This is a genomic window from Methylobacterium guangdongense (genome assembly GCF_038442355.1).
Classification (GTDB): Bacteria; Pseudomonadota; Alphaproteobacteria; order Rhizobiales; family Beijerinckiaceae; genus Methylobacterium; species Methylobacterium guangdongense.
Genome location: NZ_JBBXMX010000009.1, coordinates 1 through 108,265 on the forward strand (window position 1 = coordinate 1; position 108,265 = coordinate 108,265).

The 108,265-nt window shown below is 70.7% G+C and carries 115 protein-coding genes, 1 tRNA gene and 1 pseudogene; 46 read left to right on the top strand and 71 right to left on the bottom strand.

Features of this window, described 5'->3' with window-relative positions:
• From AAHG09_RS17560 to AAHG09_RS17590, 7 genes are all read right to left on the bottom strand, one after another.
• Positions 1–263, bottom strand: a 263-nt coding sequence (locus AAHG09_RS17560) for a hypothetical protein (RefSeq protein WP_342108747.1), incomplete at its 3' end; no start/stop codon positions are given.
• Positions 264–616: 353 nt separating this feature from the next.
• Entirely contained in the window at positions 617–1,567 is a 951-nt protein-coding gene (gene argC / locus AAHG09_RS17565; protein WP_342108748.1) for an N-acetyl-gamma-glutamyl-phosphate reductase, read from the bottom strand.
• 170 nt (positions 1,568–1,737) lie between these two features.
• On the bottom strand, positions 1,738–2,223 hold the full coding sequence (rpsI, locus tag AAHG09_RS17570) for a 30S ribosomal protein S9 (protein WP_091715164.1): 486 nt from the start codon (positions 2,221–2,223) through the stop codon (positions 1,738–1,740).
• 2 nt (positions 2,224–2,225) lie between these two features.
• Positions 2,226–2,687 carry a 50S ribosomal protein L13 gene (rplM, locus tag AAHG09_RS17575; protein ID WP_244002506.1) on the bottom strand — a complete coding sequence of 154 codons (462 nt, stop codon included), beginning with the start codon at positions 2,685–2,687 and terminating at the stop codon, positions 2,226–2,228.
• A 212-nt stretch (positions 2,688–2,899) separates the two neighbouring features.
• Positions 2,900–3,490: a CoA-binding protein gene (locus tag AAHG09_RS17580; RefSeq protein ID WP_342108749.1), complete on the bottom strand. Its 591-nt coding sequence runs from the start codon at positions 3,488–3,490 to the stop codon at positions 2,900–2,902.
• 29 nt (positions 3,491–3,519) lie between these two features.
• The gene (locus AAHG09_RS17585; protein ID WP_342108750.1) at positions 3,520–4,794 is read right to left on the bottom strand and encodes a nucleotide sugar dehydrogenase; all 1,275 of its coding nucleotides are present in this window, start codon (positions 4,792–4,794) and stop codon (positions 3,520–3,522) included.
• A gap of 155 nt (positions 4,795–4,949) precedes the next feature.
• Positions 4,950–5,087, bottom strand: a complete 138-nt coding sequence (locus AAHG09_RS17590) for a hypothetical protein (protein ID WP_342108751.1) — start codon at positions 5,085–5,087, stop codon at positions 4,950–4,952.
• A 620-nt stretch (positions 5,088–5,707) separates the two neighbouring features.
• On the opposite strand from AAHG09_RS17590, the gene AAHG09_RS17595 reads away from it, so the two are divergent.
• Positions 5,708–6,007, top strand: coding sequence for a hypothetical protein (locus AAHG09_RS17595; protein ID WP_342108752.1), 300 nt, complete (start codon positions 5,708–5,710; stop codon positions 6,005–6,007).
• Positions 6,008–6,118: 111 nt separating this feature from the next.
• On the opposite strand, the gene AAHG09_RS17600 is transcribed toward AAHG09_RS17595, so the two are convergent.
• A complete protein-coding gene (locus tag AAHG09_RS17600) occupies positions 6,119–6,346 on the bottom strand; it encodes a hypothetical protein (RefSeq protein WP_342108753.1) in 228 nt (75 codons plus the stop codon).
• A 149-nt stretch (positions 6,347–6,495) separates the two neighbouring features.
• Positions 6,496–6,654: a hypothetical protein gene (locus AAHG09_RS17605; RefSeq protein WP_244002491.1), complete on the bottom strand. Its 159-nt coding sequence runs from the start codon at positions 6,652–6,654 to the stop codon at positions 6,496–6,498.
• Positions 6,655–6,863: 209 nt separating this feature from the next.
• Here AAHG09_RS17605 and AAHG09_RS17610 point away from each other — a divergent pair, with 209 nt between their 5' ends.
• Complete coding sequence (locus AAHG09_RS17610) at positions 6,864–7,223, top strand: class II aldolase/adducin family protein (protein ID WP_342108754.1); 360 nt, start codon at positions 6,864–6,866, stop codon at positions 7,221–7,223.
• 5 nt (positions 7,224–7,228) lie between these two features.
• Here AAHG09_RS17610 and AAHG09_RS17615 read toward each other — a convergent pair whose 3' ends face one another.
• Positions 7,229–7,417, bottom strand: a complete 189-nt coding sequence (locus AAHG09_RS17615) for a hypothetical protein (RefSeq protein WP_342108755.1) — start codon at positions 7,415–7,417, stop codon at positions 7,229–7,231.
• Between the two features lie 137 nt (positions 7,418–7,554).
• Here AAHG09_RS17615 and AAHG09_RS17620 point away from each other — a divergent pair, with 137 nt between their 5' ends.
• Positions 7,555–7,806 carry a hypothetical protein gene (locus tag AAHG09_RS17620; RefSeq protein WP_342108756.1) on the top strand — a complete coding sequence of 84 codons (252 nt, stop codon included), beginning with the start codon at positions 7,555–7,557 and terminating at the stop codon, positions 7,804–7,806.
• 152 nt (positions 7,807–7,958) lie between these two features.
• Here the strand turns inward: AAHG09_RS17620 and AAHG09_RS17625 are convergent, their stop codons facing one another.
• A complete protein-coding gene (locus AAHG09_RS17625) occupies positions 7,959–8,240 on the bottom strand; it encodes a hypothetical protein (protein WP_342108757.1) in 282 nt (93 codons plus the stop codon).
• A 264-nt stretch (positions 8,241–8,504) separates the two neighbouring features.
• Between AAHG09_RS17625 and AAHG09_RS17630 the strand changes: the two genes are divergently transcribed.
• The 4 genes from AAHG09_RS17630 to AAHG09_RS17645 all read left to right on the top strand — a co-directional run bounded on the left by AAHG09_RS17630 (position 8,505) and on the right by AAHG09_RS17645 (position 9,520).
• Positions 8,505–8,777 (top strand): hypothetical protein, encoded by a 273-nt coding sequence (locus AAHG09_RS17630; RefSeq protein ID WP_342108758.1) that lies wholly within the window; start codon positions 8,505–8,507, stop codon positions 8,775–8,777.
• 48 nt (positions 8,778–8,825) lie between these two features.
• The gene (locus AAHG09_RS17635; protein WP_342108759.1) at positions 8,826–8,957 is read left to right on the top strand and encodes a hypothetical protein; all 132 of its coding nucleotides are present in this window, start codon (positions 8,826–8,828) and stop codon (positions 8,955–8,957) included.
• Positions 8,958–9,023: 66 nt separating this feature from the next.
• On the top strand, positions 9,024–9,233 hold the full coding sequence (locus AAHG09_RS17640; RefSeq protein WP_342108760.1) for a hypothetical protein: 210 nt from the start codon (positions 9,024–9,026) through the stop codon (positions 9,231–9,233).
• A gap of 14 nt (positions 9,234–9,247) precedes the next feature.
• Positions 9,248–9,520 (top strand): hypothetical protein, encoded by a 273-nt coding sequence (locus AAHG09_RS17645; RefSeq protein ID WP_342108761.1) that lies wholly within the window; start codon positions 9,248–9,250, stop codon positions 9,518–9,520.
• Between the two features lie 141 nt (positions 9,521–9,661).
• Here the strand turns inward: AAHG09_RS17645 and AAHG09_RS17650 are convergent, their stop codons facing one another.
• The 14 genes from AAHG09_RS17650 to AAHG09_RS17715 form a co-directional block, all read right to left on the bottom strand.
• A complete protein-coding gene (locus AAHG09_RS17650) occupies positions 9,662–10,030 on the bottom strand; it encodes a hypothetical protein (RefSeq protein WP_342108762.1) in 369 nt (122 codons plus the stop codon).
• Positions 10,031–10,168: 138 nt separating this feature from the next.
• Positions 10,169–10,663, bottom strand: a complete 495-nt coding sequence (locus tag AAHG09_RS17655) for a hypothetical protein (protein ID WP_342108763.1) — start codon at positions 10,661–10,663, stop codon at positions 10,169–10,171.
• A 169-nt stretch (positions 10,664–10,832) separates the two neighbouring features.
• On the bottom strand, positions 10,833–10,988 hold the full coding sequence (locus tag AAHG09_RS17660; protein ID WP_167627681.1) for a hypothetical protein: 156 nt from the start codon (positions 10,986–10,988) through the stop codon (positions 10,833–10,835).
• A 173-nt stretch (positions 10,989–11,161) separates the two neighbouring features.
• Positions 11,162–11,344, bottom strand: coding sequence for a hypothetical protein (locus AAHG09_RS17665; RefSeq protein WP_342108764.1), 183 nt, complete (start codon positions 11,342–11,344; stop codon positions 11,162–11,164).
• Positions 11,345–11,511: 167 nt separating this feature from the next.
• Positions 11,512–11,784: a hypothetical protein gene (locus AAHG09_RS17670; protein WP_342108765.1), complete on the bottom strand. Its 273-nt coding sequence runs from the start codon at positions 11,782–11,784 to the stop codon at positions 11,512–11,514.
• 122 nt (positions 11,785–11,906) lie between these two features.
• Entirely contained in the window at positions 11,907–12,104 is a 198-nt protein-coding gene (locus AAHG09_RS17675) for a hypothetical protein (protein ID WP_342108766.1), read from the bottom strand.
• A 40-nt stretch (positions 12,105–12,144) separates the two neighbouring features.
• Complete coding sequence (locus AAHG09_RS17680; RefSeq protein WP_342108767.1) at positions 12,145–12,507, bottom strand: DUF6481 family protein; 363 nt, start codon at positions 12,505–12,507, stop codon at positions 12,145–12,147.
• Positions 12,508–12,613: 106 nt separating this feature from the next.
• Positions 12,614–12,823 carry a cold-shock protein gene (locus AAHG09_RS17685; protein ID WP_342108768.1) on the bottom strand — a complete coding sequence of 70 codons (210 nt, stop codon included), beginning with the start codon at positions 12,821–12,823 and terminating at the stop codon, positions 12,614–12,616.
• Positions 12,824–13,788: 965 nt separating this feature from the next.
• A tRNA-Ser gene (locus AAHG09_RS17690) sits at positions 13,789–13,878 on the bottom strand.
• 141 nt (positions 13,879–14,019) lie between these two features.
• Positions 14,020–16,278 carry a glycogen debranching protein GlgX gene (gene glgX, locus AAHG09_RS17695; RefSeq protein WP_342108769.1) on the bottom strand — a complete coding sequence of 753 codons (2,259 nt, stop codon included), beginning with the start codon at positions 16,276–16,278 and terminating at the stop codon, positions 14,020–14,022.
• A gap of 132 nt (positions 16,279–16,410) precedes the next feature.
• A complete protein-coding gene (locus tag AAHG09_RS17700) occupies positions 16,411–17,145 on the bottom strand; it encodes a substrate-binding domain-containing protein (protein ID WP_342108770.1) in 735 nt (244 codons plus the stop codon).
• Between the two features lie 29 nt (positions 17,146–17,174).
• Entirely contained in the window at positions 17,175–17,414 is a 240-nt protein-coding gene (locus AAHG09_RS17705; RefSeq protein WP_342108771.1) for a DUF4926 domain-containing protein, read from the bottom strand.
• A gap of 115 nt (positions 17,415–17,529) precedes the next feature.
• Positions 17,530–18,240 (bottom strand): NUDIX hydrolase, encoded by a 711-nt coding sequence (locus AAHG09_RS17710; RefSeq protein ID WP_342108772.1) that lies wholly within the window; start codon positions 18,238–18,240, stop codon positions 17,530–17,532.
• Complete coding sequence (locus AAHG09_RS17715) at positions 18,233–19,117, bottom strand: PhzF family phenazine biosynthesis protein (RefSeq protein WP_342108773.1); 885 nt, start codon at positions 19,115–19,117, stop codon at positions 18,233–18,235. The genes AAHG09_RS17710 and AAHG09_RS17715 overlap by 8 nt, the downstream gene beginning before the upstream one ends.
• A gap of 142 nt (positions 19,118–19,259) precedes the next feature.
• On the opposite strand from AAHG09_RS17715, the gene AAHG09_RS17720 reads away from it, so the two are divergent.
• Positions 19,260–19,748 carry an OsmC family protein gene (locus AAHG09_RS17720; RefSeq protein WP_342108774.1) on the top strand — a complete coding sequence of 163 codons (489 nt, stop codon included), beginning with the start codon at positions 19,260–19,262 and terminating at the stop codon, positions 19,746–19,748.
• Positions 19,749–19,752: 4 nt separating this feature from the next.
• On the opposite strand, the gene pdxY is transcribed toward AAHG09_RS17720, so the two are convergent.
• Both pdxY and AAHG09_RS17730 read right to left on the bottom strand, forming a co-directional pair.
• The gene (gene pdxY / locus AAHG09_RS17725; RefSeq protein WP_342108775.1) at positions 19,753–20,601 is read right to left on the bottom strand and encodes a pyridoxal kinase PdxY; all 849 of its coding nucleotides are present in this window, start codon (positions 20,599–20,601) and stop codon (positions 19,753–19,755) included.
• A gap of 89 nt (positions 20,602–20,690) precedes the next feature.
• On the bottom strand, positions 20,691–21,116 hold the full coding sequence (locus tag AAHG09_RS17730; RefSeq protein ID WP_342108776.1) for a hypothetical protein: 426 nt from the start codon (positions 21,114–21,116) through the stop codon (positions 20,691–20,693).
• A gap of 319 nt (positions 21,117–21,435) precedes the next feature.
• On the opposite strand from AAHG09_RS17730, the gene AAHG09_RS17735 reads away from it, so the two are divergent.
• The 6 genes from AAHG09_RS17735 to AAHG09_RS17760 all read left to right on the top strand — a co-directional run bounded on the left by AAHG09_RS17735 (position 21,436) and on the right by AAHG09_RS17760 (position 25,841).
• Positions 21,436–21,957 carry a DedA family protein gene (locus AAHG09_RS17735; protein ID WP_342108777.1) on the top strand — a complete coding sequence of 174 codons (522 nt, stop codon included), beginning with the start codon at positions 21,436–21,438 and terminating at the stop codon, positions 21,955–21,957.
• Positions 21,957–22,733, top strand: coding sequence for a cobalamin-binding protein (locus AAHG09_RS17740; RefSeq protein ID WP_342108778.1), 777 nt, complete (start codon positions 21,957–21,959; stop codon positions 22,731–22,733). The genes AAHG09_RS17735 and AAHG09_RS17740 overlap by 1 nt, the downstream gene beginning before the upstream one ends.
• A 91-nt stretch (positions 22,734–22,824) precedes the next feature.
• Positions 22,825–23,337: an MmcB family DNA repair protein gene (locus AAHG09_RS17745; protein ID WP_342108779.1), complete on the top strand. Its 513-nt coding sequence runs from the start codon at positions 22,825–22,827 to the stop codon at positions 23,335–23,337.
• A gap of 42 nt (positions 23,338–23,379) precedes the next feature.
• Entirely contained in the window at positions 23,380–23,796 is a 417-nt protein-coding gene (locus tag AAHG09_RS17750; RefSeq protein ID WP_342108780.1) for a putative toxin-antitoxin system toxin component, PIN family, read from the top strand.
• 6 nt (positions 23,797–23,802) lie between these two features.
• Entirely contained in the window at positions 23,803–24,048 is a 246-nt protein-coding gene (locus tag AAHG09_RS17755) for a toxin-antitoxin system HicB family antitoxin (RefSeq protein WP_342108781.1), read from the top strand.
• Positions 24,049–24,236: 188 nt separating this feature from the next.
• Complete coding sequence (locus AAHG09_RS17760) at positions 24,237–25,841, top strand: Na+/H+ antiporter (RefSeq protein ID WP_342108782.1); 1,605 nt, start codon at positions 24,237–24,239, stop codon at positions 25,839–25,841.
• Positions 25,842–25,857: 16 nt separating this feature from the next.
• On the opposite strand, the gene AAHG09_RS17765 is transcribed toward AAHG09_RS17760, so the two are convergent.
• A complete protein-coding gene (locus AAHG09_RS17765) occupies positions 25,858–26,136 on the bottom strand; it encodes a hypothetical protein (RefSeq protein WP_342108783.1) in 279 nt (92 codons plus the stop codon).
• A gap of 146 nt (positions 26,137–26,282) precedes the next feature.
• Complete coding sequence (locus tag AAHG09_RS17770; RefSeq protein WP_342108784.1) at positions 26,283–26,741, bottom strand: GNAT family N-acetyltransferase; 459 nt, start codon at positions 26,739–26,741, stop codon at positions 26,283–26,285.
• 159 nt (positions 26,742–26,900) lie between these two features.
• Here AAHG09_RS17770 and AAHG09_RS17775 point away from each other — a divergent pair, with 159 nt between their 5' ends.
• Positions 26,901–27,809: a glycine--tRNA ligase subunit alpha gene (locus AAHG09_RS17775; RefSeq protein ID WP_342108785.1), complete on the top strand. Its 909-nt coding sequence runs from the start codon at positions 26,901–26,903 to the stop codon at positions 27,807–27,809.
• 12 nt (positions 27,810–27,821) lie between these two features.
• Here the strand turns inward: AAHG09_RS17775 and AAHG09_RS17780 are convergent, their stop codons facing one another.
• Both AAHG09_RS17780 and AAHG09_RS17785 read right to left on the bottom strand, forming a co-directional pair.
• Entirely contained in the window at positions 27,822–28,163 is a 342-nt protein-coding gene (locus tag AAHG09_RS17780; protein WP_342108786.1) for a DUF6883 domain-containing protein, read from the bottom strand.
• Positions 28,164–28,168: 5 nt separating this feature from the next.
• Positions 28,169–28,408 carry a DUF4926 domain-containing protein gene (locus AAHG09_RS17785; protein WP_342108787.1) on the bottom strand — a complete coding sequence of 80 codons (240 nt, stop codon included), beginning with the start codon at positions 28,406–28,408 and terminating at the stop codon, positions 28,169–28,171.
• A gap of 128 nt (positions 28,409–28,536) precedes the next feature.
• Between AAHG09_RS17785 and AAHG09_RS17790 the strand changes: the two genes are divergently transcribed.
• On the top strand, positions 28,537–28,980 hold the full coding sequence (locus tag AAHG09_RS17790; RefSeq protein WP_342108788.1) for a DUF3828 domain-containing protein: 444 nt from the start codon (positions 28,537–28,539) through the stop codon (positions 28,978–28,980).
• A 51-nt stretch (positions 28,981–29,031) separates the two neighbouring features.
• On the top strand, positions 29,032–31,131 hold the full coding sequence (glyS, locus tag AAHG09_RS17795) for a glycine--tRNA ligase subunit beta (protein WP_342108789.1): 2,100 nt from the start codon (positions 29,032–29,034) through the stop codon (positions 31,129–31,131).
• Between the two features lie 301 nt (positions 31,132–31,432).
• On the opposite strand, the gene otnC is transcribed toward glyS, so the two are convergent.
• Both otnC and AAHG09_RS17805 read right to left on the bottom strand, forming a co-directional pair.
• Positions 31,433–32,113 (bottom strand): 3-oxo-tetronate 4-phosphate decarboxylase, encoded by a 681-nt coding sequence (gene otnC / locus AAHG09_RS17800; protein ID WP_342108790.1) that lies wholly within the window; start codon positions 32,111–32,113, stop codon positions 31,433–31,435.
• Entirely contained in the window at positions 32,110–33,117 is a 1,008-nt protein-coding gene (locus AAHG09_RS17805; protein WP_342108791.1) for a LacI family DNA-binding transcriptional regulator, read from the bottom strand. The genes otnC and AAHG09_RS17805 overlap by 4 nt, the downstream gene beginning before the upstream one ends.
• 327 nt (positions 33,118–33,444) lie before the next feature.
• Between AAHG09_RS17805 and AAHG09_RS17810 the strand changes: the two genes are divergently transcribed.
• The 5 genes from AAHG09_RS17810 to denD all read left to right on the top strand — a co-directional run bounded on the left by AAHG09_RS17810 (position 33,445) and on the right by denD (position 39,263).
• Entirely contained in the window at positions 33,445–34,767 is a 1,323-nt protein-coding gene (locus AAHG09_RS17810) for an MFS transporter (RefSeq protein WP_342108792.1), read from the top strand.
• 178 nt (positions 34,768–34,945) lie between these two features.
• Entirely contained in the window at positions 34,946–35,854 is a 909-nt protein-coding gene (ltnD, locus tag AAHG09_RS17815; RefSeq protein WP_342108793.1) for an L-threonate dehydrogenase, read from the top strand.
• A 207-nt stretch (positions 35,855–36,061) separates the two neighbouring features.
• Entirely contained in the window at positions 36,062–36,844 is a 783-nt protein-coding gene (gene otnI, locus AAHG09_RS17820; protein WP_342108794.1) for a 2-oxo-tetronate isomerase, read from the top strand.
• Positions 36,841–38,115, top strand: coding sequence for a 3-oxo-tetronate kinase (gene otnK, locus AAHG09_RS17825; RefSeq protein ID WP_342108795.1), 1,275 nt, complete (start codon positions 36,841–36,843; stop codon positions 38,113–38,115). The genes otnI and otnK overlap by 4 nt, the downstream gene beginning before the upstream one ends.
• Positions 38,116–38,285: 170 nt before the next feature.
• A complete protein-coding gene (gene denD, locus AAHG09_RS17830; RefSeq protein ID WP_342108796.1) occupies positions 38,286–39,263 on the top strand; it encodes a D-erythronate dehydrogenase in 978 nt (325 codons plus the stop codon).
• A 14-nt stretch (positions 39,264–39,277) separates the two neighbouring features.
• Here denD and rlmN read toward each other — a convergent pair whose 3' ends face one another.
• Complete coding sequence (rlmN, locus tag AAHG09_RS17835) at positions 39,278–40,552, bottom strand: dual-specificity RNA methyltransferase RlmN (RefSeq protein ID WP_342108797.1); 1,275 nt, start codon at positions 40,550–40,552, stop codon at positions 39,278–39,280.
• A 99-nt stretch (positions 40,553–40,651) separates the two neighbouring features.
• Here rlmN and AAHG09_RS17840 point away from each other — a divergent pair, with 99 nt between their 5' ends.
• Positions 40,652–41,308: a class I SAM-dependent methyltransferase gene (locus AAHG09_RS17840; protein WP_342108798.1), complete on the top strand. Its 657-nt coding sequence runs from the start codon at positions 40,652–40,654 to the stop codon at positions 41,306–41,308.
• A gap of 70 nt (positions 41,309–41,378) precedes the next feature.
• On the opposite strand, the gene grxD is transcribed toward AAHG09_RS17840, so the two are convergent.
• The 6 genes from grxD to recQ form a co-directional block, all read right to left on the bottom strand.
• A complete protein-coding gene (grxD, locus tag AAHG09_RS17845) occupies positions 41,379–41,717 on the bottom strand; it encodes a Grx4 family monothiol glutaredoxin (protein WP_243996921.1) in 339 nt (112 codons plus the stop codon).
• 30 nt (positions 41,718–41,747) lie between these two features.
• Positions 41,748–42,254 (bottom strand): DUF29 family protein, encoded by a 507-nt coding sequence (locus AAHG09_RS17850; RefSeq protein ID WP_342108799.1) that lies wholly within the window; start codon positions 42,252–42,254, stop codon positions 41,748–41,750.
• A 23-nt stretch (positions 42,255–42,277) separates the two neighbouring features.
• Positions 42,278–42,514 carry a BolA family protein gene (locus AAHG09_RS17855; RefSeq protein WP_007568343.1) on the bottom strand — a complete coding sequence of 79 codons (237 nt, stop codon included), beginning with the start codon at positions 42,512–42,514 and terminating at the stop codon, positions 42,278–42,280.
• A gap of 118 nt (positions 42,515–42,632) precedes the next feature.
• The gene (gene purL, locus AAHG09_RS17860) at positions 42,633–44,858 is read right to left on the bottom strand and encodes a phosphoribosylformylglycinamidine synthase subunit PurL (protein WP_342108800.1); all 2,226 of its coding nucleotides are present in this window, start codon (positions 44,856–44,858) and stop codon (positions 42,633–42,635) included.
• 203 nt (positions 44,859–45,061) lie between these two features.
• A complete protein-coding gene (locus AAHG09_RS17865; protein ID WP_342108801.1) occupies positions 45,062–46,225 on the bottom strand; it encodes a hydrolase in 1,164 nt (387 codons plus the stop codon).
• Positions 46,226–46,387: 162 nt separating this feature from the next.
• Positions 46,388–48,226, bottom strand: a complete 1,839-nt coding sequence (gene recQ, locus AAHG09_RS17870; RefSeq protein ID WP_342108802.1) for a DNA helicase RecQ — start codon at positions 48,224–48,226, stop codon at positions 46,388–46,390.
• 81 nt (positions 48,227–48,307) lie between these two features.
• On the opposite strand from recQ, the gene AAHG09_RS17875 reads away from it, so the two are divergent.
• Positions 48,308–48,547: a type II toxin-antitoxin system VapB family antitoxin gene (locus AAHG09_RS17875; protein ID WP_342108803.1), complete on the top strand. Its 240-nt coding sequence runs from the start codon at positions 48,308–48,310 to the stop codon at positions 48,545–48,547.
• Positions 48,547–48,948 carry a type II toxin-antitoxin system VapC family toxin gene (locus tag AAHG09_RS17880; RefSeq protein WP_342108804.1) on the top strand — a complete coding sequence of 134 codons (402 nt, stop codon included), beginning with the start codon at positions 48,547–48,549 and terminating at the stop codon, positions 48,946–48,948. Before AAHG09_RS17875 ends, AAHG09_RS17880 begins: the two co-directional genes overlap by 1 nt.
• A gap of 21 nt (positions 48,949–48,969) precedes the next feature.
• On the opposite strand, the pseudogene AAHG09_RS17885 reads toward AAHG09_RS17880, so the two are convergent.
• The 4 genes and pseudogenes from AAHG09_RS17885 to AAHG09_RS17900 all read right to left on the bottom strand — a co-directional run.
• A pseudogene (locus AAHG09_RS17885) lies at positions 48,970–49,175 on the bottom strand (mechanosensitive ion channel family protein); the annotation flags it as partial.
• Positions 49,176–49,197: 22 nt separating this feature from the next.
• Positions 49,198–54,483, bottom strand: coding sequence for an alpha-2-macroglobulin family protein (locus AAHG09_RS17890; protein WP_342108805.1), 5,286 nt, complete (start codon positions 54,481–54,483; stop codon positions 49,198–49,200).
• A 427-nt stretch (positions 54,484–54,910) separates the two neighbouring features.
• Complete coding sequence (locus AAHG09_RS17895; protein ID WP_342108806.1) at positions 54,911–55,210, bottom strand: antibiotic biosynthesis monooxygenase family protein; 300 nt, start codon at positions 55,208–55,210, stop codon at positions 54,911–54,913.
• Between the two features lie 15 nt (positions 55,211–55,225).
• On the bottom strand, positions 55,226–56,086 hold the full coding sequence (locus AAHG09_RS17900) for a Kdo hydroxylase family protein (RefSeq protein WP_342108807.1): 861 nt from the start codon (positions 56,084–56,086) through the stop codon (positions 55,226–55,228).
• Positions 56,087–56,281: 195 nt separating this feature from the next.
• On the opposite strand from AAHG09_RS17900, the gene AAHG09_RS17905 reads away from it, so the two are divergent.
• A complete protein-coding gene (locus AAHG09_RS17905; RefSeq protein ID WP_342108808.1) occupies positions 56,282–56,731 on the top strand; it encodes an RNA polymerase subunit sigma-70 in 450 nt (149 codons plus the stop codon).
• Between the two features lie 185 nt (positions 56,732–56,916).
• On the opposite strand, the gene olsB is transcribed toward AAHG09_RS17905, so the two are convergent.
• Together olsB and AAHG09_RS17915 are read right to left on the bottom strand one after the other, a co-directional pair.
• Entirely contained in the window at positions 56,917–57,918 is a 1,002-nt protein-coding gene (gene olsB, locus AAHG09_RS17910; RefSeq protein ID WP_342108809.1) for a l-ornithine N(alpha)-acyltransferase, read from the bottom strand.
• A 146-nt stretch (positions 57,919–58,064) separates the two neighbouring features.
• Positions 58,065–58,547 carry an Hsp20 family protein gene (locus AAHG09_RS17915; RefSeq protein WP_342108810.1) on the bottom strand — a complete coding sequence of 161 codons (483 nt, stop codon included), beginning with the start codon at positions 58,545–58,547 and terminating at the stop codon, positions 58,065–58,067.
• Between the two features lie 194 nt (positions 58,548–58,741).
• Here AAHG09_RS17915 and AAHG09_RS17920 point away from each other — a divergent pair, with 194 nt between their 5' ends.
• Positions 58,742–59,770: an alpha/beta hydrolase gene (locus AAHG09_RS17920; protein WP_342108811.1), complete on the top strand. Its 1,029-nt coding sequence runs from the start codon at positions 58,742–58,744 to the stop codon at positions 59,768–59,770.
• 129 nt (positions 59,771–59,899) lie between these two features.
• On the opposite strand, the gene AAHG09_RS17925 is transcribed toward AAHG09_RS17920, so the two are convergent.
• The 4 genes from AAHG09_RS17925 to AAHG09_RS17940 all read right to left on the bottom strand — a co-directional run bounded on the left by AAHG09_RS17925 (position 59,900) and on the right by AAHG09_RS17940 (position 63,504).
• The gene (locus tag AAHG09_RS17925) at positions 59,900–60,424 is read right to left on the bottom strand and encodes a SixA phosphatase family protein (RefSeq protein WP_342108812.1); all 525 of its coding nucleotides are present in this window, start codon (positions 60,422–60,424) and stop codon (positions 59,900–59,902) included.
• Between the two features lie 76 nt (positions 60,425–60,500).
• Positions 60,501–61,352 (bottom strand): AAA family ATPase, encoded by an 852-nt coding sequence (locus AAHG09_RS17930; RefSeq protein ID WP_342108813.1) that lies wholly within the window; start codon positions 61,350–61,352, stop codon positions 60,501–60,503.
• A gap of 242 nt (positions 61,353–61,594) precedes the next feature.
• Positions 61,595–62,239 carry a hypothetical protein gene (locus AAHG09_RS17935; RefSeq protein WP_342108814.1) on the bottom strand — a complete coding sequence of 215 codons (645 nt, stop codon included), beginning with the start codon at positions 62,237–62,239 and terminating at the stop codon, positions 61,595–61,597.
• A complete protein-coding gene (locus AAHG09_RS17940; protein ID WP_342108815.1) occupies positions 62,236–63,504 on the bottom strand; it encodes an ATPase in 1,269 nt (422 codons plus the stop codon). Before AAHG09_RS17940 ends, AAHG09_RS17935 begins: the two co-directional genes overlap by 4 nt.
• Before the next feature lie 298 nt (positions 63,505–63,802).
• Between AAHG09_RS17940 and AAHG09_RS17945 the strand changes: the two genes are divergently transcribed.
• Positions 63,803–65,653: a cation:proton antiporter domain-containing protein gene (locus AAHG09_RS17945; protein ID WP_342108816.1), complete on the top strand. Its 1,851-nt coding sequence runs from the start codon at positions 63,803–63,805 to the stop codon at positions 65,651–65,653.
• A gap of 825 nt (positions 65,654–66,478) precedes the next feature.
• Positions 66,479–67,459 (top strand): helix-turn-helix domain-containing protein, encoded by a 981-nt coding sequence (locus AAHG09_RS17950; protein WP_342108817.1) that lies wholly within the window; start codon positions 66,479–66,481, stop codon positions 67,457–67,459.
• 30 nt (positions 67,460–67,489) lie between these two features.
• Here AAHG09_RS17950 and AAHG09_RS17955 read toward each other — a convergent pair whose 3' ends face one another.
• Positions 67,490–67,897 (bottom strand): hypothetical protein, encoded by a 408-nt coding sequence (locus AAHG09_RS17955; RefSeq protein ID WP_342108818.1) that lies wholly within the window; start codon positions 67,895–67,897, stop codon positions 67,490–67,492.
• A gap of 335 nt (positions 67,898–68,232) precedes the next feature.
• On the opposite strand from AAHG09_RS17955, the gene AAHG09_RS17960 reads away from it, so the two are divergent.
• Entirely contained in the window at positions 68,233–69,405 is a 1,173-nt protein-coding gene (locus tag AAHG09_RS17960) for a vWA domain-containing protein (protein WP_342108819.1), read from the top strand.
• A gap of 100 nt (positions 69,406–69,505) precedes the next feature.
• On the opposite strand, the gene AAHG09_RS17965 is transcribed toward AAHG09_RS17960, so the two are convergent.
• Complete coding sequence (locus AAHG09_RS17965) at positions 69,506–69,826, bottom strand: 2Fe-2S iron-sulfur cluster-binding protein (RefSeq protein WP_342108820.1); 321 nt, start codon at positions 69,824–69,826, stop codon at positions 69,506–69,508.
• Between the two features lie 175 nt (positions 69,827–70,001).
• Positions 70,002–70,322 carry an Hpt domain-containing protein gene (locus AAHG09_RS17970; RefSeq protein WP_342108954.1) on the bottom strand — a complete coding sequence of 107 codons (321 nt, stop codon included), beginning with the start codon at positions 70,320–70,322 and terminating at the stop codon, positions 70,002–70,004.
• 310 nt (positions 70,323–70,632) lie between these two features.
• Between AAHG09_RS17970 and AAHG09_RS17975 the strand changes: the two genes are divergently transcribed.
• Positions 70,633–78,000 (top strand): apolipoprotein A-IV repeat region-like domain-containing protein, encoded by a 7,368-nt coding sequence (locus AAHG09_RS17975; RefSeq protein ID WP_342108821.1) that lies wholly within the window; start codon positions 70,633–70,635, stop codon positions 77,998–78,000.
• Between the two features lie 157 nt (positions 78,001–78,157).
• Here AAHG09_RS17975 and AAHG09_RS17980 read toward each other — a convergent pair whose 3' ends face one another.
• Together AAHG09_RS17980 and AAHG09_RS17985 are read right to left on the bottom strand one after the other, a co-directional pair.
• Positions 78,158–78,598, bottom strand: coding sequence for a DUF1489 family protein (locus tag AAHG09_RS17980; RefSeq protein ID WP_342108822.1), 441 nt, complete (start codon positions 78,596–78,598; stop codon positions 78,158–78,160).
• Between the two features lie 82 nt (positions 78,599–78,680).
• Entirely contained in the window at positions 78,681–79,706 is a 1,026-nt protein-coding gene (locus AAHG09_RS17985) for a hypothetical protein (protein WP_342108823.1), read from the bottom strand.
• 171 nt (positions 79,707–79,877) lie between these two features.
• Between AAHG09_RS17985 and AAHG09_RS17990 the strand changes: the two genes are divergently transcribed.
• From AAHG09_RS17990 to AAHG09_RS18010, 5 genes are all read left to right on the top strand, one after another.
• Positions 79,878–81,044, top strand: coding sequence for an MFS transporter (locus tag AAHG09_RS17990; RefSeq protein WP_342108824.1), 1,167 nt, complete (start codon positions 79,878–79,880; stop codon positions 81,042–81,044).
• A gap of 51 nt (positions 81,045–81,095) precedes the next feature.
• On the top strand, positions 81,096–82,238 hold the full coding sequence (locus tag AAHG09_RS17995; protein ID WP_342108825.1) for an ABC transporter permease: 1,143 nt from the start codon (positions 81,096–81,098) through the stop codon (positions 82,236–82,238).
• Between the two features lie 35 nt (positions 82,239–82,273).
• Positions 82,274–83,059: an ABC transporter ATP-binding protein gene (locus AAHG09_RS18000; RefSeq protein ID WP_342108826.1), complete on the top strand. Its 786-nt coding sequence runs from the start codon at positions 82,274–82,276 to the stop codon at positions 83,057–83,059.
• 95 nt (positions 83,060–83,154) lie between these two features.
• Positions 83,155–84,237, top strand: a complete 1,083-nt coding sequence (locus AAHG09_RS18005; RefSeq protein ID WP_342108827.1) for an MlaD family protein — start codon at positions 83,155–83,157, stop codon at positions 84,235–84,237.
• Positions 84,238–84,358: 121 nt separating this feature from the next.
• Positions 84,359–84,940, top strand: a complete 582-nt coding sequence (locus AAHG09_RS18010; protein ID WP_412760052.1) for an ABC-type transport auxiliary lipoprotein family protein — start codon at positions 84,359–84,361, stop codon at positions 84,938–84,940.
• Positions 84,941–84,946: 6 nt separating this feature from the next.
• Here the strand turns inward: AAHG09_RS18010 and AAHG09_RS18015 are convergent, their stop codons facing one another.
• The 3 genes from AAHG09_RS18015 to thiE form a co-directional block, all read right to left on the bottom strand.
• Positions 84,947–85,573, bottom strand: a complete 627-nt coding sequence (locus AAHG09_RS18015) for a helix-turn-helix domain-containing protein (protein WP_342108955.1) — start codon at positions 85,571–85,573, stop codon at positions 84,947–84,949.
• 107 nt (positions 85,574–85,680) lie between these two features.
• Positions 85,681–86,493: a bifunctional hydroxymethylpyrimidine kinase/phosphomethylpyrimidine kinase gene (thiD, locus tag AAHG09_RS18020; protein WP_342108828.1), complete on the bottom strand. Its 813-nt coding sequence runs from the start codon at positions 86,491–86,493 to the stop codon at positions 85,681–85,683.
• Positions 86,490–87,194, bottom strand: coding sequence for a thiamine phosphate synthase (gene thiE / locus AAHG09_RS18025; protein ID WP_342108829.1), 705 nt, complete (start codon positions 87,192–87,194; stop codon positions 86,490–86,492). Before thiE ends, thiD begins: the two co-directional genes overlap by 4 nt.
• 239 nt (positions 87,195–87,433) lie before the next feature.
• On the opposite strand from thiE, the gene AAHG09_RS18030 reads away from it, so the two are divergent.
• Complete coding sequence (locus tag AAHG09_RS18030; RefSeq protein WP_342108830.1) at positions 87,434–88,429, top strand: NUDIX hydrolase; 996 nt, start codon at positions 87,434–87,436, stop codon at positions 88,427–88,429.
• 68 nt (positions 88,430–88,497) lie between these two features.
• Here AAHG09_RS18030 and AAHG09_RS18035 read toward each other — a convergent pair whose 3' ends face one another.
• Entirely contained in the window at positions 88,498–88,734 is a 237-nt protein-coding gene (locus AAHG09_RS18035) for a helix-turn-helix domain-containing protein (RefSeq protein WP_342108831.1), read from the bottom strand.
• A 178-nt stretch (positions 88,735–88,912) separates the two neighbouring features.
• On the opposite strand from AAHG09_RS18035, the gene AAHG09_RS18040 reads away from it, so the two are divergent.
• Positions 88,913–89,473, top strand: a complete 561-nt coding sequence (locus AAHG09_RS18040) for a sugar O-acetyltransferase (RefSeq protein ID WP_342108832.1) — start codon at positions 88,913–88,915, stop codon at positions 89,471–89,473.
• A gap of 8 nt (positions 89,474–89,481) precedes the next feature.
• On the opposite strand, the gene panB is transcribed toward AAHG09_RS18040, so the two are convergent.
• The 4 genes from panB to AAHG09_RS18060 all read right to left on the bottom strand — a co-directional run bounded on the left by panB (position 89,482) and on the right by AAHG09_RS18060 (position 92,993).
• Entirely contained in the window at positions 89,482–90,300 is an 819-nt protein-coding gene (gene panB, locus AAHG09_RS18045; protein ID WP_342108833.1) for a 3-methyl-2-oxobutanoate hydroxymethyltransferase, read from the bottom strand.
• A 254-nt stretch (positions 90,301–90,554) separates the two neighbouring features.
• Complete coding sequence (locus AAHG09_RS18050) at positions 90,555–91,151, bottom strand: rhodanese-like domain-containing protein (protein ID WP_342108834.1); 597 nt, start codon at positions 91,149–91,151, stop codon at positions 90,555–90,557.
• A 3-nt stretch (positions 91,152–91,154) separates the two neighbouring features.
• Positions 91,155–91,982, bottom strand: coding sequence for a quinoprotein dehydrogenase-associated SoxYZ-like carrier (locus tag AAHG09_RS18055; protein WP_342108835.1), 828 nt, complete (start codon positions 91,980–91,982; stop codon positions 91,155–91,157).
• A gap of 42 nt (positions 91,983–92,024) precedes the next feature.
• A complete protein-coding gene (locus AAHG09_RS18060; protein WP_342108836.1) occupies positions 92,025–92,993 on the bottom strand; it encodes a quinoprotein relay system zinc metallohydrolase 2 in 969 nt (322 codons plus the stop codon).
• Between the two features lie 127 nt (positions 92,994–93,120).
• Between AAHG09_RS18060 and AAHG09_RS18065 the strand changes: the two genes are divergently transcribed.
• Positions 93,121–93,687: a TetR/AcrR family transcriptional regulator gene (locus AAHG09_RS18065; protein WP_342108837.1), complete on the top strand. Its 567-nt coding sequence runs from the start codon at positions 93,121–93,123 to the stop codon at positions 93,685–93,687.
• Here the strand turns inward: AAHG09_RS18065 and queC are convergent.
• The 4 genes from queC to AAHG09_RS18085 all read right to left on the bottom strand — a co-directional run bounded on the left by queC (position 93,674) and on the right by AAHG09_RS18085 (position 96,624).
• Complete coding sequence (gene queC / locus AAHG09_RS18070) at positions 93,674–94,387, bottom strand: 7-cyano-7-deazaguanine synthase QueC (protein WP_342108838.1); 714 nt, start codon at positions 94,385–94,387, stop codon at positions 93,674–93,676. The two genes, AAHG09_RS18065 and queC, sit on opposite strands and share 14 nt — an antisense overlap.
• The gene (queD, locus tag AAHG09_RS18075; RefSeq protein ID WP_342108839.1) at positions 94,377–94,733 is read right to left on the bottom strand and encodes a 6-carboxytetrahydropterin synthase QueD; all 357 of its coding nucleotides are present in this window, start codon (positions 94,731–94,733) and stop codon (positions 94,377–94,379) included. Before queD ends, queC begins: the two co-directional genes overlap by 11 nt.
• A gap of 136 nt (positions 94,734–94,869) precedes the next feature.
• Positions 94,870–95,835 carry a dihydrodipicolinate synthase family protein gene (locus tag AAHG09_RS18080; RefSeq protein WP_342108840.1) on the bottom strand — a complete coding sequence of 322 codons (966 nt, stop codon included), beginning with the start codon at positions 95,833–95,835 and terminating at the stop codon, positions 94,870–94,872.
• Positions 95,836–95,934: 99 nt separating this feature from the next.
• Complete coding sequence (locus AAHG09_RS18085; RefSeq protein WP_342108841.1) at positions 95,935–96,624, bottom strand: GntR family transcriptional regulator; 690 nt, start codon at positions 96,622–96,624, stop codon at positions 95,935–95,937.
• 116 nt (positions 96,625–96,740) lie between these two features.
• Here AAHG09_RS18085 and AAHG09_RS18090 point away from each other — a divergent pair, with 116 nt between their 5' ends.
• Positions 96,741–98,333, top strand: a complete 1,593-nt coding sequence (locus tag AAHG09_RS18090; RefSeq protein ID WP_342108842.1) for an ABC transporter substrate-binding protein — start codon at positions 96,741–96,743, stop codon at positions 98,331–98,333.
• Positions 98,334–98,511: 178 nt separating this feature from the next.
• Here AAHG09_RS18090 and cobT read toward each other — a convergent pair whose 3' ends face one another.
• A complete protein-coding gene (gene cobT, locus AAHG09_RS18095; RefSeq protein WP_342108843.1) occupies positions 98,512–99,543 on the bottom strand; it encodes a nicotinate-nucleotide--dimethylbenzimidazole phosphoribosyltransferase in 1,032 nt (343 codons plus the stop codon).
• A gap of 117 nt (positions 99,544–99,660) precedes the next feature.
• Between cobT and cobS the strand changes: the two genes are divergently transcribed.
• The 3 genes from cobS to AAHG09_RS18110 are packed head-to-tail and all read left to right on the top strand — an operon-like array spanning position 99,661 to position 101,441.
• Entirely contained in the window at positions 99,661–100,485 is an 825-nt protein-coding gene (cobS, locus tag AAHG09_RS18100) for an adenosylcobinamide-GDP ribazoletransferase (protein WP_342108844.1), read from the top strand.
• Positions 100,486–100,539: 54 nt separating this feature from the next.
• Positions 100,540–100,752 (top strand): DUF1289 domain-containing protein, encoded by a 213-nt coding sequence (locus tag AAHG09_RS18105; RefSeq protein ID WP_342108845.1) that lies wholly within the window; start codon positions 100,540–100,542, stop codon positions 100,750–100,752.
• Positions 100,749–101,441, top strand: a complete 693-nt coding sequence (locus tag AAHG09_RS18110; RefSeq protein WP_342108846.1) for a retropepsin-like aspartic protease family protein — start codon at positions 100,749–100,751, stop codon at positions 101,439–101,441. The genes AAHG09_RS18105 and AAHG09_RS18110 overlap by 4 nt, the downstream gene beginning before the upstream one ends.
• Before the next feature lie 10 nt (positions 101,442–101,451).
• Here the strand turns inward: AAHG09_RS18110 and dusA are convergent, their stop codons facing one another.
• Positions 101,452–102,471 carry a tRNA dihydrouridine(20/20a) synthase DusA gene (gene dusA / locus AAHG09_RS18115; protein WP_342108847.1) on the bottom strand — a complete coding sequence of 340 codons (1,020 nt, stop codon included), beginning with the start codon at positions 102,469–102,471 and terminating at the stop codon, positions 101,452–101,454.
• Between the two features lie 345 nt (positions 102,472–102,816).
• Here dusA and AAHG09_RS18120 point away from each other — a divergent pair, with 345 nt between their 5' ends.
• A complete protein-coding gene (locus AAHG09_RS18120) occupies positions 102,817–103,470 on the top strand; it encodes a BA14K family protein (RefSeq protein WP_342108848.1) in 654 nt (217 codons plus the stop codon).
• A gap of 242 nt (positions 103,471–103,712) precedes the next feature.
• On the opposite strand, the gene AAHG09_RS18125 is transcribed toward AAHG09_RS18120, so the two are convergent.
• The gene (locus AAHG09_RS18125) at positions 103,713–104,078 is read right to left on the bottom strand and encodes a c-type cytochrome (RefSeq protein WP_342108849.1); all 366 of its coding nucleotides are present in this window, start codon (positions 104,076–104,078) and stop codon (positions 103,713–103,715) included.
• Between the two features lie 654 nt (positions 104,079–104,732).
• Here AAHG09_RS18125 and AAHG09_RS18130 point away from each other — a divergent pair.
• On the top strand, positions 104,733–106,364 hold the full coding sequence (locus tag AAHG09_RS18130) for a methyl-accepting chemotaxis protein (protein WP_342108850.1): 1,632 nt from the start codon (positions 104,733–104,735) through the stop codon (positions 106,362–106,364).
• 187 nt (positions 106,365–106,551) lie between these two features.
• Here the strand turns inward: AAHG09_RS18130 and AAHG09_RS18135 are convergent, their stop codons facing one another.
• Positions 106,552–107,427: an SDR family oxidoreductase gene (locus AAHG09_RS18135; RefSeq protein WP_342108851.1), complete on the bottom strand. Its 876-nt coding sequence runs from the start codon at positions 107,425–107,427 to the stop codon at positions 106,552–106,554.
• Between the two features lie 498 nt (positions 107,428–107,925).
• Between AAHG09_RS18135 and AAHG09_RS18140 the strand changes: the two genes are divergently transcribed.
• Positions 107,926–108,138 carry a hypothetical protein gene (locus AAHG09_RS18140; RefSeq protein ID WP_342108852.1) on the top strand — a complete coding sequence of 71 codons (213 nt, stop codon included), beginning with the start codon at positions 107,926–107,928 and terminating at the stop codon, positions 108,136–108,138.
• The last annotated feature ends 127 nt before the right edge of the window (positions 108,139–108,265 follow it).

The window sequence follows — 108,265 nt, forward strand, 5'->3', positions numbered from 1 at the left end:
GAGAAGTCGGGGCGGGGGTCGCGGCCCGCGCGCCATCCGTGGACGAGGAAGTCGCGGACGGGATCGGCGGTGATGCCGTACCACGTGGCGTAGAAGGCGGTGTCGAGGTGGGGGCCGAGGGCGGCGAGTTGCGCCTCGGCGCTGGCGAGGTCGTGGGCCGGCGGCAGGGCGGGGCCGGTCAGGCGGGCCAGCAGCGGCGCGCCGCGCGCCCGCACCCAGCGGGACACCGGAATGCGGGGGGACAGAGCCTTCAGCCGCGTCACGCGATCAATCTCACCAAGCCGCTCCCTCGGCCTTCCCGACCCCCTGCGTGGATCCCGACCGACCGACGCGGCGTGCTTGTCTCAGGGCGGGTCAGGCGCAGGCGCGTGCGGGCACATTGACCGCGCGCCGTCGTCGAGCACCCGCCCTATCGGATCACCGGGACGCGGTAAACACGCCCGTGGCCTTCCGAAGGTCACGGGCGCGGCAGGGGTTCTAAAGGTCGAGACCGATCGCGGGTCCAGGGCAGAGCCCTGGTGAACATCTCGGAGCCCAGTATCCCGGGGCACCGCCTTGAGCACCGGCCAAAGGGCGAAGCCCTTTGGAAGCCCGGTATCGCGGGTCGAACAGACTCTCAGCCGTCGAGGCCGAGCATCAGGCCGATGTTCTGCACCGCCGCCCCGGAGGCGCCCTTGCCGAGATTGTCGAGGCGCGCCACCAGCGCCGCCTGCCCGTGCTCGGACGAGCCGAACACCCGCAGCTCCAGCCGGTCGGTGTCGTTGAGATCCTCCGGCTCGATCTTCTCGAGATGCGCACCCGTGGCGGCGCCCGGCACGACCTGCACCAGCGGCCGGTCGGCGTACCAGTCGCGCAGCGCCGCCTCCAGATCGGCGGCCGTCGGCTTGCCCGGCAGCGCGTCGAGGTGGAGCGGCACGCTCACCAGCATGCCCTGCCGGAAATTGCCCACGGAGGGCAGGAAGATCGGCCGCCGGGCAAGCGCGCTGTACAGCTGCAGCTCCGGCACGTGCTTGTGGGCGAAGCCCAGGCCATAGAGCAGGAACGGCGGCGCCGTGCCCTGCTCGTAGGCCTCGATCATGCTCTTGCCGCCGCCGCTGTAGCCGCTGACCGCGTTGACGCTGATCGGGTGATCGGCCGGGATCAGGCCTCCCTCCACCAGGGGGCGCAGGAGCGCGATGCCGCCGGTCGGGTAGCAGCCGGGATTGGCCACCCGCCGGGCACGGGCGATCGCGGCGCCCTGCGCCCGGGTCATCTCCGGGAAGCCGTAGGTCCAGCCCTCGGCGACCCGATGGGCCGTGCTGGCGTCGAGGATGCGGGGGCCGCCGCCCGGCAGGCTGTCGGCCAGCGCCACCGTCTCCTTGGCGGCCGCGTCGGGCAGGCAGAGCACGACGAGATCGACCTCGGCGAGCAGCGCCCGCTTGGCCTCCGGATCCTTGCGGTGCTCGGGCGCGATGCTGCGCAGGGCGACCCGCCCGTCGCGCTCCAGGCGCTCGCGGATGCCGAGACCGGTCGTGCCGGCCTCGCCGTCGATGAACACGGTGGGCTTCCCTGCGCCGTCGCCAGCCATCGTCCGTCTCGCTTCTTGAAAGAGTCCCATACGCCGCCCGAGTCGGGCACGGCTGTTCAGGTGATCGCACTGCACCATCGTGTCAACGGCCGTCCCAGGCCGTCGGAAACGCAAAAAGGGCGGCCCCCGCAGGAGCCGCCCTCTCCGTGACACCGGTGTGACCGGGTGTCTTAACGCTTGGAGAACTGGAAGCTGCGGCGGGCCTTCTTGCGGCCGTACTTCTTACGCTCGACCACGCGGGCGTCGCGGGTGAGGAAGCCCTCACGCTTCAGCGGGGCGCGCAGCTCCGGCTCGTAGTAGGTCAGGGCCTTGGACAGGCCGTGGCGCACCGCGCCGGCTTGACCCGACAGGCCGCCGCCCGCCACCGTGACGGTGATGTCGTACTGATCGACGCGGCCGGCGATCTCCAGCGGCTGGCGCAGGATCATGCGCAGCACCGGACGGGCGAAGTAGGTCTCCACCGGGCGCTTGTTGATCGTGACCGTGCCCTTGCCGGGTTTGATCCAGACGCGGGCGACCGCGTCCTTGCGCTTGCCGGTGGCGTAGGCACGGCCTTGCGCGTCCAGCTTCTGGACGTGGACGGGGGCCTCGTTGGCGGGGTCGACCGCGCCGGTATTCGCCCGGTTGAGGTCGGCGAGGGACTGCAGGGTCGCCATGATCAAGCGCTCACGTTCTTGCGGTTGAGGGCGCCGACGTCGAGCGCCTGCGGCTGCTGGGCTTCATGCGGGTGCGCGGCGCCCTTGTAGACGCGCAGGTTCCCGAGGATCTGACGGAAGAGCGGGCCGCGGGGCAGCATGCGCTCGACGGCCTTCTCGACCACGCGCTCGGGGAACCGGCCCTCGAGGATGAACTTGGCCGTGCGCTCCTTGATGCCGCCCGGATAGCCCGTGTGGTAGAAGTAGCTCTTCTGCGTGTACTTGCGGCCGGTGAACTTCACCTTGTCCGCATTGATGACGATGACGTTGTCGCCGCAATCGACGTGGGGCGTGTAGGCGGCCTTGTGCTTGCCGCGCAGGCGCATCGCCACGATCGACGCGAGGCGGCCGACGACGAGGCCCTCCGCGTCGATCACGATCCACTTCTTGTCGACCTCGGCGGGCTTCAGCGAGGTGGTCTTCATAGCCAAATCCCAGGGTTCCGACGGATCCGGCCCCGACTGGCGGGGCCGTCAGGCATCGGGGTGCCGAAAAAGGAGCCGCCGCGTGGGGGACACGCGGCGGCGGTGGCGGGTGCATAGCCGGACCCGGATGCCGGGTCAATAGTGGCAGCCGTATTTTTTGAAAAACACAATCCGCAGAGTAGTTTAACGCTTACGGTATCAGAATACCGCACTCACTCGCTGCGCCGGCCGCGCTCGGCGATGGTCAGCTTCTGGACGCCCTTGGCGGCGAGCACGGGCTTCCTTGCGCTGAGGATGCGGGAATTCACGCCCGTCCAGCCGATCTCGCCCGACAGCCGCCCGTACTCGATCTTGGGGCAGCGGTTCATGATCACCGTGAGACCCCGCGCCTCGGCCCGAGCGGCGGCCGCGTCGTCGCGCACGCCGAGCTGCATCCAGATGACCTTCGGCAGGGGCGAGAGGCCCAGCGCTTCGTCGACCAGCGGGCCGGCGGCGGCCGAGTTGCGGAAGATCTCGACCATGTCGATCGGCTGGTCGCTTAAGGTAGCCTGCGCCTCGGCGAGGGTCGCCGCGACCGGGCGCCCGAGCAGGTCCTGGCCGGCGAGGCCGGGATTGACCGGGATCACCGCGTAGCCCCGGGCGAGCAGGTATTTGAGCACGATCCAGCTCGGGCGGGCCGGATTCGCGGAGGCGCCCACGAGCGCGATCGTGCGCGTGTCGTTCAGGATCGCGCGGATCCGCGCGTCGGGGTAGCGCGCGTGCCGGTCTGCACCCGGGCCGGGTTCGTCGCCTGTCGGCTGCATGGCGTGCCTCCTCCGCTGTCCGACCCGTGCTACAGCCGCCAGACCGCGAAGCCCAGCCGCGCGAAAGCCGCCCGCGCGTGCTGCGCCTTCACGTCCACCACCAGCCCTCCGGGCCGCAGCCGCGCGGTGATCGCCTCCGGGCCGAGGCGGGCGTAGTCCTGATGCGGGACGGCGATCACGACCGCATCCGCCTCACCGGGCAGGTCGTCCCACGCGACCAGCGCGATCCCGTATTCGGCCCGGGCCTCCGCGGCGCTGGCGCGGGGATCGTGGACCGCGACGGTGCAGCCGAACGCCTCCAGCTCCCGGACGAGGTCGGCGACCTTGGAGTTGCGCAGATCCGAGCAATTCTCCTTGAAGGTCAGGCCGAGCACGATGACGGTCCCGCCCCCCGGCCCCCCTCCCCCGCGGACGATCCGCTTGACCGTCCCGCGGGCGACGTGCGCGGCCATGCTGTCGTTGATGCGCCGCCCGGCCAGGATCACCTGCGGGTGGTGGCCGATCATCGCGGCCTTGTGGGTGAGATAGTAGGGATCGACCCCGATGCAGTGGCCCCCGACGAGGCCGGGGCGGAACGGCAGAAAGTTCCACTTGGTCCCGGCCGCTTCGAGCACCTCCAGCGTGTCGAGGCCGAGCGTGTCGAAGATCAGCGATAGCTCGTTCATCAGGGCGATGTTCAGGTCGCGCTGGGTGTTCTCGATGACCTTGGCGGCCTCCGCGACCCGGATCGACGCGGCGGCGTGGATCCCGGCCTCGATGATCGAGCCGTAGAGATCCTTCAGCCGCTCCAGGGTCTCGGGGGTATCGCCCGAGACGATCTTCACCACCCGGGCGAGGCTGTGCTCCCGGTCGCCCGGGTTGATCCGCTCCGGGGAGTAGCCGACGAAGAAATCCACCTTCCAGCGCAGGCCCGAGGACCGCTCCAGCACGGGGATGCAGATCTCCTCGGTGGCGCCGGGATAGACGGTCGATTCGAACACCACGATCGCCCCGGGGCGCATGTGCTGCCCGACCCGGGTGGCGGCCCGGATCAACAGGTCGAAATCCGGCCGCTGGGCCGCGTCGACGGGGGTCGGGACCGTGATGATGACGATGTCGGCCGCCGACAGCGCGGCGGGATCGTCGGTGATCGTGAGGTGGCGGGCGGCGGCGAAGGTGGCCGCGTCGATCTCGCCCGCGGGATCATGCCCGGCGCGGTAGGCCGCGACCTTGTCGGCGGCGTGCTCGTAGCCGATCGTGGCCCGCGTCCGGCCGAAGGCCAGGGCGAGGGGGAGCCCGACATAGCCCAGGCCGACGACTGCCACGCTCTCCGCCACGCCGAATCCCTCAGCGGACGCCAGTGGCTCCGGTCACGCGCCGATCACCGCGCCGCCCGCCGGGCGCGTATAGGGGCGCCGCAGCCCGGCGTCGATCCGAATCACCGACGGGGCGGTGGCTGGTCTCTCCGACGCCGAACGCCTCAGCCCTCCGTCTCGACGGGCTCATCCCATTCGATGCGGCGGGGCTTGATCGCCGGCATCGATGCGGCGATGCCGATCCGAACCGCGGTTCCGATGATGGCGATCGCGGCGCAGACGAGGAGGAGGGTGTCGAGCACGGGGTTCAGATCAGCGATCGGCCGGCACGGTGATGCCGGGCGGCGCGCTGGCGGGCGCGCGTGTTGTTAAGGCGCCGCATCTGTTCCTGATGGTGCAGATCCTCGTGCAGCGGAGGCGTGGCCGTCGCGGGTGGGAGCGGGGCTTCCGAGCGGTCATCGCCCAAAGGATAGACTGGTTTCAAGGCCGCCCTCCTCAGTAGTCTCTACGGATGAGCTTAGCTATTTGGAGACCAATTGCAACCCTGCGGGTCCAATCGGGCAGTCGTATCGCCGGGCGGGCTCGGTTCAGCGCAGCGTGACGGGTCTGGATCTGTGCGTGCCGCACCGGGATATTCGCGCCCGCCCGTCGGATGCCGGGACGGTGCCGGCGGACCGTTCCACATCGTCGGGCTCCGGGGGCGAATCTGACGTTTCAGCGCCCGGGCACGCTTGCCCGGTCCGGAATCTTCCGAAAGCGGTGCAGCTTCTGGAACTTCGGGTAGAAGCTCGGCAATCATCCGAATTGCTAAGTTTTATGTTAGGAGGAAACCTTTCCGTTAACCAATCCTTAACGCTTCGATCCTACGTCCTGGGCGAGGGCCGACCGCGGGGGTCTGCTCCCTCTATCGGGCGAGATTCCGATGCTCTTCGTCGTCGCGGCAGCGCTCGGTGGTGGTGTGGCGACGGCCGCCCTCCTGGGTCCGGTCAGTCCGCTCGCCGCGCTGATCACCGCACCGTTCATCGCCAGCGCGACGGCTCTCCTGGCCAGTTTCCTGGTCGCCTGGCGCAGAAGCCGCGACGGGTGGGAGACGTCGGTCCCCGACCGGATCCCCGACGCGCAGACCGACGCGATGGTGGCGGCGCTGCGGACCTTGGCCGAGCAGGCTAAGCCGGCCGCCGCGGCTCCGCGGGCCTCCGCCGAGCGTCACCGGGTCGCCTGACGGTCGAGGTTCTCTCCGTCCGGCCGGGGCACCGGTTCGGCGCCGGAGCGCATCAGACCAAAACCGGAGAGCCCGTCCCGATCCGTGAGCGCCCGGCGGCCGCGCCTCCGGTCACGCGGCGGGTGCGGAAGCCGTCCGCGCGCCGTGGCTCGGCATGCGCGCGCCCATCGCGCGGACATAGGCGGCGCGCGCCATCAGGCGGTCGGCGAGAGCGCTGCCAGGATGCCGGCCGGCGAGCGCGCGGGCCGTGTCCTCCATCGTTTCGGGCTCGATGCCCCATTGAAGCTGCTCCTCCGCCGAGACGAGCAATCTCCAGAACGGGATGAATTCGTCCGACATTGGCACAGGTTTCCGGGCAGCGGTTGGGCTGCCGGATTCATTGCAAGTATCGGGGCATGGGTCGGGGACCGTATCGGGGCCCTGGCCGGTGTCCGGCCGCAAAAACAGCCCCCGCGGCGTGGCGACCGAGACGCGGGCGCCGGCGTGGGTCAGGAGGCCAGGGCGAAGGTCGCGCCCGCGAAGCCGAGGCCGGCCAGGAACAGGCTCCCGCCCATGACCTCGAGGATGGCCCGGTAGCGCGGCGACCACAGGGACCCGGCCGCCATGCCGGTCCCGGCGACGACACAGAATACGCCCAGCGACATCATGGCGGCCTCCGCAGTTTTCCGCATCCTGACGATTACGGTTGCGGACAGGCCCGGTTCCAGCCCGCGCACACTGTCGACAGGTTAAACTGTCGGGTCCTGTCGGCGCCGCCCGCCCGGGCGCGTGGTCCGGGCGGGGCGATCCCGATCAGCCGACGCGCAGCAGGCCGGCCACGGCGCGCACGGTCCCGTCGATCAAAGTGATCTCCGCCATGACGTGCGGCCTGCTGCCGATGATCCAGACCGCGATGCGCTTCTCGACCGTCGCCGACCATGATTACGCGGGCGTGGCGGTCGATCTCGACGCGCAGAAGCGCATCGTGGACGATCTCGGCGACGCCGACCTGATGATCCTGCGCAACCACGGCCTGCTGGTGGTCGGGCCGACCGTGCCGCAGGCCTTCAGCTTCGGGCGCATCCTCGGTGCGCTGGGGCCGACGATCGTGGGCGGCTTCGTGGTGATGACGGGATCGTATCCGGAGGCCCTGGCGATCATCTCGCTGATCTTCCTCCTCGGCCTGCCGACGACCTGGCTCGCCCCCGAGACGGCCGGGCGAGCCTTGCCGGCCTGAACGGTTCAGGATCCGAACAGGGCGACGACGACACCGACGAGCGTCCCGCCCGCGATGGGCGCGAACAGGGCCAGGATCGAGATCAGGAGGATGAGCGTGATGGCGGCGTTCCCCTGCCGCCTGGCTCCCGGATCCGGGCGCCGCGGCGGTTCCCAGGGCGGGGGGATCGATCTGTCCTCGGGCGGGACGAACATCGGCGCCCTTTCGAAGCCTCAGCCGCGCTGAGACGCCAACGCCCCAGGCGCGCGGTTGTGTCGTCGCCGCGGCGATCGCCCGCTGCCCCAAACGCATCCTGCCGCGTTGTCCCCCCCGAAACGGCAGGAGACGGCGCATGGCCTACGTGACGATTGAGAAGGACGGCGAGCCCTGGATGCTCTGCCATTCGACCCATCCGGGCGAGATCGAGCGGCGGATCGCGGCCGCCCAGGCGGAGGCGCCGACGGCGACCATCACGCAGCGCCCCTCGACCCCGATCGAGAGCCAGCACTGCGCGGACGCCATGGATGCGCAGGACGGGGTGGTGGAGGACCCGTTCAAGTTCTTCGCCTACCGGGTCGTCGACGATTCGATGCCTGAGCGCTGAGTGCGTCTCGGCCCGATGCTCCGGCCGTATGGGCGGGGCTGCCGTCGCGGCGACGGGGATCGAGGCTTCCACGCCCACCCGTGTTGAGCGGAGGATCGTGTGGGCGTGGAAGGTCAGCGCTCGGCTGGTGAGTCCCGAATGCGCGCGTATGGTTAACAGTTCGTTGCCGCGACGCCCGCTTCCGGGCTGACGGCGCGGGCCGACCCGTTGGTCCGCACAGGTTCGACCAGCGTCGCGATCATCGTGAGCAACGCGCGGTGTTCCGGTGGGCGCGATCCCGATTCGAGGAAGGCTGACAGATCGATACGGGATGCCGCCCCGCCCGAGGGCTCGTTGGGTTCGTGAACGACGAACACGACCGTCTCGTCGTCCTGGCAAAGGTACCAACGATCGCCGTTCGAACTGGCGTAGATCAATGTGCGGTTGATCGACATGCGACGCCCGTCCTGCTCGGTCCCGCGGGTCGGTGCGGCGCGGACCAGTATGGCGGCTGCGGCGGCGGGTGCACAGGCCACCATTGAGGGGGTCGGACCGCTTTCCGAAGCCGACAGGATCCCGGGGCCGTTATCGGAGCGCGCCGAATCGCGCGGGCTATCTTTGTCGGCACGAAAGGCGCAGTGTGTCGGCACCACCGGATCGGTTGATCCAGGCTCCGGTGGCTGAGGGTTCGTGCCCCCGCCTGCAACGGACAGGCGCGGATGGCAGACCTCCTCAAGTTCCCCACCAACCCCCGCTCACGCCACGCGCGCCGCGCCTATCAGGTGCATCGGTTCGACCGGAGCGGCGGCGCGAGCGCGTCCCGTATCATCACGGCCCGCGATGACACGGACGCCCAGCGGCAGGCGGCGGGTCTGGCCGCGGGGGATCGCGTCGAACTCTGGGCGGGCAAGCGCCTCGTGGCCGTGTTCGGCGCGTTTGGAGGCCCGGTCGCGACCTCAATCAGGCTTCTCGCGGACCAGCCGACGACGTGACGGCGAGACCACCCCGTCCGGCTACACTGCGAAACCAGGAGCGAGATCATGGCCACGGAAAAGAAGCGCGGGAATCGCGAGACCAAGAAGCCGAAAAAGCCCGTGCCCAAGGCCAACGCGGCGGCGCCCTCGACCAAGGGCACGGTCGCGGCGGCCATGAAGACCAGCGGGCGAAGCTGACGCGATGCGTGAGCGCCACGATCGGCCGCGATGGTAGAGCCCGGCCGCCCGCGGATGTGCCCGGTGATGCGCAAGCTGATCGCCGTGGTTCTCCGCATGTCGCAGCATCCCGGCCTTCAGGAGCGGGGGCTGCTGATCGATCGCCTTACGGATCTTGAAGCGGAAGGCATCGCCCGGGATGTTCCGCGGCGGACCGTGGAGGCGATCCGGGCGACCCGGTTGAAGCTGCGCGTCGAGGGCCTGATGCCCAAGGCGCCACTGCCGCGCGGCCATTGATGGACCTGAGCATAATGACGAACGGTCAGGACTACCTGGACGATCTTCGGGCGCTCGTCAGCCGGGCGGACCGGGACGATCTCGGCACAGCGCAGGACATCCTGCTTCAATGCATCTTGCACGAGGACGGTGCAGACCGACGTCTGGCGGCCCTCGACACGCTGCGCGCCGCGCTCACGCGCGACGATCCGGTGGGCATCGGCTCGCCGGAGCAGCACGCCTTCCACGCTGCGCTCCTTGCGATGATCGAGCGGACACGCACGATGGCGGGATCGACGGCGCACTAACGTTCCGCCACGGCAGGGGCATGTTCGGAGTCTGGCGGGTCCCGGGCGAACGCTGTTCGGCGCGCGCACCGAATGTCTGCGCCGTTGTACGCTGTCCTCATCGAGGATGCTGCGCCGCCCCCTGCTGCGGGCGACGTCTCATCAGATCCCGATGCTGGCCGCGCCGGCGTTCGCGGCCTGTTGAACGGTGGCGCCGTTTCTCAAGGCCATGGCAATGGCGATCGACATGGTATCGACGGCAAGCGCCCGGTCCTGTCCGTAATCGTAGGAGCTGTTTCGTCCCGAGCTCAACCGCGCATAGTAGGCATCGGGAAACTCCTGATCGATCCGTGTTCGGAGGAGCCGCACTGCGGCGGCATAGCGATCTTCGAAATTCCGGGCCTGGGTGGCCGATGCGCCCTCGAACGTGCCGTCCTCCCGCTCCTTGGCGACCGCACGAGACCTGCGCTCGTATGCGCTTCCGAGAAACGTTTGGATGGTCTTGGAGATCAGCCACCGGATGAAGGACATCGGTATCTCCTGACTGGGTGGCATCGAACGGCACCGGACGGGCTCGAGAGCATGCCCGATGATCGTCGCGCGGCCGTCGGCGTTCAGCGCCGCGTATCTGCGCGGATCAACGCGAAACAAATCCCGGCCGGGCGTCCGTCACGACTGCGCGATCTGCGGGCCCGGATACACCAGGAGGGCCCCGCGCTCGGAGACCTTCCAAACCGGGAACGATCCCTCGTGAACCAGCATGGCGAACGCTTCGATCGTTTCGGGTCGCTCGAAGTCCCGGTCGTCGCGCACGGCGCGACCGACGAAACAGGCCGCATCCGGCCCATCGGCCGCAGGGGAACGGCTGTCCAAGGAGAACATCACGCCGGATCGATCGGGCCTGAGCGCGTCCGGCAGCGCGTCGATCCTGCGCCACAGGCAATGCCATCGGGCGCAGGCCTCCGGGCGCTCAGGGTAGATGCCGCATCCCGTTCCGGTGTTGTGGCGGCACAGGATACCGGCGGGCTTGTCGAGGGCCCGGATCTCCAGCACGCGGCAGCACAGCGTGCAGGTGCCGCAGGATCGATCCGGGGCGGGGGCATCGGCGGATCCTGGGTCCGCCGCTTCCCGTGCCCCGCCGTGGACGCCTGAGTCGCTCGTCATCGGCCTGCTTTCGCGAAACGGCGATGCACGGTGCATCGCGCCGACGACCCGCCCGGAGTGAGGCTGATGACGTGCTGACAGGGCGCATCGCCGGGTGTTCGCGCCGCACGTGTGGGTGCCCAGGATCGGTCGACGCCCGCGGAGCCGCGGGCGCCCCTGGCATGGGACCTCAGGCCTTCTGCGGTGGCCTGCTGGTCTTGAAGTTTCTGGTCTTCGGCTCGGGGGGGAGCGGCTCAGGTTTGCTGGCCAGGAGGCGCTTCACCCGCTCGTTGAAGTCCTCGGGCGTGACCGCCTGTGCTTTGCCGGTCGTGAATTCACGCGCCATGTCGGCTGCTCTCCGCTTCGTCGCCCAGGGCACGGGATTGCGCGGAGGGATTACAAGGCTATGCGCCTTTCGGGGTCAAAGAACCACCGCTAATTCTTTTTCTTCTTCGATCGGACGGCGGGACGCGGGAAGAATGGCCGGATGGCGGGGCGAGGCCTGTCCGTACGCCCGGCTCAAGCGGCCGGTCGTCTCACATGCCGCCACGCCACGATCGCGTTCCGTCTCGCCTCGAAAGTCGTGCGCAGCCGCGTGCCGGGCTCACCCTGACGCTCGGCGCCGAAGCCATGGAGCAGGACCGCGTCCGGCCCGAACACGCGTCGCATCTCGGCGCGCCAGAGGCGGTCCGTGACGGTCAAGGCACTCTCGGTCTCTGCAAGGCAATCCATGTTCAACACCGACCTCCGCCGTTCGCCGTCCCCTCTCACAACGCGATGCTCTGTCCGGAGGTCCAGCTCGGCCGTGGGAACATGTGCGCCCCGACGCGCCTCGGCGCTTCGCTGCGTTGCCCGACATCGCGGTTGGCTCAGAGGGCTCGGGCGAGACCGGCCTCCAGATCGAGGGCGCTGGCCGTCTGCTGAGAGAGGCGGACGCCCGTCGGCTCGACGGTCGCGTCCTCCTTCACCGCGCGGCGCACGATGGCCAGCGCTTCGGTCTCGGACGTGGTGATCGCGACGTAGAACATCACCAATTGCCCGGACAGCTCCGCCTCATCAGGCCGCGTCACCTTGAGGATGTAGGCGGTCTGATTGGGCTCGATTATCGCCGCCGTGGCCGCATGGGAGGGCGTGTTCGTCATCGCGAGCTTCACCAGCCTCGATCGCATGCCGCCTGCCGCAGTTCCGCGCGGCCGGCAAACCGTCGCGGAGGCACCCTACGGGGCGTCGGCGCCCCGTCAGAAGGCCGATCCGCCAGGATCGGTCACGATGCGGGCGTGAGCTCGCCTTCCCGAACGGCGCGCTCGCCGCCGGCGGACCGGATCCGATACGTCGGCTCGCCGGAGCGGTCGTCCGGCGTCAGGCGGATCACCTCGAACAGGCCGTCGACGATGCTCTTTCCCCCGGCATAGCTGACGCCCAGCTGCCGAACCTGCTCGCCGATCTTGAACTTGTGGGACATGGGTTTCCTCCGGTTGATGGCGCTGGTGGACGGGGCCGTGTTACCGGCGGGCCCGCGCCTTGCGAGCCGCAAAACGCGCGTCGCGCGCGGCCTTCTGCTCGGCGACGAGGGCAGCCTGTCGCTCCGCCTTTTCCGCGGCCTGACGGACGCGCTCGGCGGCGGCATCGGCCTCCGCAGCCAGGACCTCGGCCGCGTGCTGGGCCTGTGCCGCCAGACGGACCGCTTCCCGCTCGGTCGACCGCACCTCCCGTGCCTGGATGACGGCGAGTCGCGACGCCTTGCGGGCGAGGACGGCCGGATCATCGGCTGCGGGGCGCGCCCGGAAGCGCGCCAGCGTGGCCTGCCGTGCTTTGGCCGTCGCTTCGAGACGATCGACGAGTTGGTCGCTTTTGGACGGGTTCACGGACTCTCCTGAGTCGCACCAGAGATCGGCTCCGGGGCGTAAAATCAAAAAAGCCGCTCCGCGAAGGGAACGGCTTCGAAGCGCGTCACGGGTGGATGCGCGAGGCTCAGGCGGACTGAAGGCTGCCGGCCGACTGTTTCCCGCTGCGGCGGTCGGTCTCCATTTCGTAGGAAACCTTCTGGCCCTCGCTCAGGCCCTGCATGCCAGCGCGCTCCACGGCGGAGATGTGAACGAACACATCCTTGCCGCCGTCATCCGGCTGAATGAAGCCGAAGCCCTTGGTGTCGTTGAACCATTTCACAGTGCCGATGGCCATAAGTAATCCATATCCGGTTAGGCAAACAATTTGGCCGGGCGCACAGAACGTACGCGCCCGGTCGCTATTCGTCGAGAATGGGAGAAATGCAGAGCGCTCGCCCTGTTGAGGCGATACGGCCGAATGTCTGGCCAAAAGTCGATGGATCATCTGTACCCCATCGGCGCGGCAATGACAACCGCGAAAGAAGATCATGAAATTCTTGTCCATGAATACGAAAAATATTTGTTTCCTACGATCGCCACGGGTGCGCGCTTAACCGGCTGTGACGACACGCTGAACCGGCCTCGGCGCATCCGATCCTGTCGACGTCGCGATGGCGAGCGTTATCGCGAGCCAAGCGCGCGGGTGGCGTGGCACACGCAGCCGCCGGGCCAGACGCCGATCGTCGCGCGGGTGGTTCGATCGACGAACGCGCACCGGGCGGCGTCAGGTGATTCGAGCCCAACGAGAAGAACCGAAACGGGGCCGCTGCAAACACGGCGACCACGCATAGTGCCTTCGGAGGGTGTCTCGACCCCACGGCCGGGCTGATGAAGAGGTCGCCGAAGGGGAGCATTCCGGGCCCCGGGCCTGGGCTGAAAGATCCGGTTTCAGCGATACGATGCCAGGAGCGGATCGGCCGGTTTCCATCCATCGCGGACATCGCCATGGCCGAACCGACCGCGTTCAGGCCCTGCCGTCAACCTTAGACGGACACCCTGATGTCGCGCGTTGTCTCATCGAGCGAATACCGATGTCCGGTCTATCTCGCAGGCCTCATCGTGAAGTGGAACGCTGCCATCCTCATCAAATGACCCGGCAAATCGGGTTGCATGGCAGCCGGCTTCAGGTCGCGTTCGCTGATGGTCAACTGGCCGCCGGTGATCCGCTGGGGGGCACGCCGAGGCCCATCATGGGCGACGGCGCCTGATGGCCTCCCGCCAAGTCATGAATCTAATTCGAAGCGGCAATGAGATCTGGTCTGGCGGAGGGAGCGGGATTCGAACCCGCGATACCGTTTCCGGTATACACACTTTCCAGGCGTGCGCCTTCAACCACTCGGCCACCCCTCCGTCCGCGGACCGGGCACCCCGGGCACGCGAGCGGGCCCCGGGCGCAGCCAGGGCCGCGCGGTGCCGTGCTGTTAGCCGGGTGCGCCGCCGCGCGCAAGGCACGCGAGGCCGGGGGTCGCGAAAACTCCCGGCCCCGGCCCCTCAGTCCTCCGCGTCGAGGTGGAAGCGGACGGTCTCGACATTCGCCCGCTCGAAGGCCTGCATCACGTGCTGGTACGAGCGCTCCATGGCGTTGTCGCCGTCGCCGGGGCTGTCCTCGGGCTTCAGCACGAACATGAGGAGCGAGCGGCCGGTCACGGCGTAGCCGGAGCCGAACGGGAAGCTCTCCACGTCCTGGCTGTCGGGCAGGTTGGTGTCGAGGAGGCGCGTCCAGGCCACGCCGCCGACCGATTCCGGCAGCGTGAAGGTCACGAGGTCGTGGTAGGCGTTGAACATGATCAGCAGCGTCGCGTCGCCGCCGCGGCGGTGAAGCCCCGTCGCCTGGGCGCGGCCGTCGAGCTGGACCGCGAAGGCGCGGGCGCCGCCGTCGGTCCAGTTCTCGGGCGTCATCTCGCTCCCGTCCGGGCGCAGCCACGCCACGTCCTTGACGCCGAACTCCTCGTCGTACTGACCGGTCAGGAACCGCCCGCGGTTCAGGATCGGCAGGGCGTTGCGCAGGAGGATCAGGCGCTGCGTGAACTCGGCGAGATCCCGCTCCTCGTCGCCGATCGCCCCCCAATCGAGCCAGGAAACCTCGTTGTCCTGGCAATAGGCGTTGTTGTTGCCCTTCTGGGTGCGGGCGAACTCGTCGCCGGCGAGCAGCATCGGCGTGCCGCGCGACAGGAACAGGGTCGCCAGCATGTTGCGCATCTGGCGCAGGCGCGTGGCCCGGATCTCCGGATCGTCGGTCGGGCCCTCGACCCCGTAATTGTACGAGAGGTTGTGCGAGTGGCCGTCGCGGTTGCCCTCGCCGTTCGCCTCGTTGTGCTTCTCGTTGTACGAGACCGTGTCGTGCAGGGTGAAGCCGTCATGGGCGGTGAGGAAGTTCACCGAGGCCCAGGGCTTGCGCCCGCGCTTGTTGAACTTGTCGGCTGAGCCCGCGATGCGCGCCGCCATGTCGGGCAACAGGCCGCCATCGCCCTTCCAGTAGGCGCGGACGTCGTCGCGGAACCGGTCGTTCCACTCGGCCCAGCCCGGCGGGAAGCCGCCGACCTGATAGCCGCCGGGACCGCAATCCCAGGGCTCGGCGATGAGCTTGACGTTGTTGAGCACCGGATCCTGCCGGCAGGTGTCGAGGAAGCCGCCGCCCTCGTCGAAGCCGTAGGGCTCGCGGCCCAGGATCGTGGCGAGGTCGAAGCGGAAGCCGTCGACCTGCATCTCCTGCGCCCAGTAGCGCAGGGAATCGGTCACGAGCTGCAGCACCCGCGGATGCGACAGGTTGAAGGTGTTCCCGGTACCGGTATCGTTGATGTAGTAGCGCGGCTCGTCCGGCAGCAGCCGGTAGTAGGAGGCGTTGTCGACGCCCTTGAACGACAGGGTCGGGCCCTTCTCGTTGCCCTCGGCGGTGTGGTTGTAGACCACGTCGAGGATGACCTCGAGGCCGGCGCCGTGGAAGCGCGAGACCATCTCCTTGAACTCGGAGAAGGCGAAGTCCGGCACCGCCGCGTAGCGCCGCGCGGGGGTGAAGAACGAGATCGTGTTGTAGCCCCAGTAGTTCACGAGGTCCTTCTGCTCGAGATAGTCGTCCTGCACGAAGGCGTGGATCGGCAGCAGCTCCACCGAGGTGACGCCGAGGCTCTTGATGTAGTCGAGCACGTCCCGGGTCCCGAGGCCGGCATAGGTGCCGCGCAGCTTCTCCGGCACCCGCGGGTCGAGCTTGGTCATGCCCTTGACGTGGGCCTCGTAGAAGATCGTCTTCTCCCACGGGACGTGCGGCTTGCGGTGCCGGCCCCAGGTGAAGGCCGGGTCGATGACCCGGGAGCGGCGGGTGTAGGGGGCGCTGTCCCGGTCGTCGAAGGTCAGGTCGTCGCCGGATTCCATCTGGTAGCCGAACAGGGCCGGGTTCCAGGTGATCGAGCCGACGAGCCCCTTGGCGTAGGGGTCGATCAGCAGCTTGTTGGGGTTGAACCGGTGGCCGGCCTTCGGCTCGTAGGGGCCGTGGACCCGGTAGCCGTAGATCGTACCGGGGCGCGCGTCGGGCAGGTAGCCGTGCCAGATCTCGTCGGTGTACTCGGGCAGCTCGATCCGCTCGATCTCCCGCTCGCCCTGGTCGTCGAACAGGCAGAGTTCGACCTTGGTGGCGTGGGCCGAGAACAGCGCGAAATTGACGCCGAGACCGTCCCAGGTGGCGCCGAGCGGATAGGGTTGGCCTTCCTCGATGCGCGAGCGGGACTGCGACGAGGGACGTCGGGATTCAGACATGGACACTCCGGGACTCCACCCGCCCGGCGGGCGCCGCGTCGGGGGATGTACCAAGTGAACGTGCCGGCCACGGCGAAGCTCCCCGGGGGTGGTAAAATTTGCTCAGGCTGTGGACGGGAGCGAGGCTCTTGCTCAGGCCGTCTGGAACCGCTGCAACAGCATGTCGCGGACATGCACCGTGCGGGCCTCGCGCAGGCTCGCCCGGGTCCAGGCGAGGTACAGCGTGTTGACCGGCCCGGCGCGGTCCGTGGGCAGCTCGGCGAGGCGCCCCGCGGCCAGGGCCCCGGCGCAGAGGTAATCCGGCAGGATTGTCCAGCCCATGCCGGCCTCGGCCATGCCGAGGAGGATGCGCAGGTCCGGCGCGGTCGCCGCGGGCCGCAGGGCGGCGGGCACGCCGAAGACCGCCACGAAGAAGGCGCCGATCAGCGCCAGCTCCTCGTCGTAGGCGAGGCAGGGCAGATCCCGCAGGAGCCCGGCCGAGACCGTGCGGCCCTTCGCGCGCGCCGCGAGGTCCGGGGCCGCCACGAGGGTCAGCCGCTCGCGGTCGAGCTCGGCGAAGCCCAGGCTGCGGCTGTCCGGCTTCGAGGCGGTGACGGCGAGGTCGGCCTGTCCCTGGTCCAGGGCGGCGTAGATCCGCGCGCGGTTCCCGGTCTGGATGCGCAAGCGCAGGCCCTCCCCCACCAGGGGCGCCAGGGCCGGGCCGACCCGGGCCGAGAGATACTCGGCCGGGCCGACGAATTGCAGCGTCCCGGCGAGCGCGGTGGAGCGGGCGTGACCGACGCCTTCGGCCTGAGCGCCACGGCGCTCGCCGGATGCGGGGCCGCCCTGCTCGGGCTGGCGTGTCTCGCGCGATCGTACGGGCGGCATGGCACCCGCCCGCCGGGCGGTGCCCGGGATCAGGCCGCCCTGAGGGCGTCCGCTGGGATCGTCGCAGTACCGGCCACCGGGCGTGCAAACGCCACCTCATAGGCCTCGCCAGCGGCATAGGCCTTCACCATGGTTCCGCGCGATCCGGCAGGCACGGGAACGCCATCGTCCGTCACCGTATCGCGCAGGGTCACCACCACGCTCAGCTCGGGGAAAAACGGCGTGGCCTCGGGCGCCCTGCGCAGAGTGTGCATCGTCCCGAAGGACATGCGCCAAATCTGGCGTACAGCCGCGATGGACGCAAGCTGTCCGTCCCTGACGGGCGCAGGGTCTGTCCCGGTCCAGAGGGATCCGGCGACCTTGCTGTGCGGTGGTGGGAAGGCCTCAGCCCCCGCGCGAAAACGCCTCCGCCAGATAGGCCCGGACGAAACCCGGCATCCGGGCCGGATCGATCTCCGCGGCGCTGCGCACGCGGTGCATCGCGGCGAGTTCCGGCTCGGCCTCAGTCCGGAGATGGTCCGCAATGCGCGCCTCGATCCTTGCGGCCGGCTCCGGGAAGCGCACGGGGCGCAGGAAGGCGAGCTGGTTCTCGCCCTCCAGCATGATCCAGTCCGTATCGGCCTCCGCGGGCAGCGCGAGGCCGGTCTCCTCGGCGAGTTCCCGGGCGGCGCTGCCGGTGAGATCCACGCTGTCGCCGCGCACGTCGTCCGGGTCCGGGGTGCCGCAGGGGAAGTAGAGCTGGCCGGCATTGGCCGTATGGGCGCCCATCTCGCCGAGCAGGACCGCGCCGTCCGCCGTCCAGGGGACGATCGCCGCGAAGGCGTTGCGGATCTGCGGGTCGGCGTGCCGGACGTGCCGGTAGTAGGTGAAGGTGGAATAGCGCGTCGCGAACAGGTTGAGCCGGGCGGCGCCATCCTCGACGGTGTGGGCGCAGCACAGGAGGACGGTGCCGTCGAACATGCCCGGGCTGCGGGCGATCCGGTCCTGCCAATGGGCCGCGATGGCGGCTTCGTGCACCCGCGGAAATGCCCAGTCGTGATCGACGAGCCGCGCCGTCACGTCGGCCAGCGCCGTGCTGCGGAACCCCTCAGACATGCAGGTTGCCATCCGAGACGATCACGGCCGCGCCGCCGATCTCCACCCCCTGCAGGGCGCCCTGCGCGATGGTGAGCTGCAGCGCGATCGCGCTCGGCCGGCCCATGGCCTGGCCCTGGCGGATCGCCACGTCGTGGGTGCCGTCCCCCAGCGCCTCGTACTGCATCAGAACCCCCGCGAAGGCGGAGGCCGCCGAGCCGGTGGCCGGATCCTCCGGGACGCCGAGATCCGGCGCGAACATCCGCACGCGCCAGCTCTGCCCCGTCCCCTCGGGATCGGGCGTGTAGAGGTAGAGGCCGTCCCCCGGCTCCGGCGCCTGGGCCGGCCGGGCGGCGTCGAGGGCCGCCACGGAGGCGATCGGCACGCAGGTGAAGCGGGGGCCGACCCCGTGGCGGCTCGGCGCGTGCCGGCCGGTGCCGATATCGCCGGGCTCCAGGCCGAGGCGCGGCGCCAGGATCTCCGGCTCGGGCCCTGGGCCGAGGTAGTCCGGCAGGACCGGCAGCCGGAACCGCGCCCGGCCGCCGCTACCATCGTCCAGGGTCTCGACCACGCAGGGGACGATCCCGATCGCCTCCTCCAGGCCGAAGGCGCGGGCATCGCCCCGGGTAGGATCCTGCAGGGCCAGCAGGACCGCGGTGCCGACCGTCGGGTGACCCGCGAAGGGCAGCTCCCGGCCGGGGGTGAAGATGCGCACCCGCGCCCGGTGCCGGGCCTCGGTGGGCGGCAGCACGAACACCGTCTCGGACAGGTTGAACTCCCGCGCGATCGCCTGCATCGCCGCCGTGTCGAGCCCCTCCGCATCGAGCACCACGGCGAGCGGATTGCCGGCGAGCCGGTGCTCGGTGAAGACGTCGAGGGTGACGAAGCGGCGCGCCATCAGGTGGGAATCCTGTTCTCGCTCAGCCCTTGCGGCAGGATGGCCGCGACTCGGGCGCAAGACTGGTACACGGTGCGACGCGCCCGATCGACTCGCCCGGCGGCCGGGCGGCGCGCGGACTCACTGTGCCGCGGGGGGATCCATGGCCGAGAAGCAGCACCGCTACGCCGTCACGGTGACCTGGACGGGCAATACCGGCACCGGAACCCGCAGCTATCGCGGGTACGAGCGCGCCCATACCCTGTCGGCCCCCGGCAAGCCGCCGATCCCGGGCTCGTCCGATCCGGCGTTCCGGGGCGATCCCGCCTCCTGGAACCCCGAGGAACTGCTGGTGGCATCACTCTCGGCCTGCCACAAGCTCTGGTATCTCGGCCTGTGCGCGCAGGCGGGCATCGCGGTCACGGCCTACGAGGACGCCGCCGAGGGCACCATGACCGAGGAGGCGGGCGGCGCGGGCCAGTTCACCGCGGTCACGTTGCGGCCGCGCGTGACGCTCGCGGCCGGGTCGGACCCGGCGCGGGCGCTGGCGCTTCACCAGGAGGCCCACGCCTTCTGCTTCATCGCGCGGTCGGTGAATTTTCCGGTGACCGCCGAGCCGACGATTTTTCTGCAGGAGAGCGGCACGGCCTGAACGCCTAGACGGCCTCGACCGGAAACCGCTCGCTCGGGGTCACGTATTCTGCCTGCGCCGCCACGGTGAGGATCTCGCGGGACCCCGCCTCTGCGGTGCGCTTCAGGAGCCCGTAGACCGAGGCGGCCGCCGCCTCCAGCGCGGCCGCGGCCGAGCCGGTGCGGGCGTAATGCACGAGGAACAGGGCCGCGATGCAGTCGCCCGCCCCGTTCACCTTGAGGGCGAGCCGCGGCGTGCGGACCCGGAACAGCTGGCCCTCCGCCCCGGCGAGCATGTCGATACTATCGGCGGGGGTGTCGGCGCAGAGGGCCGAGGTCACCAGCACCACCCGGGGCCCGCGGGCCCGCAGCGCCGCGATCGCTGCCCCGGCCTCCGCCACGGTGCCGCTCGGCAGGCCGGTGAGGAGACCCAGCTCGAACTGGTTCGGCGTGAGGATGTCGGCCTGCGGCACCGCCTGCGCGCGCAGGAACGCCTCGATGCCCGGCCGCACGTAGACGCCCTCCTCGACATCGCCGATCACCGGATCGCAGCAATACAGCGCCTTCGGGTTCGCCGCCCGCACGGAGGCCACCGCCTCCAGGATCGCGGCGCCGATCTCGGCCGAGCCCATGTAACCCGACAGCACCGCGTCGCAGGTGGGAAACACCCCGCGCTCGTCGATGCCCCGCACCACGTCGCGGATCATCGCGGCGTCGAAGACCGGGCCGCGCCACGCGCCGTAGCCGGTGTGGTTGGAGAACTGCACCGTGTGGACCGGCCAGACCTCGACCCCGAGCCGCTGCATCGGGAACACCGCCGAGGCGTTGCCGACATGGCCGTAGGCGACGTGGGACTGGATCGACAGGACGTTCAACGCGGGTGATTCCGGTTCGGCTGCGCCGGCCCGATGCTGTCGGCGATCCGAGGCGCGGGCGCAAGCGCGGGGGTATCTCGCGTCTCACGTCAATCGAAGCGGCTGCCATTCCAGCGGACGAAGCTGCGCCGACCGCCATGGGCATACATGTGCACCTTCGGAATCCGCCCGGACCCGACGCTCAGCCCGGCGCCGAGCATCTCGTGGACCTTCTGCAAAAGCGGGCCGCGGCGCAGATAGAACGTCACCGAACAGACCTGCATGCCGCAATTGATGCTGCGCGGCGATGGGCCGGAGCAGCGTAACCCGTCATCGGCGATGATCAGATCCGCGGCACCATCGCCATCCAGGTCCCGCTCGATCGCGCCGGACGCGTCCATCGTTCCGCGATGGCTCTCGCACCCCTCCGAGATCGCCTGCTGGATAAGGTAGGTCGCCGCTTTCGATTGCGCGCTGCCCGGCGATGCTGCCAGGATAGCGACAAGCGACGTCCAAAACAGTCCTGGCCGGATCACGGGCGGCCTCCTATCGAATCGGATCAGCGATCTTGTTCTCTTGAGCGGACTCTTTGCAATATATCGACGCGAAATCAGCCGTGAAAACATGCAGATGTCGGGTGCGCGTCCGCCCTCGATCCTGCCGCCGACCGGCGAGATTCGCCAAGCTCGCCAAGGCCCTGAGCGATCGGGCAGGAAGCCCGCTTTGAGGGAAGCCGTCCTGTTGGGGAGCGGCACGTTTTTCGGATGTGACAGCGTTGCCCGCAATCCCCCGCCCTTGTCCCCCGCCCACCCCCGCCTCAGATGGAGCCGACCCTCCCCTCGCCCCCCGAGCCCCATGGACATCGAAGCCCTGCGCACCTCGGCCCTCGCCTTCGTGGAGGCCCACAAGGCCTGGACGCCACTGATCGCGGGCGGCCTCGCCTTCTGCGAGTCGGTCGCGGTCCTGTCGCTGTTCGTGCCGGCCACCGTCATCCTGGTCGGGATCGGTGCCCTTGTGGGAGGCGCCGACATTGCGTTCTGGCCAGTGGTCCTCGGGGCCGCCCTCGGCGCCGCTCTGGGCGACTGGCTCTCCTACGAGGTCGGGCACTGGCTCGGGCCGGGGGCGAAGACCAAGTGGCCGCTGCGGCGCTACCCCGACCTCACCGCCAAGGCCGAGGCCTTCATCGGCCGCTGGGGTATCGCCGCCGTGGCTTTGGGGCGGTTCTTCGGGCCGGCACGGGCCCTGGTGCCGCTGCTCGCCGGGATCCTCGGCCTGTCGCGGCTGCCGTTCCAATTGGCCAACGTCGCCTCGGCCCTGGTCTGGGCCTTCGTGCTCCTGGCGCCCGGGGCCGGGCTGCTTACGTGGCTCGACCGCTGATGCGCCGCTTCCCGCCGGAGCGGATCGTCTGCCTCACCGAGGAGACCGTCGAGACCCTGTATCTGCTGGGCGAAGAGGACCGGATCGTCGGCGTCTCGGGCTACGCGGTGCGCCCGCCCCGGGTCCGGAAGGAGAAGCCGCGGATCTCGGCCTTCACCAGTGCCGACATCCCGAAGATCCTGGCCCTGGCGCCGGACCTCGTCCTCGCCTTCTCGGACCTCCAGGCCGACATCGCCGCCGACCTCGCCCGCGCGGGTGTGGCGGTCCACCTGTTCAACCAGCGCGATCTGGCCGGATGCCTCGCCATGGTGCGGACGCTCGGGGCGCTCGTGGGCGTGCCCGACCGGGCCGAGGCCCTGGCGGCCGGGTTCGAGGCGCGGCTCGCGGAGGCGGCGCGCGCCGTGGCGGATCGGGCGCCGCTGCGGGTCTATTTCGAGGAATGGGATGCGCCGATGATCTCCGGCATCGGCTGGGTCTCGGACCTGATCGCCTGGGCCGGCGGCCAGGACGTGTTTCCGGAGTTGAGCCGCCAGCCGGCCGCCAAAGATCGAATCGTTACGCCCGAGCAGGTCATCGCGGCCGCGCCCGAGGTGATCCTCGCCTCCTGGTGCGGGAAGCGGGTCAGCATCGACCGAGTCCGGGCGCGGCCGGGTTTTGCCGCGATCCCGGCGGTGCGGGACGGGCGCATCCACGAGATCAAGTCGCCGCTGATCCTGCAACCGGGCCCGGCCGCGCTCACCGACGGGTTCGACGCGATCCGGGCCTGTCTCGGGTAGCTGCCGCGGGGTGGTCCCGGGTCGCAGGTGACGGATGGCCTCCGGATCGGCAGGATGTACCGATTCGATACAGGTGCATCCCCCGCGATTGATGTCCGCTTCCCCCGGCTTTTCCGACACCGCCCCCGCGGTCGTCGACGCGCTCCTGCCGCCCGACCGGCGGCAATCGCCCACGGCCCTGCGGATCCAGCGGGGCGTGCGCCGGCTCTTCTCCGAGATGGGCTGCGTGACGCTGCCGGAATTCTCCCTCGTGAACGGCCGCCGGGCCGACGTGATCGCGCTCTGCGGAGCGGGCAAGCTCACCATCGTGGAGATCAAGTCGAGCGTGGCCGATTTCCGCGCCGACCGGAAATGGCCGGATTACCGGGATTTCTGTGATCGGTTCTTCTTCGCGATCCCCGAGGACGTGCCGGAATCGCTGATCCCGGAGGAATGCGGCCTGATCGTCGCCGACGCCTACGGGGCCGGGATCCTACGCGAGCCCCCGGAGCATCCGCTGAGCGGCGCCCGCCGCAAGGCCGTGACGCTCCGTTTCGCCCACAGCGCCGCGCGCATCCTCCACGCGCTGGCCGATCCGGGCGCGGTGCGGGAAGGCGCGCTGTAGAATACGGCCGGCGGCCCGATTCGCGCCGACGCGACGGGCCCCATGCGCTTGGTTCTCGACACCAACATCATCGTGGCGGCGCTGCGAAGCCCGACGGGCGGTTCGGCCGCCCTGGTGCGCCGAATCAGGGCTGGTGAGAACCGGATACTCCTGAGCGTTCCGCTGCTTCTCGAATACGAGGCAGTCGCCCTACGGCCGGAGCACCTGCAGGCGGCGCACATAGCGGCTTCGGATGTCACCAACGTCCTGGACGTCCTTGCCCTGTTCGCCGAACCGGTCGCGATCCATTATCTTTGGCGCCCGCGGTTGCGGGATCCGGCGGATGAGATGGTTCTGGAGGCGGCGGTGAACGGTCGAGCCGATGCGATCGTGACGTTCAACAGAGTGGATTTCGGTCGTGTCCCGGCTGCGTTCGGCATAGAAGTCGTCGGTCCGGGCGATGTCCTCAGAAGGGGCTGATAAGTTATGGATGGCGATGTTACGGTGCATCTGCCGCATGCGCTGACGGATGCGGCCGAACGGATAGCCCGAGAAGGCGGAACGACACTCGACGCATTCGTCGCGTCTGCGGTGGCCGAGAAGCTTTCGGCGATGAAATCGGCTGCTCTCCTTGCTGAACGTGGTCGGCGTGCGGACTTGGGGGCCTTCGATCGCTTCATGAGCCGGCCGAACGGCCTTCCCGCGGCTCCCGAAGATCGCCTGAACGACTGACGCGCCACTGCGCGATGGACATCTGCGCCGCGTCTGGACGCTGGGGCCGGTGGTTCATCTCACAGTGACGGCTGGCGATGGACGATGGGGTTCGGGCTGGTGCGTCTGCGGTAGTATTCCACCGACGATTGAAATCTGCCTAGAACGGCTGCGCTTCCCTTGGATCCAGCGCCGAGCTCGCATCATCGATGACCTCCGTCGCCCTGTTCGAGCTGATCCTCGGCCTCCTCGGTGCGGCCCTGCTGCTGTCGCTGGTGGCCGGTCGGCTCGGTTTCCCGCCGGCCGCTGCCCTCGTGCTCGGCGGCATGGCGCTGGCCGTGGCCCCGGGCCTGCCGGCCTTCGATCTCGATCCGGACCTGATCATGGTCCTGTTCCTGCCGCCGCTCCTGCTCGAATCCGCCTACTTCACCGTCTGGCGCGACTTCCGGGCGAGCCTCGGCCCGATCCTGTCCCTGTCGCTCGGGGCCGTGGTGTTCACGACGCTCGTGGTCGGCCTCGTCGCCCACGCGGTGGTGCCGGGGCTGCCCTGGGCGGCCTGCTTCGCGCTCGGCGCCATCGTGTCGCCGCCGGACGCGGTCGCCGCCAAGGCGGTGCTCGCCCGCGTCGCCCTGCCCCGCCGGATGATCACGGTGCTGGAGGGCGAGAGCCTCGTGAACGACGCGTCCGGCCTCGTGCTCTACCGGTTCGCCGTGGCGGCGGCGCTCACCGGCAGCTTCAGCGCCTGGGCGGCGGCCGGCAGCTTCGCGTGGCTCGCGGTGGCGGGCGTCGCGGTGGGGCTTGCCTGCGGGCTGGCGGTGAACGCCCTGGTGCAGCGGTTGCACGACGCCAACGCCATCACGGTGCTGAGCTTCCTCGCCGCCTACGCGGCCTACCTCGCGGCCGAGGAGGTCCACGCCTCCGGGGTGCTCGCCGTGGTGGCCTGCGGCCTGATGCTGGGCGGGCGGGAGCACGAGACTTTCGACGCCCAGGCGCGGCGTCACGCCGTTGCGGTGTGGGAATTCGTGGTCTTCGTGCTGGAGGCGCTGGTCTTCGTGCTGATCGGGCTGGCGCTGCGCGGCGTGCTGGCCCGGACCGGCGGTGAGTTCGGCTCGCTCGCGGCGGGGCTGCCCCTGGCACTCGCCGTGACGGCGGCCTGCGTGCTCGCCCGCCTGCTCTGGGTGTTCCCCGCCGTCTACCTGCGGCGGAGCCTGTCGGCCCGGGTGCGCGCCGAGGAACCGCCACCCAATCCCGCCGTGCCGCTGATCATCGGCTGGGCCGGGATGCGCGGTGTGGTGACCCTCGCGGCCGCCCTGGCGCTGCCGGTGGAGTTCCCGGGCCGCGACGCGATCCTGCTGGCGGCCTTCGTGGTGATCCTGTTCACCGTGCTGGTCCAGGGGACCACGCTGGGCTCGCTGATCCGCCGGCTGCGCCTCGATCCCACGGCGCATCTGCCCGATGGCCATCTCGACGCGCCCATGGCCCGGGTGGTGGTCAACGAGGCCGGGCTCGCAGCCCTGGAGGGGCTGGTGTTTCCCGAGACCGGGACGCTGCAGCACCCGCGCCTCGTGGAGGAGTATCGCCGCCGGGTCCGGGCGACCTCCCGGGACCGCGACGAGCGGAAGGCGCTGGAGGCCGAGAAGACCGAGCATTTCGCCGCCGCGCTGCTCGCGGTGCGCTCAGGCCGGTCGGCGTTGATCGGCCTGCACCGGGAGAACCGTATCCACAGCTCGGTCCTGCGTCAGCTGGAGGCGGAGATCGACCTGGAGGAACTCCACCTCAAGCGCTTGGCGGGCGCCGCGCCGGCTCACGGCTGAGCCGGGGCGCGGACGTTCAGTGGGCCGCGCAGCCATCCGCCGGCTGGCCGTAGCCGCTGTAGACCACGCGCACCTTGCGGGTGCAGCCCGCCTCGGCCTTCGGCGCCGTGGCGACGGGGGCGATGTCCACCGGCTCGACCCGCAGGGTCGCGGCGATCGGCTGGTCTTCCGGGGTCGCGAGCGCACGGCTGGCGCTCATCACGAACGGGGTGGCAACAAGCGACGACACCGCGAGCGCGGCGAGGATGGCGATGTTCTTGCGGCCGAAAGTGTTAACTGTGCGAGCATTGCGCATGGCTGGTCGTCCGACGTATTGATTCGGCAGCGTCGAGGTGCCGAGATCCCCTGTTGCGCTGATAACTTGGCCGTCAGCTCGGCGGTTCCGGGTTATTGCCCAAAAACCGCCACGCTTGGGTGTCGCCGCGCACGTCGGTGCAGATGTCAGAACAGCTTGCGGTATTGCACGAAGCCGGATTTCTCCGCGATCCGATCGTAGAGCTGCATCGCGTCCGTGTTGGTCTCGTGCGTCAGCCAGTGGACCCGCGCGCATCCGGCGGCCTTCGCGGCTTCGTAGACGTGCTCGATCAGCCGCCGGCCGATCCCGAGGCCGCGGGTCCCGTCCGCCACAAACAGGTCCTGCAGGTAGCAATAGTCGCCGATCGTCCAGGCCGAGCGGTGGCGGATGTGGTGGACGAGGCCGACCGCCTCGGCGCCGCGCCAGGCCAGGGCGCCGTCGACCGGCTCGGCCGGATCGTTGAGGCGTGCCCAGGTGGTGTCGGTGACCGCCTCCGACAGGTCGACCCTGTAGAAGGCCTGATAGCCGCGCCAGAGCGGCAGCCACGCCGCCCGGTCGCCGGGGCCGATCGGGCGGATCGCGAGGGCTTCCGTGTCAGCGTTCATGATGTCCTCCGGGTGGTCTCCGGCGGCATCCGATCACCATCCGCTCCAGCCGCGCAAGCTGGGCCGCCTGGCGCGGATCACCTTGCACCTCCGCCTGCCCGCACCTAAACCGGCCCGCCGGCGGCCCGACCCGCCGCACCAGCCCGAGCCTTCGCCCCCATGTCGCAAAAGAAATCCTTCCAGGGTCTGATCCTGACGCTTCAGGAATTCTGGGCGGCGCAGGGCTGCGTGATCCTCCAGCCCTACGACATGGAGGTCGGCGCCGGCACGTTCCATCCGGCCACGACCCTGCGGGCGCTCGGCCCGAAGCCCTGGAAGGCCGCCTACGTCCAGCCCTCGCGCCGGCCCAAGGACGGCCGCTACGGCGAGAACCCCAACCGGCTCCAGCACTATTACCAGTTCCAGGTGATCCTGAAGCCGAACCCGCCCAACCTCCAGGAACTCTATCTCGCCTCGCTGAAGGCGATCGGGGTCGATCTCACGCTCCACGACATCCGCTTCGTCGAGGACGACTGGGAGAGCCCGACGCTCGGCGCCTGGGGGCTCGGCTGGGAATGCTGGTGCGACGGGATGGAGGTCAGCCAGTTCACCTATTTCCAGCAGGTCGCGGGCTTCGAATGCGCGCCGGTGGCGGGCGAGCTGACCTACGGGCTGGAGCGGCTCGCCATGTACGTCCAGGGCGTCGAGAACGTCTACGATCTCGACTTCAACGGCGCCGAGGGGCCGGACCGGATCACCTATGGGGACGTGTTCCTGCAGGCCGAGCAGGAATATTCCCGCCACAACTTCGAGGCGGCCGACACTGCCATGCTGTTCCGCCAGTTCACCGACGCGGAGGCCGCCTGCCGGACCTATCTCGATGCGGGCGCGCCGAGTTCGGAGGGCGAGCGCCACCGGATGGCGCAGCCGGCCTACGACCAGTGCATCAAGGCGAGCCACGTCTTCAACCTGCTCGACGCGCGCGGCGTGATCTCGGTGACCGAACGCCAGAGCTACATTCTGCGGGTGCGCGAGCTGGCCAAGGCCTGTGGGGCTGCATGGCTGAAGACGGCGGCCGGAGGGGCGTGAGGCGCGGGCAGCCTATAGCGGGTAGGCCGTGCAGAGGAATCGGCGCGGGTCGTCGGGCTTGGACTGCCACACGGATCGGAACGGCGGGTTGCTGCCGTCGGGGGTCTCGAGAGGGCCTTCGTAGATGTGTTTGCGGCCGTAAACGTCGTCGACCTCTCGCACCAGCTGGCTCGGGCGCGCATGGCGGAACAGGGCCGAGATGAGCAATGTGCCGCCGGCTTGCGTGAAGCCGCAGGCCAACAGGACGCGGGCTTTGTGACGTCCTTTCCGGTGATCGAGATTGAGCAGGTAGCCGTGGATCTTGGATTCAGCGATCGTCAGATCGGGAGTCCAGTCGCCGTGATCGTCAGCCACTTGCCTCAGACCGCTCGCAGGGCGTCCGCTCGAACCGTGGCGTTGCCGACGACCGGCTCATCGAACTCGACCTCGTAGGCCTCGCCGCTACCCCAGACGCCGACAATGGTGCCTTCGGTTCCTGCGGGAACCGTCACCCCGTCATCGGTCACCACGTCGCGCAGCAATGCGACTACGCTCAACTCGGCGAGGGCCTGCGGCTGCGTGACCGGTGCACGCGACTGATACAGCGTGTCGAACGACATGCCGCATCATGTGCACCCTACGCCTGATCGCGCAAGGGCTCACCCGGCGGAGCCCCTGGCCCCCTCGCGCGTTGCAACCCCCGCCAACCGGCGCGCTCCGGCGCGTCCGCAGACGCGGGAACAGACCGATGAAGAAGACGCTCCTCGCCCTCAGCCTCCTCGGCTTCGGCCTCGCCCCCGCGCTGGCGGCCGATCCCGGCCCGGAGGCGGTCGTGAAGAAGCTCTACGCCGAGCCGCACCCGAATCACTCCGCCGTGTATTCGAAGCGCCTGCAGGGCCTGTTCGACGCCGACGCCAAGCAGGCCAACGGCGCCACCGGCAACCTCGATTTCGACTACCGCCTCAACGGCGAGCCGATGAAGCCCGATACCGTGAAGAACCTGTCCTTCAAGGAGGCCACCGAGGGCAAGGACCAGGCGAAGGTCACGGTGGAGCGCAAGGGCGGCGACGGCTCGAAGGCGATCGTCTACGACCTCGTGCGCGAGGATGGCGGCTGGAAGGTGTCGGACGCCCACGCGATCGGCGACCGGAAGTGGCAGCTCTCGACCATCCTCAAGGGCGAGGCACACTGAGGCGGATCCCCGGCCCTCGACAGGTGTGCGGCGCGGCGATATGGCCGCGCCATGCCCGACCTCATGCTCGAACTCCGCTCGGAAGAGATCCCCGCCCGCATGCAGCGGCGCGCCGCGGAGGATCTGAAGAAGCTCGTCACCGACGCCCTGGTGGCGCGGGGCTTCCTGTACGAGGGCGCCAAGGCGTTCTCGACGCCGCGCCGGCTGGCGCTGCACATCGCCGGCCTGCCCGCCCGGGGCGAGGCGGTTCGGGAAGAACGCCGGGGCCCGCGGGTCGGCGCCCCCGAGGCGGCCGTCCAGGGGTTCCTGAAGGGCGCGGGGCTCACCAGCCTCGATCAGGCCACGACCGTCACCGATCCCAAGAAGGGCGAATTCTACCTCGCGGTGATCGAGCGCCCCGGCCGCGAGACGCTGGACGTGCTGGCCGAGCTCCTGCCGGAGATCATCAAGAGCTTCCCCTGGCCGAAATCCATGCGCTGGGGCGCCGCCTCGGCCGAGCCGGGCTCTCTGCGCTGGGTGCGCCCGCTGCAATCGATCGTCGCGACCTTCGGGCCGGAGACCGAGACGCCGGAGGTGGTGCCGTTCGCGGTCGGCGGGATCGCGGCCGGGACCACGACCTACGGTCACCGCTTCCTGGCGCCCGATGCGATCGAGGTGCGCCGGTTCGACGATTACATCCAGGCGCTGGAGCGGGCGAAGGTCATCCTCGACCCCGAGCGGCGCAAGGACGTGATCCTGCACGACGCCCGTGATCTCGCCTTCGCCCGCGGCCTCGACCTCGTGGAGGACGAGGGGCTGCTGGAGGAGGTGTCGGGCCTCGTGGAATGGCCCGTGGTGCTGATGGGCTCGTTCGACGACGCCTTCCTCGACATCCCCGCCGAGGCGATCCGGGCGACCATCCGGGCGAACCAGAAGTGTTTCGTGCTGCGGAAGAGCGGCTCGGAGGATCTGGCCCCGGCCTTCATCCTGGTCTCGAACCTCGTGGCCAGTGACGGCGGGCAGGCGATCACCGCCGGCAACGAGCGGGTGGTGCGGGCGCGGCTCTCGGACGCGAAATTCTTCTGGGAGACCGACAAGGCGATCCGGCTGGAAGACCGGCTGCCGAAGCTCGACAGCATCGTGTTCCACGAGAAGCTCGGCACACAGGGCGAGCGGATCGCCCGCATCGTCGCGCTGGCGAAGGACCTCGCGCCGCTGGTGGGGGCCGACCCGGCACTCGCCGAGCGTGCGGCGCGCCTCGCCAAGGCCGATCTCGTCACCGAGATGGTCGGCGAGTTCCCGGAGTTGCAGGGGTTGATGGGGCGCAAATATGCGGCGCTCCAGGGCGAGCATCCGAGCGTCTGTGCCGCCCTCGAGGAGCACTACAAGCCGGTCGGGCCCTCCGACCGGGTGCCGACCGATCCGGTCTCCATCGCCGTGGCGCTCGCCGACAAGCTCGACACGCTGGCGGGATTCTGGGCCATCGACGAAAAGCCCACGGGGAGCAAGGATCCATTCGCCCTGCGCCGGGCGGCTCTGGGCGTGATCCGGCTGATCCTCGACCGCGGGCCGCGCCTGCGCCTGCTGGAGCAGGTCGGCGCAGCGGATCGCGGCCTCGCCGGGCGGGCTGGCGTGGATGCGCAGGACCTCCTCGGCTTCTTTGCCGACCGCTTGAAGGTCTACCTTCGCGATCAGGGCGCCCGCCACGACCTGATCGACGCCGTCTTCGCCCTGCCCGGCCAGGACGATCTGCTGATGGTGGTCCGCCGGGTCGAAGCCCTCGGGCAATTCCTCGATACCGAGGACGGAAAGAACCTGCTCGCCGGCTACAAGCGCGCGGCCAACATCCTGCGGATCGAGGAGAAGAAGGACGGTCGCGCCTACGACGCCGCGCCCGACGCTGCCCTCGCGGCCGCGGGCGAGCCGGCCGAGCGGGCGCTCGCCGAGGCCCTGGCCAAGGCGCGGGAGACCGCCTCGGCCGCCGTCGCCCGCGAGGATTTTTCAGGCGCCATGCAGGCGCTCTCGACGCTGCGCGCGCCGGTGGACGCGTTCTTCCAGGACGTGACCGTCAACGCCCCCGATCCGAAGCTGCGCGAGAACCGCTTGGCTCTGCTCAACGCGCTCCGCGCGGCGACGCGGGAGGTGGCGGATTTCTCGAAGATCGAGGGGTGAGGCGCGCCGCTTCCCCGGTAGGGTGCGTTGTTCACAGGTCTGCGAAGGACGCCAACCTTGCTGACGGGGCACCACTTGCCCCCTCTCCCGTGCGGGAGAGGGTTGGGGTGAGGGACGAGAAGCTTCAGGAGCAAGCAGGCCATCGCCGCATGCTCAGGTTGCGCCTCTTCCAGATAGACCTGATCCCTCACCCTGTCCCTCTCCCGCACGGGAGAGGGGACCCGCGCCCTGTCCTGTGACCGGATGGCTGGTATTGGTCCAGAAATTCGCACCTCCGCACAGGTGGGAATGAAAGTGCGCCTCACCCGTGATCGTGCCCGGCATGATCCTCCGGCTCCGGCAGGGTCAGCCCGAAATGGCGCACCAGATCGGCCACCTGCCCCGGGCTCAGCTGCCGCGGGTTGAGGTTGCGGAGTAACAAGTAAAGCTTGGCGGTCTCCTCCAGCTCCTCGGTGGCGAAGACCGCGCCCTCCAGGCTGTCGCCCGCCACCACCGGGCCGTGATTGGCGAGCAGGACCGAGCTGTACTTACCCGCCAGGCCCCGGATCGCGTCCGCCACGGCCGGGTCGCCCGGGCGGTAATAGGGCACCAGCGCCGTCCCGCCGGTGCGCATCAGGTAATAGGGCGTCAGCGGCGGCAGCACCTGACGCGGGTCGATCTCCGGCAGCATCGAGACCGCCACCGCGTGCGTCGAGTGCAGGTGGACGATCGCCTTCGCCTCGCTCCGGCTCTCGTAGAGCGCGCTGTGCAGCGGGATTTCCTTGGTGGGCTTGTCCCCCGAGACGAGGCGCCCCGCATCGTCCAGCCGCGCGATCCGCGCCGGGTCGAGGAAGCCGAGCGACGCGTTGGTCGGCGTCACCAGCCAGCCGCCATCGGGCAGGCGCAGGGAGATGTTGCCGGAGGAGCCCGGCGTCAGGCCGCGCTCGAACAGCGAGCGGCCATAGCGGCAGATCTCCTCACGCAGCCGGCTCTCGTCGCTCATGCGGTCGCTCCCTCGATCAGCTTGAATCCGAGATCGATTGTTTTCGGGCCTTCGCCCGCCAGGCAGGCGGCGGCCTGCCGGCCGATTTCCAGGCGCGGCGTGCGCACCGTCGACAGGGGCTGGGGCATCGCGGCGGCGAAGTCGAGCCCGTTGAAGCCGAACAGCGCGAGCCGCCCCGGCACCGCCAGCCCCGCCGCCAGACACGCGAAGTAGCCGCCGAGCGCCATGTCGTCGTTGGAGAAGTAGACCGCATCGAGGTCCGGATGACGCGCCAGCAGCGCCTCCAGCCCCGCCCGGCCCGAGGCCGGCGAGGACGGCCCCGGCCGGATTTCCTTGGCTTGGAGCGCGAGCCCCGCTTCGCTCAGGGCTACCTCGAACCCGGCGAGCCGCTTGCCCGCCCGCAGATCGACCGCGAGATCGTGGCCGAGATAGCCGATCCGGCGGTAGCCCCGCGCGACGAGGTGCCGGGCGCTCGCCGCGCCCACGGCTTGGTTGGAGAAGCCGACCACGGCGTCGATCCCTTCGCCGTCCGTGTCGATCATCTCGACCACGCGCACGCCCCCGGCCTTCGCCAGGGCCACGGTGCCGGGATTGTGCTCCAGCCCGGTCAGCAGCAGCGCCGCCGGACGCCAGGAGAGGAGCGCGGCAACCAGGGCCTCCTCCCGGTCGGGATCGTAATCGCTGACCCCGATCACGCAGGGGATGCCCTCGGCATCCAGCGCCGATGTCAGACCGCGCAAGAGGTCGGGGAAGACCACGTTGGCGAGCGACGGGATTACGACTCCGACGAGCCGTGCGCTCGCCCCCTGCCCCGCAAGGCTGCCGGCGAGGCGGTTCGGCACGTAGCCGAGGCGGGCGACGGCCTCCGCCACGCGTTCGCCGGCCCGCTTGGAATAGGAGCCGTGGTTGCGCAGCACCCGCGAGACCGTGCTCTCGCCGACCCCGGCCTCACGGGCGACGTCGGTGAGGGTGGCGAGCCGCCCCGGCGGCTGGATGTCGTCCATGGCCCCGCTCTCCCGGCGCGGTTTTTTTGAGATGACAGCGCCCACAAGCCGGATCGATCCAGTTGAGCGCGAGTCCCCTCTCCCGTGCGGGAGAGGGACAGGGTGAGGGACGAGAACTCTCCGGAAAGGGCACGCCCCTCACCCCAGCCCTGTCCCGCACGGGAGAGGGGGCGCGTCGCGTCACCTGACATAGCGGCCTGCATTATCTCGCACAACCGGATTGGCAGCGCTGCCAAAAGGCGATATGGCACCGGCCAGCGCCGCCTTACGAGCGGTGAAGATCACTATTCGTCCGTACTGGAAGGGTGCGGGCTCGGGAGAACGTCCATGCCGGTCCAAGCCGCCCCGCTCGGGGGCGCCACCGCAGCCGCGGATGAAAAGTCCTTCGCCGACCGCACCTACGCGAAGGTGTTCTGGCGCCTCGTGCCGTTCCTGATGCTCTGCTACGTCGTGGCGTATCTCGACCGGGTGAATGTCGGCTTCGCCAAGCTCCAGATGGCGCAGGAGCTGAAGTTCTCCGAGACGGTCTACGGCCTCGGCGCCGGGATCTTCTTCCTGGGCTATTTCCTGTTCGAGGTGCCCTCGAACGTGATCCTGCACCGGGTCGGCGCCCGGGTCTGGATCGCCCGCATCATGATCACCTGGGGGATCATCTCCGGCGCCTTCCTGTTCGTGAACTCCGAGTGGAGTTTCTACGGGATGCGCTTCCTGCTCGGCCTCGCCGAGGCCGGCTTCTACCCGGGCGTGATCCTCTACACGACCTCGTGGTTCCCGGCCCACCGCCGCGCCAAGGTGATCGCGGTGTTCATGGCGGCGATCCCGATCTCCGGCATCTTCGGCAACCCGCTGTCGGGCTGGATCATGGACGCGTTTAACGGCACTCACGGCCTGTCGGGCTGGCAGTGGATGTTCCTGATCGAGGCGGTGCCGGCGGTGCTGGTCGGCATCGCGGTGTTCCTCTACCTCGATAACCGCCCGGCCGAGGCCAAGTGGCTGTCCGACTCCGAGAAGCAGCTCCTCGAGCGCGACATCGCGGCCGACAACCAGGGCAAGGAATCGAGCCCGCACTCCATCGCCACCGTGTTCCGCAACGGCCGCGTGTGGTTCATGAGCCTGATCTACTTCGCCTTCGTGACCGGCCAGTACGGCCTGACCTTCTGGATGCCGACGATCGTCAAGGCGTCGGGCGTGCAGGGCAACTTCAACATCGGCCTGATCAGCGCGATCCCGTTCCTCTGCGCGGCGGTGGTGATGGTCCTGCTCGGCCTCTCCGCCGACCGGATGCGCGAGCGCCGCTGGCACCTGATCATCCCGGCGCTGATCGGCGCTGTCGGTTTCGTGGTCTCGGCCAATGCCGGCTCGACCACGCTGGCCATCGCGGCGCTCTCGGTGGCGGCGGCCGGCGTGCTGACCTGCTCGCCCCTGTTCTGGTCGCTGCCGACGGCGTTCCTGAGCGGCGCGGGCGCGGCGGCCGGGATCGCGCTGATCAACTCGGTGGGGAATCTGGCGGGTTTCGTCAGCCCCTACGTGATCGGGGCTTTGCGCGACGCCACCGGCAGCACCGCCGCCGGCCTCTACGCGCTCGCCGCCATGCTGGTGGTCGGCGCGGTCTGCGTGTTCGTGACACCGGCCCGGATGGTCAACCGCTGACACTCGATCCAGGCGCGACCTGCCCCCTCTCCCGTGCGGGAGAGGGTTGGGGTGAGGGATGCGACCTCTCCGGACAGTTCTCGACCCTCACCCTGTCCCTCTCCCGCACGGGAGAGGGGACCCGCGCTTCAAGCGGCGACGCCAAGGCACCCTCCCCTTCACGCAGGATCCGCCCCCGATGACCAATCCAACCAACCGCGCCGCGGTGATCGGCCTGGGCTCCATGGGCTCCGGCATGGCCGGCTCGCTCCTGCGGGCGGGGTTTTCCGTCGCCGCCTGCGACGTGAATCCGGAGGCGGTGGCGCGCTTCGCAGCCGCTGGGGGGCGCGCCGCCGCGAACCCCGCCGAGGCGGCGCGGGATGCCGACGTGGTGGTGAGCGTGGTGGTCAACGCCGCCCAGACCGAGGCGGTGCTGTTCGGCGAGACCGGCGCCGCCGCCGCGATGCCGGAGGGCGCGGTGTTCGTCTCCTCCGCCACCATGGACCCGGCCATCGCCCGCGCCCTCGCGGCGCGGCTGGAGGCCACGGGCCGCCACTATCTCGACGCCCCGATGAGCGGCGGCGCCGCCCGCGCGGCCGATGGCGGGCTCACCTTCCTGGCCTCGGGCTCGGCCGCGGCCTTCGCCAGGGCGCGGCCCGCCCTCGATGCCATGGCGGGCACGCTCTACGAGCTCGGCGATGCGGCCGGCCAGGGCGCGGCCTTCAAGATGATCAACCAGCTGCTCGCCGGCGTCCACATCGCCGCCGCCAGCGAGGCGATGGCGTTTGCGGCCAAGCAGGGCCTCGACTTGCGGCGCGTCTACGAGGTGATCACCAAGTCGGCCGGCAATTCGTGGATGTTCGAGAACCGGGTGCCGCACATCCTCGACGCCGATTACAGCCCGAAGAGCGCGGTCGACATCTTCGTCAAGGATCTCGGCATCGTGCAGGATATGGCCCGGGCCGAGACGTATCCGGTCCCGGTGGCGGCGGCGGCGCTGCAGATGTTCCTGATGGCGTCGGGCGCCGGCATGGGCCGGGACGACGATGCCTCCGTGGCGCGGCTCTACGCGCAGGTCTCGGGGGCGACGCTGCCGGGGACGAGGTGATCACCGCCGTTCCCACCCTCGGCCTCGTCCTGAGGTGCCCGCGCCAGCGGGCCTCGAAGGAGGGTTCCAGGGATCGCGCGGCTGGATGAAGGGCTCCTTCGAGGACTCCGCTCCGCTGCGGCACCTCAGGATGAGGTGGGTCGATTGGATGATGGTCCGCTGAGCGGATCGCCGCGTTTGAAGGTTCGGACCGGGAGTCCCAGAAGAATGCCGCGCTTTGCCGCCAACCTGAGCCTGATGTTCAACGAGGTGCCGTTCCTCGACCGGTTCGAAGCTGCGGCCCGAGCCGGCTTCGATGCCGTCGAGTTCCTGTTCCCCTACGAGCACCCGGCGGAAGCGATCGGCGAGCGGCTTCGGGCCCACGGCCTGACGCAGGCGCTGTTCAACCTGCCGCCGGGCGATTTCGCGAAGGGCGAGCGCGGCTTGGCGGCGTTTCCTGAGCGGTTCGATGAGCTGAAGGCGGGCGTCGAGACGGCGCTCCGCTACGCCGCGGCGACCGGCGTCGGCCGCCTCCACCTGATGGCGGGCCTCGCCCCCTGGGACGACCCGCGCGCCATCGATGCCTACCGCCGGGCGGTCACGTGGACGGCGGAGCGGCTGGCCCCGGCCGGCCTCGATCTCGTCCTGGAACCGATCAACGGCCGGAACATGCCGGGCTATTTCCTCAACGACTTCGGCCGCGCCGCTGACCTGATCCGCGACCTGGCCCTGCCGAACCTGAAGCTTCAGTTCGACCTGTACCATTGCCAGATCCTGCACGGCGACGTGACCATGCGGCTGCGCGCGCTGATGCCGCTCATCGGCCACGTCCAGACCGCGAGCGTGCCCGAGCGGCACGAGCCCGGCACCGGCGAGATGAACGACGTTTTCCTCTTCGACGAGCTGGACCGGCTCGGCTACCGCGGCTTCGTCGGCTGCGAGTACATCCCGGCCGCCGACACCGTCGCGGGCCTCGGCTGGCTCGCCGCCTACAGAGGGAACGCCCGATGAGCCTCGCCCTGGGATGCGTCGCCGACGACTACACGGGGGCCTCGGACCTCGCCAACACCTTGACCAAGGCGGGCCTGCGCACGATCCAGACCATCGGCGTGCCTGAGGCGGGCCGCGCCCTGCCGGAGGCCGACGCGGTGGTGGTGGCGCTCAAGAGCCGCTCGATCCCGGCCGATCAGGCCGTGGCGCGCTCCCGCGAGGCGGAGGCCTGGCTGCGGGCGCGGGGCGCGGCCCACGTGATGTTCAAGGTCTGCTCGACCTTCGACTCGACGGATGCCGGCAATATCGGTCCCGTGATGGATGCCCTGCGGTCGGATGCCGGCGAGGCCATCGCCCTCGTCACGCCGGCCTTCCCCGAGACGGGGCGCAGCGTCTACCAGGGCAACCTGTTCGTCGGATCGGTGCCGCTGAACGAGAGCCCGCTCAAGGATCACCCGCTCAACCCGATGCGCGACGCCAACCTCGTGCGCGTGCTCGCCCGCCAGAGCGCGAGCCCGGTCGGCCTGATCGACACCGCCACGGTCGCCAAGGGCGCCGAGGCCGTTGCGGCCCGTCTCGATGCGCTCGCCGAGGCGGGCAAGGGCGCCGCCATCGCGGATGCGATCTTCGACAGCGACCTGGAAGTCCTCGGCCGGGCGATCGTCGCCAAAAGGTTCTCGGTGGGTGCCTCCGGCCTCGGGCTCGGCCTCGCCCGCGCGCTGGCGGCCGATGGGCGCGGCACGCGAGACGCCGCCGGCGCCGCCGTCGGCGAGCCGGTGGGGGGAACCTCGGCCTGCCTCGCCGGCAGCTGCTCGCAGGCGACGCTTCAGCAGGTCGACGCCGCGGAAAAGATCATGCCGGTGCTGCGCCTCGATCCGGCGCGGCTGCTCGCGGGCGCTGACGTGGTCGCCGAGGCCCTGGCCTTCGCCGAGGAACGCCTCGCCGCCGGCCCGGTGCTGATCGCCACGTCGGCGGCCCCTGAGGCGGTGCGCGCGCTGCAGGCGCAGCACGGGGTCGACGCGGCTGGCCACGCCATCGAGGCGGCGCTGGCGGCGATCGCCGAGGGCCTCGTCGCCCGCGGGGTGCGCCGGCTGGTGGTGGCGGGCGGCGAGACCTCCGGTGCGGTGGTCGACCGTCTGGGCTTGACCGCCTTCCTGCTCGGCCCCGAGATCGCGGCGGGCGTGCCCGTCCTGCGCACGGCGGGCCGTCCCGAGCCGATGCTGCTCGCCCTGAAATCCGGCAATTTCGGCGGCGCCGATTTCTTCGGCCGCGCCCTCGACATGATGCAGTAAGGGGGATTCCAAAGGGACCCCGTCCCTTTGGTGGGGTGTCGGGGTGAAACCCCGACCTATGGATCCTGGCCCCCCGTGAGGGGGGCCAGGATCCATACAGCAGGGCTCTGCCCTGCACCCGCCAAAGGACACGTCCTTTGGGATCCCATGACGTTTCTCGGGAGGATTTCATGCACGCCCTGATTCTCGGCGCCGCCGGCATGATCGGCCGCCGCCTCGTGGATGCCCTGGTGACGGAGGGCCGGGTCGGCGGGGAGCCGCTCACCGCCCTCACCCTGCTCGACGTGGTGCCGCCGTCAGCGCCGGAGGGCTTCTCCGGCCCGGTCCGGGCCGAGGCCGCCGACCTCACGGCGCCCGGCGCCGCCGAGGCCGCCATCGCCGAGCGGCCGGGGGTGATCTTCCACCTCGCGGCCGTGGTCTCGGGCGAGGCCGAGGCCAATCTGGAGCTCGGCTACCGGGTCAATCTGGACGGCACCCGCCTGCTCCTCGACGCGATCCGCGTGGCCAACGCGGCGGACGGCTACCGGCCGAAGCTCGTCTTCACCTCCTCGCTCGCGGTGTTCGGCCCCCCCTTCCCCAAGGTGATCCCGGACGACTTCATCCTGCGCCCGGCCTCCTCGTACGGCGTGCAGAAGGCGATGGGTGAGCTGATGCTCGCCGACTACGCGCGCCGCGGCTTCCTCGACGGGATCGGCCTGCGGCTGCCGACCATCTGCGTGCGGCCGGGCAAGCCCAACAAGGCGGCCTCGGGCTTCTTCTCCGGGATCATCCGTGAGCCGCTGGCCGGCCAGGCGGCGATCCTGCCGGTGCCCGATACGGTGCGGCACTGGTTCGCCAGCCCCGCCGCGGCGGTGGGCTTCCTGATCCATGCGGCCGGGCTCGACCTCGCGGCGATCGGCCCGCGGATCAGCCTGACCATGCCGGGTGTCTCGGCGACGGTGGCGGAGGAGATCGAGGCCCTGCGCCGGGCGGCGGGCGACAAGGCCGTGGCGCTGATCCGGCGCGAGCCCGACGCAACCATCGCGCGGATCGTCGGCTCCTGGCCGGAGGCGTTCGAGCCGGAGGCGGCTCTGGCCCTGGGCTTCCGGGCGGACGCTTCCTTCGACGCGATCGTGGCCCAGCACATCGCCGAGTTCCACGGCGGCTGAGGCTCAGGGCCGCTTCAATCGTCGGCGCCGGCGTAGAAGCTCTCCACGCCGATGCCCTCCTCCTGCATCAGCCGGGCGCGGGCGCGCAGCTTCTCGGTCTCGCTCTTGAGCTGGCCGCAGGCCGCCAGGATGTCCCGGCCGCGGGGCGTGCGCACCGGCGAGGCGTAGCCGGCGTTGAACACGATCTCGGAGAAGCGCTCGATCCGGTCCCAGTCCGAGCATTCGTAGCGGCTGCCCGGCCAGGGGTTGAACGGGATCAGGTTGATCTTGGCCGGAATGCCCTTGAGCAGGCGGACCAGCTCCCGCGCATCCGCGTCCGAATCGTTGACGCCCTTGAGCATCACGTACTCGAAGGTGATCCGGCGGGCGTTGCTCAGGCCCGGATAGGCCCGGCACGCCGCGAGCAGCTCGGCGATCGGGTATTTCCGGTTGAGCGGCACCAGCTCGTTGCGCAGGTCGTCGCGCACGGCGTGCAGCGAGATCGCCAGCATCGCGTTCGCCTGCTCGCCGAGCCGCGGGATCTGCGGCACCACCCCCGAGGTCGAGACCGTGATCCGCCGCCGGGACAGGCCGAGGCCCTCCTGGTCGGACATCACCCCGACCGCGTCCACCACGGCGTCGAGGTTGTAGAGGGGCTCGCCCATGCCCATGAACACGACGTTGGTGACGAGCCGGCCGACCTCGCCGGAGCCGCCGGCGTCGCGGCTCGGCATCTGGCCGGGCCAGTCGCCGAGCTCGTCCCGGGCGGTGACGAGCTGCTGCACGATCTCGGCCGACGAGAGGTTGCGCACGAGGCGCTGCGTGCCGGTGTGGCAGAACGAGCAGGTCAGCGTGCAGCCGACCTGGGAGGATACGCAGAGCGTGCCCCGATCCGGGCCCGGGATGTAGACGCACTCGATCTCGGCGCCGCGATTATGCTCCTGCCGGTTGGTCGGCGCCATGCGCAGCAGCCACTTGCGGGTGCCGTCGCGGGAGACCTGCCGGCTCGCCACTTCGGGGCGCTCCAGGGTGAAGTGCTCGGCGAGCTGCGCCTTCAGCGCCTTGCCGACATTGGTCATCTCGGCGAAGTCGGACGCGCCGCGGAAATTGACCCAGTGCCAGACCTGGCCGGCGCGCATCCGGCTCTCGCGCTCGGGCACGCCCATGCCGATGAGCTGCGCCTTGAGGCCCTCGCGGGTCAGACCGACCAGCGACGGGCGACGCCCGGGCAGCGCCTCGGGGAGGAAATCGGGCGCCTTCTCGATCGCGGCATCGGCCGCGCGGGCGCTGTCGAGCGACGGCGTCGCCATGGCGTTCAAACGATCCATACGATTGGAAAGCGTTTGATATAGGCGATTCCGGCGGCGAATGCGAATGCGCGCCGGCGACAGCTGACCCCACGGAGAGCCATGGCGACCGACACGCAGGCCGGGCAGGCGATCTACAACCCGCGCACCCTACAGATCTACGACCTCGTCGTGCTGCGCCTGTTGAACCCGTTGATCTGGCGCTGCCCGACGGCGCGGATCCTGGATCTCTACGACCGGCACGCCGGCGTGGCACATTGCGATGTCGGGGTCGGGACCGGCTGGTACCTCGACCGATGCCGCTTCCCCACCCCAGCGCCGCGCATCGGCCTGATGGACCTCAACACCGACAGTCTCGTCTTCGCGGCCGACCGGATCGCGCGCTACCGGCCCGAGACCTACCGGGTCGATGTGCTCGCTGACCCGGTCACCGGCCTTGCGCCGTTCGACTCGATCGGGATGACCTACCTGCTCCACTGCCTGCCGGGCGACATCGCCGCGAAGGCCACGGCCTTCGACACTTTGCGGCCGTGCCTGGCCGACGACGGCGTGGTGTTCGGCGCCACGATCCTGTCGGGGGGCGTCCCGACCACGGCGGCGGCACGGGCGCTGATGCGGGTCTATAACCGGAAGGGGGTGTTCTCGAACGAAGCCGACACCCTGCCGGACCTGCACGCGGCGCTGAACCGTCGCTTCCGGTCCGTGGAGATCACGGTCGTCGGCTGCGTCGCGCTGTTCGTCGCGCGGGAGCCGCGCTGATCCAGGCCTTGCGCCCACGAAAAAGGGCGCCGTCAGGCGCCCTCATCCAACGTCCCAAGTCCCAGTAAAATCAGGCGGCGGCGGTCTTCACCGGGATGCCCTTCTCGGACAGGAAGGTCTGCAGCTCGCCCGACTGGAACATCTCGCGGGTGATGTCGCAGCCGCCGACGAACTCGCCCTTCACGTAGATCTGCGGGATGGTCGGCCAGTTCGAGAAGGCCTTGATGCCCTCGCGGATGCCCTGATCGGCCAGGACGTTCACGCCCTTGAACGGCACGCCGAGGTAATTGAGGATCTGCACCACCTGCCCCGAGAAGCCGCATTGCGGCATCTGCGGCGTGCCCTTCATGAACACCACCACGTCCTGGGAGGCGATCTCGTTCTGGATGGTCGTGTTTGCGTCGGTCATTCCTAAAAACCTTTCCGCTGTTCGACGGACTTAGTGACTGTCCCCAGAACGTTTCAATACCAGCGTCAAGCGCTCGAGCGCACGATCCATATCGAAGTCGGGCGCGACGAGCTCCTCAGGCGTGAACGGCAGTGCCTCTGGCAGCCCACGGACCAGCTTGTCACCGAAGATGGCGAGGGACGCGGCCGCGAGCTTCATCGAGTCCGCCCAGAGACGATCCCAATCAATGCGCTGCCGCATCGAGCGACGATAATCTCGCGCGGCCAAGGTTTGAAAGTAGAGGACTTCCTTACGCCAGGATTTTGTGGATTGAGCGAGAGGCGCGGATACATACTTCAGGATGTGGATCAGCATCTGCAAGAGCGCGCTCTGGACCGCGCCGATCTCGGACCGTCCCACGCTCTCGACCTCCTCGACCACATTCTCCCAGTCGAGCACATTCGACAAGTCGGGCCTCTGAGCAAGCGCGCGCAGGGCTGCCGCCTGCTCCTCGGCCCAGGTCACGATGTCGTCGTCGTAGAGACTCGGTCGGTCCATCGGGAGCGCTCCCGCCAGAAGGCTCAATCCTGCGGGACGCCCGTGGTCAGCGCAAGGGCGTGGAGCACGCCGCCCATCCGGCCCTGGAGGGCGCCGTAGACCATCTGGTGCTGCGCCACCCGGGTCTTGCCCTTGAAGGCCGCCGACAGGACGGTGGCGGCGTAGTGGTCGCCGTCCCCCGCGAGGTCGCGGATCTCCACCTGCGCGTCCGGCAGGGCCTCGCGGATCATGCGCTCAATCTCGCCCGCATCCATCGGCATCGGGAAACTCCTGGGGTCGAGCATCATCCCGAAAGGTGGTCGCCGGCTTTCGGAAAAGATGATGCGAAAATAAAGATCTGTGGCATCGAACCGGATCCGGTCCGATGCCACAGGGGGCTCAGGCGGCGGGTGCGGCCGGCTGGCTCGCCATGTAGGCGGGCAGCCAGCCCTCGTGGGCGGCGGTCAGGTCGGCCAGCGATATGGTCTCGCCGCCCGGCAGGGTCAAACGGTCGGCGCCCGTGACGCCGATCGACGCCGCCGCCACGCCCTGGGCCGCCGCGGCCGAGAGGAGATCGGAGGCCGCCTCCGGCCGCACGGCCAGCAGGTAGCGGCCCTGATCCTCGCCGAACAGGTAGGCGTGGGGCGGCAGATCCACCGGCACGTCGGAGAGCGCCGCGCCGATCCGGCCCGCCATCGCCATCTCGGCGAGCGCGACGGCGAGGCCGCCATCCGCGAGGTCGTGGACCGTGTCGACGGTGCCGCCCTGGATCAGGCCCCGGACGAAGTCGCCGTTGCGGCGCTCCAGGGCGAGGTCCACGGGCGGCGGCGCGCCCTCCTCCCGACCCTCGATCACCGACAGGTAGGACGATTGGCCGAGCCAGCCCTCGCTCGCCCCGATCAGCACCAGCACGTCGCCGTCCCGCTTGAGGGCGATGGTGGCGTGGCGCGCCACGTCGTCGAGCACGCCGACGCCGCCGATGGTCGGGGTCGGCAGGATGCCGACGCCGTTGGTCTCGTTGTAGAGCGAGACGTTGCCCGACACGACCGGGAAGTCGAGCGCCCGGCAGGCCTCGCCGATCCCCTGGAGGCAGCCGACGAGCTGGCCCATCACCTCGGGTTTTTCCGGGTTGCCGAAGTTCAGGTTGTCGGTGATGGCGAGCGGCTTGGCGCCGACCGCCGTGATGTTGCGCCACGCCTCGGCGACCGCCTGCCGGCCGCCCTCGACCGGATCGGCCTCGCAGTAGCGCGGGGTCACGTCGCAGGTGAGCGCGAGGCCCTTCGGCCCGTCCTCGACCCGCACGATGGCGGCGTCGCCGCCGGGCTTCTGGACGATGTTGCCGAGGATGAAGTGGTCGTACTGCTCGAAGACCCAGCGCTTGGACGACAGGTCCGGGGAGCCGACGAGGCGCTTCAACGCGTCGGTCAGCGAGTCCGGGGCCGGCACCTCGGCGGCCGCGATCACCGGCTGGTGGGTGTTGGCCAGATGCGGCCGGTCGTAGAGCGGGGCCTCGTCGCCGAGCTCCTTGATCGGCAGGTCGGCCACGGTCTCGCCGTGCCACTTGATGACGAAGCGCAGCGTGTCGGTGGTCCGGCCGATCACCGCGAAGTCGAGGCCCCACTTCACGAAAATGGCTTCCGCCTCGGCCTCCATGCCGGGCTTGAGCACCATGAGCATGCGTTCCTGGCTCTCGGAGAGCATCATCTCGTAGGGGGTCATGCCCTCCTCGCGGGCCGGCACCTTGTCGATGTCGAGCTCGACGCCGAGGTCGCCCTTGGCGCCCATCTCCACCGCCGAGCAGGTCAGCCCCGCCGCGCCCATGTCCTGGATGGCGATCACCGCGCCCGAGGCCATCAGCTCCAGGCAGGCTTCGAGCAGCAGCTTCTCGGCGAAGGGATCGCCGACCTGCACGGTCGGGCGCTTCGACTCGGATTCCTCGTCGAACTCGGCCGACGCCATGGTGGCGCCGTGGATGCCGTCGCGGCCGGTCTTGGAGCCGAGATAGACGATCGGGTTCCCGATACCGGCGGCGGCCGCGTAGAAGATGCCGTCGGTGCGGGCGAGGCCGACCGCCATGGCGTTGACCAGGATGTTGCCGTCGTAGCGCTTGTGGAAGCCGGTCAGGCCCCCGACGGTCGGCACGCCGAAGGAATTGCCGTAGCCGCCGACGCCCGCGACCACGCCCGAGACGAGGGCGCGGGTGCGCGGGTGGTCGGGGGAGCCGAAGCGCAGGGCGTTGAGCGCCGCGATCGGCCGCGCGCCCATGGTGAAGACGTCGCGCAGGATGCCGCCCACCCCCGTCGCCGCGCCCTGGTAGGGCTCGATGTAGCTCGGGTGGTTGTGGCTCTCCATCTTGAACACGCAGGCGTGGCCGTCGCCGATGTCGATGACGCCCGCGTTCTCGCCCGGCCCCTGGATCACCCACGGCGCCGAGGTCGGCAGCCCGCGCAGGTGCTTGCGGGAGGACTTGTAGGAACAATGCTCGTTCCACATCGCCGAGACGATGCCGAGTTCGGTCAGCGTCGGGTCGCGCCCGATCAGGCCGCGGAAGCGTTCGTACTCGTCCGGTGTCAGGCCATGCTGGGCCACGAGCTCGGGGGTGATCGGAACGTCGTTGCGGAACATGCGGCGGTCTCGGCAAAAAGCGGCCCGTCCCGGAGGACGCGAGCCGCGGCGAGCCCGGACCGGGCCGGGATCGAGGTTGCCCCGGCTCTAGAGCGGAAGCGCCCGCCCTGGCAACATCCGCCGGTATTCCGGCGCGGGGGCTCCCCAGCTGCGACGCAGGACGCCCGGCCCCGCAACCGGAGGCAGGGCCTCGATCTGGCCGGTCAGCGGCCGGGCCGGCAGGCCGACTCCAGGGCGTCGTCGCCCTTCCGGGCCGCGGATGCGAGGGCGTGGACCGGTTCGGGCCCGGTCATCAGGTCGAGATAGTCGAAGCCCTGCGTGCTCTGGCTCGCCATGAGCAGCTGGAAATGCATCTGGAACAGGTTCCACTGGCGTCGGCGGACATCGGAGCCCGTGATCAGATCGTTGATCATCACCCCGAGCACGGCCGGGCGTTCGAGGTCCGGCGGGGTGAGCGCGCAGGCGGCCAGGGGGTTCTGACCGTGGATCGACAGCCAGTCCCACGGGGCGCGCACGTCGATCCAGCCGATCTGTCGCGCCCGGCCGAAGCGCAGGAGCGCGTCGCGGAAGCTTTTGGCGGCGCGGTCCAGGCCGAGCCAGGGGATGACGCTGCCGATGCTCACGAACGTGACCGGCGTCCCGCGGGTGCCGAAGCCGGGATCCTGGCTGAGCACCCGGTCCAGCACCTCGATCCCGAGGAAGCTCGACGAGGAATGCCCGACCACCACCACCTCGTCGGCCTCGCCCGCGGCGGCGCGGATGCGGTCCGCGAAGGCGTCGAGACGGGTGGCGACTTCGGGCGCCCGACCGGCCGCGTAGGCGTGGGTGAAGGCGGTGTCGTCCACGAGGTGGGAGACGTAGAGGGGCTTGCCGCGGGTCACCCGCATCAGCCCGGCCAGGATCGCGTAGGCGAGCGGCGGCACCGCCAGCCAGGGCCAGGGCTGCAGCACGGCCGGCGCCAGGGCGGCGAGGCTCCCCGCGACGGCGAGGCTGAGGCCGATCAGCATGAGATAGATCACGTGGACGCCGAAGATCACCGTGGAGAAGCGCCAGCCCTCCCGGCGCAGGTCGGCCGCGTAGCCGGAGCGCCACAGCCGCCAGAGCAGGGTCGGTACGCCCCGGAGGCGCGCCCAGCCGGATTGCGGGAAGCGCGCGCGGACGATGTCCTCCCAGCGCAGGAGGGCGTAGCGCGTGGCGACGCCGCGCGACCGCACGGTCCAGGCGAGTTCGAGCCCATCGGCCGAGCGGACCGGATCGTCCACCACGATGGCCTCGCCGCGCCGGGACGCGGTGAGGCGCGCCTCGCGGCGGAACAGGCCCCAGTAGACCTCGGGCTCCCGCGGATCGAAGCCCGGCAGATAGAACACGATGCGTGAGGTCAGGGGCCGCGACCGGACGGCGCCGGTTCGGGGTGCGCTCTCGTCCGGACGGTCCTGGGTCGGGGTCTCGGCGGCGGGTGCGGAAACGGAAATGACGGGTCCGATCGATTCGGGTGAGGGCGCCCTCCCTACACGAACTGGCCCGCCGGTTCACGGGGCCGTGGGATGCGCCAGGAACTCCGCGATCGCCGCCACGAACCGCTCGCCGTAGGCCTCGCGCTTGCGCTCGCCGACCCCGTGGACCGTGCGCAGGGCCCAGAGATCGACGGGCTTCTGCCGGGCCATCTCGATCAGGGTGCGGTCGGGAAACACCATGAAGGCGGCGATCCCCTCGGCCCGGGCGAGGGTCGCGCGCAGGCCGCGCAGGTGCTGGAACAGGGCCTCGTCGGTCTCCGACAGGGTGATCTCCCCGTCCTCCCGGGGCGCGGCGCGGCGGCGCTCGCGGGGCTCCGCCTTCTCCGGGTCGGGCCGGAGCTGGACCGGCTCCCGCCCGTACAGGATCGCCTCGCCCTTCTGGGTCATCGACAGGCCGCCGTAGCCGTCGGCATTCTCGGCGATCGCCCCGGCGGCGAAGAGCTGGCGCAGGATCGCCCGCCACGCCGCCACCGGCTTGTCGGCACCGACCCCGAAGGTCTTGAGGCTCGTGTGGCCGTTGCGCCGGATCGGCTCGCTTTCCTTGCCGTGGACGAGGTCGCAGATATAGGCCGCGCCGAAGCGCTGCCCGGTGCGCACGATCGCCGAGAGGATCTTCTGGGCCGGGACGGTGCCGTCCACCAGGGTGACGCCGCCGCGGCACAGGTCGCAGCGGCCGCAGGGCTCGCTGATCTCGCCGAAATACGCGAGCAGCGACTGGCGCCGGCAGGTGGCGCCCTCGCACAGGGTGATCATCGCCTCGAGCTTGCGGCGCTCGACCCGGCGGCGCTCGTCGGAGATCTCCTTCTCGTCGATCTGGCGGCGGCGCAAAGCCATATCGTCGAGGCCGTAGAGGGTCAGCGTGTCGGCCGGCAGCCCGTCGCGGCCGGCGCGGCCGATCTCCTGATAGTAGCCCTCGACGTTGTTGGGCATGTCGGCGTGGCAGACGAAGCGCACGTCCGGCTTGTTGATGCCCATGCCGAAGGCGATCGTGGCGGTCATCACCACCCCGTCCTCCTGCAGGAACCGGTCCTGGTTCCGCATGCGCGTCGCCTGGTCCAGGCCGGCATGGTAGGGCAGCGCGTCGAACCCGTCCTTCTTGAGGGTCTCCGCCAGCTGCTCGGTGCGCTTGCGCGACGAGCAGTAGATGATCCCGCTCTCCGCCCGCCGGTGCTTCAGGAAGCGCTCGATCTGCCGGGCCGGGTTGTCCTTGGGCTGGAAGGTCAGCCGGATGTTCGGCCGGTCGAAGGAATGGACGAAGATCTTCGGCGGCCGGCCCTGCGGGAAGAGGCGCTCGGCGATCTCGGCGCGGGTCGCGGCGTCGGCGGTTGCGGTGAGCGCGAGCGTCTGGACGTTGCCCAGCGTCGTCCGGGCGCGGGCGATCTCCCGGTACTCGGGGCGGAAATCGTGGCCCCATTGCGAGACGCAATGGGCCTCGTCCACCGCCAGCCGCCGGACGCCGGCGCCGCGCAGGGCTTCGATGCAGCCCTCCATCAGCAGGCGCTCGGGGGAGACGAACAGGAGCCGCAGCTCGCCGGAGCGCAGCATCCGCCACGTCTCGCGCGAGTCGGATTCCGACACGCTCGAGTTGAGGGTCGCGGCCTCGACGCCGACGCTCCGCATCTGCTGCACCTGATCGTGCATCAGCGCGATCAGCGGCGAGACCACCACGGTCAGCCCCGGATCGACGAGCGCAGGGAGCTGATACGTCATCGACTTGCCCGAGCCCGTGGGCATCACGGCGAACACGTCGGCGCCGTCCAGCACCGCGCCGATCACCTCGTCCTGCCCGGGCCGGAAATCCTCGTAGCCGAATGTCTTTTTCAGTGCGGCGCGGGCCTCGTCGAGGCGGGTCATCGGGATCCTTGGTCGGGGTACGGGCCGCTTGCGGCGTCTGCGTGTAGACACTAACCTTCGTGTGTCTACACGGAGGTCACCATGCCGCTCAACATCCGCAGCGAAGAGGTGAATCGACTCGCCGAGACGCTGGCATCGAAGGCCGGCGTGAGCAAGACCGAGGCGGTGCGACTCGCGCTAGTGAACGAGTTGGGTCGCCGCGAGGAGTCGCTGACGGATTTCCTCGCGAAGATCAAACCACTCCAAGATAAGCTGGCTGCCTACCCGGCGACGGGGCTCAAGGCCGACAAGGCGTTTTACGACAGCCTCTACGAAGACTGATGTTTGTCGATGCCTCGGCGATCGTCGCAATCCTGTGCCGCGAGGAGGGGTACGAACAGGTGGCGGATCGTCTTCGCCAAGCCCCACGGCGTTTGACGAGTGCCCTCGCCCTGTTCGAGGCCATCCTGGCGGTGGCCCGCATCCAGTCGGCGTCGCCTGAAGCCGCCGAGGGCATCGTGAACAGCTTCCTTCAGAAGGTTGATATCGCGCTGGTTTCCCTTGGCATTGCAGAAATCCGCATCGCCGTTGCGGCACACGCCCGCTATGGCAAGGGCCGTCATCCGGCCCGCCTGAACCTCGGCGACTGCTTCGCGTATGCCTGCGCGAAGGTCCACGGGGTGCCGCTGCTCTATGTCGGCCACGATTTCCCGCAGACCGATATTCCCTCGGCCCTCGCCTGAGCGTCCGGTCGCGCCAAACGCTTACGCCGCGAACCGCCGCTCCTCCGCCCGCCGCAGGGATGGCTCCTCGGCCCCGACCCACGCGGTGCGGTGCCATGGCAGGGCCTCCGGGTGCTCGGCTTGAAGCCCCGTGACCATCGCCTCACGGACCACCCAGCGCAGGTCCCAGGCCTGGGGCGCGTTGCGGGCACGCTCACCAGCATCCGGATCTCGATGGTCAATGTCTTGCCGCCGAAGGACCCCTGCGCCCTACTTCGCCGCCCCGACCGTCACGCTCCCGGTGGCGGTCCGGCCGAAGCGCGCCGGCCGGTACATGTCCTCCACGGTGGCGCCGGGATGCACGTAGGTGCCGGGCGAGACCGCCCGCACCGTGTAGGCCACGGTGAAGAAGGCCGACTGGCTCGGGTCGCGGTCGTAGGCCGCCACGAACCGGTCGTCGCGGAACTCGGTATGGACCGGCTGCACGTCCGACTTGGCGAAGGCGAGGGCCTGAAGCACGTCGGCGTCCAGCAGCTTCGGGTTGTCGATCTCGAGCCCCGCCGGCAGGGGATCGACCAGCAGGAGCCGCGCGGCCTCCGCCTTGGCCTCGGTGACCTTCAGCACCACCACAAGCCGGTCGTTCTGGCGCAGGCCCGCCGCCGGATCGACGAGGCTGCCGTCGAGGCGATGGAAGCTCCGCTCCACCGTGTAGCCCTGCGCGGTCGCCGGCTCCGGCGCCAGGGGGTTGCCGTTGACGCTCACCGCCACCTGCACCGGTCCCCGGCCGGTATTGACCAGCTGCACGCCCCGCTCCGCCAGGCGCGCCTCCCGGTAGACCCGGGCGAGCGTCCCGGTCTGCGGCGCGCCGTCGAGGTTGAACGACAGGGCGTCGGCCTCCTTGGACAGGCTCTCGGCGGCCAGCACCATCCAGGCATTCTCCTGCGTGCTCGTCGCCCGCTCGGTCTGCTGCTCCTCGCCGAAGACCGCGGCGACCGGGCCCAGGGCGCCCTGGGCCAGCCCGCTCTCGGCCGCCAGGGTGATCAGCCCGGCGCCGTCGCGCAGGCGGGAGCCGTAATCGGCCCGGTACAAGCCCCTGTCGCGCTCAGCCCGCAGCGCGGTGAGCGCCGACTCCATCGCCTTGGCGGCCCGGCCGCGGTCGCCCAGAAGCGCGAGCGCTGCCGCGAGCTGGGCCCGCCCGAGCGCCGAGGAGAAGTCGGTGAGCTTGGTGTCGGCGAGGTAGCGCAGGTCGCCCATGACCGGCCGGCCGTTCCGGGCGAGCACGTAGGCCGCGTAGGCCAGATCCGCGCCGCCATTGCGCACCTCGGCGGCGTTGGCCACCGCGTTGCGCAGGTAGTCGAGGGCCTGGGCGAAGGCCTTCTGCGGTACCGCGAAGCCGCGCTCCCGGGCCCGGGTGAGGAAGTCGGTCACGTAGGCGTCGAGCCACAGGTCGCTCGACCCCTGCGCCGACCACAACCCGAAATCGCCGCTCGAATCCTGGCGGGCGAGCAGCCGCTCGATCGACTCACGCACGCGGTCGTCCGCGCCCGCGTCGAGGGCGAGCTTTTCCAGGCTCGCGAGCTTGTTGACGTAGAGCAGCGGCATCGCCCGGCTCACCACCTGCTCGGAGCAGCCGTAGGGGTAGCGGTCGAGGGCCTGGAGCAGGGCTGCCACGTCGAGGCCCGGCAGGGGCGTGACCGAGAGCGAGACGCTGCCGGTGCCGGGGAGCAGGTCGGCGATGAGGTCCGACGAGAGCGTCAGCGCGGCCCCGGGGGCGAGGCTGCGCACGGACCGGCGCAGCAGGGTCCCGGTCCCGGGTGCGATCCCGAGGGCGAAGCTCTGGTTCAGCGGGGCCGACAGGCCGGGGCCCGACAGGGCGAGGTCGAGCCGGGCCGTGCCCGGCCCCGCCGCACTGAGCGGGATCGCGAACTGGCCCTTGGCGCCCGCCTCCAGCCGGAACGTCTGCCGCAGGGCGCCAGCGCCGACCACGACCGGCCCGGACGGACTCAGATCGACCGTGTAGTCGCCCGCCTGCCCCTCGACGTTGTCGAGGGCCACGAACAGGCGCGAGCGATCGCCGGTATCGAGGAAGCGCGGCAGCGTGGCGCTGAGCACGACGGGATCGCGGATGATCACGTCGGCCTGGGCTTGGCCCACCCGGTCGCCGCTCCAGGCGGTGACCATCACGCGGCCGGTGCCGTTGAAGGCGGGAATCGGGAAGGTGACGCTCGCCGCGCCGTCCGGCCCCACGGTCACGATGCCGGAATAGAGCGCGAGCGGCGCCTGGGTCGGGGGTGAATCCGCCAGTTCGCCGCCGCCCGCGTCGCCGCCGGAGCGGATCGCGCCCACGGAGCCCTGCATGCCGTCGATCAGGTAGCCGTAGAGATCGCGGAGTTCCGGCCCGAGTGCCCTCTGGCCGAGGAAGTACTGGGTCGGGTCCGGTGCCGCGTAGCGGGTGAGATTGAGGATGCCGACATCGACCAGCGCCACGGTGATCCGCGCCGGCGCGCCGGATTTCTGTCCGGTGAGCTGGATCGGCAGGGTCAGGTCCTGGCGCGGGCGCGCCCGCTCCGGCGCCGTCACGGCGACGCCGAGGCCGCGCGTCTCCCGATCGACCGAGAACCACGCCAGACCGAGCGCCCGGCCCGGCAGGCGCTTGGCCGCCTGATCGAGGGGCCGGTAGGCGGTGGCGATCAGGTAGGCGCCGGCCCCCCATTCGGCCTTGACCGGCAGGCTCACGGTGGTGCCGCCCTCGGGCACGCTGACCTCCAGGGTCTCGTGCACCCGGTCGCTGACCACCATCAGGCTCGCCTGACCCTTGAACTTCGGGCTGAGCTTGGCCCGCAGGGTATCGCCGGCCGCATAGGCGGGCTTGTCGAGGGTCAGGTCGAGGAGGTCCGGCGCCTCCGCCGTCTGGGACCCGCCCCAGCCGACATCGAAGCCGAGGCTGGCGCTCGCCTCCGGGATGCCCGGGGCCGAGACGTCGAGCCGGTAGCGGCCGAGCCCCACCGGCGCCTCGATCCGGCTCGGGCCCCCGGCCCGGAGATCGACCGTGCCGCCGGCCACGCGCTTGGTCGTCTTCACCGGCTCGAACGACCAGCGCCCGTCCGCCCGGTACCATTGGTAGGCGGACTCGATCCGCGACAGGGTCCAGCTCACCCCCGGCCGGGCGAGGAGCGCGCCCTCGGGACTCGCCAGCACCACGTCGAAGCCCGCGATCCCGCCGTCCTGGAGGTCCGCAAAGCCCTTGCGCAGGGCTAGCACCGGGCCGGCGGGGAGGATCGGCAGGGTCAGGCTGCGCGACAGGGCCCGCCCGCCCGGCTCGCCGACCGCCAGCGTGATCTTCGCCTCAAGCGCCCGCGGCACCGCGACCTGGGGTATCGGGACCGTGACGGCGGCGCCACCCTGCGCATTCGTGGTCGCGTGCTCCTGAAGCTCCTGGGTTGCCGGCTCCACCGCCTCGTCGTCGAGGCCGATGCTGTAGCCGTCCAGCCCCTTGATGCCGCTCGTGGCGGCCGCCTGCACGGTGACGCTGCCGGACACGTCGAGATCCGCCCCCGGGGCGCCGTAGAGGTAGCGGGCGGCGACATCGACCTGCGCGGCCTCGCCCCGGTGGAGCGCCGCCTGCCGGGGCTTTAGGTTCACCTCCAGCCGCTCGGGGACGTAATCCTCCACGAGGAAGCTGGTCTCGCCGATCGCCAGCGCCTTCGGGTCGGTATAGGCCGAGACCCGCCACGTCCCGTGCATCGAGCCGGACAGGAGCGGCAGCGGCAGGGCCCGGCCGCCGAGGCCCTGGTCGGGCACCGAGACGCGCCGGTACTCGACGCCGTCCGGCCGCTTCACCACGAGGGTCAGCGGCAGGTCCGGCACCGCCGTGCCGGCCGCGTCGCGCAGCAGGGCGGTGAGCTGGACGGTCTCCCCCGAGCGGTAGACCCCGCGCTCCGGGAACAGGTAGGCGTCGAGCCCGCCGGTCTCGGGCCGGCCCTTCACGCCGCGGTCGGTGAGGTCGAAGGCGCCGAGGTTGAGATCGAGGAAGCCGTAATCGCTCCCCGCCTGGGCCACCACGAGGCTCGGTGCCAGACCGCCCTCCCCGCGGGCGAGGCCCGGATCGAAGGCGGCGTGTCCGTTCGCGTCCGTGGTGCGCGTGCCCAGCACCTCGTTGTTGCGGGCGACGAGGCGGATCTCGGCGCCCGCCATCACCTGCGCGGAGGCCAGCGAGCGCAGGACCACGTGGACCCCGTCCCGTCCCTTCGTGGCGGTGAGCCCGAGGTCCGAGACCACGAACCATTGCGTCGCCTGGGTGTCGTAATCCGCGTCGTCGGAGGCCGTGCCGGAGGGCCGGGCCAGCAGCACGTAGATCCCGGGCTCCAGCTTGCCCACCGCCTGCAGGACCGGGAAGGCGGTGACCGCCTCCTGGTTCAGCTCGGCCCTGGCGGTGTCGAGGGTGCCCTTCCAGACCCGCACGCCCTTCTCGGCCGCGATCGTCCGGGCGGTGGCGCCGCTGAGCTGGCCCAGGAAGTCCTCGGAGCGCAGGGTCGGCAGCAGGCCGCGGTCGCCGATCCGCAGCACCTCGACGTCGAGCTTCGGCGCGTTCACCGAGACCAGGGGCACCCCCGCCTGTCCGGTGCGGGGCAGGACGTAGTTGCGCCCGGTGGCGCGCACCTGCGGGGTGCGGTCGCGGACGTAGATCTCGTAATCGGCGGATTTGAGCAGGCTCTCGCCCACCGCGGAGGGCAGGCCCTGGCGCAGGACGATGGCGTAGCGCCCGCCATGCCTCAGCCCGTCGACGCAGACCTGGGACCCCTCCCCGGTCACCGCCGCGGCGCTTGAGCCCGACACGGCCACGAAGGGCGCGTAGTCGGTCTTGGGCACCACCGCTTCCGAGAGGGTGAAGCAGGCGCGCGGGGCGGCCGCGTCGGAATCGACCTTGTAGCCGAGGATGCGGAAGCCGTGCTCGGCCCGCAGCGCCTCGTAGGTCTCCCGGACGCCCTCGTCCTCGTCGAGGGCGAGGCTCGCCGCGTAGGCGTCGAGGGCGGGGCGCCAGGATTCCTGCTCGGCCTCGTCCGTCGCCAGCATCGCCAGCGCCGCCGCAGCGTCGGGGGCGGTGCCGGCACGCTCGTAGGCACGATAGGCGGCCGCCGCGACCCGCTCGCGCAGGCGCGCCCGGCCCCGGTAATCGTTCTGTTCGAGAAGGCCCTTCGCCGCCGAGGCCGCGCGGGCATAGGTCTGCCAGTTGCGGATGTCGGCCGGGTCGGCCGCCACCGCGGCGGCGAGCGGGGCGAGCGCCTGATCCGGCCTGTTGGCGGCGAGCAGCGTCTGCCCGGCGGTGCGGGACTGGGCCGCCGGCCGGAGCGCCGTGCCGGCCTCGGCCTTGAGGGCCCCTTCGAGGCGGATTGCCGCGCTGGCGAGGTCGTCCCGGACGAAGGTCCTGGCGAACGGGGCCGGCGCGGTCGCGGCCGGCCGCGGGGCGGTGCGGGGCGCGGTCTGGGCGATAGCCGATCCGCCGAGGGCGCATCCGAGCAGCGCCAAGGCACCCGCGAGCCGTCCGAGCCGCGCCATCAGCCTGTTCCCCGCATGCCGAAACCCGATGATTCGCGTCGGGGCCGGTCGCACGGGAGCCTAGCACCGGCGGCGGCGGCCGCAACGCCGGCCGCTTCGAGGGGGGCCTGGGGGCGGAGGCGAGGCGTCGCGCCGGTCTTTACGGCTCTCGTCTTCAGGAGGCGGCCCCTTCCCGGGCGCATACCGCGAGAGCAGACTGCCACCCGGGATCCAGCACACGAGGTCGCCAAGCGTCGATCCGAATCGACCTGTGCCGCTTGCGCGGCGCTTTGCGTGCCGGGTCCCGGATCAGATTCCGCTTCGCTTTACCTGTCCGGGAGAGGGGTGTGTCATCACCCAGGCGCGTCGATCTCGCGTCACGCCTTGCGCCAAACACCTGAAAGGCCCGACCGCAACGCTGCGGATCGATGCCTGTCGGCGGTTCGGCTCAGAACGCCTTCAGCACCTGCTCGGCGTGCTCCACCGACACCGGGCCGGCGAAGCAATGCGAGACCAGGGCGCGGTAATCCTGCCAGGGCTGCGAGCCGGTGAAGTCCTTGGTGTGGGCCTCCAGCGTGTCCCAGTGGATCAGCAGCCGGTAGCGCTGCGGATGCTCGATCGAGCGCCGGACCTCGAAGTGCCGGCAGCCCTTGGCCTCCTTGAAGATCGCCGAGGCCTTCGTGATGCCGGCCTCGAACTCGGCCTCCAGGCCGGGCTTGATCTCGATCTGCGCGATTTCGAGGATCATGGTCTGACGTGCCTTTCAGGTCCGGAGGGGACGGCCGAGCTTGGCCGCCAGGATGCGGTGGGGACTCAGGGACGGGTCGGCCTGGGCGGCGACCGGCAGGTAGGCGGTCTGCTCCAGCATGTAGCGGCCGCCCATCGCCCCGTGCATCACGAGGTCGGAGAAGGTCACCCAGGTGTCGCCGGGGCGGAACTCCACGTCGGCCTGGGGGGCCGAGGCCTGATAGGTCTCGTCCTGCTTGAGGGCGTCGTGCAGGTGCAGCATCAGGTGGTCGTATTCCGAGCGCTTCGCCTTGGTGACGCGCAAGGCCGCCAGGAGCCGCGCCGAGAGCGGCGAATAGCCCGGCAGGCGCGGCAGGAATTTCTCCGCCATCGCGCCGAAATCCTCGCCGACCCGCCAGCGCCGCGGCTCCCCCGCCGGGTTGATGTTGCGGAACACGCGCAGGATCCGCTTCTCGCCGATCGGGTTCGACGGGAAGGCGTCGACGTGCAGCCGCGTGTCGTCGCGCCGCCAGCTCAGCTTGCGCTGGTCGACGTCGAAGGGGCGATACGAGGTGCCGGCGAGGCTGACCCGGTCGGCATAGGCGGGCAGGTAGGTGCCGATCAGGTCCCGGGCGAAGGCGCGATAGCGGATCAGGAGCTGGCGCAGGGCCTCCTGCTCCTCCGGGGTGCCGGCGGCGCCGCGCAGGGGCGCCGCCTCGCCGCGGATGTTGACGTTCTTGGCCTTGCCGTCCGCGAAGGGCCGCTCGGTGAAGCGGCGCTCGAACGCCGTGAACGGGAACGGCAGGTCGGGGAACAGCAGCACCGCCCCGGCCTCCAGCTCCCGGGCCAGGGAGCCGGGCGTCTCGCCGGCAGAAACTCTGCGGATCGGACTGATCATCGTGCCGGGCTGACCCTGCCGTGTCGGATGCCGATCGCTGTAGCGGAGCGGCCGCGGGGAGGCCAGAGCCCGCATTTCCGGTGGATGACCCGGGACCATCGTGGGGACTGGTCCGGCCCGCCTTGCGAAACCCCGCCGTTCCCGCCACGTTCTCCGGGACATGACCGGCTCTAGACCCGGCGGAGGATGGCGCCGATGGCGACCCTGAAGGAATTCGAGGAAGCCCTGCGCGAGCACGGCATGAACATGGCGCTGGCGCTCCTCGAGCGCCTGCGCGAGCGCGACCGCGCGACCCGCACGGTCAAGCCGGCCCGGCGGCTCACCGGCCAGAAGATGACCCCCGAACTCGCCCGGTCGATCCTGGACCTGCACGCCACGACCGGCATGACCCAGCAGGAGATCGCCTTCAAGGTCGGGGTGAATCAGGGCCGGGTGAACGAGGTGATCAAGCGCGGCAAGTGGCTGACCGACGATCCGACCGCCCCCGAGGCGGTCGCCCGCGACAAGGCGGTCGCCCGGATGCGCGGCGACCCGAAGCCGAAGAAGCCGCCCGTCGCGCGGGCCGCCGCCAGCCGACCCAAGGAGCGCAAGGCCGCGCCGCCGAAGGCACGCAACCAGGGGCAGCTGGCGCTGGGGGACCTGTAGGAGGCGTCCGAGGGGGCATTTCCCTTTCCCACCCCCTCCCCTCATCCTGAGGTGACTGCGAAGCGGGCCTCGAAGGAGGGCTCCAGCCAGCCGCGCGATTTCTGGAGGGCTTCTTCGAGGCCTCCGCTCCGGCACCTCAGGATGAGGTGGTTTGATGGAATGACGGTCCCGGGGCGCGCGCCCGCTCACCCCGCCGGCGCGAAATGCCCCCGGTAGCGCGCAGCGATCACCTCCACCGGCAGCGTCACGAACACGTCCGTCGTGCCGAACTGCCGGTCGATCACCGCGCCCTCGCCGAAGGTCGCGCCGAGGCGCAGGTAGCCCTTGATCAGGGGCGGCAGCGCCTGCAGGGCGGCCTTCGGATCCACCGCCTCCTTCGGCAGCCGGTCCATCGCGACCGCGCGCTCCGGCAGCGGGCGGACCCGCCATCCCTCGGGGGCGCGGGCATGGTGGTGCAGGAAGGCCAGCGGCAGCGCCAGCCGGTCCGGATCGGTGCCCTCCAGGCTGGCGCAGCCGATCAGCGCGTCGATCCGGTGGTGCAGGACGTAGGCGTAGATCCCCTGCCACAGGAGCTCCACGGTCCGCTTGCTCCGGTAGGGCTTGAGCACGCAGGAGCGGCCCAATTCCAGGATCCGCCGGTGTCCCTGCGCGGCGAGCAGCGGCGCGAGGTCGTACTCGCTCTCGGAGTAGAAGCCGGCGTGGCGCTCGGCCACGTCGCTGCGCAGCAGGCGGTAGGTTCCGACGACCTTCGGGCGGGGCTTGGCGAAGGGCTTCTTCCGCTTGGGCGGCGTGTGATCGAGGACGAGGAGGTGGTCGCAGAGCGCGTCGTAGCCGTCGACGTCCCGGCGCGACAGGGCCGTGAGCCCGGAGGGCACCGCCGACATCTCCTCGTAGAACACCTTGTAGCGCAGGCGCTGCGCCCGGCGGATCTCGGATTTCTTCCGGGCCAGCCGCACTTCGAGGTTGCCGATGCGGCCGAGGCTGCGTCCCTCGAACGGCTCGGGCAGGCGGATCGCCCGTGCGTCCGAGAGCACGTCGGCGATGCCGGTCGGGCCGCTTTCGAGGGCGCGGAGATGCGCGTGGCGGCGGCGCAGCTTCGCGATCGGCGCGCCGACGCCCCATTGCACGCCCTTGTGCCAGCCGGCACCGAGCGCGCTGTAGGCTCCGCGGGCGAGATTGGCGACCATGATCCGGTTCACTCCGGGTGCGTCGTGCAGTGTCCCATCGGAAACAGAGCACGACGTGGACACGCCATTATGACAGCCGCCACACGAAAGCGCCCCGGCCAGGGGCCGGGGCGCTCTTGAACGGTCGCGGGGCGCAGGCGGCGCGCTCAGGCGGCCTGCTGGACCGAGTCATTGCGGACGTCACCCTCGATCACCGGGGCGCCGGCGCGGCCCGCCGTGGCGATCTGGATGCGGCGCGGCTTCTTCGCCTCCGGCACCTCGCGGACGAGGTCGATGTGGAGGAGGCCGTTCTCCAGGGCCGCACCCGTCACCTGGACGTGGTCGGCGAGCTGGAAGCGGCGCTCGAAGGCGCGGGCCGCGATGCCCTGATGCAGGAACTCGGCCTTGCCTTCGGCCTTGCGCTCGCCCTTCAGCGTGAGCGCGTTCTCCCGCACCTCGATCGACAGGTCGGCCTCGGTGAAGCCGGCGACCGCGACGGTGATGCGGTAGGCGTTCTCGCCGGTCCGCTCGATGTTGTAGGGCGGGTAGGTGGGCGCAGCCTCTGCGCTAGCGAACTGGTCGAGCGCGGAAAACAGCCGGTCGAAGCCGACGGTCGAACGGTAGAGGGGCGCGAGATCGAACTGACGCATGACATATCCTCGTGTGAGCAACATGCAACTCCGGTCCGCCCCGAGGGGCCGGACCCGTCTTTCGTGCCGCCTGACGGCCGGCACGGACACGATATCGGAGGGGGAAAATCGGCGTTCAAGACCCCCGGCCGGAGGGAAAAGCGAGATTTTTTCGCTACGCTCGGCCGGTGCGTGGCTTTGCGTCAGGGGGGTCCATGGGACGGTTCGAGGGGAAGGCCGGGGGTGAGCCGCTGCTGACCCTGCGCGACACGCCCGACAATCCGGTCCCGCCCGGCGGAACCCTGATCGCGGTGGGCACGCGGGACGATTGCACCCTGCGGGCGGCTTACTGGCAGGCGACGACGCGCACCTGCCGGGGCACGGTCTGCCTGCTCCAGGGGCGGGCCGAGTTCATCGAGAAGTACTACGAGACGATCGGCGACCTGCGCGCCCGGGGCTTCGCGGTGGTCGCCTTCGACTGGCGCGGCCAGGGCGAATCGGACCGGCGGGTAGACGATCCCCACAAGGGCCATGTCGCCCGGTACGACGATTACCGGCTCGACCTGCGGGCCGTGGCCGAGACCGTGCTGATGCCGCTGATGCCGGAGCCGCATGTCGGGCTCGCCCACTCGATGGGCGGATGCATCGCGCTCATCGGGGCCCTCGACGGCTGGCTGCCGTTCCAGCGCCTCGTGACGGTGGCGCCGATGCTGTCGATCCGGATGATCCGCTGGCCGGCCGGGGCGTCCCTGCTGTCGCGGGGGCTGGACCGGCTCGGGCTGGGGAGCCGCTACATCCCGTTCGGGAAGCCGGTCTCGATCGCCACCAACCCCTATCCGGGCAACCGCCTGACGCGGGACCCCGTCCGCTACGCCCGCAACGCCGCGGCGGCCCGGCAGGTCGGCGCCGGCGCGGTCGGCGACCCGACGATCGCGTGGCTCGCCGAGTCGTTCCGGGCGATGGCGCGCCTGCGCGATCCGCGGGCGGCCCCGCGCATCACCCTGCCGACCCTGATCCTCGCCGCAGGCACCGACCCGGTCTGCGGCACCCCCGACACCGAGCGCTTCGCGGCGCGGCTCAAGGCCGGGCACATCCTGGTGCTGCCCGATTCGCGCCACGAGATCCTGTCCGAGCGCGAGGCGATCCGGCAGGATTTCTGGGCGGCCTTCGAGGCCTTCGTGCCGGGCTCACCCCTGCCCTCCCACGCGGAGGTCGCCACGCACGCCGCGGTGCCGGTGGCCTGACGGGTTTCGAAAGGGCTCAGCCCTTTCGCGGGTGCAGGGCGGAGCCCGCTGGGTTCGGGCGAAGCCCGACATCGGGGCTCCGCCCCGATACCCCGCCAAAGGGCCGAGCCCTTTGGGATCCCGGACGCGTCAGCCGCCCAGGTCCGGGTCGATGTCGCGGGGACGGACGAACCGGTCCAGACGCCCCTGCCCCGGGGCGATGTCGGCCCAGCGGTCGGTGTCGAAATCGATCACCACGTACGCGGCGGTGGGGAATTCGAGGCCAAGGCGGTTGCGGGCGGCACGGGGCCCCTCCCCGGCCAGGTCCGATGCGAGGTCGCCCAGGCCCGGATTGTGGCCGACGACAATCACCGTGGCGGCGCTATCGGGCGCCTCCCGGATCACCCGCAGGATCCGGTTCGCCGGGGCCTCGTAGATCTCGCGCTGCCAGCGGGTCTCGGGGGTGCCGAGCGCGGCCGCCATTGCCTCCCAGGTCTCGCGGGTGCGCTGGGCCGTCGAGACCAGGGCGAGGTCCGGCCGCAGGCCCTCCTGCGCGAGATGCTCACCCACGGCCGGTGCCGCCCGCCGGCCGCGGTCGTTGAGCGGACGCTCGTGGTCGGCGACGCCCGCCGGACGATCCGACTTGGCGTGCCGCAACAGGATCAGCCTGCGCATGACGTCAGCCCCTGGCAAGAATTCCGGACCGGCGCCGCGGTCTCCCGACGCCGGTTAGCCGAAAGCGCGGCGCGCGTCAGCCGCCCCGCTGCTCGCGCCGCATCATGAAGGCGAGCTTCTCGAACAGGCTGACATCCTGCTCGTTCTTCAAGAGCGCCCCGTGCAGCGGCGGGATCAGCTTGCGGCTGTCCTGCTCGCGCAGGGTTTCGGGGGCGATGTCCTCGGACACAAGGAGCTTCAGCCAGTCGAGCAGTTCCGAGGTCGAGGGCTTCTTCTTGAGGCCCGGCACCTCGCGCATCGCCAGGAAGGTCCGCAGGGCCTCCTCGACGAGGCGGTGCTTGATGCCCGGATAGTGGACGTCGACGATCCGCTGCAGCGTCTCGGAATCGGGGAACTTGATGTAGTGGAAGAAGCAGCGGCGCAGGAACGCGTCCGGCAACTCCTTCTCGTTGTTCGACGTGATGATCACGATCGGCCGGCGCACGGCTTTCACGGTCTCGCCGGTCTCGTAGACGTGGAACTCCATCCGGTCGAGTTCGGTCAGAAGGTCGTTGGGGAACTCGATATCGGCCTTGTCGATCTCGTCGATCAGCAGGACCGGCCGCTCGGGCGCGGTGAACGCCTCCCAGAGCTTGCCGCGCCGGATGTAGTGGCCGATCTCCGAGACCCGCGGGTCGCCGAGTTGCGAGTCGCGCAGCCGCGAGACCGCGTCGTACTCGTAGAGCCCCTGCTGGGCCTTGGTCGTCGACTTGATGTTCCAGACGATCAGCGGGGCGTTCAGGCCCTTCGCGATTTCTTCCGCCAGCACGGTCTTGCCGGTGCCGGGCTCGCCCTTCACGAGGAGCGGGCGTTCCAGCACCACGGCGGCGTTGACGGCCGCGGTGAGGTCGGGGGTCGCGACGTAGGTCTCGGTGCCGGAAAAGCGCATCGCGGTCTCGGACAAGCTGGCCTGGGGTCACGGGTAGCGCGGGGTGCGGCCCGCCCGCAAGCGCTACCCTTTCCCGGACAGGTGGAGCGAAGCGGAACCTGATCCGGGATCCAGCGCAAGACGTCGCGGAGCGTCCCTCTGGATCGAACGGAGCCGCTGGCGCGGCGCTCATTGTGCTGGATGCCGGATCACCCTCCACTGCGTTCCAGGCGTCCGGGAAAGGGCGCGGTGGCCGGCCCGCCTCAACCCTTCTCGTGCCAGACGCAGTTGCGCGCCAGGATCTCCAAATTCACGTCCGACTTCTGCGGCTGCGGCAGGGTCTTGCCGTCCATGGCGAGGTCGATCTTGATCTCCACCTGCCCCTTCGTCTCGTTGGAGCGGCGGGAGAAGTAGCAGTACTGCTGGTAGGGCTGCTCGGCGTTGTCCTTGAAGTTCCAGCCGGTCACGATCTGCCCGTCGAGATAGGGCACCTGCTTGAACACCGTGAAGGTCGTGTTCACCGCGGCCTTGGAGGCCGGGGCGGCGTCGCTGCCGAGCTGCGCCTTGGTGGGGGTCGGCGTGCCGGTGGCGGCCTTGGGCAGGCCCTCGAGCTTGAGCGTGTTGTCGGTGAGCGTGACCTCGCCCTTGGTCTTCAGCGTCACGTCCGAGAGCGCCGCCTGCATGGCGGCGGCGATCTTCTCCGCCGCGGTGTCGAACTGGTTGAGCGTGGCCCAGCCATAGGCCGCCGCGCCGACGCCGATGCCGGTGAGGCACAGGAAGGCACCGAAGCCCAGGGCCCGGAACAGGAAGGCCCGGGCCGCGACGTAGCTCGAATCCGCCCGCAGGCGGGAGTTCACCTGCTGAGCGAGGGCGACATTCTCGGGCGTGCCGCCGGCGACGTAGTTCATGCGCCGGCTCCCGCGGCAGGCAGGGTCGGGCCCTGGGCAGTCTGTCCGGGCAGGGCCTGCTGGCCCGGCACCGGCCGGTTCATCGGGATCACCGCCCCGGAGGCGTTGGCCGCGTTGGCCGCCCGGGGCAGGATCGGCTCAGGATGCGAGCGCAGGGCGTCGGCGATCGCGTCCAGCATGTAGGGGGCGGCCTCGGGATTCACGGCGGCGCCGAGGTCGTCCTCGTCCATGAAGGTCCGGCGGGTCGAGACCGCGCAGAGGGCCAGGATCGTGGACGCGAAGGCGGCGCAGATGGCCGGCACGAACACGAAGATCCGCAGGAAGGCGTGGACCTGGCTCTCGGTCACGTCGATCGGATCGACGCCGTACACCATGGCGGTGAAGGAGTGGAGCTGCGAACGGTTGACCGCGTTGCGGTAGCCCTGCTCGGCATCGGCGACCCGCCGGTCGGCGGCCCCCGGATCGAGCTCCGTCCGCGCCTTACGGGCCTCCTCGAGGTTCTTGATCAGGGCGGCGCGGTCGGCCGAAGCCTTGCTGACCTGCGCCGACAGGGCGGCCACCCGCGGATCGGCGAGGCATTTCAGGTTCTGGTACTTCCGGCCCTTGCTGTTGGTGCCGAAGACCCGCTCGCAGCGCTGGGCCGGCAAGCCGGCGAGCTGCTGGGCGTTGTCGGCCGAGCGCTTCTCGATCTGGTCGAGCTCGGCCGTGTACTGCGCGACGCGCTCGTCCGCCGCCTTGATGCGGTCGCCGATCGTGGCGCGGTCGGCCTGGGCGTCCTTCAGCGCGGTCTTGGCCTTGGCGGCCTCCATCAGGCGGGGATGGAACATCATCTCGCCGAGCTGCGACACCGACTTGGTGGTCACGCCCGCCGCGAAGATGATGCCGAGCACCGCGAGCGCGCGCACGAAGTACGAGCGCTGCGTGCGGGCCAGGATGCCCAGCGGCACCCGGCACAGCTCCACCGCGGCGTAGACCATCGGCGCCAGCAGCATGAAGTAGAAGGCGTGCCAGTCGCCGTCGCTGTAGACGCCCGCGAACAGCCACGCGCCCCAGAGCGAGGCGCCGATCACCATGAACTCGACGAGGTAGGCGATCGCCACGTAGCCCCACTTGACGCGGTAGCCCCGGTCGACGTGGCGCTGGTGGCGCCAGCGATCCGATTCCAGCTTCCACTCGCGCTGCTCGCGCTTCCGGTCGCGGTTGGGGGGTGCCTTCGGACCCGCAAAGATCGATTTGATGGAGATCATCGGCCTCGTCGCATCCATCGGGTCCGGTTCCGGGCACAGCCAGCCGAGCTTAACCCCGGATTAACTCCTGCGTGTATGCGCGCATTGTGCCGATTTTGGGCCGCGCTGCACGCCTGCACTGTCACCTGTATCGTACAATGACAGGCCGCGACCCGGGTGGCCGAAATGTCTCACCCGGTTCATGGTTCCGGCTTGTGTCGCAGCACACCTACCCCGGGCCGGAATTCGATTGCCCCCCGTCGGCCAGGGACCCATGATCGCGCAGCCGTGATCGGCACCCCCGCCGCCGCCAGAGACGAGGTTCGATCCGCCGCCGATGCCAGAGGTCCATCCGGGTTCCTACAAGGAAGCGATCCTGTTCCTCGTCACCGCGGGGATCGTGGTGCCGCTGTTCCATCGCCTGCGAATCTCGCCGGTGCTCGGCTTCATCGGCGCCGGCGCCCTGCTCGGACCCTACGGACTCGGCCGGCTGGCGGAGGCCTATCCGTTCGTCCACCTCTTCACCATCGGCAACCGGGCCGAGATCTCCCACCTCGCCGAATTCGGCGTGATCTTCCTGATGTTCATGATCGGGATCGAGCTGTCCTGGGAGCGCCTGCGAACCCTGCGGCGGCTGGTCTTCGGACTCGGCTCCCTGCAGGTCGGCTGCTCCACGCTCATCCTGGCGATGATCCTCTACGGGCTCAACGTGCCGCTGGTCGGCGCCGCGATCGTCGGGATCGGGCTCGCCCTGTCCTCCACCGCGGTGGTGCTGCCGGTGCTGGCGGAGCAGAAGCGGCTCAACGCGCCGACCGGGCGCACGAGCTTCGCAGTGCTGCTGTTCCAGGATCTGGCGGTGGCGCCGGCCCTGTTCGCCATCGCGGTGCTCGGCCGCGACGACGGGGGCGACAAAGGCTGGGCGCTCGCCATGGCGCTGGGCCAGGCCGCGGTCGCGCTGGTGCTGATCGTGATCGCCGGCCGCCTCGCCCTGCGCCCGCTGTTCCAGCTGGTGGCGCGCACGCGCTCGACCGAGCTGTTCATGGCGGCCTGCCTGCTCGTCATCGTCGGCACGGCCCTGACCGCGGCGGCGAGCGGGCTGTCGATGACGCTCGGCGCCTTCGTGGCCGGCCTGCTGCTCGCCGAGACCGAGTACCGCCGGGCGATCGAGGCGACGATCGACCCGTTCAAGGGCCTCCTGCTCGGCGTGTTCTTCGTCTCGGTGGGGATGAACCTCGATCCGGCCCAGCTCATGGCGACGCCGGGCGCGATCCTGAGCCTGTCGCTGGCGCTGGTCCTGATCAAGGGGGCCGTGGTGGTGATGGCGGCCCCGGTGATGAAGATCCCCCGGCCGGTGGCGATCGAGACGGCGTTGCTGCTCGGGCCGGGCGGGGAGTTCGCCTATGTGCTGATCGGCGGCGCCATGGCGACCGGGCTGGTGCCCGAGGAGGTCGGCGCCGCGGCCCTCGTGGTGACCACCGTCACGATGATCATGATTCCGGCGCTGGCGGCGATCGGCCGGCGGCTCAAGCTGCGGGCGACCGCCCAGGCCCAGGCCGCCGTGGGGGCGCAGGCGCCGCTGCCCGAGCGGGTGGAGAACCGGGTGATCGTGGCGGGCTTCGGCCGCGTCGGCCGGCAGGTCGGCGAGATGCTGGAGCGGCACAAGATCCCGTATCTCGCCCTCGACATGGACCCGGCCCGGGTCGCCGAGCAGCGCCGCACCGGCAAGCCGGTCTATTTCGGCGATTCCGGCAACACCGAGATCCTGCGCCACTGCGACATCGCCTCGGCCCGGGCCCTGGTGGTGACCCTCGACAATCCCCGCGCCGTCGAGGCCGCGGTGACGGCGGCCCGCGCCGAGCGGCCGGACCTGACCATCGTGGCCCGGGCCCGCGACGCCCGCCACGCCACGGCGCTCTACGAACTCGGCGTCGACGACGCCGTGCCGGAGACGATCGAGGCCTCGCTGCAACTGTCCGAGGCGGTGCTGGTCGATGTCGGCGTGCCGATGGGGCTCGTCATCGCGTCGATCCACGAGCGTCGGGACGAGTACCGCGCCCTACTCAAGAAGCGCGAGAACGAGGCGAAGCCGATCTTCCGGGCCCGCCGCACCGTGGGCAAGGCGCTGGGCAAGCCCGCCGCCGTGAAGCGGGAGCCCGAGCCTCAGGCGGCGGCCGGCCAGGAGGCCTAGGGCCGCACCCGATCGCGTTGCAATCGTGCGCAGCTCCAAGCCTTTGTCGTGACGCGCTCTCTTGCGTCGAACCGGTGTCCACTTCGGCGGCGAGCGCTTTAAGCCGGGTTCCGGAAGCCGAGTCCCGGATGATTCGGCAAGTCCTCGAGGCCGAGCCGGCTTTCTCGAACGTCGGAAGGCGTCGTTTGGCTCGATGCGCTCAGCCTTGGCTCAGCCGGCGCCTGACCCAGCGGAATGCCCGCGTGCCGGACCCGGCCCAGCGTGGGCGTGCTTCCGCTGCGCCTGTGCGCCGATCCCGCGTGGTTCGACCGAGAGACCATGCCGTCGCCGGCGGCGCGTTTGAGCAACCGCGGGTCGTGCCTCTGCGGCTGTATCGGTCCATTGGCAGCGCTGTATTGTTTTGTAAATAGATAAATAATTGTTTCGAAATTTAGTTTTTTTCAGTACATCGTCTAATATTTATATCAGATTTTATCAATATGTTCCTGAAATTCTGCAATCAATTCTAGTGCATTCGCGGATCAATCGGAAGCCTCGGTGTCGTTAATGCAAATGTGGGTTGTCTGATATTTTTAACCACTGTAACGTGTTCCTCACGGGCCGTTCTATATCGGCAGGCGAAACCCGTGAGGGCTGGAACACGTATCGTGATGTTGAGGGCTGCGCATCGAATGCAATCGACCGCGACGAAGGCCCAGCCGTCGCGCGGGAGGCTTGATCCGATCGGTCTGCGCGGCATCGGGTGCGGCCGCAATGTATGAAGGGGACGGTCGGTTTCCCCGGATCGGCGGCAAGCGCGATATCTCCGCCTACGCGACGCAGAAGATGAGCACCGACGAAGTGCCGATCGGCGCGCGCTTCGATTACTGGATCGATGCCTGCCGAAGCATGTTCGGTGGTTTCGAGTTCGTGGACGTGGAGCGGAAAGGATTTCACGCCGCGCTGAACATGCTGACCGTCGACAACCTCGCGATCGGTCATTACGTCGGCACGCCGCACGCCATGAACCGGACGAAATCACACATCCGGTCTTCGGATAACGATACCTATCTCGTCATCCTGGCCTCCGAGCGGGTCTTCAATCTGAAGCACGGTCGATACTGCCGATCCAATCCCGGCGGGATCTCGCTCATGGACAACACCCAGCCCTTTCTGGGTGCCCATCCGGAAGGCCTGGACATCATCAACGTCTTCATTCCGCGGGCCGTGCTGGAGCGGGCGGTCGGGCCGGCCCGGTCCCTGACGGGCCTGTCGATCGACGCGACGCAGACGAGCTATCCGATCATCGCGTCATACCTCGCGACGCTGATCAAGCACGGCGGGACGCTCGATCCGGAACGGCAGGCGCGCATGGCCGCGGTCGCCGTCGATCTCATCGCGGCGGGTTTCTCCGAGAAACTGCAGTCCGACCCGCCCCGGTCCCTGAGCGGCGCTGCTATCGTCACCCGGGCGCAGGCCTTCATTACCAAGCATATCGGCGTCGAGGGCCTGTCGATCAACGACGTCGCGGCGGCGCTCAACATCTCGGTCCGCCGGCTTCAGGAGGTGGCCAGCGCGGAGAACATCGCGCTGATGGACTGGATGTGGGAGCGGCGCCTGCAATTGGCGCGCACGAAGCTCGCCGACCCGGGCCACCTCTCCCTGCCGGTCGGGCTCATCGCGTATCAATGCGGGTTCGCCAGCCAAGCCCATTTCTCCCGCCGCTTCAAAGAGCGGTTCGGTCAGACGCCGACGGAGTACAAGGCGGCGTCCAGCGTCACGCGGGCCGCGCAGACGATGCGACCGGCCCTGTCCGCCTCGCGGTGAATGAGCGGCGCCCGGAGACCGTGGGATCCGTCAGACGAAGGCGGGCTGGGCCTCTTCAACCTTCGGACGGCGCACGATGCGGCTGCGCGGCGCCGGCTCGAACCCGTCGGCGAAGCTGCACTGGTAGATGAGCTCGTCCGCCGGCCCCAGGCCGGTGACCAGCGGCACCGTCACGGTGTCGCCGGAGAACCGCCAGCCGCGCGCGCCCTTGTCCCAGTAGAGCCAGACCGTGCCGGGATAGCCCCGGAGGGTGAACACCGCGGCCTTGCGGGACAGGGCCTGCACGGCCCGCGGCGCGTACATGCCCTTGTCCCGGTAAGCCTGCCGTGTCGCATCGGGCTGGCGGTCCATGAAGGTGTTGCGCACCAATTGAATCGTGGCGCCCGGCTTCCCGAGAAACCGCTTGAAGTCCGTCAGATTCCGCAGGATGACCGCCATTGCAGGTCTCCTCGCTTCCGCTTCACGGACCGCGTCACCGCGTCCGCGCCCACTCGATCCGTCGAGTTGAGCGATTCCCGTGACTGATTGCGTGACTGTCCGAGGGGTGCGGCGGCACATATCAACAGATTCGACGAGTTATGCCCAGATTCCGCGAATCGAGAGCGCGGGGAGACTCGCCGCGCTGCTGGTTTCGCTTTGCCGCAAGGCGGTGAATCCTGTCGACCATTCGCGAAGACTCGCGGGCGTCGCCGGAAAGTCCTGCCAAGCTTGGCGTCGCCGGGTTCGATTCGCCTGGACTTGACCCGCACCGCCAACTGGCGCGTTTGTCACGCATGCTGCTGCAGTTCTTCACGGCCCTGCGGGACGCCAAGGTCCCCGTCTCCCTGAAGGAGTACCTGACCCTGCTGGGCGGCCTCGACCGGGGGCTGGCCGGGCACGACGTCGAGGCGTTCTACTTCCTGTCGCGCACGGCGCTCGTGAAGGACGAGGCGCATCTCGACCGGTTCGACCGGGTGTTCGGCACCGTGTTCAAGGGGCTCCAGACCCTCGGGGAGGCCGTCGAGCCCGCCGCCATCCCGGAAGAGTGGCTGCGCAAGCTCGCGGAAAAATACCTGACCGAGGCCGAGAAGGCGGAACTCAAGGCGCTCGGCTGGGACAATCTGTTCGAGACCCTGAAGCAGCGGCTGGCCGAGCAGAAGGGGCGCCACCAGGGCGGCTCGAAGTGGATCGGCACCGGCGGCACCTCGCCGTTCGGGGCCTACGGCTACAATCCGGAGGGGATCCGCATCGGCCAGGACGGCAACCGCAACTTCCGGGCGGTCAAGGTCTGGGACAAGCGGGAGTTCAAGGACCTCGACGACCGGGAGATCGGTGCGCGCACCATGCGCCTCGCGCTGCGGCGCCTGCGCCGCTTCGCCCGGACGGGGGCGGCCGAGGAACTCGACCTCGACGACACGATCCGCGCGAGCGCCCGCCAGGGCTACATCGACGTGAAGCTGCGGCCGGAGCGGCGCAACGCCGTGAAGGTGCTGCTGTTCCTCGATGTCGGCGGCTCGATGGACTGGCACATCGAGCAGGCCGAGGCCCTGTTCTCGGCGGCGCGCTCGGAGTTCAAGCACCTCGCGCATTACTACTTCCACAACTGCCCCTACGAGGCGGTCTGGACCGAGAACCGGCGGCGCCACGAGGCGAAGACGCCGCTGCTCGACGTAATCCGCACCTACGGCAGCGACTATCGGGTGGTCTTCGTGGGCGACGCCTCGATGAGCCCCTACGAAATCGCCACGCCCGGCGGTTCGGTGGAGCACTGGAACGAGGAGGCCGGCGCCGTCTGGATGCAACGGCTCCTCGACCATTTCCCGAAGGCGGCGTGGCTCAACCCGGTGCCCGAGACGCACTGGGGCTACACGCAGTCGATCGGCATGGTGCAGCGGCTGGTCTCGGGCCGCATGTTCCCGCTGACCCTGGAGGGGCTCGACGCGGCGGCGCGGGCGCTGGTGCGGTAGGCCGTCCCCTCCCGCACACAGGAGAGGGAGGGCGTCGCATTTCAGCGCTGATGATCGTCTACGAGCCGGATCGTGGCGCCCCGTCGCGCCGGACGCGATCCTACCCCTGCTGCGACGGCGTCGTCACCTTGAGCCCGTCGAGCGCCGGGGTGATCTTGATCTGGCAGGACAGGCGGGAATTCTCGCGCACGTCGCTGGCGAAATCGAGCATGTCCTGCTCCATGTCCTGCGCCTTGCCGACCGTCTCGATCCAGTCGTCCGCGACGTAGACGTGGCAGGTGGCGCAGGCGCAGGCGCCGCCGCATTCCGCATCGATGCCCGGCACGTTGTTGCGCAAAGCCGTCTCCATCACGGTCGCGCCGACACTGCCTTCGACGGTCCTTTCCGTCCCGGCGTGGTCGACGTAGGTGATCTTGGGCATGCTGAGGCTCCGGGCTCGCGTCGGGCAAAACCAGTCCAACGGGCGGCGTGACTGCTTGGCGGTTGAACCCACGGAATGCAAGCGCGGCGATTGACACGCGTCCCGGATCGATCGCCGCATCGCGGCACGCCCCGTTTCCGGACGGGCGCGCGGTCCCCGGACGCGGGCGACGCCCTCAGGCCCGCCCCTCCGCGATCGCGCAAAGCGCCGCCTCGGCCGCGTCCGCCAGATCGTCGAGGGGCGCCTGTCCCGCCCCGCGGAAGGCCCTCTCCGCGGCATCCGCCAGCGCGTGGATCCGCGCGGCCCCGACTCCCGCGGACGAGCCCTTCAGGGTATGGGCGAGGTCGGCGCGCGCGGCCCGGGACAGGGCGGGATCGGTCAGCCGGGGCAGGATCGACCGGCACTGGCCGGCGAACAGGTCCAGGACCTCCCGGGCGAGATCGGCGTCGCCGCCGGTCTGGGCGTCCAGGGCCGCCAGGTCGATCACAGAGGCGATCGCAGGGTCGGTCAGCGGTCGGCCGGCGCCCGCGGATTCGGTGTTCTCTGGGGATTGCGGATCTGATCCACACAATTCACCCCCTGATTCGCCGGCGGGGGATCGCGCCGGACCCCTCCCCTGCGGCACGATGTGGAGGCGGTGAGCGGCAGGGTCGGTAACCATTCGGTTAACGTTTTCTGGGGCCGACCGGGGGCTCGGGTATCGGCAATCGCTGCCCGGGTCTAATCTTGTAATGGTAAACGGGGTGTTGCGTCTCCGGCATCAGCCTCCCCCAAGGTGCCGGTGAACCCGTGTCACGAGGCGTTGAATGGCGATCGAGAAGAAGCTGAAGGACCCGGCCGAGGCCGCGCTCTCTGCGATCGAGCAGGCGCTGAACCTCGACGCCCTGACGCCCAGCAGCCTGGACGGCCGCGCCGAGCCGCGCCTGCCCGACGTCGGCGACACCGATCCGCTGCTCGACGGGGGGCTCGACGCATCCGGCCGGACCATGCCGCCGCGCCTCGACCTCGATCCGCCGCTCGCCTCCGACCTGCCCCCGCCCGGCCTCGAGCGCCCGCGCCGCGAGGGCGGGCTCCTGCCCCCCGACCGCTCGCTCGTGGCCAACGACGACCGGCGCAACATCGGCATCCTGCAGCAGACCCTGCGGGTGCGCTCCTCGCCCAAGCCTTATCTCTTCGCCCTCGCCGCCGGCCTCGCCTGGATCGGCGCCCTGGTGCTGATCGCCTGGGTGAAGTCCGAGGGCGACCTGCGCGGCGTCGTGGCGGGGCTCTCCGCCCTCCAGGCAAGCGTGGGCGCCGCGGCCCTGTTCGGCCCGGTGGTGCTGTTCGTGATCGCCGCCATGCTGGCGGTGCGCGCCCAGGAGATGCGCCTCGTCGCCCGCGCGGTCGGCGAGGTCGCGGTGCGTCTGGCCGAGCCCGAGAGCTTCTCGACCGACGCGGTGCTGACCATGTCGCAGACCGTGCGCCGCGAGGTGGCGGCGGTGGGCGACGGCGTCGAGCGGGCGCTCGCCCGGGCAGGCGAGCTGGAGACCCTGGTGCGCGGCGAGATCGCCACCCTGGAGCGCGCCTATTCCGACAACGAGATCCGCATCCGCTCCCTCGTGGAGGAGCTCGTCGCGCAGCGCGAGGCGATCGTCACCAACGCCGACCGGGTGCGCAACGCCATCACGGGCTCGCACCAGAGCCTGAGCCAGGAGCTGGAGGGTGCCTCCGACCGGATCGTCACCGCCCTGAACGGCGCGGGCGAGCGGGTGACCGGGGCCCTGGAGACCCGCGGGGCGGCGATCACCGCCTCGCTCGGCGAGGCCGGCGACCGGGTGGTCGGCCTGATGAGCGCCCGCGGCAGCGACCTGATCGACACGCTGACGGCCACCAGCGAGGCGGTGCGCGGCAGCCTGCAGGAGGTCGGCGAGGGCCTGACCCGCGCCTTCGAGGGCCGGGCCGGCGAGGCGACCGGCGCCTTCGAGGCCGCCGGCACCGCCCTGGCGGGCCGCCTGTCCGAGAATGCCGGCACCCTGGCCCGCAGCATTGAGGAGACCGGCGCGCAGGTCGGCGCGGCGCTCGAGCGCCAGGCCGGCGCGGTGCGCGAGAGCTTCGAGCGCTCGGCGACCGGGCTGGAGAGCGTGTTCCTGTCGCGCGGCTCCGAGCTGACCGACCGGTTCGGCGCGATGGGCGCCGAGATCACGGCGCGCTTCGCCGAGACCGGCACGGCCCTCGCCCAGGACATCGCGGGCCGCGGCACCGCGCTGCGCGCCGAGATCGAGACCACGGGCCTGTCGGTCGCCGAGGCGATCGAGGGCCGCGGGCGCGACGCGCAGGCCGCCCTGGCGCTGGCCGCCGGCGGCGCGGGCGAGACCCTGGCGGCCCGGGCCGGCGCGGTCCGCGACGACCTGATCGGCGCCGCCGAGCGGATCGCCGACGCGCTGACCGAGCGCGGCGGTGCCGTCACCGCGCGCATGGACGGCGTCGCGGCACGGCTCGACGAGACCGTGACCGTGCGGGCGGCCGATCTGGAGACCCGCGTCGCAGCCGCGGCCGAGCGGGCCGGGAGCGGCATCGCGCAGCGGACCGAGACGGTGGCGGCCAACCTGGAATCCGCCTTCGCGGCCCTGGGCCGGGGCTTCGAGACGGGGGCGGCCGACGCGGTCCAGTCCCTGCGCGGCACGGTCGAGCACCTGTCGGGCGCGATCGACGGCCGCACCGCCGAGGCGGTCGCGGCGCTGCGGCGCGGTGCCGAGGAGGCGACCACTGCCCTGCACGGGACCGCCGAGGCCGCCACCGGCGCGGTCGAGGCCCGGACCCTGGAGGCCGTGCACGTCCTCGAGCGGCGTCTCGCGGACTCCGCCGCCGCCCTGGCGGCGCGGACCGAGGAAGCCGCCGAGACGCTGCGTGCCGCCGCCGAGCAGACCGGCACCGCCGCCGAGGCGCAGACCCGGGACGCCGCCGCGCGCCTCGCCGCCGCCCTGGAGACCCTGCGCACGGCTTCGGCCGAGGTCGCCGGCACCGTCGAGGCCGAGACCGCCGCCCTCATGGCGCGGTTCCTCGAAGCCGCCGACCGCGCCGGCACGGATCTCGGAACCCGTGGTACGGAGGCGGTCTCCGCAATCCGCACCGCCCTCGACGATCTCAACCGCGAGCTGTCCGCCCGCACTGGCGATGCCACCGGCAGCCTCGCCGAGGCCGCCCGCGCGATCTCGGCCGACCTCGCCGCCCGGATCGGCGAGATGGAAGCCGCCTTCGGCGCGCATGGCCGGAGCGTCGCCGACCTGCTCGCCGGCCATGCCGACGAGACCCAGGCCCGGATCAGCGGCACCGGCCGCGACATCGTGCTCGCCGTGGCGAGCCAGGGCGCGCGCATCGCCGACACCCTCAGCCAGACCGGCGCGAGCTTCACCGAGACCGCCGACGGCCGCGTCCGGGCGATCGACGAGACCCTCGGCAGCCGCCTCGCCGCCCTGCAGGAGACCATCGCCCGCGGCGACATCCTGGCCGATCGGATCGGCCGCGACACCGCGGCGCTCGGCGAGACCGTCGGTGCCCGGCTGGAGGAGATGGACCGTCTGCTGACCGGCAAGGGGCAGGCCGTGGCCGAGACGATCACGGCCCGGGCCCAGGAGGCCGGCAGCCTGATCGAGACCCATCTGGGCAGCCTGGAGGAGCGCTCCGCGAAGCGGGCCGCCGAGATCGGCGCGGCCGTGGCGGAACTCGTCGGCCATATCGACAGCCATCTCGGCACCCGCGCCACCGCGGTCGACGAGACCCTGCGCGCCCGCACCGACGAGATGGCGCGCATCATGGACAAGGGGCATCGCGGCCTCGTGGAGATGCTGGAGGGCCGTACCTCGGGCCTCGGGCAGGACATCGCCCGGCATACGGGCGAGATCGCGCGGCGGATCGAGGAGAGCGCCGGGCAGTTCGATACCGGCGTGGTCAGCCGTCTCCAGGCGATCGCCGAGACGCTGGACGAGCGCGCCCGCCTCGTGGACGAGAGCTTCGGCGTCCAGGCCTTCGAGGCGATCCGCGTGATCGAGGCGCGCACCCGTGCGGTGGACGAGGAGCTGGCGGGCCGGACCCGCGACCTCGTGGCGATGATCGCCGACCGGACCGGCGGCCTCGACGGTGCCATGGCCGAGCGCGTCCGTGCCCTCACGGCGACCATCGCCGAAGCCACGAACGGCCTCGACGGCGCCATGGCGGAGCGCGTCAGCGCCCTCACGGCGACCATCGAGGGGGCCACGAACGGCCTCGAAGCCGCCCTGTCGACCCGTGGCGAGGCCCTCGTCCGCCTGGTGGACGAGCGCACCGAGAGCGCCGACGCGACCCTCGCCGCCCGCGCCGAGGCGGTTCGCGCCGCCTTCGCGGAGCGCGCCGACCTGCTGACGCGCGAGATCGACCAGCGCATCGCCACCCTGTCGGGTGAGTTCGACGAGAAGGGCCGGGCGGTGTTCGGGGCGATCGGCAGCCGGATCACCGAGCTGGCCCGCCTGTTCGACCGCGGCGGCACGTCGCTGTCCGAGCTGATCGAGCAGCGCGGCGAGAGCGTGCTGGCCAAGCTGCAGCAGACCATCGCGGATGCCGAGCGGATGCTCGACGACGGCGAGGGCCGCCTGGGCCACACCCTGTCGAGCCGCACCGCCGACATCAGCGGCCTGCTCGACGACGGCGTGCGCACGGTCCACACCCTGCTGGACGACCGCACCAACCAGATCCGCGTGATGCTGGACGGGCATGCCGGGACCCTGGCCGCCACCCTCGACGGCCGCATGGGCCCGATCAACGACGCCCTGGACGGCCGTGGTCAGGCGCTCGTCGCCGCCCTGGAGGGCGTGTTCGGCACCGCGTCCGGCGCCCTGGACGACCGGACCCGGCAGCTCGGCAGCCTGTTCGACGAGCGCCTGGGCCATCTTGAGACACTGGTCGAGGGGCGCGGCAACCGCCTTGCCGACACGCTCACCGCCCGGGCTCAGGCCCTGCGCACCCTGTTCGAGGAGGCGCAAGGCGCCCTCGACGCCCTGGTGGAGGGCGGCGGCGGCCGCTTCGCCGCCACGGTCGACGCGCGGATCCAGTCCCTGCGCGCCGTGCTGGAGGAGGCCCCGGCCGCCGTCTCGGCGCTGGTCGAGACCCGCGAGCGCCAGCTCGCCGCCACCCTCGACGCGCGCACGCAGCGGCTCCAGACCCTGTTCGAGGAGGCCCAGGCCTCCTTGCGCGACCTCGTGGACGGGCGCGGCCAGGAGGTCGCCGACGCGATCGCGGCCCGGACCGAGGGCCTGCGTGCGACCCTCGACACGGCGCCCGCCCAGATGGCGGACGTGCTGGACAATCGCCTTTCCGACCTGCAGGGCCTGTTCGAGCGGGCGCAGGGCGAGATCGATCGCCTCGTCGACACCCGCGGCCGCCAGATCGCCGGCACGATCGAGCACCGGACCCAGGCGCTCCAGGCGACCATCGACAAGGCGCACCCGGCCATCGCGGGGCTGCTGGAGACGCGCGAAGATCAGATCTCCGAGACCCTGCGCGCGCGGACGGGCGAATTGCAGGCCCTGTTCGACCGGGTCCAGACGCGCCTCGGGGCGATCGTCGAGGGGACCGGCCGCGACGTGTCCGAGCGGGTTGATGCCCGCATCACCGCCCTGCGGACCACCTTCGAGGAGGCCCGCGCCGCGATCGAGGGGCTGCTGGATGACCGCAGCCAGGCCCTGATCGACACCGCCCATGGCCGCACCGGCGCCCTGGTCGAGGTGTTCGACACCCGCCTGCGCGCCCTCGACGAGCTCGTTCAGGACCGTTCGGCGTCCCTGGCGCAGTCCGTGGCGGCGCACAGCGAGGCCCTGGCCCACGACGTCGATGCCCGTGCCGACGCCTTCACCCAGCGCATCGACAGCCGGATGCGGCTGTTCGCGACCCTGGTGGCGCAGCGCGCCGACACCCTGGCCAACGCCTTCGACGACCGCCACGAGGCCTTCGCGAGCCTCGTGGACGAGCGCACCGCGCACCTCGTCGCGGCCCTCGACGAGCGGGCCCGCGCCCATGCCGATCAGGTGGATGCCCACAACGCGGCGCTCGCCGAGACGCTCGGCCGGCGCGAGGCCATCCTGGGCGGCCTGATCGATGCCCGCATCGAGGCGCTGGGCGCCGCCTTCGAGCGGCGCACCGACGCCCTGGGCTCCCTGGTGGATGCCCGCGGCGAGGCCCTGTCGCGCCGCCTTGCGGAGAGCGCCGAGGCCCTGGTGCGCGCCATCGAGGACCGGGGCGGCGCCCTGCTGTCCGGCCTCGACGAGAGCGGGCGCCATGTCGGCGACGCCCTGGAGGGCCATGTCGAGCGCCTGCGCGGCGCCATCGACGGGCCGATGCTCGACCTCGCCCGCGCCCTGGCCGACCGGGCCGAGGCGATCGAGCGGGCGCTCACCGAGACCGGCATACCGCTCGCCGAGGCCCTGCGGGAGCGGACCGAGGAGCTGGCCGTGCAGTCGCGGGCCTCGGCCGAGCTGCTGCGCGCCGCCGTCGAGGACGGAGCCGGCCGCACCCTCTCGGAGCTGTTCGAGACCAACGACCGGATGGGCCGCGAACTCGGCAGCCTGCTCCAGCGGATCGAGGCAGCCAACCGCGCCCTCAGCGACCTCGTGGCCGGGGCCGACACCAATCTCGGCGCGATCGAGCAGGGTCTGGCGGGCCGGATCGAGCAGGTCCAGACCGCCCTGGAGCGCATCGCGGCGGAGACCGGCCGGGCCAGCGCCGGCGTCTCGTCGCAGGTCGAGGCCCTGCGCGGAGCCGCCGATGGCGCGCTGAGCGAGGCCTCTCGCCTCGCCGAGACCCTCGACGGCCGCGGCCGTTCGCTCAGCGAGCAGACCGGCGCGCACGTGGCCGCCCTCGACCGGGCCGCCGCCTCGCTCGCCGCCATCGAGGAACGGCTGGGCTCGACCCTGTCGGGCCGCGAGACGGCGCTGACGCAGGCGCTCTCCGCCTTCGAGGCCCGTGCCGCCGCCCTGGAGCAGAACGGCAAGGTCCTCGAGCAGACGATCGAGCAGACCCTGCGCGCCGCCGAGGAGCGGGCCCGCAGCGTCGGCGAGACCCTGACCCGGTCCGCGCAGGGCGCCGGGGCCTCGGTAACGAGCGCCTTCGCCGACCTGAAGGACAGCGCCAGCGCCGAGGGCGAGAAGGCCGCCCAGGGCGTCCGGCAGGCCCTCGAGGAGGCGGCGCGCGACATGCGCACCGGCTTCCAGGAGGCCCAGGCCAGCTTCGGCGACTCGTTCTCGGCGCTCCGCGAGATGGCGGGCTCGATCCGCGGCGAACTCGACGCGACCCGCGCCGAACTCGCCAAGGGCGTGCTCGAACTGCCCCGCGAGACCCAGGATGCCACGGGCGAGATGCGCCGGGTGGTGGCCGACCAGATCAAGGCGCTCAACGAGCTCTCGTCCCTGGTCTCCCGCACCGGCCGCTCGGTCGATGTCGCCCAGCCCCAGGCGCAGCGGCGGACCGCGGAGGGCGGTGGGCGTTCCGTCGCGGCGCCGGCCGCGCCTCTGGCCGCCCTTGCGCCTGCGCCCACCGCGACGGCGCCCGTCGCACCGGCGCCCGCGCTGCCGGCGCTTCCGTCGGCGCCGCGCCCCGCCTCGGGGAGCACGGCCCGGATCGAGGCTCCGCGCCCGGCCGCCACGCCCCGCGCCGCCGCTCCGACGCGGGCCGGCACCGGCGCCGGCGCCGGCGACAAGCGGGGTTGGCTGTCCGACCTGCTGACCCGCGCCTCGTTGGACGATGACGAGGAGGTGCCGGCACCGGACGCGCCGGCCCCCGCCGCGTCGGCCCGCCGGACCCCGGTTGCGCCTGCCGAGACCGGGCGGATCGCCCTCGACACGATCTCGACCGACATCGCCAAGATGATCGAGCATCGGACCGCGGTCGATCTGTGGGAGCGGTACCGCCGGGGCGAGCCCAACCTGTTCGACCCGCGGATCTACACGCCGCAGGGGCGGACGACCTTCACGGAGATCCAGCGCCGCTACCGGGCGGACGCGGAGTTCCGCCGCAGCGTCGACCGCTACGTGAGCGAGTTCGAGCGCCTGCTCGGCGACGTGGTCAAGAACGACAGCGACGCCAAGCGGACCGACGCCTATCTCACCTCGGAGACCGGCAAGGTCTACACGATGCTGGCCCATGCCAGCGGGCGGTTCGACGGGGCGTAGGAGCGTCCCCGCGGGTTCCGGCTCTCCCTCCCCCCTTTGCGGGGGAGGGTGGCCCCTGTGCCGGCAGGGCCGGGCGAGGGGAACCCGATTCAGGACGGGACGGAGCAGGTTTGAAGGCCAAAGCCGTCTTCCGCGCCGCCGCCCCCTTCCGCTCGCCTCACAGCAGCCCGAGGCCGACCAGCTCCCGCCGCAGGGCTTCCGGCATTTCGGCGAGATCGCCCGAGGCCTCGGCGCCGAGGTCGGCCGGTGCGTCGCGGGCCGTGAGGTAGCGCCAGCCCTGGAACGGGCGGTAGGGCCGCGGCGCCACCGGAACGAGGTGCGGATCGAAGACCAGCCGGCAGCGCGGAATATCGTCCGCGCCGGTGAGCGGTTCGATGGCGGTGATCGCCTGCCGGCAGGACAGCGTCCCCTTGATCACCCAGTAGATCGAGCCCTGGCCGGTGATCTCGCGGTGGCGCTTCGGCAGGGTCCGGGTGACGTGGAACGGCGCGGCGGGCCGCCCGTCCCGCAGCGCCTCGGCGCGGAAACGGGCCTGACGGGCCTCCAGCTCGGCGATCGAGGCGGGGCCGACGCAGAGCTTGATCAGGTGCAGGGCCACGGGCGCGCGGTCTCGGAGATCTCGGCGGGGCGCCCCTGATAGAGCATGCGGCGCCAAAGGGGGATCCGCTTTTCTGATCCGCTCAGGCGAACAGCGCCAGCCGCTGCTCCGGTGTCAGCGCGTCGATCTCGGCGAAGCTCAGCGCCGCGTCCGGCTCCGACGGTTCCAGCGCCTCCGCGGCGAAGCCGGCCCAGTCGAGCTCGGGCGCGTCGGCCACCGTGCTCTCGACCACGGCGGCCTCCGGAGCCGCGCGACCGGTCTCGGGCTCTCCGATCTCGGGCTCCCCGGTCTCGGCCTCGACGGGCTCGGGTTCTTCGGTCTCGGGCTCGACGGGCTCGGGCTCGCCCGCGACCGGCAGGAACACGAGATCCTCGTGCAGCGGCAGGCTGCCCGGCCGGGCGACCAAAGCTGCGGCCGTGACCGCCGGGAGTTCCATGCCGATGTAGCGGTCGATGTCGCTCTGGCAGAGATCGGAGGCGCCGATCTCCGGGCCTCCGGCCTCCGTCAGCGGCGGGACCGGCTCGGCCTCCTCGCCCCAGATCGCGATCATCGCCGACAGGCGGTCTTCGAGGTAGCGCAGGGTGTAGACGATCCGCGCGGTGCGCTGCGCGGTGAGGTCCTGGAACGAGCAGGCCGTGTAGATGGCGGTGGCGTGGTGGTCGAGGGCGTCGCAGGCCGCCTCGTCGGCGCCCCGCTCGCGCAGCGTCCAGGCCGCCTCCTGGATCGCCTCGGCGCAGCCGAGGATGTCGGAGGTCGCCCGCTCGGTCTCGCGCACGATGCCGTCGAGGGCGAGCGACGCCTCGGTCAGGCGGGTCTGTTCGTGGTTGGCGGCGCTGATCGCGGCGATCTCGGCCTTGGTCCGGCTGATCGCGTCGGCCATGTCGACGAGGTTGCCGCGCAGGTGCCCGAACGCCCCGTGGCCGCGATCCTCGGTGACGGTCCGCTCCAGGCGGGCGATCGCCCCGAGCAGCATCTCGGTCTCGGCCCCCCGGTTGCGGCGGGCATGCTCGGCCAGGAACCAGCGCCCGCGCTCGGTGACCGAGAGGGCCGCCTCGATGGCGTCGTACTCGGCCGAGGCGTTCGGGCTCTGGGTTGCGGGACCGGACATGGGTTTCCCTGAACGCGGGTGCTGTTGTCCCGATGGGCGGGCCGGCCCTCGGATGACGGCCATGCGGGAGCGCCAATTTGACAGGATCCGTTTAACGGGCGCTTACGGTTGCGGCCCCCCGCCGGGCTCTCGCCCGAAACGCCCTCCCCGCCCCTCCCGCCGAGCCCCGTCTTGCCCCGCCCGTCCGGCCCGGCGCGCCTGTCGCTGCTCTACGCCGTCGTCTTCACCGAAATCGGCATCGCGATGCCGTTCATGCCGCTCTGGCTCGATGCCCTGGGGCTCGATGCCGCGGTGATCGGCGTGCTGCTCGCGCTGCCGATCGCCACCCGGATCGTCGCGACCGCGCCGCTGATGAGCCTGCTCGACCGGGGGCTCGGGCCGCGCCGGATGATCCTCGCCGGCAGCCTCGCGCTGAGCCTCACCTACGCGCTGATGCCGGGGGCCGCCGGGATCGGTTGGCCCCTGCTCGCCGTGTTCATCGTGCTCAACGCGGTCGCCGGGGCGCCGCTCGTGCCCTGCATCGACTACCTGACCCTCGCGGCCGTGCGGCAGGACAGCCGCCTCGCCTATTCCCGGATCCGCATGGCGGGTTCCATCGCCTTCCTGCTGGCGAACCTCGCGGGCGGGTTCCTGCTCTCGGCCCTCGGCGGACAGGTGGCGGTGCCGCTCCTACTCACCGGCCTCGCCCTCGGGGCGGCTCTGGTGGCGTGGCGCAGCCGCTCGGTGACGGGCCTGCCGCGGGGCGAGACCGGGGTCGGCCGCCCGAAATTGCCGGTGAAGCTCTGGCTCTGCATCGGCGCCGCGGCGGCGATCCAGGCGAGCCACGGGGCGATCTACGGGTTCGGCAGCATCTACTGGACGAGCCAGGGCATCCCGGCGGCGTGGGTCGGGTCGCTCTGGGCGGTCGGTGTCCTGTCGGAGATCGTGCTGTTCGCCGTCATGCCCAGCCTCCCGGCCGCATGGCGCAGCCCGGTGCGGCTCCTGAGCCTCGGCGCCGCGGCCGCGATCCTGCGGGCGATCGGCATGTTCCTGATCGGCGACCGCCTCGCCGCCCTGGTGCCGCTGCAGGCCCTGCACGGGCTGACCTTCGGGGCGACCCAGCTCGGCGCCATGGCGGCGGTCTCGGCCTATGCGCCGGATGGGGCCCGGGGCCGGGCGCAGGGTACGCTCAGCGCGGTCAACGCCAGCATCGCCGTGGTCGCCACCCTGGTGAGCGGCCTCGCATACCGGAATGGCGGCCCCCTCGCCTTCCTGGCGATGGCGCCCCTGGCCGCCGCCGGCCTCGGGCTGGCGCTGGCCTCCCGCGGCGCGACATCGGACACGGATCGTCAACCGTAATGTCGACATAACCGCCCGGCAGGGTGGTGCCTCGATTGAGGAGAGAGGGTCTTGCTGAGCCAGGACACTGTTCCCGCCGGCGCATCGGTGCAGGACCGGCCGGCGGACGGCCGGCTGCAGCTCGACGGCCGCTGGACCGCCGACCAGGCGCCCGCCGTCGAGGCCGCGGCCGCGCGCATCGCGGCGTCCGGCCGGGCGGCCCCCGTGGCCCTCGACCTGTCGGGGATCGAGCGCCTCGACACGCTCGGCGCCTGGGTCCTTGAGCGGACCCGCGCGGAGATCGAGCAGGCCGGGAACGCCCTCACCTATCACGCGGTCCGGCCGGAGCACCGGACCCTGCTCGGCGAGGTCCGCCTGCGCGAGCCGGAGGCACCGCCGCCGCGGCGGCACGGCGTGATCGTCGGCGCCCTCGACGCCACCGGCCGCCAGACCGTGCGCGGGGGCCAGGATCTCGTCACCGCCCTCGCCTTCCTGGGCGAGCTGATCGCCGCCTGCGGCCGCGTCGCCGTGCGGCCCGGGACCTTCCGGGGCAACGCCCTGATCAACCAGATCCAGCAGGTGGCGCTCAACGGCACACCGATCATCGTGCTGATCTCGTTCCTCGTGGGCGGCATCGTCGCCCAGCAGGGCATCTTCCAGCTCCAGCGCTTCGGCGCCCAGACCTTCGTGGTCAACCTGATCGGCCTCTTGATCCTGCGCGAGATGGGCGTGCTCCTCACCTCGATCATGGTGGCGGGCCGCTCCGGCTCGGCGATCACCGCCGAGATCGGCTCGATGCGGATGCGCGAGGAGGTCGATGCCCTGCGCGTCATGGGCCTCGACCCGGTCGAGATCCTGATCGTGCCCCGGGTGCTCGCCCTGATGATCGGCCTGCCGATGCTGACGCTGATCGGCGACCTCGCGGCCTTGGCCGGCGGCGGCCTGACCGCGATGCTCTACGGCGGGCTGACCCTCGACCAGTTCCTGGTCCGGCTCCAGGCGGCGGTGGGCGTCCACCACGTGATGGTCGGCCTCATCAAGGCGCCGTTCATGGCGCTGACCATCGGGGTGATCGCCACGATCGAGGGATTTGCCGTGGAGGGCTCGGCGGAATCCCTCGGCCGCCGCGTCACCGCCTCGGTGGTGAAGTCCATCTTCATGGTCATCGTCCTCGATGGCCTGTTCGCGGTGTTCTTCGCCGCGATCGATTTCTGAGACCGCCCCCGATGTCCGCCGCGATGTCTGCCCCGATGGACGCTCAACGCCCGATCATCCGCGTCCGCGACCTCGTGGTCGGTTTCCGTGACCGCAACATTCTGAAAGGCCTGAGCCTCGACATTCGGCCCGGCGAGATCCTGGGCTTCGTCGGCCCCTCCGGGCAGGGCAAGTCGGTGCTGACCCGCACGATCCTGGGCCTCAACCCGAAGCGGGCGGGCACGATCGAGGTGTTCGGCCGGGACGTCGATGAACTCACCTACGCCGAGCGGCGGCGCATGGAGCAGCGCTGGGGCGTGCTGTTCCAGCAGGGGGCGTTGTTCTCGGCGCTCACCGTCAAGCAGAACATCCAAGTGCCGATGCGCGAGCACCTGAACCTGTCCGAGCGCCTGCTCGACGAGTTCGCCCGCCTCAAGATCGAGATGGTCGGCCTGAAGCCCGATGCCGCCGACAAGCTGCCCTCGGAGCTGTCGGGCGGCATGATCAAGCGGGCGGCGCTCGCCCGCTCCCTCGCCCTCGATCCCGAGATCCTGTTCCTCGACGAGCCGACCTCGGGCCTCGACCCGATCGGCGCGGGGGAGTTCGACGACCTCGTCTCGACCCTGAAGGAGACGCTGGGCCTGACCGTCTTCATGGTCACCCACGACCTCGACAGCCTCTACACCGCCTGCGACCGCATCGCGGCGCTCGGCGACGGCCAGATCATCGCGGCCGGCACGATCGACGAGATGCTGGCGAGCGACCATCCCTGGCTGCGCTCGTACTTCCACGGCAAGCGCGCCCGGACCATCGCCACGGGCGGCACGGCCCTGCATGCCTGAGCGCCGTCCCCGTCCCATTCCGCTCCGATCCTCCTTGAGGACCGGGGCCAGACGCCCGGCCGGATCCCCGCCGGGCAGACACACAGGCTGAGCGCATGGAAACCCGCGCGAATTACGCCCTGATCGGGGCCTTCACCATCGCCGTCATCCTGGCGGGCTTCGGCACCGTGCTGTGGCTCTCCGGCGGCTCGTCCCGGCAGGTCAGTCAGACGGTGCGGATCGTGTTCTCCGGCTCGGTCGGAGGGCTCTCGCGCGGGTCGAGCGTGAACTTCAACGGCATCAAGGTCGGCGAGGTCACCGACATCCGCCTCGCCCCGCAGGATCCGCGCCGGGTGCTGGCCCAGATCAAGGTCGAGCCCGCGACGCCGCTGCGGGCCGATACCCGCGCCCGGCTCGACTCGGCGATGCTCACCGGCGTCTCGGTGATCTCGCTCTCCGGCGGCAATGCCGACGCGCCCGCCCTCACCCCGATGGCCAACGGCGAACCGCCGACCATCTTCGCCGATTCCTCCGACATGCAGGACATGATGGCGCTCGCCCGCCAGGTGGCGCAGCGGGCCGACGACATGCTGGCCCGGCTCGATCGGCTGGTCTCGGCCAACGAGGGCGCGATCAACCGCTCGCTCACCAACGTCGAGACCTTCTCGAAGACGCTGGCCGATGCCGGGCCGAACATCTCGGCGCTGGTCAAGGCGGTGGACGGGGCGAAGCTCGGCCACGTGATCGACAACGCCGACCGCTTCTCGGAGGCCCTGTCCAAGTCTAGCCCCGACATCGAGGGGGCCGTGCACGATGCCCGCTCGCTCGCCGCCAAGCTCAACGCCTCGGCCGACAAGATCGACGCGGTGCTCAACGGCGCCCAGGGCTTCCTGGGCTCGGCCTCCGGCCAGGAGGGTTCCAGCACCTTCGCGGAGATCCGCGCGGCGGCGATCTCCGTGCGCGACGCCGGCAAGGCGTTCCGGGTCATGTCGGAGAACCTCGACAAGCGCACCGCCAGCATCTCGTCCAATTTCGGCCGGCTCAGCGGCACCGGACGCCGGGAGGTGGAGGCCCTGTCGGGGGACGGCCAGCGGACGCTGAGCACCCTCAACCGGACGGTGCGCAGCCTGGAGCGCGACCCGAGCCAGGTGATCTTCGGCGGCAAACCATCGTTGCCCGAATACAACGGCGGACGCTGAAATGGTCCTCCGCCGGGTCGATGTGTCCCGGCGCACGGCACGGACGGCGGTGCGGGGTAGTTTTAACGGCATAGCTTATACAACCCCGCCCTCCGTCGGCGGGGTCTCTCAGGTCATGTGTATGGTCCGCTCGTCCCATATCGCCGCTGCCGCGCTGCTCGCCGCCCTGCTGGGCGGCTGCGGCGGCGGCGCGGCGCCCCTCACCTTCGATCTCGCGGCCCTGCCGCAGGCCGGGCGGCCGGTGGCGGCGGCGCGGTCGATCGTGGTGTCGGAGCCGGTGGGCATTCAGCCGTTCGAGGCGGACCGGATCATCGTGCGCGAGGGCGGCGGGTCGCTCTCTTTCCTGGGCGGCGGCCAATGGGCCGACCGCCTGCCCCGGCTGATCCAGTCCCGGATCATCCAGAGCCTAGAGAATTCCGGGCGGCTGCGCTCGGTGAGCCGGCCCGGCGACAAGGTCGTGGCCGATTACCAGCTGATCAGCGAGATCCGCGCCTTCGACGTCCAGGCGGCGACCGGCGAGGCGGTGGTGGATCTGGCGCTGAAGCTCGTGGCCGACGGCACCGGAAAGGTGACGGCCGCGCGGATCTTCGTGGCCCGGGTGCCGGTGGCCAAGATCGACGCCGGCACCGGCGCCCGCGCCCTCGATCAGGCGCTCACCACCGTGCTGGCCGACGTGGTACGGTGGGTGAATACGGGGCGGTGAGCCCGATCACTCCATCACGGCGGCCTTCATGATCACCACCATGGTGGCCCGGGCCGGGCCGTCGGTGCAGCGCACGAGGTGGGGCCGGTCGCAGCGGTAGCGCAGGGTCTCGCCGGCCCGCGCCCGCTGCACGATCCCGCCGATCTCGACCTCGAACGCCCCCTCGGCGACCGACAGCGATTCCACCGAGCCGCGCTGGTGCGGATCCGAATCGAGGACGCCGCCGGAATCGGCCGTCACCTCGTACCATTGCAGCCACTCGATCGTCTTCAACCAGCCGATGATGGCAAGCCGCACCTTCCCGTCTTCGGAGACGAGGATCGGCGTGTCCGCCCGGGAGGTTTTCTCGATGAACGGCTCCTCGTCGTTCGCCGCCAGTACGCGTTCGATCGAGACGTCGAGGGCCTGGGACAGCCGCCAGATGGTGGCCAGCGTCGGATTGGTCTCGTTGCGCTCGATCTGGCTGATGATCGACTTGGCCACGCCCGATTGCTCGGCGAGTTCCGAGAGGGAGAGGTTGTAGGCCTTCCGCAGCCGCTGGATGGTCTTGCCGAGCTGTCCGGACAGCGCCTGCGCGCCTGTCAGCAGGTCGCGTCCACGTCCCCGGTCTGGCCGTTCCGCCTGATCCTGCATCGTCACCGGCCCGCCTGCGCCGTTCCATTATCCGAACGATCGTGCGCTTCTTCAAACGCAATCGTCATCCGGTTGCAAGGCGGCGGACAGCGCTTCGGCGCGCCGATCTACCCCCAAAGGCCGTGGAAATGATGGACCGGCCCATGCCCGGCGCCGATCGTAAGGTCATCCGCGGCACCGAGGGCCGCCGTGAGATAGGTCTTGGCCTCCGCCACCGCCGCCGGCACCGTCAGGCCGCGGGCCAGACCGGCCGCGATGGCGGACGAGAGGGTGCAGCCGGTGCCGTGGGTGTTGGCGGTGGCGATCCGCGGCGCGACCAGGGTGCGCAGGGTCCCGTCCGCCGTGACCAGATGGTCGATGCTCTCGCGGCCGGTCCCGTGCCCGCCCTTGATCAGCACCGCCCGGGCGCCGAGCGCGACGAGCCGCCGCGCCTGGGCGGCGGCCATGGCCGGATCCTCGGCGACGGATTCGCCGAGCAGCACCGCCGCCTCCGGCAGGTTGGGGGTGATCAGGTCGGCCCGCGCCAGCAGCCGGTCCCTGAGAATCGCCACGGCGTCGTCGGCGATCAGCCGGTCGCCGCTGGTGGCGACCATCACGGGGTCGAGGACGACGGGGATTGTTTGGGCATGGCGCGCCAGCCCCTCGGCCACGGCTACGATCACCTCGGCCCGCGACAGCATGCCGATCTTCACCGCCGTCACAGCGAGATCGGAGAAGACGCTGTCGATCTGCCGGGCGACGAAATCCGCCGGCACGTCGTGGATGCCCTGGACGCCCCGCGTATTCTGCGCGGTGAGCGCCGTGATCACGCTGGCGCCGTAGACGCCGAGCGCCGAGAACGTCTTGAGATCGGCCTGGATGCCGGCGCCGCCGCCGGAATCCGAGCCCGCGATGGTGACGGCGATCGGGGTCGCGCTCATCGGGCTCGCTCCGCCAGGGCGGCGTCGATCCGCGCCCGCAGATCCCGGGCGCGCTGGCGCACCGGTTCCGCGCCGAACAGGGCGGTGATCACCGCCACACCGTCCGCCCCCGCGGCGACCACGGCGGCGGCGTTGTCAAGCCCGATCCCCGCGATGGCGCCGAGCGGCAGGCCCGCGCCCCGGGCGAGCCGCGCCCGGAAGGCGATGCTGGCGAACCCGTCGAGGCCGACCGGCGGGTCGGGATTGTCCTTGCTGGTGGTGGCGAACACGCCGCCGATGCAGGCATAGTCCACCGGCAAACGGTACAGCTCGTCGGCCTGGGCGGTGTTCTTCACGGTGAGGCCGATGATCGCCTCCGGCCCCAGGAGCCGGCGGGCATCGGCCGGGTGGAGGTCGCCCTGGCCGAGATGCACGCCCTCCGCCCCCGCCGCGAGGGCGAGGTCGACCCGGTCGTTGACCAGCACCGGCACCCGTCCGCCGACCGCCTCCCGGATCGCCCGGATCCGCGCCAGGGCGGCGCGGGCGTCGGGGATGTCCTTCTCGCGGTACTGCAGCAGGGTGCAGCCCCCCGCGACCGCCTCGGCGCCGAGCCGCGCCAGCCGGTCGCCGTCACCGCCGCACACGCCGACATCGAGCAGGCCGTAGAGCCGCAGATCGACCGCCGGTCCCCCGGTCGGTGCGGCGTTCGCGCTGGCTGGCATCGCTCTCGCTCGGGCTCCATCCTGGCCATTCGGAGGGCCCCTGTTTGGTCAGGCGCCGCCGCCTTGGCAAGCACTCATGATGTTGCGCCCTCGGGTCCTGCCGCCGCCCGAGCGTCATACGGCGGCGTTGACGCGCGGCGGTCCTGCCCCCCTATAGGCGGGATCCGCGGGCGGACGCCGGGGCGTGCGGAAACGATTGGCCCCAAAGCGCATTCGACAGGCGAGGTGGTCGAGGGACAATGGACGGTGCCGCGGTGCAGACGGGTGCGCGCGGGGCGCAGGCCCTGCCGGAGCGCTCCTCCGTGGGCCTCGTCGCGGTGATCGTCGCCGCGACCAGGGGGGAGCCGCGCGCCCTGACGATCCGCGTGCCCGATCAGGCGCCGGGCCGCGGCGACGGCCTGCCGGCCGGGCCGCTCGTCCCCGAGCACGCCACCCTGGAGCGCGGCCTGCGCGCCTGGGTGGAACGGCAGACGCACCAGCGCCTCGGCTACGTGGAGCAGCTCTACACCTTCGGCGATCGCGACCGCTCGGGTGCCGCCGCGCAATCGGGGGTGCACTCGCTCTCGGTGGCCTATCTGGCACTGGTGCGCGAGGAGCGGCCGGCCGGCCTCGCCGAGGCCGCGTGGCAGAACTGGTACCGCTACCTGCCCTACGAGGATTTCCGCCAGGGCCGCCCGCGCCAGCTCGACGCGATCGAGGCGCGGCTCGCCGCTTGGGCGGCCGAGCCCGCGGATTGCGCCGCCCGGACCCGCCGCCTCGACCGGCTGGGCCTGACCTTCGGCATGAACGGCGGCACCTGGAACGAGGAGCGCGTGCTGGAGCGCTACGAGTTGCTGTTCGAGGCCGGGTTGATCCCGGAGGCCGGCGGCAATGCCGGGCCGGCGCTGCCGAACGACCCGGCCGGCGTGCCGATGGCGTTCGACCACCGGCGGGTGCTCGCCACGGCGATCGGCCGGCTGCGGGGCAAGATCAAGTACCGCCCGGTGGTGTTCGAGCTGATGCCGCCGGAATTCACCCTGCTCCAGCTCCAGCGCACCGTGGAAGCGCTCTCGGGGACGCAACTGCACAAACAGAATTTCCGCCGGCTCGTGGCCCAGCAAGGGCTGGTGGAGGAGACCGAGAGCGTCACCAGCGGCGCCGCCGGGCGGCCGGCGCGGCTGGTGCGGTTCCGCCGGGAGGTGCTGCTGGAGCGCCCGGCCCCGGGCTTGCGGCTGCCGTCGCGGCGGGTGGGGTGACTGGGACGTCCGGTCGACGCTTATCCGTCAGGCGACAGCCTTCGCCACGATGTCGGGATGCCGCCCGATCACCCGCACGTGGCGATGGCGAAATCCGGCGCGGTGGTCCGTGCCTGCTCCCAATCGCGCAGCGTGCCGATCGGAACACGGAACCGGCTGGCGAACTCGCTCTGCGACAGGCCGAGCCCGGTCCGCGTCCTGCGGATCAAGCGGGCGCGCTGGCCGCGGTCCAGCGCCTCGGCCGTCGCGTCGAAATCCGCGGCATCGGCCGGGTCAGCCGGCAGCGCGATAGGCTCGCTCGTCACCCGTGTTGCTCCTTCTCACCGAGGTGAAACGGGGCTGGTCCGCGCGCCAGCAGAATTTCCGTATGATCATCAACGGTCGCTCTCAACGCCACGGCTAGGGGCATGGCCTTCGACAGGCCGAGGTCATCATCCGGGCGCAGGATCGCGCCCTGGTGCCCGGCACCGCAGGAGAACCCGCATGACAGCCAAAACCGAAAAGCAAAAAATGCTGGCCGGTGAGCCCTATCGGCCGGGCGACCCGGAACTCGCCGCCGATGCGCGGCGCGCCCGCGCCTGGATGGTCCGCTACAACGCCACCCTGGCCGCCTCCCCGGACGAGCGGCGCGTCCTCCTGCGCGAGCTCCTCGGCCATGTGGGCGCGGACGCGGTGATCCGGCCGCCATTCTTCTGCGATTACGGGCAGCACATCTCGGTCGGCGACGGGGTGTTCCTCAACTTCAACTGCGTGATCCTCGACGTCGCCCCCGTGTCGATCGGCGCCCTCACCCAGGTCGGCCCCGGCGTGCAGTTCCTGACCGCCGACCATCCGCGCAATCCGGAGCTGCGGCGGGCGGGCGTCGAATCCGGCCGGCCGATCACCGTGGGGGCGAATGTCTGGATCGGCGGCGGCGCGCTGATCCTGCCCGGCGTCACGGTGGGTGACGATGCCATCATCGGCGCGGGCGCGGTCGTCACCCGCGACGTGCCGGCGGGCGCGACATTCGTCGGCAACCCGGCCCGGCCGCTGCCGCGGGGCTGAGGGCGGCCCTATCCGTAGGTGTGGTCGTCCGCCGGGAAGCGCCCGGCCCGGACCTCGTCCGCGTAGGCCTTCACGGCCTCCTCGATATGGCTGCGCAGGCTGCCGAACTGGCGCACGAACTTCGGCGTGCGCTCGGACAGGCCGAGCATGTCCTCCAGGACCAGGATCTGCCCGTCGCAGACCGCCGAGGCGCCGATGCCGATCGTGGCCGCCGTCACTCGGGGCGAAGTCGCGATCGCCCGGGCCACCGGCTCGACGATGCCCTCCAGCACGATCGCGAAGGCCCCAGCGTCGGAGATTGCCCGGGCATCCTCCAGCAGGCGGCGCTCGTCGTCGGGGGCGCGGCCCTGCACCTTGAACCCGCCCATCGTGTTCACCGCCTGCGGGGTGAGCCCGATATGGCCCATCACCGGCACGCCGCGCTGGACGAGGAACGCCACCGTCTCGGCAAAATGCGCCCCGCCCTCCATCTTGATCGCGCCGGCGCCGCTCTCCTTCAGCACCCGGGCGGCGTTGAGGAAGGCCTGCTCCTTGCTCGCCTCGTAGGAGCCGAACGGCATGTCGACCACGACGAGCGCCTTGGACGTCCCGCGGATCACCGCCTGGGCCTGGAGGATCATCATCTCCAGGGTGACGGGAATCGTCGATTCCATCCCGTGCATCACCATGCCGAGGGAATCGCCCACGAGGATGAAGTCGCAATAGGGATCGACGATGCCGGCGGTGTGGGCGTGGTAGGCGGTGAGCGCGATGATCTTGCGCCCCTCGGCCTTGCGCTTGCCGATATCGATCGCCCGGAGCCGGCGCGACTGCACGACCTGCGACATGGTTCAGATCCCTCTATCGGCGCCGCCTCTCTCCCTCCCCCCTCTGCGGGGGAGGGTGGCCCCCGAAGGGGGTCGGGAGAGGGGAGCAACGGTGCAGAAGAGGGCTGCGCCCGTCATCCAGGCACCACCCTTTTCTGAACCCGGGTTCCCCTCTCCCGACCCCTGCCGACGCAGGGGCCACCCTCCCCCGCAGAGGGGGGAGGGAGGGCGCGCCGGTGGCCTGCGATTCCTCTTACACCGTCGGGCGCCGCGGGTCAGCGCCCCGCCTGCGGTTCGCCCGCCGCTTTCCAGGCGGGGTCGACGCGCAGATTCGCCGTCTCGTGCTTGTCCTGCCAGCCCTCGACGCCCTCGGGGAACCAGCGGATGCCGGTATAACCCTTCCGCACCAGCCGCTTGGCGGCGTTCCAGCTGCCCCAGCACTCGACGTGGCAGAACACCACCACGGGCTTGGCCCTGTCGCCCCCGGTCAGCTCGGCGACGCGATCGTAGAACACGGCCTCGCGCTCCGGCGCCAGCGGCTCGGCCCCGGCCTCCGGCATCCAGACCGCGCCGGGGATCGAGGGATGCACCGGCAGCCAGAGGCGCCCCGCCGGAAAGTTCGACGGCTTGCGGTCGGGGGCCGCCACGTCGATCAGCACCGGCTTGTCCGGCCCCGCCATCAGGGCGGCGACCGACGCGGCGTCCACCACCGCGGCCCCCTTCAGGGTCTGCGGCGTGTAGCCATGCGGCGCCCCCGCGTAGAGCCCCTCCGGCTCGGGCACGTTGACGGGGGAATCTGCCGGGGCCGCGGCGAGGCAGACGAGGGCGGCCAGCGCCGCCGCGATCCGACCGATCATGCGTCCCTGACCCATCGCTCAGTTCGTCGGGCTCGGCGGGGTGAAGCTGTGCTGCCAGTGGCCGCCCTGGTTGTCGGAGGCCGCCACCTGGATCGGCTTGCCGTCCGGCTTGAACGCGAAGTTGATCACCGGATTGGACGAGATCGAGATGTCGCCCGTCAGGGTGAAGATCTTCTGGTCGCCGGCCGAGACGGTCAGCTTGTCGATGTAGCGCGCCGGCGTGTAATCGCGGGTGACTTGGTTCATCTGCATGCCGGAGAAGTTCGGGTGGCGGACCATCAGCGTCGCCTCCACGGGCTTGCCGGCGCCCGTCTCGGCGAACTTCATGCGCATGTCGCCCATGCCCTTCATCGCCTCCTCGTCGCTCATGCCCATCGGGGCCGAGCAGCCGCCCGACGCCTTCACGAACTGCTTGGCCTCGTAGAGCTTGCCGTCCTGCGTCTCCACCACGGCGTGCATGTCGGTGTAGTTGTTGACCCGCACGCGCAGCTTCAGCTCCGCCGGGTCGGCGGCCGGGCCGAACTCGAACTTGGCCGCGTAGGGCGCCGGGTTGTCGTCGATGATCAGCGAGACCGCCTTGATCTGCCCGTCATTGGGCATGGTCAGGGTGATCGGCACCAGGGCGGCGTCGAGCGCGCGCGCCGGGGCGTCGATCTTCACGAGGCTGTCGGTCTGCGCGATCTGGCGGTCGCCGAAGATCGACTTGGCGATTTCCTGCCAGCGGGCGGCCCGCTCCTGGTCGGTGTCTGAGGCGCCCGCGGCCCAGGCCACGGGGGTGAGCGCCGTCGTCGCCACGGCGAGGCCGAGGGCGAGGCTGGAGAGTGTCTGTCCGATCCTGAACATCATGGCGTGCCTCCCGATGATTGCGAATATGGGGACGTCAAAAACTTATTCCCACTCGAGTTCCTGATAGGCCACGGTGACGTTGCGGCCATTGTAGGTGTCGAACAGGGCCCACTTGTCCCGCTGATCCCGGGCGACGGTGTCGACCGCCTTCTCGATCGGGACGTCCTTGGCGATCGCCGCGCGGGTGCCGTCGCGCAAAGCCGTCAGGTAGCCGGTGAGATCGGCGAGCGCCGGGGCGAGGTCCACCGATACCGGCCCGTGGCCCGGCACGGCGCGGCTGGGGCCCATGGCCTTCAGGCGCTCGGCCTCCTTGAGCCAGCCCTTCAGGCTGCCGTCGAGGGACGGAATCCGGTTCACGAACAGCAGGTCGGCGGGAAACAGCAGGCCGCTGCCGGACTCGATCATCGACAGGTCCGAGGTGGTGTGGGCCGGTCCGTGCGCCGTGAAGGTCAGGCGGCGGTCGCCGAGATCGACCTCGGCCGTGTCGGCGACCGTCAGGGTCGGGTAGACCACCGGTCCGGTCTGTTCCGCGCCGAGCAGGTCGATCAGGCGCTTGCGGTAGAACTCGCCCCGGGCGGCGAGCGCCTCGGTGAGCTTGGCGTGGCCGATGAAGACCGGCTTGTCCTCCACGAAGGCGCCGGCCCCGAAGGCGTGGTCCGGATGGACGTGGCTCAGGACCACGTGGGTGATCGGCTTCGCCGTGCGCTTGACGATCTCGCCGCGCAGCCACCGGCCGTCGGCCAAGCTGCCGCCGGATTCCGTCACCAGCACGCCGTTCTTGCCGATGATGAAGCCGATATTGGCGATGGCGTCGGCGTTCTCGGGCGTGGCGTCGGCGATCAGGCCCTTGCGCATGAAGATGCCGGGGCCGACCTCCTCCATCGTGAAGGATTCGGCGGCGCGGCCGAGGGTCGGCAGGCAGCACAGGCACAGGCCCCCGAACAGGGCGCTGCGCCGCGACAGCACGCGGCCTCCTGGAAACGCCCTCGGATGGACGGCGGAAGCCGTCATGCCGAATCCTCCTGTTCTTCTTGTCTACCATTAGGTAGGTAGATTTCTCGCCCGTCAAGTGGCACACAGGACGCGGGATGGGCGAAGGCCGCACGTTCGCGTGAGCCGTGCCCCGGACGAGGCCACCATGAGGGACACCCGCGCCGAGCTGCTGATCCAGGCCGAGACCCTGGTCCGGGGGCGTGGCTATGCCGGCTTCAGCTACGCCGATCTCGCGGCGGCGGTGGGCATCCGCAAGGCCAGCATCCACCACCATTTCCCCAGCAAGGTGGATCTCGGCGCCGCCCTGGTGGCGGCCTACGCGGCCCGCTACGCCGCCGCCCTGGAGACGATCCGCTCGGACGTCGCGGACGGGCCGGGGCGGATCGAGGCCTATGGCCGGCTCTATCTCGGCGGCGTCGAGCAGGGGCTCGGTTGCCTCTGCGCGGCGCTGGCCATCGAGGGCGAGGCGCTGCCCGAGCGCCTGCGCCGGGACATCGCGGCCTTCTTCGCGGATCATCTCGCGTGGCTGGAAGCGACCCTGCGCGCGGGCCAGGGGGATGGCAGCGTCCGCGCCGGGACGGATCCGGCGGCGCTCGCCCGCTACGTCATCGCCACCCTGGAGGGGGCCCTGCTGATGGAGCGTCTGTTCGCGAGCCCGGACGCCTTCCGCGGGACGCTGGCGGTGCTGGTCGACGGGCTCAGGCCGCGCTGAACCGCGCGAACCCGTCCGCCCGCAGGCGGCAGGCCGGGCAGGTGCCGCAGCCGTAGCCCCAGGCATGGCGCTGCCCGCGCTCGCCGAGGTAGCAGGTGTGGCTCTCCTCGACGATCAGGTCGACCAGCGCCCGGCCGCCGAGCGTCTCGGCCAGTTCCCAGGTCTGCGCCTTGTCGAGCCACATCAGGGGCGTGTGCAGCACGAAGCGGCGCTCCATGCCGAGATTCAGCGCCACCTGGAGCGCCTTGATGGTGTCGTCGCGGCAATCGGGATAGCCGGAATAGTCGGTCTCGCACATGCCGCCGACCACGTGGCGGATCCCGCGCCGGTAGGCGAGCGCCGCCGCGAAGGTCAGGAACACGATGTTGCGGCCGGGCACGAAGGTGTTGGGCAGGCCGGACGCCTCGTAGCCGATCGCGGCCTCGCGGGTCAGCGCCGTCTCGGACACCTGCCCCAGGGCGTCGAGGGCGAGGGTGTGGTCGTCGCCGAGCCGGGGCGCCCAGGCGGGATTGATGCGGGTCGTGCCCGCCCGCAGGGCCGCGCGCCGGTCGAGCTCGACCCGGTGGCGCTGGCCGTAATCGAAGCCCAGGGTCTCGACATGGTCGAACCGGTCGAGGGCCCAGGCGAGGCAGGTCGCCGAATCCTGCCCGCCGGAGAACAGAACCAGGGCCGACCGATCGCCGGCTGTCTCAGTCGCCATCGTAGTCCGCCCACGACATCGGGGTCTCGGCCACCCGCACGCGGGCGAGCCCCGGCAGGTCCGGCCGCAGGCGATGCCAGATCCAGGCCGCGATGTTCTCGGCGGTCGGGTTCTCCAGCCCTTCGATCTCGTTGAGGCAATGGTGGTCGAGCCGGGCGAGCAGCGGGCCGAAGATGCTCTCGATGTCGTAGAAGTCGATCACCCAGCCGGTCTGCGAATCGACCGGCCCGGCGACCGTCAGCTCGACCCGGTAGGAATGCCCGTGCATCCGGTGGCAGCGGTGGGTCTCGGGCACGTTCGGCAGCCGGTGGGCCGCCTCGAAGGTGAAGGCCTGGGTGATCTTCATGAGCGGGGTTCGCGGGCTGAGGAGGATCGCGTACCCGCCATAACGCCGACGGGCCGTTCCACGCAAAGGCGCGCGGCGCCGGCCCGTGTCGCAGACCCCGCGCCTGCCAGGCGAGGCGGGCTGCCGGATCGACCGGTCAGGCCCGGCCTGTGTACTGGGCGCACGCCTCCGACCATTGCGCGTACCACGCCTTGAAGATCCGCAGCTGCGTCTCCGCGTAGTGGCGCTGTCCGGGGCTCAACGCGTCGGAGGCGTTGAAGTGCAGTTCGTATTCCGGGTTCCCCTCCAGAACCATCAGATACTTGTAGTAGAGGACGAGGTCGGTCCCCTCGTCGAAGCTCGACAGGATTGCGAGCGCCGCATCGAGTTCCAGCGCCCGCCGCCGGGCCAGGACGTCGCCGGTGGCCGCCGTCTCGCACAGGGACACGAGGTGCAGCACCTCCCGCGGCAGAACGTTGCCGATGCCCGTGATGGCACCCCGGGCGCCGCAATTGACGTAGCCGTGCACCACCTGGGTATCCACGCCCACCATCAGGGTGATGTCGGGCGACTGGCCGGTGATGTGCTCGGCCGCGTAGGTGAGCGACCGGGCGCCGCCGAATTCCTTGAAGCCGACGAGGTGCGGGTAGCGGGCGCGCAGGCTGAAGAACAGCTCCGCCCGGGTCTCGAAGCCGTAATAGGGGCTGTTGTAGATCACCGAGGGCAGGTCCACCGCCGCCTCCAGGATGCCGGCGAAATGGGCCTCCTGCGCCGCCGCGGAGCTGCCCCGCGACAGGACCCGCGGGATGATCATCAATCCTTGCGCGCCCGCCGCCTTGGCGTGGGCGGCGAGCGCCGCCGCCCGCTTCGGGTTCTGCGCACCGGTCCCGACGATGACCGGGACGCCTTCCGCGAGCAGCCGCTCGACGCCTTCCATCCGCTCCTCGTCGGTCAGGAGCGGCCAGTCGCCCATCGAGCCGCAATAGACGACCGCCGACATCCCGGCGGCGACGAGCTCCTTCCCCTTCCGGGCCAGCGCCTCGAAATCCGGCGCCCGATCCGGTCCGCAGGGCGTCATGAGGGCCGGAATCGTGCCGGAGAAGATCTGTCGGTCGGAGGCCATCGGCTTTTCGTCCGGTCGGAAGAGGGATCGGGGCCGCGGCAGGGGCGCGCCGGACGGCGGGACTCTCCATGGCAGTCCCAGACGATTCGGGCAAGAATTTTATACAATCATCTGCGGCGGGGCGGGCATCCGGGTCTCGCCGGACGACTCGCCGAGAAAGGCCATCAGCGCGGTGGCGACGTGGCCGATATGGTCGACCAGCAGGGCGCAGGCCGCCGAGACGTGACCGTTCCGGCAGAGCCGGACCATCTCCCGGTGCTCGCGGTCGGCCCGCTCCAGTTCCGCCGCATCCGTCGAGAGCTGCAGGCGGGTGTAGCGGTCGCATTCCGCCAGCAGGGAGCCGACGAGGCCGAGGGCGCGGGGGCGGTTCGCCCGGCTGTACAGGAGGAGGTGCAACTCCGTGTTGAGCGTCCCCCAGCGTGCCGTGGCGCCCTCATGCAGGGCCGCCGCATAATCGTCCAAGAGCCTGTCCGCGCGCTCGAAATCCGCCTCGGTCAGCAGCGGCGCGGACAGCGCCAGAAGGCGTGGCTCCAGGGCGCCGCGGAGTTCCAGGGCCTCGGCCGCATCGGCGGGCGAGAGCGGCGCCACCATCGCGCCCCGATGCGGATGGATCCGCACCAAGCCCTCGGCTTCGAGCTGGAACAGGGCCTCCCGGACGGGGATCCGGCTGGCGCCGAACTCCGCGGCCAGCCCGTCCTGGCGCAATTGCGATCCGGCCGGATAGCGCCCGTCGAGGATGCGCCGCCGAATCTCGGACCCGATCGAACCCGCCATGGTCCGGTTCTTCATCGTCTCGCTCCTCGTCCGGCTCGGGCCTCGCAGGGCCCTTGACGGCGGGCCTGAGGCTTGAAATTGTATAAAATAACCTGGGCTTCGAGGCCCGATCACGAGAGGGGTCGACTGCGATGACGCTCCACCGCCGCCAGCTTCTGGCGGGCACCGCCTCGGCGCTCGCCGCCGGCCTCGGCCGCCCGTCCCGCGCCCGGGCCCAGTCCGGCGGCAGCGTGCTGCGCTTCATTCCGTCGACGCCCCTGCCCTCCCTCGATCCGATCGTCGCCACGAGCTACGTCATCCGCAACCATGGCTATCTCGTCTACGACACGTTGTTCGCCACCGACGAGAACTTCCGGATCCAGCCGCAGATGGTCAGCGACTGGCAGACCGCGCCCGACGGCCTGCGCTGGACCTTCCATCTCCGCGACGGCCTCAGCTTCCACGACGGCTCGCCGGTCGAGGCGAAGGACTGCATCGCCTCCATCGCACGGTGGGCGAAGCGCGATGCCTTCGGCCAGACCCTGGCGGGCTTCGTGGAGGGGTACGGCCAGGAGGATGCGCGGACCTTCACGATCGCGTTGAAAAAGCCGTTCCCCCTGCTGCCGGCGGCTTTGGGCAAGCTGTCCTCCAACGTGCCCTTCGTCATGCCGGAGCGCATCGCGCTTCAGGACGCCTCCAAGCCGATCGCTGACGCCACGGGCTCCGGACCCTGGCGCTTCGAGGCGCGGGAATGGATCCCGGGCCAGAACGCGATCTACACCCGCCACGCCGCCTACCGGCCCCGCGAGGAGGCGCCCTCCTGGGCGGCCGGCGGCAAGGTCGCCAAGGTCGACCGGATCGAGTGGCTCGCCATCACCGAGGCCTCGGCGGCGGTCGGCGCGATGATCCAGGGGGCGGTCGACTGGTACGAACAGCCGCCGATCGACCTGATCCCCGTCCTCAAGGACAAGCCGGGCATCGAGATCCGCAACGTTCCGCTCGGGCTGATCCTGCTGATGCGGTTCAACCACACGCAGCCGCCGTTCAACAACCCGGAGATCCGCCGGGCCGTGATGATGGCCATGAAGCAGGACGACTACATGCAGGCGGTGGTCGGCAGCCCGGACTATTACCGGGAGGCCAAGACCTTCTTCACGCCGGGCTCGCCGATGTCGACCGGTGCGGGCGGGGCCGCCGCCATGCAGGAGGATCTCGGCAAGGCCAAGGCGATGCTGGCCAAGGCCGGCTACAAGGGCGAGAAGGTCGTGCTGCTGGCCCCGGCCGACCAGCCGATCGCCTACAACCAGTCGCTGGTGACCCAGGATCTGCTGAAGCAGCTCGGGATGAACGTCGATCTGGTCTCCACCGACTGGGGCAGCTTCATCGCCCGCCGCGGCAATCGTGGGCCGGTGGATGCCGGGGGCTGGTCGGTCTTCCACACGCTCTGGTCGGGGGCCGACGTGCTGAACCCGGCCCTGCACCCGCTGATCCGGGCCAACGGCTCGGCCGCCTGGTTCGGCTGGCCGGACGATCCGACCCTGGAGAGCCTGCGCAGCGACTGGATCGCGACCGGAGACGAGACGCGCCAGAAGGCGCTGGCCGCGCAGATCGAGGAGCGGGCCTTCACGGTCGTACCCTACGCCCCGGCCGGTCTGGTGCAGCAGCCGATGGCCATCAGCACGAAGCTCAAGGGCATGGTCATGGCGCCCGTGCAGTTCTTCTGGAACATCGAGAAGACCGCCTGATCGGGGATTCCAAAGGGACCAAGTCCCTTTGGTGGGGTGTCGGGGTGAAACCCCGGCAAACAGGTCTCCGGCCCCTTTCGGGGCTGAAGACCTGTTTTGCAGGGCTCTGCCCTGCACCCGCCAAAGGACTCGTCCTTTGGAATCCGGGACTTCCCGGACGCGGCGACGGCTCGGCGGATCAACCGGTGGGCGCCGCCTGCTTCCCGGACACCCCCGCCTGCGCGAAGGTCGCCATGCCGGTGTGGCAGGCGAGGGCTCCCTTGAGCAGGCCCATCGCCATGCCGGCACCGGACGCCTCGCCGAGCCGCATGCCGAGCGCCAGCAGCGGCACGAGGCCGAGCCGCTCCAGCACCTCCGCGTGAACGCCCTCCGCCGAGACGTGGCCGGCGAGGCAATGGTCGAGGGCGCTGGGGTCGGCGGCGTGCAGCACGGCGGCGGCGGCGGTCGCCACGTAGCCGTCGATCACCACCGGGATGCGCTGCAGCCGGGCCGCCAGGATCGCCCCCGCCATGGCGGCGATCTCCCGGCCGCCGAGGCGGGCCAGTACCTGCAGAGGATCGTCGAGATGGCTGGCATGGTGGGCGAGCGCCGCCTCCACGGCCGCGACCTTCCGGCTCAAGCCCTCCCGATCGACGCCGGTGCCGTGGCCGACCCAGTGGGCCGGGTCGCCGCCGAACAGGGCGGCGTAGAGGGCCGCCGCCACGGTGGTGTTGCCGATGCCCATCTCGCCGATGCCCAGGCAATCGGTGCCGGCCGCCACCGCCTCCATGCCGAACGCCATGGTGGCGACCGTTGCGCGCTCGTCGAGGGCGGACGCTTCCGTGATGTCGCCGGTCGGCATGTCGAGGGCGAGGTCGAACACCTTGAAGCCGAGTCCGTAGGCCGCGCAGATCTGGTTGATCGCCGCGCCCCCGGCCGCGAAATTGTCGAGCATCTGCCGGTTGACCGCGTCCGGGAAGGCCGAGACGCCCCGGCGCGTCACCCCGTGGCTGCCGGCGAAGACGCAGACCAGCGGCCGGTCGAAACTCGGCGGCGCCTTGCCCTGCCAGGCCGCGAGCCAGGACACGAGGTGCTCCAGCCGCCCGAGGGAGCCTGCGGGCTTGGTCAGGGTCGCGTCCCGGGCCGCGACGGCCTCCTGGGCCTCCTGGTCGGGGCCGGGCATGGCCTTGAGCAGGTTGCGGATGTCGTCGAACGGGCCTGGATCGGGCATGGGCCGATGATTTCCTGTGGGTGCCCGCGGACGGGGAGACGGAGTCGGAGCGGGCCGCGTATACTGGATGGGCGCGCCCTGTACGAGCATGGCGGCGGGCGGATGCGGGAGACCGCGATGGACAGGCAGACCGGCGGAGAGGCCGACTGGCCCGGGCGCGGCGCCCTCTACGACCTCGCCGGGTGCCTGCGTTTCTACTCCCGCCTGCCGGTGCCGCAACTGCCCGGCGAGCCGGACCCGCATCGCAGCCCCGACTTCACCACCCTCCCCCGGATGCTGCCCCTGGCCGGCCTCGTGCTCGCCCTGCCGGCCGCCCTGGTGCTGGCGGCGGCGTGGTGGATCGGGCTCGGGCCGTTCCTGGCCGCGACGCTGGCGGTCGCGACCCTGGTGGTGGCGACCGGGGCGCTGCACGAGGACGGACTCGCCGACGTGGCCGACGGCTTCGGCGGCGGCACCACCCGGGAGCGCCGCTTCGAGATCATGCGCGACAGCCGGATCGGCGCCTATGGCGGGGCGGCCCTGGTCCTGTCGCTGGCGCTTCGCATCGGCGCCCTGGCGACGCTGCTGGACCGGACCGGCACCGCCGCCGTCACTGCCCTGATCCTGAGCGCCGCCCTGTCGCGGGTCGCCGCCCTGGCCCCGATGGTACTGCTTGAGCCGGCGCGGCCGGGTGGCCTTTCCGCCTCGGTCGGGCGCCCGAGCCGGGCGAGCCTCGCCACCGCCGGCGGACTCGGTCTGGCGCTGGCGATGGCCGCGTGTCTCCTCGATCTGCCGCTCGGCGGCGTCGCGCTGATGATCTTGTGCGCGGGCCTCGCAGCCTGGGGCCTGACCCGGCTGGCGCAGGACAAAATCGGCGGCCAGACCGGAGACGTGATCGGCGCCTGCCAGCAGGTGGCGGAGATCGCCGCCCTGGTGGCCCTGGTGGCTGCGGCGGCAGATTAGCCCATCAGGGGAAAGGTCATCACCCGGCCACGATCCGTCCGCCAAGGTTTCTCGATGCCGCCCGCGCCAAAACCCTCCTCGCCCTGCACCAAGGTCTGCGTGCTCGACGCCGCGACCGGCCTGTGCTGCGGCTGCGGCCGGACCCGCGACGAGATCGCCGCCTGGGGCGGGCTGTCGGAGGTCGAGCGCCGGACCATCATGGCCGGGCTGGAGGCTCGGATGCGCGCGGCGCACCTGATCCCGCCCGGGGGGGCATTGCCGTCATGATCTACCTCGGGCTCGCCGCGATCGCGCTGGTCCTCGTCGCCCTCGTGCTCAGCGACGGCAGCGACAGCGTCGGTGGCATGCTCGGGCCCGATCAGCTGGCAAGCCTCGCCTGGACCGGGACGATCCTGATCCTGGTGGTGGCCGGGTTCTGGCGGCAGTTCACGGCGCAGCTCGGCGCGAACCTGCGGGCGCTGCTCGCCTGGGCGCTCATCGGCCTCGCCCTCGTGATCGGCTACACCGAGCGCGACCGGATCCAGGGCGTGAGTTCCCAGGTGCTCGGCGCGGTGCGGCCCGGAACCGCGACCACGCGCGCCGACGGCGCCGTCACGATCGTCCGGCGGGCCGACGGCGACTTCCGGGTCGACGCCGAGATCAACGGCCGCGCGCAGCCGTTCCTGTTCGACACCGGCGCGAGCAGCGTCGTCCTGACCGCAGAGAACGCCGCCGCCCTCGGGCTGACCCCCGCGGCTTCCGAGTTCACGGCCCGCGTCTCCACCGCCAACGGCATCACCTACGCGGCGCCGATCCAGCTCGACTCCCTCGGCGTCGGCACGATCACCGAGCGGCGGGTGAACGCCATGGTGGCCAAGCCCGGGGCGCTCACCGCCAATCTCCTCGGCCAGACCTTCCTGACGCGCCTCTCGGGCTACGAGGTCCGCGGCGACCGCCTGATCCTGAGCCCTCCGTAAGACCCCTCGCTCAGGCGGCCTGCGCCTCGGGCGCCGCCCGGGCGACGAGCGCCACGGCCTCCCGCAGGGTCTCGAGTCCGGCCTCGGGCCGCATGCCGTGCGTCGAGAGGTGGCGCCGATAGGCGCGGGCGCCGGGCCGGCCGTTGAACAATCCGAGCATGTGCCGGGTCACCGCATGGAGGCGCTCGCCCTGGGCGAGGACCGCGGCCACGTAGGGCTCGAACGCTTCGACCGCCGCGAACGCGTCGGCTGCCGGCGCGGGCACGCCGAACACATCGGGATCGACGCCGAGCAGCAGTGCCGGCTCGGTATAGGCGGCGCGGCCGACCATGACGCCGTCGACCTCGGCGAGGCGCGCCTGCACGGCGTCGAGGTCGCGCAGGCCGCCATTGACCGCGATCGGCAGGCCGGGCAACCGCTGCTTCAACCGCGCGGCCCGGCCGTAATCGAGGGGCGGCACGTCGCGGTTCTCCTTGGGCGAGAGCCCCTGAAGCCAGGCCTTGCGGGCATGGACGATCAGCCCATCCACGCCCGCGGCCACCAGGGCGTCGGCCAGGGCGTCGAGGGCCACCTCGGGATCCTGATCGTCGACGCCGATCCGGCATTTCACCGTCACCGGCACGGCGACCGCCGCCTTCATGGCGGCGAGGCACGCGGCGACCAGGGCCGGCTCGCGCATCAGGCAGGCGCCGAAGCGGCCCTCCTGCACCCGGTCGGACGGGCAGCCGACGTTGAGATTCACCTCGTCGTAGCCGAAATCCACGGCGATCCGCGCCGCCTGCGCCAGATCCGCCGGGTCCGAGCCGCCGAGCTGGACGGCGACCGGATGCTCCACCGCCGAGAAGCCGAGCAGGCGCTCGCGCGGCCCATGCAGCACGGCGCCGGTCGTCACCATCTCGGTGTACAGGCGTGCACGGGCGGAGAGCGTCCGATGGAAGGCACGACAGTGCCGGTCCGTCCAGTCCATCATCGGCGCAACGCTAAAGCGCCATCCGCTGAGATTCTTGGGTTCTTCCGGTCCGCCAGTCACTTGCCGTCGCTTCCGTGCTGTACCACCGCGGGCGGCGCGATGGGGATCATCGTCGCGCGCGCGGGAGTACGAGACGACGGGGTATCACGCACAAATCGTCGTCGAAAGGGACGGCCTGGTTCACTGCGGGACCCAGACCCCGGACAGACGGGCGATGATCAGGCTGTGCGCAAGACTGGCTTTCGCTCCTTACCTCGCGCCAGTTGAACGTCACAACGGTCTGAGACCGCCAAGGTTTCAGTTGTAGTGCGTTACGACGGCACACCCGCCGATGACAGTGGGATCACGGGGGTTCTCCCGGTGTTGTACCATCCAGAGATCAGCTCTCAAGCATCGGTGAGTCAGATGAACCGGACCGTTTTGACATCCCTAACCCTTGTCGGCGCACTGGCCTTGCTCCCGGCAACGGCCGATGCACGCGGCTTCGGCGGGGGCTTCCACGGAGGTGGGTTCCATGGGGGCGGCTTCCACGGCGGGGGCTTCCGTGGGGGGGCCGTCAGCGGCAATGCCCTCGCCGGCGGGGGCTTCCGGCCCGGCGCCGTCGGTATCGGTGTGCGCGGAACGGGATTTCGGGGCGGCGCGATCGGCGGGAATGCCTTGGCGGGCGGCGGCTTCGCCGGGCGCGGCTTCGGCGTCGGCAATCGCGGCTTCCGCGGTGCCGGCTTCGTTGGCAATCGCGGCTTCGCCGGGCGTGGCTTTCACCAGGGTCGGCGCTTTGGCTATGGCGGACTCGGATTGGGCGTGGGTTTAGGACTCGCCGGCGCGGGCCTCGGCTACGGATACGGCGCTTTCGATAACGGCTACTACGGGACAGACTTCGGACCCGCCGGGTACGGTTACGGCTACGCGCCGGCCGGCTACGGGGCGGATCTGGGAACCGAGACGGATGTCGTGCCGACGAACGACAGCGTCGGCTACTGCGTCCAGCGCTTCCGGTCCTATGATCCGCGCACGGGGACCTACCTGGGCAATGATGGTCGGCGTCATCACTGCCCGTAAACGATTCCGCGACGGGAAGCCCTGAGCAGAAGGCCCCGCAGCCGCGATGCTGCGGGGCCTTCCGACTGCGCGCCCGAACTGGCGAACACCCACGCCAATACGCCGGGCCCGTTTCCTAGGCGCGCCAAGCAGGGTTTGCGGGCCGATGATCCGCCCTGCCCCGATGGGCTTACGGGGCGGGGGAGCGTCGGATCTCACCAACGATGCGCTGCGCTGATACGCGGCTCAGGGCGGCTCAGGCGCTAGGACTGCGTCTTCAGGTAGGCGATCACGTCGTTGATCTTCTTGTCGTCCGAGTAGCCCTGGAAGATCATCTTGTTGCCCGGCACCTTCGCCTTCGGGTTCTTCAGCCACTCGTGCAGGTTGGCCTCATCCCAGGTGATGCCGGAATTCTTCAGCGCCGCCGAGTAGTTGTAGCCCTCGTAGGTGCCGGCCTTGCGGCCCACGACGCCCTTCAGGTCGGGGCCGACGCCGTTCTTCTGGAAGTTGTGGCACGCCTTGCAGGGCGCGAACGCCTTCTCGCCCGCGGCTGCGTCTCCAGCCTCCTGGGCCTGCGTCGAGAACGGAATCAGGGCCGCGACAATGACACCAAAAACGAACGACCGCACAGTATTCCTCCCGAATTTCAGCGTTCTATGCCGGATGACTCCGAAAACGCGGCATAGTGGGTGGTTAGACGTTGGGGCCTTCGACTTAATCCGGATCGCTTCAGTGTGGTCGGGCCTTCCGGTTCGCGGTGCGGACGAAAAAGCCCCGCACGGCGGCGGCCGGCGGGGCTAAGGTGGTTGCGTTCACGGATGATGGACGCGCCAGCAGCCCGTTTAATCCAGGGCGGGTGACTCTTTCGGGAGAGCCGCCGGCTGGCCGGCGCCAGCGCTCAAGCTGCTCTGCAGGCTGCCAGCGCCCATCCCGTGGATCATCCGTTTCACGTCGTGGACCATGGGGTCGTAGAGACCGATTTGCATGGGCCAGGAAATCGATTGACCCGTTGACCGGTATTCAGCCTGCGCAAAGGTGGAATTGGTGCTCTTGCATCTGGCAGATCGACTGTCCGCCCTGTCGAGTCGTATTCTGAGAATTCCGACATGTGACATTCATCTTCTGATATTCTAGATTTTTCTAGAAAAATAAGATCTGCTTCCCTGCGGCGGGCTCCTCTGCAAGGGCATTTGTAGGTCAACAAAATGTTCGTGGTCGATTATTTCAAGTCCATGTTCGTCATGACGATCGGGAAGGGAATATTTTATATTCTTTCCGGGTGCATGCTGATCTTCACCGTCATCATCGGTCTGCAGCTGCTGTCCGTGGAGCAGATGATGCTGGATGGCCGCAAGACGGCGATCCGCTATCAGGTCGAGGCTGCGCGCGGCATCGTCGCCGCCATGGCCAAGCAGGCCGAGGCCGGGACGATCTCCAGCGACGAGGCCAAGCGCAGGGCGGGCGACGCGCTGCGGGCGATGCGCTTCAACGGTCAGGATTACGTCTTCGTCTACAGCGCCGCGCCGGGCAATCTCGGGCGCAACGTGGTGCATCCGGATCCCAAGATCGAGGGCACCAAGTCCCGCGACGACGCCGCGACGATGCAGACGTTCGTGGGCGCGATGATCACGCGCGCCCGCGAGGGCGGTGGGTTCACCGCGTACCGTTGGCCCCATCCCGGGCAGACCGAGCCCGCGCCGAAGATCTCCTACTCGCTCGCCTTCGAGCCCTGGCAATGGACCATCAACACCGCGCTCTTCGTGGACGACGTCGAGGCCGCGGAGCGGGCGCGGCTGATCGAGACGCTGCTGTGGCTGGTTCCGCTCTACCTCGTGGTCGTGGTGGCCGGAATCCTGCTGGTGCGGAGCATCACCAAGCCCTTGTCCGCGTTCACCAATGCGCTGCGCCGGCTTGCGGCGGGCGAGATGGGCGTCACCATCCCGGGCCTTCGTCGGCGCGACGAGATCGGCTCCATGGCCCAGGCCGCCGGGATCTTCCGGGACAGCATGATCCAGGCGCAGACGCTGTCGGCGGAGCAGCGCGCCGAGCAGGCCAGGCGCGAGGCGCGCGGCCTCTATATCGAGGATCTGGCCCGTGGCTTCGATCACAGCGCCAGCACGCTTCTGGAGGAGGTCGATACGGCGGCGACCGGCATGCGGCAGGCCTGTCAGGCCATGTCGCAGACCGCCGTCGAGACCGCCACCGAGGCCGGCTCGGCGGCGCAATCGGTTCGGCAGGCTTCGGCCAATGTGCAGACCGTGGCGTCCGCCACCGAGGAGCTGACGGCCTCGATCGCCGAGATCGGCGGCCAGGCGATCCGGTCCGCGGAGATCGCCGCTCAGGCGGTGGCGGAGGCCGGGCGCACCGATCAGCAGATCCAGGGGCTCGCCACCACGGCCGAGCGGATCGGGGAAGTCGTGCGGATCATCTCGATGATCGCCGGGCAGACCAACCTGCTGGCCCTGAACGCCACGATCGAGGCGGCCCGCGCCGGGGCGGCGGGCCGGGGCTTCGCGGTCGTGGCCGCGGAGGTGAAGGCCCTGGCCGATCAGACCGCCAAGGCCACCGATGAGATCACCGCGCAGATCGGCGCCATCCAGCACGAGACCGCGGTGGCGGTCGGGGCAGTCCAGTCGATCGGTCAGACCGTCGGTGCGATGAACGCGATCGCATCCGCCATCGCGGCCGCGGTGGAACAGCAGCGGGCGGCCACGGGCGACATCTCCCGCAACATCGAGGAGGCGTCCCGCGGGACAGACGCGGTGAGCGGCACCGTGGCCTCGGCTGCCGCTGCGGCGGCCGAGACGCGGCGCGTGGCCCAGGAGGTCGGCGTGGCGGCCGGCGGCGTGGGCCGGAGCGCGGAGGCTCTGCGTGCCGCGGTGGTCCGCTTCCTCGCCGACATGCGCGCCGCCTGAGAGGCGCCGGTTCCCGATCCAACGACCCGTTCGACGCGGAATCGTGGGTTCCCAAAGGGCAAGCCCTTTGGCGGGTTCTCAGGGCAGCGCCCTGAGAGCGGGCGAAGCCCGGCACCGGACGAAGTCCGGCACCAGGGCTCTGCCCCGGACCCGCGAAAGGTCGACCTTTCGAAACCCTGACGGGCGCTCAGAGCACCGGCATCGCTCCCGCCACCGTGACGAGCGCCCCCGACGTGTAGCTGCTCTCGTCCGAGGCCAGCATCACGTAGGCCGAGGCGAGCTCGGCCGGCTGGCCGGGGCGGCCAAACGGCACTTGGCTGCCGAACGACGTCACCGCGTCCTGGCTCATTCCGGCCGGGATGAACGGGGTCCAGATCGGCCCGGGCAGAACGCCGTTCACGCGCACCCCCTTTTCGGCCAGCAGCTGCGCGAGGCTCAGCACCATGTTGCTCAGGGCGCCCTTGGTGGCGCTGTAGGCCATGAGCGTGGGCATCGGGTGCTTCGAGTTCACCGAGGAGGTGAAGATCACCGAGGCGCCCGGCTTCAGGTGCGGGAGTGCTGCCTTGGTCACGTAGAACGGACCGAACACGTTCGTGCGGAAGTGATCCTCGAAGATGGTGTCTTCGATGGCGTCGAGGTCCCGGTTCGGCTGCTGGAAGGCGCCGTTGTTGACCAGGACATCGAGGCGCCCGAACGCCTCCACGGTGCGGGCGACGATCGCGCGCCCGTAGGCGGGGTCCTTCAGGTCGCCGGGCAGAAGCAGGGCGCGCCGGCCCGCCTTCTCGATCCACTGGCCGACCGCTTCGGCATCCGCCTGCTCGTCCGGCAGGTAGGAGATCGCGACGTCCGCCCCCTCGCGGGCGAACGCGATGGCGACGGCGCGGCCGATGCCGCTGTCGCCGCCGGTGATCAGCGCCGCCCGCCCGGTGAGCTTCCCGGAGCCCGCATAGCTCGCCTCGCCATGGTCGGGCTCCGGCTCCATCCGGCCGGTCTTGCCGGGGAAACTCTGCGGCTGCGCCGGGAAGGGCGGGCGGGGATACTTGTGCAGCGGATCCGTGGTCACGGGTCGTCTCCGGTTGGAATGCCGGTCCAACAACGGGAGCTCCGGGGTGTTCCGGGCCGCGTCGCCGTGCCCGCCTCGGCGGATCGCGGGTCCGGTGCTGCACCGGGGATGGAGATCGGGCCGGGCTCGAGGCCGACACAGCTCAGCAACAGGGGCGCATCAGTCTCGGAGACGAGGAGGCGCCACGATGATTGAATTCCAGCCGGATGATCGGGCCGCCCGCATGATCGACCGGGTCCTGCTCTGCGCCGCGATGCTCTCGCTCACCTTCGGGGTGGCCACCGGCCTCTGGGGCCTGCTGCAATGAGGCCGCCGCAGAGCGCGGTCGCGGGCCGTGACCGGTGATCCGGATCGGCCGCGCGGGGCGGCGCGGATCCGACGGGATCGCCGGTGTGCTGATTGGTGCGGGGCTCGCGCTGCTCGCGCTGGCGCTCCTGTTCGCGGGCTTTCCGTGACCGGCCGCCTCGGACCATGGCCCGGCGCGGGCGATCGGTCGTGATGCTGAACCGCGCCCTGGTGGTGGTCGCGCTGCTCGCGGTCGCTGCCTTCCTGATCTATCTGGCGGGCCTTGCCCGCGATGCGCTGTCGCCGAACGAGACTTACGCGGCCAGTATCGGGTTGACGCTCGACCAGTGCGTCTCGGCGCAGGACGGCCTCGCGCCCGATGAGGCGCGCGCCTATTGCCGGCGTCCCGTGCCGAAGCGCCTGTGAGGCTGCGGCGGCCCGAGTCCATGGACGCTTAACGTCCCGGGCGCGGGGCCCCGGGACGATCCACCAGATCGACCCTGGCAGCTCAGGCCAGGGCTGCGGCCGGGTCGCCGTACGGCGCCGGGACGGT

Coding starts and splice junctions, on each gene's coding strand:
- argC (WP_342108748.1), bottom strand. CDS start 1,567: ATGGCTGGCGACGGCGCAGGGAAGCCCACCGTGTTCATCGACGGCGAG.
- rpsI (WP_091715164.1), bottom strand. CDS start 2,223: ATGGCGACCCTGCAGTCCCTCGCCGACCTCAACCGGGCGAATACCGGC.
- rplM (WP_244002506.1), bottom strand. CDS start 2,687: ATGAAGACCACCTCGCTGAAGCCCGCCGAGGTCGACAAGAAGTGGATC.
- AAHG09_RS17580 (WP_342108749.1), bottom strand. CDS start 3,490: ATGCAGCCGACAGGCGACGAACCCGGCCCGGGTGCAGACCGGCACGCG.
- AAHG09_RS17595 (WP_342108752.1), top strand. CDS start 5,708: ATGCTCTTCGTCGTCGCGGCAGCGCTCGGTGGTGGTGTGGCGACGGCC.
- AAHG09_RS17600 (WP_342108753.1), bottom strand. CDS start 6,346: ATGTCGGACGAATTCATCCCGTTCTGGAGATTGCTCGTCTCGGCGGAG.
- AAHG09_RS17605 (WP_244002491.1), bottom strand. CDS start 6,654: ATGATGTCGCTGGGCGTATTCTGTGTCGTCGCCGGGACCGGCATGGCG.
- AAHG09_RS17610 (WP_342108754.1), top strand. CDS start 6,864: ATGACGTGCGGCCTGCTGCCGATGATCCAGACCGCGATGCGCTTCTCG.
- AAHG09_RS17615 (WP_342108755.1), bottom strand. CDS start 7,417: ATGTTCGTCCCGCCCGAGGACAGATCGATCCCCCCGCCCTGGGAACCG.
- AAHG09_RS17620 (WP_342108756.1), top strand. CDS start 7,555: ATGGCCTACGTGACGATTGAGAAGGACGGCGAGCCCTGGATGCTCTGC.
- AAHG09_RS17625 (WP_342108757.1), bottom strand. CDS start 8,240: ATGTCGATCAACCGCACATTGATCTACGCCAGTTCGAACGGCGATCGT.
- AAHG09_RS17630 (WP_342108758.1), top strand. CDS start 8,505: ATGGCAGACCTCCTCAAGTTCCCCACCAACCCCCGCTCACGCCACGCG.
- AAHG09_RS17635 (WP_342108759.1), top strand. CDS start 8,826: ATGGCCACGGAAAAGAAGCGCGGGAATCGCGAGACCAAGAAGCCGAAA.
- AAHG09_RS17640 (WP_342108760.1), top strand. CDS start 9,024: ATGCGCAAGCTGATCGCCGTGGTTCTCCGCATGTCGCAGCATCCCGGC.
- AAHG09_RS17645 (WP_342108761.1), top strand. CDS start 9,248: ATGACGAACGGTCAGGACTACCTGGACGATCTTCGGGCGCTCGTCAGC.
- AAHG09_RS17650 (WP_342108762.1), bottom strand. CDS start 10,030: ATGTCCTTCATCCGGTGGCTGATCTCCAAGACCATCCAAACGTTTCTC.
- AAHG09_RS17655 (WP_342108763.1), bottom strand. CDS start 10,663: ATGACGAGCGACTCAGGCGTCCACGGCGGGGCACGGGAAGCGGCGGAC.
- AAHG09_RS17660 (WP_167627681.1), bottom strand. CDS start 10,988: ATGGCGCGTGAATTCACGACCGGCAAAGCACAGGCGGTCACGCCCGAG.
- AAHG09_RS17670 (WP_342108765.1), bottom strand. CDS start 11,784: ATGACGAACACGCCCTCCCATGCGGCCACGGCGGCGATAATCGAGCCC.
- AAHG09_RS17675 (WP_342108766.1), bottom strand. CDS start 12,104: ATGTCCCACAAGTTCAAGATCGGCGAGCAGGTTCGGCAGCTGGGCGTC.
- AAHG09_RS17685 (WP_342108768.1), bottom strand. CDS start 12,823: ATGGCCATCGGCACTGTGAAATGGTTCAACGACACCAAGGGCTTCGGC.
- glgX (WP_342108769.1), bottom strand. CDS start 16,278: ATGTCTGAATCCCGACGTCCCTCGTCGCAGTCCCGCTCGCGCATCGAG.
- AAHG09_RS17700 (WP_342108770.1), bottom strand. CDS start 17,145: ATGCCGCCCGTACGATCGCGCGAGACACGCCAGCCCGAGCAGGGCGGC.
- AAHG09_RS17705 (WP_342108771.1), bottom strand. CDS start 17,414: ATGTCCTTCGGGACGATGCACACTCTGCGCAGGGCGCCCGAGGCCACG.
- AAHG09_RS17710 (WP_342108772.1), bottom strand. CDS start 18,240: ATGTCTGAGGGGTTCCGCAGCACGGCGCTGGCCGACGTGACGGCGCGG.
- AAHG09_RS17715 (WP_342108773.1), bottom strand. CDS start 19,117: ATGGCGCGCCGCTTCGTCACCCTCGACGTCTTCACCGAGCACCGGCTC.
- AAHG09_RS17720 (WP_342108774.1), top strand. CDS start 19,260: ATGGCCGAGAAGCAGCACCGCTACGCCGTCACGGTGACCTGGACGGGC.
- AAHG09_RS17735 (WP_342108777.1), top strand. CDS start 21,436: ATGGACATCGAAGCCCTGCGCACCTCGGCCCTCGCCTTCGTGGAGGCC.
- AAHG09_RS17740 (WP_342108778.1), top strand. CDS start 21,957: ATGCGCCGCTTCCCGCCGGAGCGGATCGTCTGCCTCACCGAGGAGACC.
- AAHG09_RS17745 (WP_342108779.1), top strand. CDS start 22,825: ATGTCCGCTTCCCCCGGCTTTTCCGACACCGCCCCCGCGGTCGTCGAC.
- AAHG09_RS17750 (WP_342108780.1), top strand. CDS start 23,380: ATGCGCTTGGTTCTCGACACCAACATCATCGTGGCGGCGCTGCGAAGC.
- AAHG09_RS17755 (WP_342108781.1), top strand. CDS start 23,803: ATGGATGGCGATGTTACGGTGCATCTGCCGCATGCGCTGACGGATGCG.
- AAHG09_RS17760 (WP_342108782.1), top strand. CDS start 24,237: ATGACCTCCGTCGCCCTGTTCGAGCTGATCCTCGGCCTCCTCGGTGCG.
- AAHG09_RS17765 (WP_342108783.1), bottom strand. CDS start 26,136: ATGCGCAATGCTCGCACAGTTAACACTTTCGGCCGCAAGAACATCGCC.
- AAHG09_RS17770 (WP_342108784.1), bottom strand. CDS start 26,741: ATGAACGCTGACACGGAAGCCCTCGCGATCCGCCCGATCGGCCCCGGC.
- AAHG09_RS17775 (WP_342108785.1), top strand. CDS start 26,901: ATGTCGCAAAAGAAATCCTTCCAGGGTCTGATCCTGACGCTTCAGGAA.
- AAHG09_RS17785 (WP_342108787.1), bottom strand. CDS start 28,408: ATGTCGTTCGACACGCTGTATCAGTCGCGTGCACCGGTCACGCAGCCG.
- AAHG09_RS17790 (WP_342108788.1), top strand. CDS start 28,537: ATGAAGAAGACGCTCCTCGCCCTCAGCCTCCTCGGCTTCGGCCTCGCC.
- glyS (WP_342108789.1), top strand. CDS start 29,032: ATGCCCGACCTCATGCTCGAACTCCGCTCGGAAGAGATCCCCGCCCGC.
- otnC (WP_342108790.1), bottom strand. CDS start 32,113: ATGAGCGACGAGAGCCGGCTGCGTGAGGAGATCTGCCGCTATGGCCGC.
- AAHG09_RS17805 (WP_342108791.1), bottom strand. CDS start 33,117: ATGGACGACATCCAGCCGCCGGGGCGGCTCGCCACCCTCACCGACGTC.
- AAHG09_RS17810 (WP_342108792.1), top strand. CDS start 33,445: ATGCCGGTCCAAGCCGCCCCGCTCGGGGGCGCCACCGCAGCCGCGGAT.
- ltnD (WP_342108793.1), top strand. CDS start 34,946: ATGACCAATCCAACCAACCGCGCCGCGGTGATCGGCCTGGGCTCCATG.
- otnI (WP_342108794.1), top strand. CDS start 36,062: ATGCCGCGCTTTGCCGCCAACCTGAGCCTGATGTTCAACGAGGTGCCG.
- otnK (WP_342108795.1), top strand. CDS start 36,841: ATGAGCCTCGCCCTGGGATGCGTCGCCGACGACTACACGGGGGCCTCG.
- denD (WP_342108796.1), top strand. CDS start 38,286: ATGCACGCCCTGATTCTCGGCGCCGCCGGCATGATCGGCCGCCGCCTC.
- rlmN (WP_342108797.1), bottom strand. CDS start 40,552: ATGGCGACGCCGTCGCTCGACAGCGCCCGCGCGGCCGATGCCGCGATC.
- AAHG09_RS17840 (WP_342108798.1), top strand. CDS start 40,652: ATGGCGACCGACACGCAGGCCGGGCAGGCGATCTACAACCCGCGCACC.
- grxD (WP_243996921.1), bottom strand. CDS start 41,717: ATGACCGACGCAAACACGACCATCCAGAACGAGATCGCCTCCCAGGAC.
- AAHG09_RS17850 (WP_342108799.1), bottom strand. CDS start 42,254: ATGGACCGACCGAGTCTCTACGACGACGACATCGTGACCTGGGCCGAG.
- AAHG09_RS17855 (WP_007568343.1), bottom strand. CDS start 42,514: ATGCCGATGGATGCGGGCGAGATTGAGCGCATGATCCGCGAGGCCCTG.
- purL (WP_342108800.1), bottom strand. CDS start 44,858: ATGTTCCGCAACGACGTTCCGATCACCCCCGAGCTCGTGGCCCAGCAT.
- recQ (WP_342108802.1), bottom strand. CDS start 48,226: ATGACCCGCCTCGACGAGGCCCGCGCCGCACTGAAAAAGACATTCGGC.
- AAHG09_RS17875 (WP_342108803.1), top strand. CDS start 48,308: ATGCCGCTCAACATCCGCAGCGAAGAGGTGAATCGACTCGCCGAGACG.
- AAHG09_RS17880 (WP_342108804.1), top strand. CDS start 48,547: ATGTTTGTCGATGCCTCGGCGATCGTCGCAATCCTGTGCCGCGAGGAG.
- AAHG09_RS17890 (WP_342108805.1), bottom strand. CDS start 54,483: ATGGCGCGGCTCGGACGGCTCGCGGGTGCCTTGGCGCTGCTCGGATGC.
- AAHG09_RS17895 (WP_342108806.1), bottom strand. CDS start 55,210: ATGATCCTCGAAATCGCGCAGATCGAGATCAAGCCCGGCCTGGAGGCC.
- AAHG09_RS17900 (WP_342108807.1), bottom strand. CDS start 56,086: ATGATCAGTCCGATCCGCAGAGTTTCTGCCGGCGAGACGCCCGGCTCC.
- AAHG09_RS17905 (WP_342108808.1), top strand. CDS start 56,282: ATGGCGACCCTGAAGGAATTCGAGGAAGCCCTGCGCGAGCACGGCATG.
- olsB (WP_342108809.1), bottom strand. CDS start 57,918: ATGGTCGCCAATCTCGCCCGCGGAGCCTACAGCGCGCTCGGTGCCGGC.
- AAHG09_RS17915 (WP_342108810.1), bottom strand. CDS start 58,547: ATGCGTCAGTTCGATCTCGCGCCCCTCTACCGTTCGACCGTCGGCTTC.
- AAHG09_RS17920 (WP_342108811.1), top strand. CDS start 58,742: ATGGGACGGTTCGAGGGGAAGGCCGGGGGTGAGCCGCTGCTGACCCTG.
- AAHG09_RS17925 (WP_342108812.1), bottom strand. CDS start 60,424: ATGCGCAGGCTGATCCTGTTGCGGCACGCCAAGTCGGATCGTCCGGCG.
- AAHG09_RS17930 (WP_342108813.1), bottom strand. CDS start 61,352: ATGCGCTTTTCCGGCACCGAGACCTACGTCGCGACCCCCGACCTCACC.
- AAHG09_RS17935 (WP_342108814.1), bottom strand. CDS start 62,239: ATGAACTACGTCGCCGGCGGCACGCCCGAGAATGTCGCCCTCGCTCAG.
- AAHG09_RS17940 (WP_342108815.1), bottom strand. CDS start 63,504: ATGGATGCGACGAGGCCGATGATCTCCATCAAATCGATCTTTGCGGGT.
- AAHG09_RS17945 (WP_342108816.1), top strand. CDS start 63,803: ATGCCAGAGGTCCATCCGGGTTCCTACAAGGAAGCGATCCTGTTCCTC.
- AAHG09_RS17950 (WP_342108817.1), top strand. CDS start 66,479: ATGAGCACCGACGAAGTGCCGATCGGCGCGCGCTTCGATTACTGGATC.
- AAHG09_RS17955 (WP_342108818.1), bottom strand. CDS start 67,897: ATGGCGGTCATCCTGCGGAATCTGACGGACTTCAAGCGGTTTCTCGGG.
- AAHG09_RS17960 (WP_342108819.1), top strand. CDS start 68,233: ATGCTGCTGCAGTTCTTCACGGCCCTGCGGGACGCCAAGGTCCCCGTC.
- AAHG09_RS17965 (WP_342108820.1), bottom strand. CDS start 69,826: ATGCCCAAGATCACCTACGTCGACCACGCCGGGACGGAAAGGACCGTC.
- AAHG09_RS17975 (WP_342108821.1), top strand. CDS start 70,633: ATGGCGATCGAGAAGAAGCTGAAGGACCCGGCCGAGGCCGCGCTCTCT.
- AAHG09_RS17985 (WP_342108823.1), bottom strand. CDS start 79,706: ATGTCCGGTCCCGCAACCCAGAGCCCGAACGCCTCGGCCGAGTACGAC.
- AAHG09_RS18000 (WP_342108826.1), top strand. CDS start 82,274: ATGGACGCTCAACGCCCGATCATCCGCGTCCGCGACCTCGTGGTCGGT.
- AAHG09_RS18005 (WP_342108827.1), top strand. CDS start 83,155: ATGGAAACCCGCGCGAATTACGCCCTGATCGGGGCCTTCACCATCGCC.
- AAHG09_RS18010 (WP_412760052.1), top strand. CDS start 84,359: ATGGTCCGCTCGTCCCATATCGCCGCTGCCGCGCTGCTCGCCGCCCTG.
- AAHG09_RS18015 (WP_342108955.1), bottom strand. CDS start 85,573: ATGCAGGATCAGGCGGAACGGCCAGACCGGGGACGTGGACGCGACCTG.
- thiD (WP_342108828.1), bottom strand. CDS start 86,493: ATGAGCGCGACCCCGATCGCCGTCACCATCGCGGGCTCGGATTCCGGC.
- thiE (WP_342108829.1), bottom strand. CDS start 87,194: ATGCCAGCCAGCGCGAACGCCGCACCGACCGGGGGACCGGCGGTCGAT.
- AAHG09_RS18030 (WP_342108830.1), top strand. CDS start 87,434: ATGGACGGTGCCGCGGTGCAGACGGGTGCGCGCGGGGCGCAGGCCCTG.
- AAHG09_RS18040 (WP_342108832.1), top strand. CDS start 88,913: ATGACAGCCAAAACCGAAAAGCAAAAAATGCTGGCCGGTGAGCCCTAT.
- panB (WP_342108833.1), bottom strand. CDS start 90,300: ATGTCGCAGGTCGTGCAGTCGCGCCGGCTCCGGGCGATCGATATCGGC.
- AAHG09_RS18050 (WP_342108834.1), bottom strand. CDS start 91,151: ATGGGTCAGGGACGCATGATCGGTCGGATCGCGGCGGCGCTGGCCGCC.
- AAHG09_RS18055 (WP_342108835.1), bottom strand. CDS start 91,982: ATGATGTTCAGGATCGGACAGACACTCTCCAGCCTCGCCCTCGGCCTC.
- AAHG09_RS18060 (WP_342108836.1), bottom strand. CDS start 92,993: ATGACGGCTTCCGCCGTCCATCCGAGGGCGTTTCCAGGAGGCCGCGTG.
- AAHG09_RS18065 (WP_342108837.1), top strand. CDS start 93,121: ATGAGGGACACCCGCGCCGAGCTGCTGATCCAGGCCGAGACCCTGGTC.
- queC (WP_342108838.1), bottom strand. CDS start 94,387: ATGGCGACTGAGACAGCCGGCGATCGGTCGGCCCTGGTTCTGTTCTCC.
- queD (WP_342108839.1), bottom strand. CDS start 94,733: ATGAAGATCACCCAGGCCTTCACCTTCGAGGCGGCCCACCGGCTGCCG.
- AAHG09_RS18080 (WP_342108840.1), bottom strand. CDS start 95,835: ATGGCCTCCGACCGACAGATCTTCTCCGGCACGATTCCGGCCCTCATG.
- AAHG09_RS18085 (WP_342108841.1), bottom strand. CDS start 96,624: ATGAAGAACCGGACCATGGCGGGTTCGATCGGGTCCGAGATTCGGCGG.
- AAHG09_RS18090 (WP_342108842.1), top strand. CDS start 96,741: ATGACGCTCCACCGCCGCCAGCTTCTGGCGGGCACCGCCTCGGCGCTC.
- cobT (WP_342108843.1), bottom strand. CDS start 99,543: ATGCCCGATCCAGGCCCGTTCGACGACATCCGCAACCTGCTCAAGGCC.
- cobS (WP_342108844.1), top strand. CDS start 99,661: ATGGACAGGCAGACCGGCGGAGAGGCCGACTGGCCCGGGCGCGGCGCC.
- AAHG09_RS18105 (WP_342108845.1), top strand. CDS start 100,540: ATGCCGCCCGCGCCAAAACCCTCCTCGCCCTGCACCAAGGTCTGCGTG.
- AAHG09_RS18110 (WP_342108846.1), top strand. CDS start 100,749: ATGATCTACCTCGGGCTCGCCGCGATCGCGCTGGTCCTCGTCGCCCTC.
- AAHG09_RS18120 (WP_342108848.1), top strand. CDS start 102,817: ATGAACCGGACCGTTTTGACATCCCTAACCCTTGTCGGCGCACTGGCC.
- AAHG09_RS18130 (WP_342108850.1), top strand. CDS start 104,733: ATGCTGATCTTCACCGTCATCATCGGTCTGCAGCTGCTGTCCGTGGAG.
- AAHG09_RS18140 (WP_342108852.1), top strand. CDS start 107,926: ATGCTGAACCGCGCCCTGGTGGTGGTCGCGCTGCTCGCGGTCGCTGCC.